The organism is Streptomyces sp. CB02261, from assembly GCF_001905665.1.
Lineage (GTDB): Bacteria > Actinomycetota > Actinomycetes > Streptomycetales > Streptomycetaceae > Streptomyces.
On the sequence record NZ_LIVX01000011.1, the window covers coordinates 1 to 115,343 of the forward strand.

General features: G+C 72.1%; 98 protein-coding genes and 2 pseudogenes (1 of these 100 running past the window's edge). 30 read left to right on the forward strand and 70 right to left on the reverse strand.

What is annotated here, in order from left to right; genetic code table 11:
• Window positions 1-172: 172 nt before the first annotated feature.
• Window positions 173-1,858: a ribonuclease J gene (locus AMK29_RS29720; protein WP_073818854.1), complete on the reverse strand. Its 1,686-nt coding sequence runs from the start codon at window positions 1,856-1,858 to the stop codon at window positions 173-175.
• Window positions 1,859-1,957: 99 nt separating this feature from the next.
• Entirely contained in the window at window positions 1,958-2,857 is a 900-nt protein-coding gene (gene dapA / locus AMK29_RS29725) for a 4-hydroxy-tetrahydrodipicolinate synthase (RefSeq protein ID WP_073818856.1), read from the reverse strand.
• Between the two features lie 348 nt (window positions 2,858-3,205).
• Here dapA and AMK29_RS29730 point away from each other — a divergent pair, with 348 nt between their 5' ends.
• Entirely contained in the window at window positions 3,206-3,445 is a 240-nt protein-coding gene (locus AMK29_RS29730) for a hypothetical protein (protein WP_073818858.1), read from the forward strand.
• A gap of 54 nt (window positions 3,446-3,499) precedes the next feature.
• Window positions 3,500-4,060, forward strand: a complete 561-nt coding sequence (locus tag AMK29_RS29735) for a hypothetical protein (protein WP_073818860.1) — start codon at window positions 3,500-3,502, stop codon at window positions 4,058-4,060.
• On the opposite strand, the gene AMK29_RS29740 is transcribed toward AMK29_RS29735, so the two are convergent.
• The 6 genes from AMK29_RS29740 to eccD form a co-directional block, all read right to left on the reverse strand.
• Entirely contained in the window at window positions 4,050-4,502 is a 453-nt protein-coding gene (locus tag AMK29_RS29740) for a tetratricopeptide repeat protein (RefSeq protein WP_073818862.1), read from the reverse strand. The genes AMK29_RS29735 and AMK29_RS29740 overlap by 11 nt on opposite strands.
• 5 nt (window positions 4,503-4,507) lie before the next feature.
• Window positions 4,508-5,260, reverse strand: coding sequence for a 4-hydroxy-tetrahydrodipicolinate reductase (gene dapB / locus AMK29_RS29745; protein WP_073818864.1), 753 nt, complete (start codon window positions 5,258-5,260; stop codon window positions 4,508-4,510).
• Window positions 5,261-5,288: 28 nt separating this feature from the next.
• The gene (locus AMK29_RS29750) at window positions 5,289-6,668 is read right to left on the reverse strand and encodes a M16 family metallopeptidase (RefSeq protein WP_073818866.1); all 1,380 of its coding nucleotides are present in this window, start codon (window positions 6,666-6,668) and stop codon (window positions 5,289-5,291) included.
• Window positions 6,665-8,884 (reverse strand): polyribonucleotide nucleotidyltransferase, encoded by a 2,220-nt coding sequence (locus AMK29_RS29755; protein WP_073818868.1) that lies wholly within the window; start codon window positions 8,882-8,884, stop codon window positions 6,665-6,667. Before AMK29_RS29755 ends, AMK29_RS29750 begins: the two co-directional genes overlap by 4 nt.
• Before the next feature lie 279 nt (window positions 8,885-9,163).
• The gene (gene rpsO, locus AMK29_RS29760) at window positions 9,164-9,454 is read right to left on the reverse strand and encodes a 30S ribosomal protein S15 (protein WP_030206644.1); all 291 of its coding nucleotides are present in this window, start codon (window positions 9,452-9,454) and stop codon (window positions 9,164-9,166) included.
• A gap of 201 nt (window positions 9,455-9,655) precedes the next feature.
• Entirely contained in the window at window positions 9,656-11,134 is a 1,479-nt protein-coding gene (eccD, locus tag AMK29_RS29765) for a type VII secretion integral membrane protein EccD (RefSeq protein ID WP_073818870.1), read from the reverse strand.
• Between the two features lie 182 nt (window positions 11,135-11,316).
• Between eccD and eccCa the strand changes: the two genes are divergently transcribed.
• Window positions 11,317-15,270: a type VII secretion protein EccCa gene (eccCa, locus tag AMK29_RS29770; protein WP_073818872.1), complete on the forward strand. Its 3,954-nt coding sequence runs from the start codon at window positions 11,317-11,319 to the stop codon at window positions 15,268-15,270.
• Window positions 15,271-15,385: 115 nt separating this feature from the next.
• A complete protein-coding gene (locus tag AMK29_RS29775) occupies window positions 15,386-15,679 on the forward strand; it encodes a DUF397 domain-containing protein (protein ID WP_198942360.1) in 294 nt (97 codons plus the stop codon).
• A 68-nt stretch (window positions 15,680-15,747) separates the two neighbouring features.
• Here AMK29_RS29775 and AMK29_RS29780 read toward each other — a convergent pair whose 3' ends face one another.
• From AMK29_RS29780 to eccB, 4 genes are all read right to left on the reverse strand, one after another.
• Window positions 15,748-16,035 (reverse strand): WXG100 family type VII secretion target, encoded by a 288-nt coding sequence (locus tag AMK29_RS29780; protein WP_073818874.1) that lies wholly within the window; start codon window positions 16,033-16,035, stop codon window positions 15,748-15,750.
• A 47-nt stretch (window positions 16,036-16,082) separates the two neighbouring features.
• Window positions 16,083-16,433, reverse strand: coding sequence for a WXG100 family type VII secretion target (locus tag AMK29_RS29785; RefSeq protein WP_073818876.1), 351 nt, complete (start codon window positions 16,431-16,433; stop codon window positions 16,083-16,085).
• Between the two features lie 190 nt (window positions 16,434-16,623).
• A complete protein-coding gene (gene mycP / locus AMK29_RS29790; RefSeq protein ID WP_073818878.1) occupies window positions 16,624-17,877 on the reverse strand; it encodes a type VII secretion-associated serine protease mycosin in 1,254 nt (417 codons plus the stop codon).
• Between the two features lie 12 nt (window positions 17,878-17,889).
• Window positions 17,890-19,437, reverse strand: a complete 1,548-nt coding sequence (gene eccB / locus AMK29_RS29795; protein WP_073818881.1) for a type VII secretion protein EccB — start codon at window positions 19,435-19,437, stop codon at window positions 17,890-17,892.
• A gap of 190 nt (window positions 19,438-19,627) precedes the next feature.
• On the opposite strand from eccB, the gene eccE reads away from it, so the two are divergent.
• The 8 genes from eccE to AMK29_RS29835 all read left to right on the forward strand — a co-directional run bounded on the left by eccE (window position 19,628) and on the right by AMK29_RS29835 (window position 31,213).
• Window positions 19,628-20,932, forward strand: a complete 1,305-nt coding sequence (eccE, locus tag AMK29_RS29800) for a type VII secretion protein EccE (protein ID WP_073818882.1) — start codon at window positions 19,628-19,630, stop codon at window positions 20,930-20,932.
• On the forward strand, window positions 20,932-21,741 hold the full coding sequence (locus AMK29_RS29805; RefSeq protein WP_073818884.1) for a hypothetical protein: 810 nt from the start codon (window positions 20,932-20,934) through the stop codon (window positions 21,739-21,741). Before eccE ends, AMK29_RS29805 begins: the two co-directional genes overlap by 1 nt.
• A 228-nt stretch (window positions 21,742-21,969) precedes the next feature.
• The gene (locus AMK29_RS29810) at window positions 21,970-25,251 is read left to right on the forward strand and encodes an SCO5717 family growth-regulating ATPase (protein ID WP_073818886.1); all 3,282 of its coding nucleotides are present in this window, start codon (window positions 21,970-21,972) and stop codon (window positions 25,249-25,251) included.
• 192 nt (window positions 25,252-25,443) lie between these two features.
• Complete coding sequence (locus AMK29_RS29815) at window positions 25,444-27,279, forward strand: ABC transporter substrate-binding protein (protein WP_073819232.1); 1,836 nt, start codon at window positions 25,444-25,446, stop codon at window positions 27,277-27,279.
• A 4-nt stretch (window positions 27,280-27,283) separates the two neighbouring features.
• Window positions 27,284-28,345 carry an ABC transporter permease gene (locus AMK29_RS29820; protein ID WP_073818887.1) on the forward strand — a complete coding sequence of 354 codons (1,062 nt, stop codon included), beginning with the start codon at window positions 27,284-27,286 and terminating at the stop codon, window positions 28,343-28,345.
• Window positions 28,342-29,253 (forward strand): ABC transporter permease, encoded by a 912-nt coding sequence (locus tag AMK29_RS29825; protein WP_073818889.1) that lies wholly within the window; start codon window positions 28,342-28,344, stop codon window positions 29,251-29,253. The genes AMK29_RS29820 and AMK29_RS29825 overlap by 4 nt, the downstream gene beginning before the upstream one ends.
• A complete protein-coding gene (locus tag AMK29_RS29830; RefSeq protein ID WP_073818890.1) occupies window positions 29,250-30,215 on the forward strand; it encodes an ABC transporter ATP-binding protein in 966 nt (321 codons plus the stop codon). Before AMK29_RS29825 ends, AMK29_RS29830 begins: the two co-directional genes overlap by 4 nt.
• On the forward strand, window positions 30,212-31,213 hold the full coding sequence (locus AMK29_RS29835; protein ID WP_073818892.1) for an ABC transporter ATP-binding protein: 1,002 nt from the start codon (window positions 30,212-30,214) through the stop codon (window positions 31,211-31,213). The genes AMK29_RS29830 and AMK29_RS29835 overlap by 4 nt, the downstream gene beginning before the upstream one ends.
• 61 nt (window positions 31,214-31,274) lie before the next feature.
• Here AMK29_RS29835 and AMK29_RS37705 read toward each other — a convergent pair whose 3' ends face one another.
• Both AMK29_RS37705 and AMK29_RS29845 read right to left on the reverse strand, forming a co-directional pair.
• Window positions 31,275-32,624 (reverse strand): calcium-binding protein, encoded by a 1,350-nt coding sequence (locus tag AMK29_RS37705; RefSeq protein ID WP_073818893.1) that lies wholly within the window; start codon window positions 32,622-32,624, stop codon window positions 31,275-31,277.
• 84 nt (window positions 32,625-32,708) lie between these two features.
• A complete protein-coding gene (locus AMK29_RS29845; protein WP_073818895.1) occupies window positions 32,709-33,839 on the reverse strand; it encodes a type III polyketide synthase in 1,131 nt (376 codons plus the stop codon).
• Window positions 33,840-34,027: 188 nt separating this feature from the next.
• On the opposite strand from AMK29_RS29845, the gene AMK29_RS29850 reads away from it, so the two are divergent.
• Window positions 34,028-35,296, forward strand: a complete 1,269-nt coding sequence (locus tag AMK29_RS29850; protein ID WP_073818897.1) for a cytochrome P450 — start codon at window positions 34,028-34,030, stop codon at window positions 35,294-35,296.
• Window positions 35,297-35,359: 63 nt separating this feature from the next.
• Here the strand turns inward: AMK29_RS29850 and AMK29_RS29855 are convergent, their stop codons facing one another.
• The 9 genes from AMK29_RS29855 to rimP form a co-directional block, all read right to left on the reverse strand.
• The gene (locus AMK29_RS29855) at window positions 35,360-36,328 is read right to left on the reverse strand and encodes a bifunctional riboflavin kinase/FAD synthetase (RefSeq protein WP_073818899.1); all 969 of its coding nucleotides are present in this window, start codon (window positions 36,326-36,328) and stop codon (window positions 35,360-35,362) included.
• Window positions 36,329-36,359: 31 nt separating this feature from the next.
• A complete protein-coding gene (locus AMK29_RS37460; protein ID WP_079197189.1) occupies window positions 36,360-40,436 on the reverse strand; it encodes a serine protease in 4,077 nt (1,358 codons plus the stop codon).
• 198 nt (window positions 40,437-40,634) lie between these two features.
• Window positions 40,635-41,534, reverse strand: a complete 900-nt coding sequence (truB, locus tag AMK29_RS29870; RefSeq protein ID WP_073818901.1) for a tRNA pseudouridine(55) synthase TruB — start codon at window positions 41,532-41,534, stop codon at window positions 40,635-40,637.
• The gene (gene rbfA / locus AMK29_RS29875) at window positions 41,531-41,971 is read right to left on the reverse strand and encodes a 30S ribosome-binding factor RbfA (RefSeq protein ID WP_073818903.1); all 441 of its coding nucleotides are present in this window, start codon (window positions 41,969-41,971) and stop codon (window positions 41,531-41,533) included. Before rbfA ends, truB begins: the two co-directional genes overlap by 4 nt.
• A gap of 30 nt (window positions 41,972-42,001) precedes the next feature.
• Window positions 42,002-42,295, reverse strand: coding sequence for a DUF503 domain-containing protein (locus AMK29_RS29880; protein ID WP_073818905.1), 294 nt, complete (start codon window positions 42,293-42,295; stop codon window positions 42,002-42,004).
• A gap of 148 nt (window positions 42,296-42,443) precedes the next feature.
• The gene (gene infB / locus AMK29_RS29885; RefSeq protein WP_073818907.1) at window positions 42,444-45,536 is read right to left on the reverse strand and encodes a translation initiation factor IF-2; all 3,093 of its coding nucleotides are present in this window, start codon (window positions 45,534-45,536) and stop codon (window positions 42,444-42,446) included.
• Between the two features lie 150 nt (window positions 45,537-45,686).
• Entirely contained in the window at window positions 45,687-45,968 is a 282-nt protein-coding gene (locus tag AMK29_RS29890) for a YlxR family protein (protein WP_073818909.1), read from the reverse strand.
• A 74-nt stretch (window positions 45,969-46,042) separates the two neighbouring features.
• Window positions 46,043-47,038 carry a transcription termination factor NusA gene (nusA, locus tag AMK29_RS29895; RefSeq protein ID WP_073818911.1) on the reverse strand — a complete coding sequence of 332 codons (996 nt, stop codon included), beginning with the start codon at window positions 47,036-47,038 and terminating at the stop codon, window positions 46,043-46,045.
• A gap of 2 nt (window positions 47,039-47,040) precedes the next feature.
• A complete protein-coding gene (gene rimP / locus AMK29_RS29900) occupies window positions 47,041-47,547 on the reverse strand; it encodes a ribosome maturation factor RimP (RefSeq protein ID WP_073818913.1) in 507 nt (168 codons plus the stop codon).
• Between the two features lie 167 nt (window positions 47,548-47,714).
• On the opposite strand from rimP, the gene AMK29_RS29905 reads away from it, so the two are divergent.
• The 4 genes from AMK29_RS29905 to AMK29_RS29920 are packed head-to-tail and all read left to right on the forward strand — an operon-like array spanning window position 47,715 to window position 50,577.
• Window positions 47,715-48,263 carry a hypothetical protein gene (locus AMK29_RS29905; protein ID WP_073818914.1) on the forward strand — a complete coding sequence of 183 codons (549 nt, stop codon included), beginning with the start codon at window positions 47,715-47,717 and terminating at the stop codon, window positions 48,261-48,263.
• The gene (locus AMK29_RS29910; RefSeq protein WP_073818916.1) at window positions 48,260-48,676 is read left to right on the forward strand and encodes a ferritin-like domain-containing protein; all 417 of its coding nucleotides are present in this window, start codon (window positions 48,260-48,262) and stop codon (window positions 48,674-48,676) included. Before AMK29_RS29905 ends, AMK29_RS29910 begins: the two co-directional genes overlap by 4 nt.
• A gap of 31 nt (window positions 48,677-48,707) precedes the next feature.
• Window positions 48,708-49,607 (forward strand): aminoglycoside phosphotransferase family protein, encoded by a 900-nt coding sequence (locus tag AMK29_RS29915; RefSeq protein WP_073818918.1) that lies wholly within the window; start codon window positions 48,708-48,710, stop codon window positions 49,605-49,607.
• A gap of 46 nt (window positions 49,608-49,653) precedes the next feature.
• The gene (locus AMK29_RS29920) at window positions 49,654-50,577 is read left to right on the forward strand and encodes a slipin family protein (RefSeq protein ID WP_073818920.1); all 924 of its coding nucleotides are present in this window, start codon (window positions 49,654-49,656) and stop codon (window positions 50,575-50,577) included.
• Window positions 50,578-50,774: 197 nt separating this feature from the next.
• On the opposite strand, the gene AMK29_RS29925 is transcribed toward AMK29_RS29920, so the two are convergent.
• The 10 genes from AMK29_RS29925 to AMK29_RS29970 all read right to left on the reverse strand — a co-directional run bounded on the left by AMK29_RS29925 (window position 50,775) and on the right by AMK29_RS29970 (window position 64,548).
• Window positions 50,775-52,475, reverse strand: a complete 1,701-nt coding sequence (locus AMK29_RS29925; RefSeq protein ID WP_073818921.1) for a proline--tRNA ligase — start codon at window positions 52,473-52,475, stop codon at window positions 50,775-50,777.
• Between the two features lie 73 nt (window positions 52,476-52,548).
• Entirely contained in the window at window positions 52,549-53,094 is a 546-nt protein-coding gene (locus AMK29_RS29930; protein WP_073818923.1) for a GNAT family N-acetyltransferase, read from the reverse strand.
• Between the two features lie 43 nt (window positions 53,095-53,137).
• On the reverse strand, window positions 53,138-53,983 hold the full coding sequence (locus AMK29_RS29935; RefSeq protein WP_073818925.1) for a GNAT family N-acetyltransferase: 846 nt from the start codon (window positions 53,981-53,983) through the stop codon (window positions 53,138-53,140).
• Window positions 53,984-54,162: 179 nt separating this feature from the next.
• Window positions 54,163-55,320 (reverse strand): flavodoxin-dependent (E)-4-hydroxy-3-methylbut-2-enyl-diphosphate synthase, encoded by a 1,158-nt coding sequence (gene ispG / locus AMK29_RS29940; protein WP_073818927.1) that lies wholly within the window; start codon window positions 55,318-55,320, stop codon window positions 54,163-54,165.
• Between the two features lie 103 nt (window positions 55,321-55,423).
• Entirely contained in the window at window positions 55,424-56,731 is a 1,308-nt protein-coding gene (locus AMK29_RS29945) for a M50 family metallopeptidase (protein WP_073818929.1), read from the reverse strand.
• Window positions 56,728-57,987, reverse strand: a complete 1,260-nt coding sequence (gene dxr, locus AMK29_RS29950; protein WP_073818931.1) for a 1-deoxy-D-xylulose-5-phosphate reductoisomerase — start codon at window positions 57,985-57,987, stop codon at window positions 56,728-56,730. Before dxr ends, AMK29_RS29945 begins: the two co-directional genes overlap by 4 nt.
• 34 nt (window positions 57,988-58,021) lie before the next feature.
• A complete protein-coding gene (aroA, locus tag AMK29_RS29955; RefSeq protein ID WP_073819234.1) occupies window positions 58,022-59,257 on the reverse strand; it encodes a 3-phosphoshikimate 1-carboxyvinyltransferase in 1,236 nt (411 codons plus the stop codon).
• 657 nt (window positions 59,258-59,914) lie between these two features.
• On the reverse strand, window positions 59,915-61,837 hold the full coding sequence (locus AMK29_RS29960) for an acyl-CoA dehydrogenase family protein (RefSeq protein ID WP_073818933.1): 1,923 nt from the start codon (window positions 61,835-61,837) through the stop codon (window positions 59,915-59,917).
• A 127-nt stretch (window positions 61,838-61,964) separates the two neighbouring features.
• Window positions 61,965-63,410: an aldehyde dehydrogenase family protein gene (locus AMK29_RS29965; protein WP_073818935.1), complete on the reverse strand. Its 1,446-nt coding sequence runs from the start codon at window positions 63,408-63,410 to the stop codon at window positions 61,965-61,967.
• Between the two features lie 163 nt (window positions 63,411-63,573).
• Window positions 63,574-64,548: an EamA family transporter gene (locus AMK29_RS29970; RefSeq protein ID WP_241845757.1), complete on the reverse strand. Its 975-nt coding sequence runs from the start codon at window positions 64,546-64,548 to the stop codon at window positions 63,574-63,576.
• 225 nt (window positions 64,549-64,773) lie between these two features.
• On the opposite strand from AMK29_RS29970, the gene AMK29_RS29975 reads away from it, so the two are divergent.
• Window positions 64,774-64,968, forward strand: a complete 195-nt coding sequence (locus tag AMK29_RS29975; RefSeq protein WP_073818937.1) for a hypothetical protein — start codon at window positions 64,774-64,776, stop codon at window positions 64,966-64,968.
• Between the two features lie 24 nt (window positions 64,969-64,992).
• Here the strand turns inward: AMK29_RS29975 and AMK29_RS29980 are convergent, their stop codons facing one another.
• Both AMK29_RS29980 and AMK29_RS29985 read right to left on the reverse strand, forming a co-directional pair.
• Complete coding sequence (locus AMK29_RS29980; RefSeq protein ID WP_073818939.1) at window positions 64,993-66,546, reverse strand: PucR family transcriptional regulator; 1,554 nt, start codon at window positions 66,544-66,546, stop codon at window positions 64,993-64,995.
• Window positions 66,547-66,703: 157 nt separating this feature from the next.
• The gene (locus tag AMK29_RS29985) at window positions 66,704-68,917 is read right to left on the reverse strand and encodes an ATP-binding protein (RefSeq protein ID WP_073818942.1); all 2,214 of its coding nucleotides are present in this window, start codon (window positions 68,915-68,917) and stop codon (window positions 66,704-66,706) included.
• 255 nt (window positions 68,918-69,172) lie between these two features.
• Here AMK29_RS29985 and gabT point away from each other — a divergent pair, with 255 nt between their 5' ends.
• Window positions 69,173-70,507 (forward strand): 4-aminobutyrate--2-oxoglutarate transaminase, encoded by a 1,335-nt coding sequence (gene gabT, locus AMK29_RS29990; protein ID WP_073818944.1) that lies wholly within the window; start codon window positions 69,173-69,175, stop codon window positions 70,505-70,507.
• A gap of 122 nt (window positions 70,508-70,629) precedes the next feature.
• On the forward strand, window positions 70,630-71,379 hold the full coding sequence (locus AMK29_RS29995) for a phosphatase PAP2 family protein (protein ID WP_073818946.1): 750 nt from the start codon (window positions 70,630-70,632) through the stop codon (window positions 71,377-71,379).
• Here the strand turns inward: AMK29_RS29995 and AMK29_RS30000 are convergent.
• From AMK29_RS30000 to AMK29_RS30035, 8 genes are all read right to left on the reverse strand, one after another.
• On the reverse strand, window positions 71,330-73,132 hold the full coding sequence (locus AMK29_RS30000; RefSeq protein WP_073818948.1) for a chitinase: 1,803 nt from the start codon (window positions 73,130-73,132) through the stop codon (window positions 71,330-71,332). The genes AMK29_RS29995 and AMK29_RS30000 overlap by 50 nt on opposite strands.
• A gap of 98 nt (window positions 73,133-73,230) precedes the next feature.
• Window positions 73,231-73,710, reverse strand: a complete 480-nt coding sequence (locus tag AMK29_RS30005; RefSeq protein WP_073818950.1) for a hypothetical protein — start codon at window positions 73,708-73,710, stop codon at window positions 73,231-73,233.
• Between the two features lie 127 nt (window positions 73,711-73,837).
• Window positions 73,838-75,256, reverse strand: coding sequence for an NAD(P)/FAD-dependent oxidoreductase (locus AMK29_RS30010; RefSeq protein ID WP_073818952.1), 1,419 nt, complete (start codon window positions 75,254-75,256; stop codon window positions 73,838-73,840).
• 37 nt (window positions 75,257-75,293) lie between these two features.
• On the reverse strand, window positions 75,294-76,088 hold the full coding sequence (locus tag AMK29_RS30015; RefSeq protein WP_073818954.1) for an ABC transporter permease: 795 nt from the start codon (window positions 76,086-76,088) through the stop codon (window positions 75,294-75,296).
• The gene (locus tag AMK29_RS30020) at window positions 76,088-77,020 is read right to left on the reverse strand and encodes an ABC transporter permease (protein ID WP_073818956.1); all 933 of its coding nucleotides are present in this window, start codon (window positions 77,018-77,020) and stop codon (window positions 76,088-76,090) included. The genes AMK29_RS30015 and AMK29_RS30020 overlap by 1 nt, the downstream gene beginning before the upstream one ends.
• Complete coding sequence (locus tag AMK29_RS30025; RefSeq protein ID WP_073818958.1) at window positions 77,017-78,186, reverse strand: ABC transporter ATP-binding protein; 1,170 nt, start codon at window positions 78,184-78,186, stop codon at window positions 77,017-77,019. Before AMK29_RS30025 ends, AMK29_RS30020 begins: the two co-directional genes overlap by 4 nt.
• Window positions 78,187-78,230: 44 nt before the next feature.
• Complete coding sequence (locus AMK29_RS30030) at window positions 78,231-79,478, reverse strand: ABC transporter substrate-binding protein (RefSeq protein ID WP_073818960.1); 1,248 nt, start codon at window positions 79,476-79,478, stop codon at window positions 78,231-78,233.
• Between the two features lie 76 nt (window positions 79,479-79,554).
• On the reverse strand, window positions 79,555-81,069 hold the full coding sequence (locus AMK29_RS30035; protein ID WP_073818962.1) for a gamma-aminobutyraldehyde dehydrogenase: 1,515 nt from the start codon (window positions 81,067-81,069) through the stop codon (window positions 79,555-79,557).
• A gap of 175 nt (window positions 81,070-81,244) precedes the next feature.
• Here AMK29_RS30035 and AMK29_RS30040 point away from each other — a divergent pair, with 175 nt between their 5' ends.
• Window positions 81,245-81,793: an NADAR family protein gene (locus AMK29_RS30040; protein WP_073818964.1), complete on the forward strand. Its 549-nt coding sequence runs from the start codon at window positions 81,245-81,247 to the stop codon at window positions 81,791-81,793.
• An 83-nt stretch (window positions 81,794-81,876) separates the two neighbouring features.
• Here AMK29_RS30040 and AMK29_RS30045 read toward each other — a convergent pair whose 3' ends face one another.
• The gene (locus tag AMK29_RS30045) at window positions 81,877-82,572 is read right to left on the reverse strand and encodes a DUF4190 domain-containing protein (RefSeq protein ID WP_073818966.1); all 696 of its coding nucleotides are present in this window, start codon (window positions 82,570-82,572) and stop codon (window positions 81,877-81,879) included.
• 75 nt (window positions 82,573-82,647) lie between these two features.
• On the opposite strand from AMK29_RS30045, the gene AMK29_RS30050 reads away from it, so the two are divergent.
• From AMK29_RS30050 to AMK29_RS30065, 4 genes and pseudogenes are all read left to right on the forward strand, one after another.
• A complete protein-coding gene (locus AMK29_RS30050; RefSeq protein WP_073818968.1) occupies window positions 82,648-83,679 on the forward strand; it encodes an adenosine deaminase in 1,032 nt (343 codons plus the stop codon).
• Window positions 83,680-83,698: 19 nt separating this feature from the next.
• On the forward strand, window positions 83,699-84,436 hold the full coding sequence (locus AMK29_RS30055; RefSeq protein WP_073818970.1) for a glycerophosphodiester phosphodiesterase: 738 nt from the start codon (window positions 83,699-83,701) through the stop codon (window positions 84,434-84,436).
• Entirely contained in the window at window positions 84,433-85,218 is a 786-nt protein-coding gene (locus AMK29_RS30060; RefSeq protein WP_073818972.1) for an SAM-dependent methyltransferase, read from the forward strand. Before AMK29_RS30055 ends, AMK29_RS30060 begins: the two co-directional genes overlap by 4 nt.
• 18 nt (window positions 85,219-85,236) lie before the next feature.
• Window positions 85,237-86,546, forward strand: a pseudogene (locus tag AMK29_RS30065) (sensor histidine kinase).
• On the opposite strand, the gene AMK29_RS30070 reads toward AMK29_RS30065, so the two are convergent.
• The 3 genes from AMK29_RS30070 to AMK29_RS30080 form a co-directional block, all read right to left on the reverse strand.
• A complete protein-coding gene (locus tag AMK29_RS30070) occupies window positions 86,543-87,073 on the reverse strand; it encodes a hypothetical protein (RefSeq protein ID WP_073818974.1) in 531 nt (176 codons plus the stop codon). The pseudogene AMK29_RS30065 and the gene AMK29_RS30070 sit on opposite strands and share 4 nt — an antisense overlap.
• A gap of 85 nt (window positions 87,074-87,158) precedes the next feature.
• Window positions 87,159-88,322 (reverse strand): polyamine ABC transporter substrate-binding protein, encoded by a 1,164-nt coding sequence (locus tag AMK29_RS30075; protein WP_073818976.1) that lies wholly within the window; start codon window positions 88,320-88,322, stop codon window positions 87,159-87,161.
• 143 nt (window positions 88,323-88,465) lie between these two features.
• Window positions 88,466-89,902, reverse strand: coding sequence for a gamma-aminobutyraldehyde dehydrogenase (locus AMK29_RS30080; protein WP_073818978.1), 1,437 nt, complete (start codon window positions 89,900-89,902; stop codon window positions 88,466-88,468).
• A 190-nt stretch (window positions 89,903-90,092) separates the two neighbouring features.
• Here AMK29_RS30080 and AMK29_RS30085 point away from each other — a divergent pair, with 190 nt between their 5' ends.
• The 4 genes from AMK29_RS30085 (at window position 90,093) to AMK29_RS30100 (ending at window position 94,052) form a co-directional block, all read left to right on the forward strand.
• On the forward strand, window positions 90,093-90,599 hold the full coding sequence (locus AMK29_RS30085) for an Lrp/AsnC family transcriptional regulator (RefSeq protein ID WP_073818980.1): 507 nt from the start codon (window positions 90,093-90,095) through the stop codon (window positions 90,597-90,599).
• Complete coding sequence (locus tag AMK29_RS30090) at window positions 90,584-91,963, forward strand: aspartate aminotransferase family protein (RefSeq protein ID WP_198942361.1); 1,380 nt, start codon at window positions 90,584-90,586, stop codon at window positions 91,961-91,963. Before AMK29_RS30085 ends, AMK29_RS30090 begins: the two co-directional genes overlap by 16 nt.
• 233 nt (window positions 91,964-92,196) lie before the next feature.
• A complete protein-coding gene (locus AMK29_RS30095) occupies window positions 92,197-92,925 on the forward strand; it encodes an ABC transporter ATP-binding protein (RefSeq protein WP_073818985.1) in 729 nt (242 codons plus the stop codon).
• The gene (locus tag AMK29_RS30100; RefSeq protein ID WP_073818988.1) at window positions 92,907-94,052 is read left to right on the forward strand and encodes a hypothetical protein; all 1,146 of its coding nucleotides are present in this window, start codon (window positions 92,907-92,909) and stop codon (window positions 94,050-94,052) included. Before AMK29_RS30095 ends, AMK29_RS30100 begins: the two co-directional genes overlap by 19 nt.
• A 58-nt stretch (window positions 94,053-94,110) precedes the next feature.
• Here AMK29_RS30100 and AMK29_RS30105 read toward each other — a convergent pair whose 3' ends face one another.
• The 10 genes from AMK29_RS30105 to rpsB all read right to left on the reverse strand — a co-directional run bounded on the left by AMK29_RS30105 (window position 94,111) and on the right by rpsB (window position 104,550).
• The gene (locus tag AMK29_RS30105; protein ID WP_073818990.1) at window positions 94,111-94,758 is read right to left on the reverse strand and encodes a dihydrofolate reductase family protein; all 648 of its coding nucleotides are present in this window, start codon (window positions 94,756-94,758) and stop codon (window positions 94,111-94,113) included.
• A gap of 69 nt (window positions 94,759-94,827) precedes the next feature.
• On the reverse strand, window positions 94,828-95,862 hold the full coding sequence (locus AMK29_RS30110; protein ID WP_073818992.1) for an ABC transporter ATP-binding protein: 1,035 nt from the start codon (window positions 95,860-95,862) through the stop codon (window positions 94,828-94,830).
• Complete coding sequence (locus AMK29_RS30115; protein ID WP_073818994.1) at window positions 95,862-97,475, reverse strand: ABC transporter permease; 1,614 nt, start codon at window positions 97,473-97,475, stop codon at window positions 95,862-95,864. Before AMK29_RS30115 ends, AMK29_RS30110 begins: the two co-directional genes overlap by 1 nt.
• 38 nt (window positions 97,476-97,513) lie before the next feature.
• On the reverse strand, window positions 97,514-98,608 hold the full coding sequence (locus AMK29_RS30120) for a thiamine ABC transporter substrate-binding protein (RefSeq protein ID WP_073818996.1): 1,095 nt from the start codon (window positions 98,606-98,608) through the stop codon (window positions 97,514-97,516).
• 221 nt (window positions 98,609-98,829) lie between these two features.
• Complete coding sequence (rlmN, locus tag AMK29_RS30125) at window positions 98,830-99,936, reverse strand: 23S rRNA (adenine(2503)-C(2))-methyltransferase RlmN (protein WP_073818998.1); 1,107 nt, start codon at window positions 99,934-99,936, stop codon at window positions 98,830-98,832.
• A gap of 81 nt (window positions 99,937-100,017) precedes the next feature.
• Window positions 100,018-101,121, reverse strand: a complete 1,104-nt coding sequence (locus AMK29_RS30130) for a phosphatidate cytidylyltransferase (RefSeq protein ID WP_073819001.1) — start codon at window positions 101,119-101,121, stop codon at window positions 100,018-100,020.
• On the reverse strand, window positions 101,121-101,678 hold the full coding sequence (frr, locus tag AMK29_RS30135) for a ribosome recycling factor (protein WP_073819003.1): 558 nt from the start codon (window positions 101,676-101,678) through the stop codon (window positions 101,121-101,123). Before frr ends, AMK29_RS30130 begins: the two co-directional genes overlap by 1 nt.
• Before the next feature lie 94 nt (window positions 101,679-101,772).
• Window positions 101,773-102,540 carry a UMP kinase gene (gene pyrH, locus AMK29_RS30140; RefSeq protein ID WP_073819239.1) on the reverse strand — a complete coding sequence of 256 codons (768 nt, stop codon included), beginning with the start codon at window positions 102,538-102,540 and terminating at the stop codon, window positions 101,773-101,775.
• Window positions 102,541-102,704: 164 nt separating this feature from the next.
• Complete coding sequence (tsf, locus tag AMK29_RS30145) at window positions 102,705-103,541, reverse strand: translation elongation factor Ts (RefSeq protein WP_030551002.1); 837 nt, start codon at window positions 103,539-103,541, stop codon at window positions 102,705-102,707.
• 103 nt (window positions 103,542-103,644) lie between these two features.
• Entirely contained in the window at window positions 103,645-104,550 is a 906-nt protein-coding gene (gene rpsB, locus AMK29_RS30150; RefSeq protein ID WP_073819005.1) for a 30S ribosomal protein S2, read from the reverse strand.
• 256 nt (window positions 104,551-104,806) lie between these two features.
• Between rpsB and AMK29_RS30155 the strand changes: the two genes are divergently transcribed.
• Window positions 104,807-105,256 (forward strand): M23 family metallopeptidase, encoded by a 450-nt coding sequence (locus AMK29_RS30155; protein WP_073819007.1) that lies wholly within the window; start codon window positions 104,807-104,809, stop codon window positions 105,254-105,256.
• Window positions 105,257-105,278: 22 nt separating this feature from the next.
• On the opposite strand, the gene AMK29_RS30160 is transcribed toward AMK29_RS30155, so the two are convergent.
• The 13 genes and pseudogenes from AMK29_RS30160 to trmD all read right to left on the reverse strand — a co-directional run.
• Complete coding sequence (locus tag AMK29_RS30160) at window positions 105,279-105,845, reverse strand: TetR/AcrR family transcriptional regulator (protein WP_073819010.1); 567 nt, start codon at window positions 105,843-105,845, stop codon at window positions 105,279-105,281.
• Window positions 105,846-105,899: 54 nt separating this feature from the next.
• Window positions 105,900-106,736, reverse strand: a complete 837-nt coding sequence (gene whiG / locus AMK29_RS30165; protein WP_073819012.1) for an RNA polymerase sigma factor WhiG — start codon at window positions 106,734-106,736, stop codon at window positions 105,900-105,902.
• Between the two features lie 239 nt (window positions 106,737-106,975).
• The gene (gene dprA / locus AMK29_RS30170) at window positions 106,976-108,166 is read right to left on the reverse strand and encodes a DNA-processing protein DprA (protein ID WP_073819014.1); all 1,191 of its coding nucleotides are present in this window, start codon (window positions 108,164-108,166) and stop codon (window positions 106,976-106,978) included.
• Entirely contained in the window at window positions 108,163-109,785 is a 1,623-nt protein-coding gene (locus tag AMK29_RS30175) for a YifB family Mg chelatase-like AAA ATPase (protein WP_073819015.1), read from the reverse strand. The genes dprA and AMK29_RS30175 overlap by 4 nt, the downstream gene beginning before the upstream one ends.
• Window position 109,786: 1 nt before the next feature.
• Window positions 109,787-110,188: a YraN family protein gene (locus AMK29_RS30180; RefSeq protein ID WP_073819017.1), complete on the reverse strand. Its 402-nt coding sequence runs from the start codon at window positions 110,186-110,188 to the stop codon at window positions 109,787-109,789.
• A 121-nt stretch (window positions 110,189-110,309) separates the two neighbouring features.
• Window positions 110,310-110,618: a DUF2469 domain-containing protein gene (locus tag AMK29_RS30185; protein ID WP_005311352.1), complete on the reverse strand. Its 309-nt coding sequence runs from the start codon at window positions 110,616-110,618 to the stop codon at window positions 110,310-110,312.
• 55 nt (window positions 110,619-110,673) lie between these two features.
• Window positions 110,674-111,213, reverse strand: a complete 540-nt coding sequence (locus AMK29_RS30190) for an NUDIX hydrolase (protein WP_073819019.1) — start codon at window positions 111,211-111,213, stop codon at window positions 110,674-110,676.
• Window positions 111,210-111,977, reverse strand: coding sequence for a signal peptidase I (gene lepB, locus AMK29_RS30195; protein WP_073819021.1), 768 nt, complete (start codon window positions 111,975-111,977; stop codon window positions 111,210-111,212). Before lepB (AMK29_RS30195) ends, AMK29_RS30190 begins: the two co-directional genes overlap by 4 nt.
• 71 nt (window positions 111,978-112,048) lie before the next feature.
• A complete protein-coding gene (gene lepB / locus AMK29_RS30200; protein ID WP_443334084.1) occupies window positions 112,049-112,900 on the reverse strand; it encodes a signal peptidase I in 852 nt (283 codons plus the stop codon).
• Window positions 112,897-113,948 (reverse strand): annotated as a pseudogene (gene lepB, locus AMK29_RS30205) (signal peptidase I). Before lepB (AMK29_RS30205) ends, lepB (AMK29_RS30200) begins: the two are co-directional and overlap by 4 nt.
• A complete protein-coding gene (lepB, locus tag AMK29_RS30210; RefSeq protein ID WP_073819026.1) occupies window positions 113,941-114,747 on the reverse strand; it encodes a signal peptidase I in 807 nt (268 codons plus the stop codon). The pseudogene lepB (AMK29_RS30205) and the gene lepB (AMK29_RS30210) overlap by 8 nt, the downstream one beginning before the upstream one ends.
• 69 nt (window positions 114,748-114,816) lie before the next feature.
• Window positions 114,817-115,167: a 50S ribosomal protein L19 gene (rplS, locus tag AMK29_RS30215; protein ID WP_015036473.1), complete on the reverse strand. Its 351-nt coding sequence runs from the start codon at window positions 115,165-115,167 to the stop codon at window positions 114,817-114,819.
• A gap of 129 nt (window positions 115,168-115,296) precedes the next feature.
• Window positions 115,297-115,343, reverse strand: the 3' portion of a protein-coding gene (gene trmD / locus AMK29_RS30220; RefSeq protein ID WP_073819027.1) for a tRNA (guanosine(37)-N1)-methyltransferase TrmD. It continues 775 nt past the right edge of the window; the window shows 47 of its 822 coding nt (coding positions 776-822); its start codon lies beyond the right edge, outside the window; it ends in the stop codon at window positions 115,297-115,299.

Below are 115,343 nucleotides of genomic sequence, written 5' to 3' on the forward strand. Positions count from 1 at the left end.
GGCGGTTCCGACTTTATCAGATGATCTGAGTCGGATTTCCCGCCTCCCGAAGAACCGTTAAGGCGCACGGCGGCGCCGGTGGTTCCCGATCTGGCGGAGCCGTAAACGTACTGGAGCGGGGCGCCCCGATGCAAATCGAGGCGCCCCGCTCCGGAGTTGTGCTGGTCAGACGTCAGACCTCGACGACGACCGGGAGGATCATCGGTCGCCGGCGGTAGGTGTCGGAGACCCACTTGCCGACGCTGCGGCGGATCAGCTGCTGGAGCTGGTGGGGCTCGACGACGCCGTCCTGGAACGACTTGTTGAGCGCCTGGTCGATCTTCGGGATCACCGCGTCGAACGCGGAGTCGTCGATGCCGGAACCCCGGGCGTGGACGTGCGGGCCGCCCACGATCTTGCCGGTCGAGGAGTCGACCACGACGAAGACCGAGATGATGCCCTCCTCGCCCAGGATGCGGCGGTCCTTGAGGGAGGTCTCGGTGACGTCGCCGACCGAGAGGCCGTCGACGTACACGTAACCCGCCTGGACCTTGCCGGTGATCCGGGCGCGGCCGTCGACCAGGTCGACGACGACGCCGTCCTCGGCGATGACGATGTGGTCCTTGGGAATGCCCGTCATCGCGCCGAGCTCGGCGTTGGCCCGGAGGTGGCGCCATTCGCCGTGGACCGGCATCAGGTTCTTCGGGCGGCAGATGTTGTAGAAGTACAGCAGCTCGCCGGCCGAGGCGTGACCCGAGACGTGGACCTTGGCGTTGCCCTTGTGGACGACGTGCGCGCCCCAGCGGGTCAGGCCGTTGATCACGCGGTAGACCGCGTTCTCGTTGCCCGGGATGAGGGACGAGGCCAGGATGACCGTGTCGCCGGGGACGATGCGGATCTGGTGGTCGCGGTTGGCCATGCGGGACAGGGCGGCCATCGGCTCGCCCTGGGAGCCCGTGCAGACCAGCACGACCTCGTCGTCCGGCAGGTCGTCGAGGGTCTTCACGTCCACGACGAGGCCGGCCGGGACCCGGAGGTAGCCCAGGTCACGGGCGATGCCCATGTTGCGGACCATCGAGCGGCCGACGAAGGCGACCCTGCGGCCGTACTCGTGGGCGGCGTCGAGGATCTGCTGGATGCGGTGCACGTGGCTGGCGAAGCTCGCCACGATGATCCGCTTCTGGGCGTTCGCGAAGACCGTGCGCAGGACGTTGGAGATGTCCTTCTCCGGCGGGACGAAGCCCGGGACCTCGGCGTTCGTCGAGTCGGACAGGAGGAGGTCGATGCCCTCCTCGCTGAGCCGCGCGAACGCGTGCAGGTCGGTGAGGCGGCCGTCCAGCGGGAGCTGGTCCATCTTGAAGTCGCCGGTGGCGACGGCCATGCCCGCGGGGGTGCGGATCGCGACCGCGAGCGCGTCCGGGATGGAGTGGTTGACCGCGATGAACTCGCAGTCGAACGATCCGAGGATCTCCCGGTCGCCCTCCTTCACCTCGAGGGTGTAGGGGCGGATGCGGTGCTCCTGGAGCTTGGCCTCGATCAGGGCGAGGGTCAGCTTGGAGCCGATGAGCGGGATGTCCGGCTTGAGCCGGAGCAGGTAGGGGACGGCACCGATGTGGTCCTCGTGGCCGTGCGTGAGCACGATGCCTTCGATGTCGTCGAGGCGGTCCCGGATGATGGTGAAGTCCGGCAGGATCAGGTCGACGCCGGGCTGCTCCTCCTCCGGGAAGAGGACGCCGCAGTCGACGATGAGCAGACGGCCGTCGAACTCGAAGACCGTCATGTTGCGGCCGATCTCACCGAGGCCGCCGAGCGGGATGACGCGCAGGGCGCCCTTCGGCAGCTTCGGCGGGGCGCCGAGTTCAGGATGCGGATGACTCAAAAGACTCTCCTCACCACGCACGCCACGTACCCCTCGGCACGTGGCGCGCATGACATTCGTGCACTTGCTGTTGTCAGTGTTCAGTTGTGAAGTCCGTTGTCAGAGCTCTACCCCGCCGGCGGCCAGGTCGACCTTGAGCTGCTCGGTCTCCTGGGGGGAGAGCTCCACGAGCGGCGGCCGCAGCGGGCCGGCCGGGAGGCCCTGGAGGGCGAGGGCGGCCTTGGTGGTCATGACGCCCTGGGTGCGGAACATGCCGGTGTAGACCGGCAGCAGCTTCTGGTGGATCTCGGTGGCCTTCTGGACCTCGCCGCCCAGGTGGGCGTCGAGGAGGGCGCGGAGCTCCGGGGTGACGACGTGGCCCACGACGGAGACGAAGCCGCAGGCTCCGACGGAGAGCAGGGGCAGGTTGAGCATGTCGTCGCCGGAGTACCAGGCGAGGCCGGAGCGGGCGATGGCCCAGCTGGCGCGGCCGAGGTCGCCCTTGGCATCCTTGTTGGCCACGATGCGCGGGTGCTCGGCGAGCCGGACGATCGTCTCGGTGTCGATCGGGACGCCGCTGCGGCCGGGGATGTCGTAGAGCATCACCGGGAGCTCGGTGGCGTCGGCGATGGCCGAGAAGTGCCGGTACAGGCCCTCCTGCGGGGGCTTGTTGTAGTACGGCGTCACGGCGAGCAGGCCGTGGGCGCCGTCGCGCTCGGCGGTGCGGGCGAGCTCGATCGAGTGGTGGGTGTCGTTGGTGCCGATGCCGGCCACGACGTGGGCGCGGTCGCCGACCGCCTCCAGGACCGCTCGTACCAGCTCCGATTTCTCCGCGTCGCTGGTGGTGGGGGACTCGCCGGTGGTGCCGTTGATGACGAGGCCGTCGTTGCCTGCGTCCACCAGGTGGGTGGCGAGTCGCTGGGCACCGTCGAGGTCGAGTGCGCCGTCCGCCGTGAAGGGCGTGACCATGGCGGTGAGGACCCGCCCGAAGGGGGTCTGCGGAGTGGAGATCGGAGCCATGGGTAACACGCTACTCGCTGCTCAGCGCCGGGTGGCCCTTAGGGGGACAGGAGAAAGGAGCCCGGCGCTGCCTGCTCGGGGGTTCAGGCAGCGCCGGGTCCGTTTGATCAGCCTAGATGAACTTCGTGAAACGTCGCAATACGGACACTTCGCATCGGGTGTTCGGACATCTGTGCCCCGACAGGCCGGATGGCCGTCCCTGCGGAGTAGCACGCAGGTCGGTGGCATCGGCCCCCGGCGTCCTACCGGAGAATGAGATTCGGCCGCTTTGATGAAAAAGGGCACCAAAACGTCGGATCCGTCGTCTCTACCTGTGACGCACCATGACGACCGAGGAGAGTGGCTCTGATGTTCCGCCGGGATGAGGCCGTACCGTTCGCGTTCGTCGCGGAGGCCGACCACTTCCGCAGTAACGTCACTCCTCCGCCACGTGAGCGCCTTGGCGCCTCGCAGATCGTCGGCCGTACGCTGCTCGGACTGACCGTCGTGGCAGGCCTCGTCGGGTCGCTGATCTTCGGGATGCCGTCCCTCGACTCCGGGGACTCCGCCACTCGTCAGCAGCAGTCCGAGGCGTCCGACAACCGCTGAGGTAGCCTCACCGGGCACTGCCCCTTCGAGCGTGCCTGTGAGTGAGGACCTGTCGTGCCCCTGCCCTTTCTGACGGCCGACCGTGCTTTTGACACGACCGACCACGTCGCCCTGCCGTTCGACGATCACGACCAGTGGCGGCGTCCTTACCGGCCGGGTTCCTGGCGGGTCGGGTCGGCCGCCCTGGCGCTGCTGCTCGCCTCGTTCGTCCTCCTCGCCGCGGTGATCATCGCCGCGGCGGGAGCCTTCGACGGCGGTGCCGCCACCCTGGCCGTCGCCGTGCTCGTCATCCTGGCCGCCCTGCGGATGCTCCGCATGGGGACCTGGGTGAGCCGCGCCGGCGTACGCCGCGTGGCCTTCTTCTCGACCGTCACCGTGCCGTGGGCGAAGGTGACCTCCGTGCGGACCGTGCAGCAGCCGGTGCGCTGGCTGGGGCTCCCCCGCACCGTCCAGGGGCAGGCCCTGGTGCTGGGTCGGCAGGGTGGTGAGCAGCTGATGCTGCTCACCGACCACAACGCCGACTTCCTCTCCCGGGTCGAGGCCTTCGACCGGGCGGCCGACACGGTCGAGGCCTGGCACGCCGAGTACGGCGTGGCCCCGGCCGTCACGCGCTGACCGGACGCCCCTCGTGGAGGGCGATGGCCCGCTGCATCGCCTTGCGGGCCCTGGGGGTGTCGCGGGCGTCGTGATAGGCGACCGCGAGCCGGAACCAGCAGCGCCAGTCGTCCGGTGAGTCCTCCGTCTCGGCCTTGCGCCGGGCGAAGACCTCGTCGGCGGAGTCGCGGTCGATCCGGCCGCCCTCCGTGCGCTTGAGTTCGTCGACGGGCAGGCCGCCCTCCGCCTCCAGTTCGGTGGCGAGGCGGCCCGCCTGGCGCGCGAACCGGGTGTTCTTCCAGAGGAACCAGCCGCCGACCCCGGGCAGCAGGAACGCCACGGCGCCCATGCCCATGGCGGCGGGCTCGCCGGTGAGGAGCAGCAGGACGCCCTCCAGGGCCACCACGCCGAAGACGAGGACGAGCACGGTGGCCAGGAAGACGTACGTGATCTTTCCGCCCATGGCCGTCAGCCCAGGTCCAGGAAGTGCTCCAGGCCGAAGGTGAGGCCCGGGGCGGTGGTCACGCGGCGGGCGCCCAGGAGGATGCCCGGCATGAAGCTGGAGTGGTGCAGGGAGTCGTGGCGGACGGTGAGGGTCTCGCCCTCGCCGCCGAGCAGGACTTCCTGATGGGCGAGCAGGCCCCGGAGCCGTACCGCGTGGACGGGGACGCCGTCGATGTCGGCGCCCCGGGCGCCGGCCAGAGCCGTGGCCGTGGCGTCCGGCTGGGCACCGAGACCGGCCTCGGCGCGGGCCGCGGCGATGAGCTGGGCCGTCCGGGTGGCGGTGCCCGAGGGGGCGTCCACCTTGTTCGGGTGGTGCAGCTCGACGACCTCGACCGACTCGAAGTACGGGGCCGCGATCTGGGCGAACTTCATGGTGAGGACCGCGCCGATGGAGAAGTTCGGCGCGATGAGGACGCCGGTCTCCGGGGAGGCGGCGAGCCAGGTCCGCAGCTGCGCGAGGCGGTCCTCGGTCCAGCCGGTGGTGCCGACGACGGCGTGGATGCCATGGCGCACGCAGAAGTCGAGGTTCTCCATCACCGACGCGGGGGTGGTCAGCTCGACGACGACCTGGGCGCCCGCCTCGGTGAGCGTCTCCAGCTTGTCGCCGCGGCCGAGGGCCGCGACCAGTTCCATGTCCTCGGCGGCCTCGACGGCCCTCACGGCCTCGGAGCCGATACGGCCCTGTGCTCCGAGGACCGCCACGCGCAGCTTGCTCATTGCTCTGATTTCCTTAGGGATCTCGGGGTCAGGAGACCGCTCGGTGGAGCCGGTCCGCCTGCTTGTCCTTCAGCGGGCCGATCACCGAGAGCGAGGGCCGCTGGGCCAGTACATCGCGGGCGACCTCCCGGACCTCGTCCGGGGTGACGGCCGCGATCCGGTCCAGCATGTCGTCGACCGACATCTGGGTGCCCCAGCACAGCTCGCTCTTGCCGATGCGGTTCATCAGCGCGCCGGTGTCCTCGAGGCCCAGCACGGTCGAACCGGAGAGCTGTCCGACGGCGCGGGCGATCTCGTCGTCCGTGAGGCCGTCGGAGGCGACCTTGTCGAGCTCGTCCCGGCAGATCTTCAGGACGTCGTGGACCTGGTTGGGCCGGCAGCCCGCGTACACGCCGAAGAGGCCGCAGTCGGCGAAGCCCGAGGTGTACGAGTACACGCTGTAGGCCAGGCCGCGCTTCTCGCGGACCTCCTGGAAGAGACGGGAGGACATGCCGCCGCCGAGGGCGGTGTTCAGCACCCCGAGGGCCCAGCGGCGCTCGTCGGTGCGGGCCAGGCCCGGCATGCCGAGGACCACGTGGGCCTGCTCGGTCCTGCGGTTGAGCAGCTCGACCCGGCCCGCCGCGCGCAGGGTGCGCGCGCCGTCGCGGGGGGCGACGGGGGTGGCGTCGGTACGGGTGAGGGCGCCGGCCTTCTCGAAGGCGCGGCGGACCTGGCGTACCACCGTGGCGTGGTCGATGTTGCCCGCGGCGGCGACGACCAGGTGGGTCGGGTCGTAGTGCTTCTTGTAGAAGCGGGCGATCTGGCCGCGGGTGAGGCCGTTGACGGTGTCGACGGTGCCGAGGACCGGGCGGCCCAGCGGGGTGTCGCCGAACATCGTCCGCGCGAACAGTTCGTGCACGACGTCACCGGGGTCGTCCTCGGTCATCGCGATCTCCTCGAGGATGACGCCGCGTTCGGCGTCCACGTCCTCTTCGAGGATCAGCGAGCCGGTGAGCATGTCGCAGACGACGTCGATCGCCAGCGGCAGGTCGGTGTCGAGGACGCGGGCGTAGTAGCAGGTGTACTCCTTCGCCGTGAAGGCGTTCATCTCGCCGCCGACCGCGTCGATCGCGGCGGAGATGTCGAGGGCGGACCGCTTGTGGGTGCCCTTGAAGAGGAGGTGCTCCAGGTAGTGGGTCGCGCCGTTCAGCGCCGGGGTCTCGTCGCGGGAGCCGACGTGCGCCCAGATGCCGAAGGTGGCCGAGCGCACGGAGGGGAGGGTCTCGGTGACGATGCGGAGGCCGCCGGGGAGGGTCGTGCGGCGGACCGTGCCGATGCCGTCCTTGCCCGGGAGAAGCGTTTGGGTACGGGCGACGGCCCGCCCCTCCGAAGAGGGGCGGGCCGTCGTCACGGAACTACGGGACGTCACTGGTCGGTGTCGCCCTTGTCGTCGGCGGCGCCGTCCTCGTCCGCGAGGACGGGGACGAGGGAGAGCTTGCCGCGCTGGTCGATCTCGGCGATCTCGACCTGGACCTTGGCGCCGATCGCGAGCACGTCCTCGACGTTCTCCACGCGCTTGCCACCGGCGAGCTTGCGGATCTGCGAGATGTGCAGCAGACCGTCCTTGCCGGGCATCAGGGAGACGAAGGCACCGAAGGTGGTGGTCTTGACGACCGTACCCAGGTAGCGCTCGCCGACCTCCGGCATGGTCGGGTTGGCGATGCCGTTGATCGTGGCGCGGGCGGCCTCGGCCTGCGAGCCCTGGGCGGCACCGATGTAGATGGTGCCGTCGTCCTCGATCGTGATGTCGGCGCCGGTGTCCTCCTGGATCTGGTTGATCATCTTGCCCTTGGGGCCGATGACCTCACCGATCTTGTCCACGGGGATCTTGACGGTGATGATCCGCGGGGCGTTCGGGGACATCTCGTCCGGCGTGTCGATCGCTTCCATCATCACGTCGAGGATGTGGAGGCGGGCGTCGCGGGCCTGCTTGAGGGCCGCGGCCAGGACGGAGGCCGGGATGCCGTCCAGCTTGGTGTCGAGCTGGAGGGCGGTGACGAACTCCTTGGTGCCGGCGACCTTGAAGTCCATGTCGCCGAAGGCGTCCTCCGCACCGAGGATGTCGGTGAGGGCGACGTAGTGGGTCTTGCCGTCGATCTCCTCGGAGATCAGACCCATGGCGATACCGGCGACGGGGGCCTTGAGCGGCACACCGGCGTTCAGCAGCGACATGGTGGAGGCGCAGACCGAGCCCATCGACGTCGAGCCGTTGGAGCCGAGGGCCTCGGACACCTGACGGATCGCGTAGGGGAACTCCTCGCGGGTCGGCAGGACCGGCACGAGGGCGCGCTCGGCGAGCGCGCCGTGGCCGATCTCGCGGCGCTTGGGCGAGCCCACGCGGCCGGTCTCACCGACGGAGTACGGCGGGAAGTTGTAGTTGTGCATGTAGCGCTTGCGGGTCACCGGGGAGAGGGTGTCCAGCTGCTGCTCCATGCGGAGCATGTTGAGGGTGGTGACGCCCAGGATCTGGGTCTCGCCACGCTCGAACAGCGCCGAGCCGTGCACGCGCGGGATGGCCTCGACCTCGGCGGCGAGCGTACGGATGTCCGTGATGCCGCGGCCGTCGATGCGGACCTTGTCCTTGATGATCCGCTCGCGGACCAGCTTCTTGGTCAGCGCGCGGTAGGCGCCCGAGATCTCCTTCTCGCGGCCTTCGAAGGCCGGGAGGAGCTTCTCGGCGGCGAGCTCCTTGATGCGGTCGAGCTCGGTCTCGCGCTCCTGCTTGCCGGCGATGGTGAGCGCCTTGGCGAGGTCGCCCTTGACGGCGGCGGAGAGCGCCTCCAGGACGTCGTCCTGGTAGTCGAGGAAGACCGGGAACTCGCCGGTGGGCTTGGCGGCCTTGGCGGCGAGGTCCGACTGGGCCTTGCAGAGGACCTTGATGAAGGGCTTCGCGGCCTCGAGACCGGCGGCGACGATCTCCTCGGTCGGCGCCTCGGCGCCGTCCTTGACGAGCTGGATGGTCTTCTCGGTGGCCTCGGCCTCGACCATCATGATCGCGACGTCGCCGTCCTCGAGAACGCGACCGGCGACGACCATGTCGAAGACGGCGTCCTCGAGCTCGGTGTGCGTCGGGAACGCGACCCACTGGCCCTTGATCAGGGCGACACGGGTGCCGCCGATCGGGCCGGAGAAGGGCAGGCCGGCCAGCTGCGTGGAGCAGGAGGCGGCGTTGATCGCGACCACGTCGTACAGGTGGTCGGGGTTGAGCGCCATGATCGTCTCGACGATCTGGATCTCGTTGCGCAGGCCCTTCTTGAAGGAGGGGCGCAGCGGCCGGTCGATCAGACGACAGGTGAGGACGGCGTCCTCGGAGGGGCGGCCCTCCCGGCGGAAGAAGGAGCCGGGGATCTTGCCGGCCGCGTACATCCGCTCCTCGACGTCCACCGTGAGGGGGAAGAAGTCGAGCTGGTCCTTGGGGCGCTTCGAGGCGGTGGTCGCCGAGAGGACCATCGTGTCGTCGTCCAGGTAGGCGACGGCGGAGCCGGCGGCCTGCTTGGCGAGACGGCCGGTCTCGAAGCGGATGGTGCGGGTACCGAAGGCGCCGTTGTCGATGACGGCCTCGGCGTAGTGGGTCTCGTTCTCCACTATGGGTTTCTCCTACGTGTTCGTCTTTGCGTCCGGGGCCCGTGTGGCCGGGGACGGTGTGCGACGGTGGCGAAGGAGCGCCTCGGGTGCTGGCCGGTCTTCGATCGAAGCACCCGGAACGTCGTGTCCGGGGGCCACTACCGAGGACCGGCGGCGAGCCGGCGGCTCCTCGCTCGTCCTATGGGGTTGTGCGACCAGCCTAAGTGCCGATGCGCACTTTGTGCACGTACAGCAAAGGGAGCGGCCCCCTGAAAGTGGGAACCGCTCCCTCCACGCGTCTTACTTGGCGCCGCCGGCCGCACCGCGGCGGATGCCGAGGCGGTCGACCAGCGTACGGAAGCGCTGGATGTCCTTCTTGGCCAGGTACTGCAGCAGGCGGCGGCGCTGGCCGACCAGGATCAGCAGACCACGGCGGGAGTGGTGGTCGTGCTTGTGCTGCTTGAGGTGTTCGGTCAGGTCCGAGATGCGACGGGACAGCATCGCGACCTGGACCTCGGGGGAGCCGGTGTCGCCCTCCTTGGTGCCGAACTCGGTCATGATCTGCTTCTTGACAGCGGCGTCGAGAGCCACGCGGTTCTCCTCTTGGTGTTCGTGCGCCCGTGAGTGCCCCTGGTCTAGGTCTCAGGGGAAGCTTCCGTGACTCGACGGGCGAAGGTCCGATGGGCGCAGCTTCCAGAGGCTTCCGACCGAGTCGGGGGCATTCCGGGAGCGCGTACACAAACGGCCGTCACACAGCGTACCAGCTCGCCGGAGCGCCGCCGGCTCCCGGTCCTACTTGCTGGTGAGGGAGCGGACCGCCGAGAAGACGTCGAGGACGGCGAGGCAGAGCGGGACGAGGGAGAGCAGCACGAACGCCTCGGCCAGGTCGAGGAGGCGGCCCCAGAAGGGGGAGAGACCCTTCTTCGGGATGATCAGGCCGATCGCGGTGATCAGCGCGGCGCCCGCCGCGACGGCCGCGGTGAGCCAGATCGTACGGATGTCCAGGCCGCCCCGGTCGCCGTACATCAGGAGGTCCTTGACCAGGTCCGCCGGCGGGTTGAGGGAGAGGCCGAGGACGAGCAGGGCGATGGCGGCGATGCCGGCGACGAGGACGCAGGCGACCTGCGAGGTGTAGCGGAAGAGGCGGGCGCGCAGCAGCATCGCCAGGCCGGAGGCGAGGGCGAGGAGCTGGCCCCAGACGTTTCCGGCGAAGCCGAGGACGGCGGCGGAGCCGACGACGACGGCAGCGCAGCCGCCGACCAGGCCGAGGAGCATCTCGTGGCCGCGGCGGGCCTGGAGCGCGATGCGCTCGCCGTCGACGGGCTGCGCGTCCTCGCCGGCCTGCTGCTGCGGGTCGCCGTGGAACTCGTCGTCGGCGGCGCTGCGCGGGGCGGCGTAGCCGATGGGGAGCCGGGCGAAGCGGGCGGAGAGGCCGGGCAGGAAGGCGACGAGGCCGATGGCGACGGGCGCGCAGACGGCGGCGGTCTCGGTGGCGGTGGTCTCGGTGAGGATCGCCAGGAAGGTGGCGAGGGTGCCGACGCCGGCCAGGAAGGTGGCGGCGACGAAGGGCGCGTCGCCGCTGGGGGTGAGCGCGACGAGGGCCACCGAGGCGACGAGGACGGTGACGCAGCCGAGCAGGAACTGCAGGCGGCCGGGGCCCTGGCCGGCGTCGGGGCCGACGATGCCGGAGCCGGCGATGAGCAGCAGCGGCAGCGCGCCGAGGCCGAGGGCGACGGCGGTCGCCCGGTCGCCGTACACGCGGGCGCGTACTCCGGCGAAGGCGGTGAGGAGGAGGCCGGCGGCGCCCGCGATGATCCCGGGCAGGCTGTGCATGTCGTGGCGGACCGGGTCGGCGAACCAGAGGACGAAGCCCATGAGGACGAGGAGCAGCACGCCGCCGAGGAGTCCGGCGCCGCGGAGCAGCTCGTCGCTCCACAGGTGCCGGTCGCGGGTGACGGCGGAGGCGACGGCGTCGGACACGTCGTCGTAGACGGCCGGCGGCAGGGACTGGGCGAACGGGCGTAGGGAGAGCACCTCGCCGTCGAGGACCTGCTGGGCGGCGAGGGTGCGGGCGCCGTCGAGGACCGATCCGTCCCGGCGGACCAGGTGGTAGCCGGTGGGGGTGCCGGCGGCCTGGGTCTGTCCGGTGAGCCGCAGGATCTCCGGGTAGACGTCGGCGACGGCGATGTCCTCGGGGAGCGCGACGTCGATGCGGCTGTCCGGCGCCACGACGGTGACGCGGCAGAAGCCGGTCGCTGCGGTCGTACTCACTGTGTGGACCCCCTGATTCGCGGTTGCGCACGATGCGCGCGCCACCCTACCGGGGACGGCCGGTGGGGGCTGCAAGTAGGATCGCCGTCCCATGGGGGAAGTCCGTGCGCCCGGCTGCCGACAGGGGTGCCGAGTGGATGCTCCCGCCACGAGCCCGCCTCCAACGAGGGATTGATGCGCCGGTGAGCCAGATCGTCGTCAAACGCCCGCCGAGGTCTCTTCCGCCGGAAGTGCCCGGTGAGGAACTGGTCCTGGAGTCTCCGCCGGAACTTCCGCGGGGGCAGCAGGAGTCGGCGTTGATGCAGCTCCTGCCGATGCTCGGCATGGGCTCGTCGGTGGTGTTCTTCTTCATGACGCCGTCTCCGATCATGCGGATCATGGGCACTCTGATGCTGGCGTCGACGGTCGCGATGGCGGTCGCCCAGTTCGTCAGATTCCGTCGCGGTACGCAGGGGCAAATGGCCGATGTCCGCCGCGACTACCTCAAATACCTCGCGCAGACCCGGCGTACGGTCCGGCGTACGGCCCGCAAGCAGCGGGACGCGCAGCTGTATCTGCACCCCGCCCCCGAGCAGTTGTGGTCGGTGGTGGCCGAGGGTTCGCGGGTGTGGGAGCGCCGGGTCGGCGACCATGACTTCGGGCAGGCGCGGATCGGGCTCGGGGCGCAGCAGTTGGCGACGCCGCTGGTGGCGCCGGACACCGCTCCGGTGGACGAGCTGGAGCCGCTGTGCGCGGGCGCGATGCAGCAGTTCCTCGCGGTGCACGGCACGTTGGACGGGCTGCCGATGGCGGTCTCGATGCGGGCCTTCTACCACGTGACGGTGTCGGGTGAGCCGGAGTCGGCGCAGGCGGCCGCGCGTGCGCTGGTGGCGCAGCTGGTGACCCTGCACTCCCCCGAGGACCTGGTGGTCGCGGTGGTCGCGGCCCGGGCCTCGCAGGAGCGGTGGGACTGGGCGAAGTGGCTGCCGCACACGCAGGTGCCGGGTCAGGTCGACGGTGCCGGTACGAAGCGGCTGTTCGGCGACGACCTGGGCGAGCTGGAGGGCCTGATCCGGTCGAAGCTGGACGGGCGGCCCCGGTTCTCCCGGGACAACCAGCCGGTGCTCGACCAGCCGCACGTGGTGGTGGTCCTGGACGGCGGCATGGTGCCGCCGGACTCGCTGCTCGCGGCGCCCGAGGGCCTTCAGGGCGTGACGATCGTGGAGGTGGTCTCGGGCGAGCTGGACGAGCCGCGCGGTGGCCTGTCGGTGGTGGTACGGCCGAACCGGCTGTCGCTGGAGTTCGGCGGCGGCTTCGCGTACGAGGGGCTGCCGGACGGCATCTCGCTTCCGGCGGCGGAGGCCCTGGCGCGGCAGCTGGCGCCGTTGCGGATGGGCGGCGGGGACGACGACGAGCCGCTGCTGGCCAACCTGGACTTCACGGATCTGCTGAACCTGGGCGACGCGGCCTCGGTGGACGTGGCGCGGACCTGGCGGCCGCGGTCGGTGGCCGAGCGGCTCCGGGTGCCGATCGGTGTCGGCGAGGACGGCCAGCCGGTCATGCTGGACCTGAAGGAGGCCGCGCAGGAGGGCATGGGCCCGCACGGTCTGTGCGTCGGTGCGACGGGTTCCGGCAAGTCGGAGCTGCTGCGGACGCTGGTGCTCGGGCTCGCGGTGACGCACTCCTCGGAGACGCTGAACTTCGTCCTCGCGGACTTCAAGGGCGGCGCGACCTTCGCGGGCATGTCGCAGATGCCGCACGTGGCGGCGGTCATCACCAACCTCTCCGACGACCTGACGCTGGTCGACCGCATGGGCGACGCGATCCGCGGTGAGCTCCAGCGTCGCCAGGAGCTGCTGCGGTCGGCGGGCAACTACGCCAACATCCACGACTACGAGAAGGCGCGGGCGGCCGGTGCCCCGCTGGAGCCGCTGGCCTCGCTGGTCCTCGTGATCGACGAGTTCTCCGAACTCCTCACCGCCAAGCCGGACTTCATCGACATGTTCATCCAGATCGGCCGCATCGGCCGGTCCCTGGGCGTACACCTGCTGCTGGCCTCGCAGCGCCTTGAGGAGGGCAAGCTGCGCGGTCTCGACACGTATCTGTCGTACCGGATCGGTCTGCGGACCTTCTCGGCGGCGGAGTCACGGACGGCGATCGGCGTGCCGGACGCCTATCACCTGCCGTCGGTGCCGGGTTCGGGCTATCTGAAGTTCGGTACGGACGAGATGACCCGCTTCAAGGCGGCGTACGTCTCGGGGACGTACCGGACGGGCGGGCCGCGTCTGGAGATCGGTCAGCTGCCGGTGGAGCGGCGTCCCGCGCTGTTCACGGCGGCGCCGGTGCCGGTGGTGTACGCGGCGCCGGACCCGGCGTACCTGACGGCCCAGCGCGCGGAGGAGGACGACGCGCTCGCGGACACGGTCCTCGACGTGATCGTGCGGCGGCTCGAGGGCCAGGGGGTGCCGGCGCACCAGGTGTGGCTGCCGCCGCTCGACCAGGCGCCGTCGCTCGACCAGCTCCTTCCGGGGCTCGCGCAGACGGCGGACCGGGGGCTCACGGCGACGGAGTACACGCGTCAGGGCGGGCTCACGGTGCCGCTCGGCCTCATCGACAAGCCGTTCGAGCAGCGGCGTGAGGTGCTGTACCGGGACTTCTCGGGTGCGGCCGGTCACATGATGGTGGTCGGCGGTCCGCAGTCCGGGAAGTCGACGATCATGCGGACGCTGATCTCGTCGTTCGCGCTCACCCACACCCCGGCCGAGGTGCAGTTCTACTGTCTGGACTTCGGTGGCGGCGGCATGGTGGCGCTCGCCGACCTGCCGCACGTCGGCGGGGTGGCGTCACGGCTCGACCCGGAGCGGGTGCGCCGGACGGTCGCCGAGGTGATGGGCGTCCTCAACCGCCGGGAGGAGTTCTTCCGTACGCACTCCATCGACTCGATGACGACGTTCCGGCGCAAGCGGGCCGCGGGCGAGCTGCCCGGCGAGGCCTGGGGTGACGTCTTCCTGGTCGTGGACGGCTGGGGCAGCTTCCGCAACGACTACGACATGCTGGAGCCGATCGTCGCCGACATCGCGGCACGCGGTCTGGGCTACGGCATCCACGTGGTGATCACCGCCTCCCGGTACATGGAGGTGCGGGCGGCGCTCAAGGACCAGATGCTGGGCCGCCTCGAACTGCGGCTCGGTGACGTCATGGACTCCGAGTTCGACCGGAAGGTCGCGGCGAACGTGCCGCCGGGGGTGCCGGGGCGCGGTCAGGTGCAGGAGAAGCTGCACTTCATGGGCGCGCTGCCGCGGATCGACGGATCGAGTTCGGCCGCCGACCTGTCGGAGGGAACGGCCGCGTTCGTCCGGTCGGTGGGGGCGAGCTGGAACGGGGCCCCGGCTCCGGCGGTGCGGCTGCTGCCGCGCAAGCTGCCGGCGGAGCGGCTGCCGAAGGGCTTCGAGTACCCGCAGCACGGCATCGCGATCGGTATCGACGAGACGAACCTGGAGCCGGTGTTCGTCGACTTCGAGTCGGATCCGTTCTTCCTGATCTTCGGTGAGAGCGAGTCCGGCAAGACGGGGCTGCTGCGGCTCATCGCGAAGCAGCTGTGCGAGCGGTACACGCCGGAGCAGGCGCGGATCGTGGTCGGCGACTACCGGCGGACGATGCTGGAGGCGGTGGCGCCCTCGCACCTCCTGGAATACGCGCCGATGGCCTCGGCCATGCAGATGCACATGGACGCGATCAACACGGTGATGACGAAGCGGGCGCCGAAGCCCGACATCACACCGCAGCAGCTGCGGGACCGCAGCTGGTGGACGGGTCCACAGCTGTTCGTCCTCATCGACGACTTCGAGCTGGTGGCGACCAACTCGGGTAACCCGCTGGCGGTCCTGGTGGAGAACCTGCCGTTCGCGCGGGACGTCGGCATCCGGTTCATCGTGGCGCGCAACCAGGCGGGTGCCTCGCGGGCGATGTACGAGCCGTTCATGCAGCGGATGCGGGAGCTGGGCGCGCAGGGCGTGATCCTCTCCGGCGACCCGCAGGAGGGCGACATCCTGGGCAACGTCCGGGCCAGGCCGATGCCGCAGGGCCGGGGCACGTTCGTGTCGCGGAAGCGGGGCACGCCGCTGGTGCAGCTGGGCTGGCTGCCGGAGCAGCACTGACGGGACGGCGCGGACGGGGAACAGGGCCCGCGGGCCGCGGATTTCCCGCTGATCGGGTACGGCGGTCCCACTACTGTGGGAGGGACCGCCGTACGACCGCGAAGGGAACGCGCCGATGACCGACGCAGCACACGACAGCACCGAGCTCGCCGGGAGCCCGGCCGACGCCCTGGCCGCCGAGAAGCAGCGCCAGAAGGACGAGCTGTACGCGCTGGACATCTCCGGCGTCGAGTGGCAGGGCGCGCCGGGGACGAGCCCGGACGAGGAGCGGGTGGAGATCGCGCGGCTCCCGGAGGGCGCGGTGGCGATGCGTTCGTCCCTCGACAAGGAGACGGTGCTGCGGTACACGAAGGCCGAGTGGGACGCGTTCGTCCTCGGCGCCCGGGACGGCGAGTTCGACCTGCGGTAGGCGCCGGACACGCGTGAGGGGGTGGCCCGTCGGGAACGGGCCACCCCCTCACGTACGTCCGCGGGATGTCACATGCGGAACCGGGCGGCGTTGCCCCGGTCGGTGTCCTGGTAGCCGATGACCGACTCGTCGAGGAGCTGGGCGATGCGCGCCAGGTCCTGGTTCATGCCGGCCATGTCGCGGGTCAGGCGGTCCTGGGTCTCGCGGTACGCGATCTTGGCCTCACCCTCCCAGTTGCTGGCGACGCGGTTGACCTCGGCCATGAGGTCGTCGAGCTTCTGGGTGAGGGTGGTGGAGGTCAGGCGGGTGTCGGCCGCCGCCTGCGTCACGGTGTCGTAATTGACCGCAGTGGTCATGGTGTTGACTCCTGGAGTGAGAGTGGCGCGGAGGGCTGTCGGGTGGCTCAGACGCCGAGGATGGCGCTCTGGTTGCCGCCGCCGCCGGCGCCACCGCTGGTGTCCATCGTGCGGAAAGACCGCAGACGGTCCTCCTCCTCGCGCGAGAACCCGTCGGCGCTCATGCGCATCATCTCTTCGAGCTTGGACAGCTCCTGGCGCATGCTGCGCAGACGCTGGTTCAGGTCGTTCTGGACCCGGTCGTACTCCTTGCTCGCAGCGCCCTGCCAGCCCGCCTGGACGCGGTCGACCACGCCGTTGAGGTTGGTGATGCGGGACTGGAGCTCGTCGGAGAAGTCCTGGATCCGGCCGGCGAGCTTGACTTGTTCGGCACTGGTTACGTTCAGGTCTTTCGACATCTTGCCCCTTCTTCCTTCGGTGGCGTCGACGGCTCGGCCGTCGGGCCCTCCGTTCGTGATGCGGACGGGAATCTTCTGATGCCGCCCCCGTGCTGGGCTCGCACTGCCGTGCGCCCCGCGGTCACTTTAGCCATTGACGGCGGCAGTTCCAACTGCAAAGGAAGGTCCGGATACTTGACCGTTACGCGGGTCAACGGACCCCTCTTCGACGGCGGCTGTCGCGGATCACGATGGCGGTTCCGGCGACCACGGCCACCAGGACGACACCGATCCCCAACGCGTAGGTGGCGAGCCGTTCGGAGCGCTCCTGAGGCGTCTCCGACAGCGCCAGACGGGCCGGCTCGGGGGCCGGCGGCTTCGGCGGCGCCGGGTCGGCCGTGGGCGAGGACGCCGGCGTCCCCGGGACGTCGGCGAGCGCCCGTACCGGGTCGATCACCCCCCACCCGACGTGGTTGTCGCGGCCGTTGATCGAGCGGACGGCGGTCTGCTCGATCCGGGCGACGATCTGGGCCGCCGTCCACTTCGGGTGCTCGGCCCGGAGCAGGGCGGCGACACCGGCGACGTACGGGGCGGAGAAGCTCGTGCCGTTGTCGACGCACTGGCCGCCGCCGGGGACGGTGGAGACGATGTCGACGCCGGGGGCGGCGACGCCCACGAAGGTGCCGGACTGGGAGAAGGCGGCGCGCTCGTTGTTGCGGTCGGACGAGGCGACGGCGAGGACTCCGGGGAAGGCGGCCGGGTACGTGGTCTTCAGCTTGCCGTCCATGCCGTCGTTCCCGGCGGAGGCGACCACGACGATGTTCTTCTTGATCGCCGCGGCCACGGATCTGGCCATGTCCGAGTCGGCGTCGAGGGCCTGGGTGGTGTCCTGCGAGATGTTGATCACGTGGGCGCCCTTGGCGACGGCGTGGTCGATCGCGAGCGCCATCGTGTCGGACTTGCCGCTGTTCTTCTCGTCGTTCTGCCGGATCGGGATGATCGTCGCCTCGGGGGCGAGACCGACGAAGCCGGTACCGGCACGGGGGCGGGCGGCGATGATGCCGGCCACCTTGGTGCCGTGGCCGACGTCGTCGACGGTGCCGTCGGTCTTGCCGCGCAGCTCGTCGCCGAGACCGGGGTTCTTCTTGTCGGGCTTGAGGAAGTCCTTGCCCGCCTTGGCGTCGACGGCGGTCCTCAGCTGCGGGTTGACGTCGTCGACGCCCGTGTCGATGACGGCGACCCGGATGCCCTTGCCCTTGGTGTCCTGCCACAGCTCGTCGAGGAGCACCCGCTGGAGCGGCCAGGGGATGCCCTCGATCTGCTTCTTCATCGGGAAGGTGCACTCGCCGCTGCCGTCGAGGACAGGCCCGTCGTGGCGCGGCGCGGCCGCCGCCGGGGGCGCCACGAGGAGGGCGGTGAGGGTGCCCGCGGCGAGCAGGGCGGCCGTGCGGTACGTGGTCGTCACCGGTGCCACCCCCTAGGAACCCTGCGGCTGGCGCGCGCTGTTGGTGTCGAGTCGTGGACCCTTCGACAGGAACTCCGACCACTCGATCGGGACGAGGGCCGGCATGACCTTCTCGTAGCCGAGACGCTTCTGGGCGTCGCTGGGTTCCGGACGTCCGTCGGTCTGCTGCTCCTTGTCCCCGGCGCCGATCTCGGAGCGGGCGGAGTCGCTGTCGCCGTTGGCCTGGACGGCGTAGCGGAGACCGGTGTCGGTGACGAGGAACAGCGAGCCGTCGGGCGTCTTCTGCTTGCCCTGGATCTGGGTGTAGAGCAGGCCGGTGCCCGGGGTGACGTACGTGCTGGTGCCGCCCGCCGTGATGTCGGCGGGGTACTTGGTGCCGGCCCAGGTGGCGAGGGTCGTCCCGCCCTTCTCGTCGACGCCGGTGAGGACGCTGCACACGGTGTCGCGGGCGGACGCGCCGGTGGAGTCGTTGACCTGGGTGGACTTCAGCTGCGGCCAGCGCGCCTCGCCGTGGAAGACGGTGGGGTCGGGGACGAACGAGGAGGCGTCGACGGTGGTCGGCTCACCGTCCATGTCGAGGACGCCGGTCTGCCGGGAGTTGATGAGGAGCCAGGCGGTGAACGAGGTGACCGGCTGGACCTTCCCGGCGAGCACGACGTAGTGCTGGGGTCCGGAGCCGGTCTGGGCGAGCAGGACCATGCCGATCCGGCTCTCGGTCTCGTTCAGGGTGCTGTCCGGGATGTCGGCGGGGGCGCCGATGGTTCCTTCGAGGTGCGGGAAGTCCACCGGGTCGCCGGTGTTCAGGGTGGCGAGCCAGTCGTCGGTGACGGGCTGCGGCTCCTTGCCGAGGCCGAAGAGGGCGGTGAGCAGTCCGGGACTGTCGGCCTTGACCGGGTACTTGGTGCCGGTGTGGTCGACGAGGAACTGCGCGGAGCCCTTCTGTCCCTTGACGTAGAGGATCTGCCCGTTCTTCAGCCGGCCGGCGCCCTCGGTGCGGGGGATGTCCCGCTCGGCGAAGAGGAAGGTCGCCTTCTGGACGCTGGCGCCCTTGCCTCCGCCGGGCTGGACGCAGACGGCCCAGCGCTTGGCCTTGCCCGCGTCGTCCGCGGTGGGAAGCCGGTCGGGGGCGTACGGGATGCCGAGGATCGGGCCGCGCGGCGGCTTGCCCTCGTCGAGCTTCTTGTCGGCGACCTGGACGACCTGGAACTGGTCGGGGTTGAGGAGGAGCCGCGCGGAGGCGAGGTTGAGGACGGGGTGGAGCAGGGTCTTCTTGTCCTTGCCCTTGCCGGTCTCCAGGACCACGTACCGGGTCGTCGACTGCTTGCCGACGATCACCCGGGTACCGGGGGTGTCCCAGCCCTTGGGGGCCTGGGGGCTGAACATGCCCCAGGCGCCGAAGCCGGCGACGACGAGCGCGGCGACGATCAGACCGGGGACGATCGCGCGCAGCGGCCTCGGCGCCCCCTCCTCCGTGCCGGAGGGCGAGGGTTGGAGGAATGCCGCCACCGTGCGCTTCTTCGCAAAGGTGTACGCGTTGAGCTCGTCCCGCCGCGATGCCATGAGTCCCCATTCTCGTCAGGCGCGATCTTCGCGCGGGAGCCGGGGGAGCTGGCACCCGGGCCCCGGCCGTCGGACCGGCCACCTACTATGCCTGCTGTCCCGAGGGGTTCGTGGGGCGGGTAGGGTGATCCGGCCGCCAAAGCCCTGGCGGGCCAGGGTGATCGGGACGAATTGAGGGGGATTCTCCATCATGGCTTCCGCGACGCGGACGCGGCCCGCCGCGGCCACCACCTCCGAACCCCCGTCCACGGGACCCGTCTCCTCGGTCTCGCCGAGGCTCCAGGCGCGCCCGGGACACTTCGGTTCGTTCCAATTGCAACAGCTCGTACTGATCGAGGTGGCGGCGGCTCTGCTCGTCGTGGCCTGGGTCGTGGAGCCGATGCTCCTCGTGCCGGCGGGCGTGGTCGCCGTCGTACTCCTGCTCCTCGCCGTCGTGCGCCGCCACCGGCGCTCCCTGCCCGAGTGGCTCGGCACCTTCCTCGCGCTGCGGGCCCGCACGCGCCGGGCGGCCTCGTTCACGGTGCCGGAGGGCACCGAGCCGGGGTTCGCGCCGGTCGTGGAGTGCGACCCGGCGCTGCGGACGTACGCGTACAGCGACCGTGACCGGCGCCCGGTCGGCATGGTCGGGGACGGCACCTTCCTGACGGCGGTCCTGCGGGTGGAGTCGGACGGCACCGCCCTGCGTCCGGACCGTGCGGCCCGACCGCTGCCCGTCGGGCTCGTCCGGGACGTGCTGAGCGTGGACGGCATCCGGCTGGAGTCGGCTCAGATCGTGCAGCACACCCAGCCGGCGCCCGCGCCGCACCTGCCCGCGCAGTCCATGGCCGCGCGCAACTACGGCCCGCTGCAGGCGCAGACGGGTTCGCCCGCGGTGCGGATCACCTGGATCGCGCTGAAGCTCGACCCCGAACTGTGCCCGGAGGCGGTCGCCGCGCGCGGCGGCGGCGTGCGGGGCGCGCAGAAGTGCGTGGTGCGGGCGGCGGACCAGCTGGCGAGCCGGCTCGCGGGCGCCGGGTTCTCGGCGAGCGTGCTGACGGAGCAGGAGCTCACGTCGGCGCTCGCCACCTCCACCTGCGCGAGCCCGATGGCGATCGCGCAGGCGGGCCGGGGGCAGACGCAGGGGCGGCGGACCCAGGAGACCGCGCGGACCTGGCGGGTGGACGACCGGCGGCACACGACGTACTGGGTCGGGCGCTGGCCCCAGTTGGGCGGCCAGGGCGGCCGCGCGGGGGCCTCGATGCCGCAGCTGGTGGCCCTGCTGACCTCGCTGCCCGCGCTCGCGACGACGTTCAGCCTGACGCTGAGCGGCGGGGACCGGCAGGAGGTGACGGTGGCCGGACACGTACGGATCACCGGGCGCAGCGACGAGGAACTGGTGGCCGCGCGGCACGAACTGGAGCGCGCGGCACGCGGGGTGAGGACGGGTCTGGTGCGGCTGGACCGGGAACAGGTGCCGGGCATCCTCGCGACGCTGCCGCTGGGGGGTGCGCGCTGATGTCCTCCTCCGTCTCCTCCTTCGGTACGCCGGCCCGCTCCGGGCGGCCCGACGCACGCGGTACGGAGTCCCGGGGTACGGGCTCTCGCGGTACGGTCCGGGGCACGCGGCCCCGGTTCGGTTTCGGGCTCGTCGGACCGCGCCGGGACAAGCACTCCGTCGCCCTCGACCAACTCGACGCGCTGGCCCTGCCGGTCGGCGACGACGGCATGGTGATCGGCGTCGACGCCGAGAACCGCCCCGCCGTGCTCGGCATCAACCGGCCCGTCCCGTACGACGTCACCCTCATCGGCGGGCTGTGGACCGCGCAGGTACTGGCCCTCCGGGCCGCCGCGACGGGCGCCCGGGTGGCGGTCGAGACCGGCCGCGCCCAGGCGTGGACGGCGCTCGCGCAGGCCGCGGGCGGCGGCCAGCCGTGCATCGCCCTGCACGACGTGGGGCGGGTGCCGCCGCAGGGCGCGTCCGCCGGCAGTCCGGTGGTCGTGGTGCGTGACTGCGGCATGCGCCCGCCGCGCGGCCGGGTCGTGTCGGCGCCCTGGCAGTCGGTGGTGACGCTGCTGCCGTATCTGAGCCCGGTCGCGCCCCGGCTCCTGGAGAAGTCCTCGCTGGTCGGCGTGCAGCGGGTCTCCCCCGACGAGGCCGCGCAGATCGGCCGCATCATGAGTCTGCCGCGCCATGAGTACGAGGCGCTGTCCACGCTCGCGGACGGGGTGACCCTCTGGTGCACGCAGAGCGACCGCCAGTTCGTCATGACCCAGGCGACCGATGCCGAGACCGGATTGTTGGGCGGCGCGCGCCGGATGGACTGAACGGCGACCTAGCGCCATGGAGTTGTTCAAGTACGTCCATTTTTGCATCGTTTTGAACGGTCGGGGTTTTCCCTCTGCGGCGCACTCAGTTCACTTGGGGGCCGGACCGGGTCACGGGGAGGGGCGCGGAGGGGCCGTCGGCCCTGCCCGGCGGTCGCCCGCGCCGATTAGGCTGGACGGGCCCCGCCCACAACGGCACAAGGGTGCTCGACCACACCAGGAGGCAAAGTGAACGGCGATCGCGACGAGATCCACGGGGGTTGGAATCCGCCCGCCGACGATCAGTCCGACGCGGATCCCGCCGAGATGACGGGTGAGTTCACCATCGACTACACCCCGCCCGCCTGGTACACGCAGAACGCGTCGGGCGGTGCGGGGTCGGGCGGTGTCACTCCCCCGCCGCCGAGCGGCACTCCGCTCCCCGTGCCGGGGCTCCCGGCGGGCAGCGGCTTCGAGCCCGGCTGGAGCGCGGGGGCTCCGCCGGTGGGGACGGGCGAGGTCGCCGTTCCTCCGGTCACGCCTGCCGCTCCGGTCCTGCCCGCCGCTCCGATGACTCCGGTCGCACCGGTGGGCGTGGCTCCGGTGGGTACGGCGCCCGTCGCCGGCGCCTCGGCGTCCGGCGCCTCCGCGTCCGGGGGCTCGTGGCCTGGTGCCGCTTCGGCCGACGCCTCCCTGCCGGGATCTCCGGCGTCCGGCGGGTCGGTGCCGGACGGCTCCCTGCCGAGTGCTGCGGCGGCGGCGCCACTGCCGGGTGCCTCCGCACCGGAGGCGTCCTCCGGTGACCTCCAGAGCGGCGCGACCGTGCGCTTCTCCCCCGCCGCGCTCCAGCACGAGATGGCGGAGCGTGCGGCGGAGGCCTCCGCGACGCCGGACGCCACGGAGGGCGCGCCCGACCCGGGCCGGACGCCGGGCGAGGCCCAGGACTCCGGATCGGCTCCCGCCGCAACCGTCGACGGCACCACCGCCAGGGGCACGACCGACGGCACCTCCGCCGAGTCCGAACCCGCCGCCCCGAGCACCGACCCCGCCGAGACCACCGGCCCTGCCGCGGCGGCCGCGTCGTCGGACGGGACCGGGCCGGGAGCGGACGGCACGGTCCCTGCCGCCCCCTCGGACACCCACGACGACACCGACGACGAGTCCGCCGTCGAGACGCCCGCCGATGCCGTGGCGACCCCGGAGGCCGGGGACACCGTCGGCGCCGACGCGGACCCGGCGCCGGTCACCGACGCGCTGCCCGCCGAGGCCACCGGCGGCCCCGCGGCCCCGGACGCCCAGCCAGCCGCGCCCGAAACCGCCGGCGTCCCGCCCGTGGCCCCCGCCCCCTACCCGCCCGCCGACGCGCCGCAGGGCTTCGGCCCCGGTGCCGCTCCAGGGCCCCTGCCCGCCGCGGGGCCGGGCGCCGGTGCCGCGCTGCCGCCGCTGCCGCCGTCCTTCCAGCCGGCCGCGCCCGGGCCCGCCCAGCAGTGGCCCGCGCAGCCGGCCCCGGGCGCCCAGCCGGTGCCGCAGGCCGCGCCGCTGCCGCCCGCCGCCGCCTGGCCCGCGCCCCCGGCGCCGGCCGCCCCCGGCGCCGTACCGCCGCAGGCCCAGCACCAGCCGCAGCCACAGCCGCCGGCCCAGCCGCAGTCCCAGCACCAGTCCCAGCCCCAGCACCCGCAGCCCGGTTCCTACGGCTACCCGCAGGCGCCCCAGCAGCCCACGCCCCCGGGCGGCTACGGCTTCCCGCACCCCGGGACGCCTCCGCAGCAGGGCGGTTACGGCTACCCGCCGGGGGCACCTCCCGGGCCGCAGGGCCCAGGGGGACAGCCGGCGCCCCCCGGTGGTGTGCCGCCGCAGGCCCAGGTGCCGGGCGGCGGATACGGCTACCCGCACCCCGCCGCCGTACCCCCGCAGGCCCCCGCACCCCAGCCGCCGCACGACGCGCAGCCGCCCGTCGATCCGCGGACCGGGGCCGCCTGGCCCTCGCCCGTGACGCACGACCAGCGCGAGCGGTCCGTGCCGGGCGCGCCCCTCGGCTACAACGCGGCCGTGGAGCTCTCCTCCGACCGCCTGCTGCGCAACAACAAGCAGAAGCCCAAGTCCAGCCGGAACCCCGGCGGTGCCGCCTCCCGGTTCAAGCTCGGCGGGAAGAAGGAGGAGGCGGAGCGGCAGCGCAAGCTGGAGCTGATCCGCACGCCGGTCCTCTCCTGCTACCGGATCGCGGTCATCTCGCTCAAGGGCGGTGTCGGCAAGACCACGACGACGACCGCGCTCGGCGCGACCCTGGCGACCGAGCGGCAGGACAAGATCCTGGCGATCGACGCCAACCCGGACGCGGGCACCCTGGGCCGCCGGGTGCGGCGCGAGACCGGGGCGACCATCCGGGACCTGGTGCAGGCGATCCCGTACCTCCACTCGTACATGGACATCCGCCGCTTCACCTCGCAGGCGCCGTCCGGTCTGGAGATCCTCGCCAACGACGTCGACCCGGCCGTCTCGACGACCTTCAACGACGAGGACTACCGGCGGGCGATCGACGTCCTGGGCAAGCAGTACCCGATCATCCTCACGGACTCGGGCACGGGTCTGCTGTACAGCGCCATGCGTGGGGTGCTCGACCTCGCCGATCAGCTGATCATCATCTCCACGCCCTCCGTGGACGGCGCCTCCAGCGCGTCGACGACGCTGGACTGGCTCTCCGCGCACGGCTACGCGGACCTGGTGCAGCGCTCCATCACGGTCATCTCCGGGGTCCGCGAGACCGGCAAGATGATCAAGGTCGAGGACATCGTGCAGCACTTCCAGACCCGCTGCCGCGGCGTCGTGGTGGTGCCCTTCGACGAGCACCTGTCGGCCGGCGCCGAGGTGGACCTCGACATGATGCGGCCGAAGACCCGGGAGGCGTACTTCCACCTCTCGGCGATGGTCGCCGAGGACTTCGTGCGGGCCCAGCAGGCGCAGGGGCTCTGGACCGGCGACGGCCAGGGCGCGATGCCTCCGCACATGGCCCCGCCGATGCCCGGACACCAGATGCCGGGACAGCCGATGCCCGGGCAGCAGGTGCCGGGGCAGTTCGCGCCCGGCCAGCCCGTGCCGGGTCAGCCGTACGGAGGCCCGCCCGCGCCCGGTCAGCCGTACCCGCCGCAGCAGCCCTACGGCCAGCCGCAGCCGGGCCAGCCCTACGGCGCGCAGCCCGCGCCAGGACAGCCGTACGCGGCGCAGCCCATGCCCGGTCAGCCGATGCCGGGGCAGCCCGCGCCCGGACAGCCGTACGGAGCACAGCCCGCCCCGGGTCAGCCGTACGGAGCACAGCCCGCGCCCGGACAGCCGTTCGGCGCGCCTCCCGGGCAGCCCGGGATGCCCCAGGGCTGGCAGCAGCCGGCGCCCGGTCAGCCGCTGCCCCCGCAGGCCGATCCGCAGGATCACGGCACCGGTTCCGCGCCCGGGCAGGATCAGGGACAGCCCCAGGTCCCGCCCCCGCACTGGCACCGGCAGCAGCCTCCGCAGGCACCGCCAGCCCCTCAGCAGTAAGGCGTCACAGGAGTAGACCAATGAGGCCCCGTACCGGTTCACCGGTACGGGGCCTCTCGGCATTCCCGCAGCCCACACGGGGTTTGACGGATCGTTGACGACGGCAGACCACCGCTGATACACCTTCGCTTCACCCACCCTCAGCCCAAGATCCACGACAGATCCCCCGACGCGAGGTCACGTCCCATGGTCATGGTCACGAAGGCTCCACCCCGCCGCACCCCCGCCCCCCGAGCACTCCGTCTGCTGCTCGCCTCCGGTGTCACCGCCGTCTCGCTCGTGGCCGTCCCCGGTACCGCCGCCGCCGAGGACGACAAGGCGGCCACCGGGAACACGCTCACCGTCGCCGTCTCGCAGAGCATCGACTCGCTGAGCCCGTTCCTCGCCCAGAAGCTCACCTCGACGAGCATCCACCGGCTGGCCTATGAGTACCTGACCAACTACGACGCGAAGGACGCCCGACCCGTCCCGGGCCTGGCGACCGCGTGGAACTCCTCGCCGGACAAGCTGACGTGGACGTACACGATCCGCGAGGACTCGACCTGGTCCGACGGGAAGCCGGCCACCGCCGAGGACGCGGCCTGGACCTTCAACAAGATGATGACCGACCCGAACGCGGCCACCGCCAACGGCAGCTTCACGGCCAACTTCGCGCAGGTCACCGCGCCCGACCCGCGGACGCTCGTCATCCGGCTCAAGAAGCCCCAGGCGACGATGACGGCGCTCGACGTGCCGATCGTGCCGAAGCACGTCTGGGAGAAGGTGGGCGACTTCTCGAAGTTCAACAACGACAAGCAGTTCCCCATCGTCGGGAACGGCCCCTTCGTCATCACCGACTTCAAGGTCGACCAGTACATCAAGCTCAAGCCGAACAAGACGTTCTGGCGGGGCGCGCCGAAGTTCGACGAGCTGGTCTTCAAGTACTACAAGGACGGGGACGCGGCCGTCGCCGCCCTCCAGAAGGGCGAGGTGTCCTTCGTCCCGAACCTGACGCCCGCCCAGGCCGACGCGCTCAAGACGCAGAAGAACATCAAGGTCAACGACGCCCCCGGCCGCCGCTTCTTCGCCATCGCCACCAACCCGGGCGCGCGGGCCAAGGACGGGAAGACCTTCGGCAACGGTCACAAGGCGCTGCTCGACCCGGCGGTCCGCAAGGCGCTCTTCCTCGCCGTCGACCGGACGACCATCGTCGACAAGGTCTTCCAGGGGCACGCCGTCGAGGGCGAGGGCTACATCCCGCCGCGCTTCGGCTCGTACTTCTGGAAGCCGGAGGCCACCCAGAAGCGGGCCTACGACCCGGCCGGGGCCGCGAAGGTCCTCGACGCGGCCGGCTACCGCAAGAACGCCGACGGCAGGCGCGTCGGCAAGGACGGCAAGCCGCTGGACTTCCGCATCCTGTGCCACGCCACCGACCCGAACGACAAGGCGATCGGCAAGTACCTCCAGGAGTGGTGGGGCAAGCTCGGCATCGGCCTGAAGGTCGAGTGCCTGGACAGCGTCTCCGACCCGTGGGTCAAGGGCGACTACGACCTGGCCTTCGACGGCTGGTCGGTCAACCCCGACCCGGACTACGTCCTGTCGATCCACACCTGCGGCACGCTCCCGGCGACGCCGAAGGACTCCGGGGCCACGGACAACTTCATCTGCGACAAGGAGTTCGACACGCTCTACGCGCAGCAGGCGGTGGAGTACGACGCCGCCAAGCGGGCGGATCTGGTGAAGCGGATGCAGTCCCGGCTGTACGACACGGGGTACATGAACATCATGGCCTACCCGAACGCCCTGGAGGCGTACCGCACGGACCAGATCGCGTCCATCACGACCATGCCCGAGGCCGCAGGAAACCTGTGGGGCCAGGACGGCTACTGGAGCTGGTGGTCGGCCGTGCCCGCGACCGGGTCCACCGACTCCGACGGCGGCTCGTCCACCGGGGTGATCGTCGGCGTCGGCGCCGCCGTGGTGCTCCTGGTCGGCGCCGGCGTCGTCCTCGGTCTGCGCCGCCGCTCCACCGCTGACGACCGCGAGTAGGACCGTGACGACGGCAAGCACCGCCGCCGACGTGCCGCGGGCCGAGAAGGCCCGCGTCACGGACGGCGCACCCCGCACCGGTTCCTCCCTCGGCTATCTCCGTCACGCGGCGGGGAAGCTGGGCGGCGCGTTCGTCTCGCTCTTCGCCGTGCTGGTCACCAGCTTCTTCCTCTTCCGGATCATCCCCGGTGACCCGGTGAAGGCCATGACGCACGGCGTGCCCACCTCGGCCGAGCAACTCGCGACTCTCCGACGGCAGTTCGGGCTCGATCTGCCGCTGTGGCAGCAGTTCACCGACTACTGCGCCAAGGCGCTGAGCGGCGACCTCGGCACCTCGTTCCAGTTCCGCACCCCCGTCGGGGAGCTGATCGCGGAGAAGCTGCCCGCGACGCTGCTGCTCACCGGGGTCGCCGTGGTGATCTACTCGGCGCTCGGGCTCTGGCTCGGCACCCGCTCGGCCTGGCGCCACGGCGGCCTCGGCGACAAGCTGAACACCGGGATCGCGCTGACCCTGTGGTCGGTGCCCTCCTTCTGGCTCGGGCTGCTGCTCATCATCGTGTTCTCCGTCGGCATGGGCCCGGTCCCGGGGCTCTTCCCGACCGGCGGCATGGAGTCGGGCACCGGCGAGACCGGGCTCGCGTACGTCCTCGACGTCGCCCACCATCTGGTGCTGCCGGTCGTCACGCTCGTGGCGGTCGGCTACGCGCAGACCCTGCTGGTGATGCGCTCCTCGCTGCTCGACGAGATGGGCGGCGACTATCTGACCACCGCGCGGGCGAAGGGGCTGCGCGACGACGCCGTCCGGCGCCGCCACGCCGTGCCGAACGCGCTCCTGCCGACCGTCACGATGATCTTCATCAATCTGGGCCATGTGGCCGCCGGATCGATCCTGGTGGAGACGGTGTTCTCCTGGCCGGGGCTCGGCGGGCTGTTCTACCAGGCGCTCAGCGTGCCCGACCTGCCGCTCGTGCAGGGCCTGTTCGTGGTCTTCGCCGGAGCGATGATCCTGATGAACCTGATCGCCGACCTGCTCTATCCGCTGCTCGACCCCCGGGTGGGCCGATGACCTCTCCGACTCCCGCCGCCTCCGCCTCCTCGCTCGCGTGGCAGCGCCGACGGCACACGGCGTCCCGCTTCTGGCGCGGCTACCGCTCCCACCGCGCCGGCCTGTACGGCCTCGCCGGTCTCGCGCTGATCGCCCTGCTCGCCCTCACCGCCCCGCTGCTCGTCGGCGCCGACGTGCAGTCGGTGACGAAGGCCACCGGGACGGCCCTGGAGGCTCCGAGCGCGGAGTTCCCCCTGGGCACCGACCAGTTCGGGCGTTCACTGCTCGGCCTGCTGATCTGGGGGGCGCGGATCTCGCTGCTCGTCGGCCTCCTGGCGGCGACCCTCTCGGTCGCCATCGGCACCCTGGTGGGGATCGTCGCCGGGCACTACGGCGGCTGGTTCTCGACCGTCGTCATGCGGATCACCGACTGGTTCCTCGTCATGCCGGCCCTGGTCCTCGCGATCGTGCTCGCCACCGTCATGTCACGGTCGATGTGGACGGTGATCCTGGCCATCGGCGTGACCTCCTGGCCGACCACCGCCCGCCTGGTGCGGGCCCAGACGATCGCGGTCGAGTCCCGTCCGTACATCGAGCGGGCCACCGCGCTCGGCGGCGGCCACGGGCACGTCATGACCCGACACGTGCTGCCGAACGTGATGCCGCTGGTGCTCGCGCAGACCACGCTCGGCATCTCCACCGCCATCCTCACCGAGGCGACCCTCGCCTTCCTCGGGCTCGGCGACCCGACGGTGGTGTCCTGGGGCGGGATGCTCCAGGACGCGCGCGAGGCGGGCGCGGTCTCCTCCGGGCACTGGTGGTACCTGGCCCCGCCCGGCATCGCCATCGCCCTGGTCGCGCTCGCGTTCACCCTGTGCGGCCGCGCGGTCGAGTCCGTGCTCAACCCGAAGCTGGGGGTGGGGCGATGAGCCTCCTCGACGTCCGGGACCTGCGGGTGACGTACGGCTCGGGCGTGAACGCCGTGCCCGCCGTACGCGGGGTCGACCTCACCCTGGAGGCGGGCAGCAAGCTGGGCGTGGCGGGCGAGTCCGGCTGCGGCAAATCCACGCTCGCCCTCGCGCTGCTGCGGCTCCTTCCGGCCTCGGCGCGGATCGAGGGCCGGATCCTCCTCGACGGCGACGACGTCCTCACCATGACGTGGGGACGGCTGCGGGCCGTGCGCTGGGCGGGCACCTCGATCGTCTTCCAGGGCGCGATGCACTCGCTCAACGCGGTGCACCGGATCGGGGACCAGGTCGCGGAGCCGTTGCTCGTCCACGGCCACGCGACCCCCGCGGCCGCCCGCAGGCGGGCCGGGGAACTCCTCGAACACGTCGGGCTGCCCGCCGCCCGGGCGGCCGCCTATCCGCACGAGCTGTCCGGCGGGCAGCGGCAACGGGTGATGATCGCGATGGCCCTGGCCTGCGACCCGCGGCTGATCGTCGCGGACGAGCCGACGACCGCGCTCGACGTGATGATCCAGGCGCAGATCCTGCGGCTGATCGAGCGGCTCGTCGCCGAGCAGTCCATCAGCCTCCTGATGATCAGTCACGACCTGGCGGTCCTCGCCGACACCTGCGACCGGCTCGCCGTGATGTACGCGGGCCGGATCGTCGAGGAGGGGCCGGCGCGCGCGGTGTACGAGGCCGCGGAGCACCCCTACGGGCGGGCACTGTCCTCGGCGTTCCCGCGCGTCGGCGACCTCGCGTCCCGGCGGGCGCCGCGCGGACTGCCGGGCGACCCGCCGGACCCGGCGGACCTGCCCGGCGGCTGCACCTTCCATCCGCGCTGCCCGGTGGCGGTCGCCGCCTGCGGGGAGCACGACCAGGAACTGCGGGAGGCGGGCACCGGGCACCGGGCCGCCTGCGTCCATGTGGGGAGTGCGTCATGAGTACGGGGACATCCGCGCGGCCGCTGCTGTCGGCCCGCGGCCTTCACGTCACCTTCCCCGGGCGGCGGGGCGCGCCGGTCGCGCGCGCGGTCGACGGGGTGGACCTCGACATCGGCGCGGGCGAGATCGTGGCCCTCGTCGGGGAGTCGGGCTGCGGCAAGACGACCCTCGCGCGCTCACTGCTCGGCCTGGTCCGGCCCACGTCGGGGACGGTCGCCTTCGACGGGCAGCCGCTCGGGTACTCCTCCGCGGCCCTCAAGGCCTACCGGAAGCGGGCGCAGCTGGTCCTCCAGGACCCGAGCGGTTCGCTGAACCCCCGGCACACCGTGTACGACGCGGTGGCGGAGGGGCTGCGGATCCACGGGGTCCACCGGTCGGCGGGCGACGAGCGGGACGCGGTCGCCGGGGCCCTCGCACGGGCCGGGCTGCGCCCGCCGGAGCGCTTCTTCCTGCGCTATCCGCACGAGCTGTCCGGCGGCCAGCGGCAGCGGGTCGTCATCGCGGGGGCGCTGGTCCTGGAGCCCGAACTCATCGTCGCCGACGAGCCGGTGGCCTCCCTCGACGCGTCCGTACGGGGCGAGATCCTGGCGCTGTTGCTGCGCCTGCGGGACGAACTAGGGCTCTCCGCGCTGGTGGTGACGCACGACCTCGGGCTCGCGTGGAACATCGCGGACCGGGTGGCGGTGATGTACCTGGGCCGGGTCGTGGAGACGGGCTCGGTCGAGTCCGTACTGACCCGGCCGCAGCACCCGTACACGCGGGCGCTGCTCTCGGTGCTCCCGGAGTCCGGGGGCGCTCCGGTGGTGCTGACCGGTGAGCCTCCGGACCCGTCCCGCATCCCCGCCGGCTGTCGTTTCCACGTCCGCTGTCAGGTCCTCGCGTCGGGCGAGGCGACGGCGGTCGCGGACCGCTGCCGGGGCGAGGGGCTGCCGGTCCTCGGTGGTGGCGGGGCGCAGGAGGCGGCCTGCCACTGGGTACGGCGGGAAGCCGTGGTCTGAGCCGCCGGACTCCGCGGCGGGCAGGACCGGCGACCGGGCCAGGCCACGTGACCGGGTGGGCTCAGCGAGCCGCGGGCGCGGCGACCTTCCCGGCCGCCGTGTCCGCCGGCTTCGCGGGGTGCTGGACCGCCGTGTCCGCGGGCTTCAGGTGCGTCGCGGGCCGGGTGGGGCGGGCGGCCGAGGGGGTCTCGGGCTTCGTGAGACGGCCGGCCGAGGGGCTCTCAGGCTTCGTGGGGCGGCCGGCCGAGGGGTTGGAGGGCTCGGGCCTGGTGGGGCGGGCGGCCGAGGGGTTCTCGGGCTTCGTAAGGCGGCCGGCCGACGGGTCCGCGGGCTTCACGGGGTTCACGGCCTGCTCCGGCGACGGGTCCGCGGGCTTCACGGCGTTCCCGGCCACCGTGTCCGGCTTCGCGGCCTGCCCTGCCACCGTGTCCGCGGGGTGCGGCGGGCGCCCCGCCGACGGGTCCGTCGGCTTCGCGGCCTGCCCCGCCGCCGTGTCCGCCGGGTGCGGCGGCTTCGTGGGGTGCCCGGCCGACGGGTCCGTCGGCTTCGTGGGCTTCCCCGTGCCGTCCGTGGGTGGCGTCTTCGGGAGCTCCTCGCAGGAGCTGATGGACGTGCGGGTGGAGACCGACTTCACCACGCAGGTGTCCTTGCCGACGCCGGCGTCGACGGAACCCCAGTGGGGGCCGACGGTCAGGACCGCTCCGTCGGGGCCGCTGATCCGGTCGTCGCCGGGCCCGGCCTGGATGAGGCCGCCGGACTCGGGGCCGAGGCCCGCCGCCTCGATGACGTCGGCCTCGCTGCCACCGAGGACCCGGCCGGAGAAGTCGATCGTGCCGACCTTGATCGTGTCGATGCCGTCGTTGCCGGTGACGATGCCACCGCCCCGGTTGAACCTGCCGGGCGGGCCGGTGACCGAACCGGTGGTGATCTTGTCGTCGCCGTCGTCGCCGTGGACGACCGCGCCGCGCGTCGCGCCGTCGCCGGCGACGGTGGCGACCTTGATGATGTCGTTGCCCCGGTTGCCGCGGACCATGCTGGAGGCGTTCTGCGGGACGAGGTGCTTGGCGCGGATGACGTCGTCGCCCTCGCCTCCCATCACGGCCGAGTCGATGACCAGGCCGCGCACCTCGATCATGTCGTTGCCGTAGCCGCCCCAGACGGTGACGTTCTCCAGGTCGCTGTCGCAGAAGATGTGGTCGTCGCCGTTGGTGCCGCTCACGATCTCGCCGGGCGGGGCGGACACCCCGTTCACCCAGCACTGGTGCATCGGCACGCGCCCGGCGCGCGCGGCGGCCTCGGCGGGCGCGCCGGCGAGCGTGGCGGCGGCCGCTCCGGCGAGCAGCGCGGTGAGCGCGGCGGGGCCTCGCAGGGCCTGGTGGCGCCTGCGGCGGGGCGGTGGCGTGGCGGACATGCGGCTCTCCTCTGCTCGGGCGGTTCTGGGGACGCGACGTCCATGGCAAGCGCGGTGCGCGACGGGATCGGCGGTGGTCGGCGTTCAGGCGGCCGTGCGGACCGGCCGGAACGGCGGCGCATAGCCCACGATGCGGCGGGCGCCGAGGCTCGGCTCGGGTGTGAGGGGCGCCCCGGCCCACCGTCCGACGCACATCTCGGCGGTGATCCCGGGGCCGAAACCGGCGAGGATGCCGCGCGCGCCCTCGGGCTGCCCGCCTTCCTCGAAGAGCCGGCGGACGGCGTCGAGGACGACGGCGCTGGCGATGTTGCCGTACTCCGTGAGCGTGGCGCGGCTGAACCGGAAGACCTCCGGCGGCACGTCGAGGAAGCGGCTCAGGTCGTCGAGGATGCGCGGACCGCCGGCGTGGACGATGTAGAAGTCCAGCGCCCCGACGTCCCAGCCGTGCGCGCCCGCGATCTCTCGGAGCGCCGGGGCCAGGGGTTCCATCGTGGCGGGCACCCGCTTGTCGAGCAGGAAGTGGAAGCCGGTGGCGCGGACGCTGTAGGCGATCCAGTCCTCGGTGTCGGGCACGAGGTGGGAGCTGTTGCGCTCCAGGGCGATCCCGGTGCCGCCCCGGCCGCGCACCACGGCGGCGGCGACGGCGTCGCCGAACAGGCCGTTGGAGAGCAGCGAGCCGACGCCGATGTCGGTGGGCTGGTAGCAGAGCGAGCAGAACTCGCAGGCCACGATCAGGACGTTGGCGTCGGGGTACGCCATGCAGAAGTCGTGCGCCCGGTTGATCGCCGCTCCGCCTGCGGCGCAGCCGAGCTGCGCGATGGGGACCTGGCGGGTGTGGCTGGGGAAGCCCATCGTGTTGATCATCCAGGCGGTCATGGAGGGCATCATGAAGCCCGTGCACGACACGTAGACGATCATGTCGATGTCCGCCGGGCGCAGCGCCGCGTTCTCCAGGGCCTCACGGACGACCGCCGGGACCCGCGCCTTGGCCTCCGCCTCGTAGCGGAGATTGCGTTCCTCGAAGCCGGGATGCCTCAGGGTCTCCTCGACGGGCTGGACGAGGTGACGGCGGGCCACCCCGGTGTTGCTGATCAGGCGGAGCGCCAGGGCCAGTTGGGGATGCCCCTCATGGCGTGAGCGGGCGAGGTCGAGGGTCTCCTCCATCGTGATCACGTGCTCGGGCACGGACACCGCGGGCTTGCACAAGGTCACCACGACACTCGCTCCTTCGTCTCGTTCGTGAGCTGCCGCCCACACTCACCCGATGATCGCGACCCCGCAACCGCGTACGCGTCCGTATGGCTACCCTGAGTGAGGGTCCGAATGGCGGGGGCGTGCTCCGTCCGGGGGGCTGTCGACGGTCGGCGCATCGACGCCGTCCGCCGCCGGGAACAAGGCACGTCATGACCTCCGAGACGATCGCCGGACCGACCTCAGCCGCGTCACCCTCCGAGGGGGCGACCGCCGCACCGGCACCACCGCCGCCCGCCCACACCTGGGCCGTCGACGACCTCCCCGCCCTCGCCTTCGACCCGCTGCTCGCCGAGCTCCTGGTCAAGGAGCCCGTCGCCCGCATCCGGCTGCCGTTCACCGCGGAGAACGAGGCCTGGCTCGTGACGCGGTACGAGGACGTGCGCACGGTGACCTCCGACCCCCGGTTCAGCCGGACGGCTCTCCTCGACCGTCAGGTCACCGGGATGACCGGGCACATGGTGGCCTCGAAGGCCGCGCTCAACTACGCCGATCCGCCGTACCACACCCAGCTCCGCAAGGCGGTGACCAAGACCTTCACCGGACGGAGCACCGGGCGGCTCCGTCCGCTGACCCAGGCGAGCACCGACCGCTTCCTCGACGCGATGGAGGCGGCCGGCCGCCCCGCCGACCTGATGAAGCACCTGCACGGCCCGCTGCCGATGGCGGTGGTGTGCGACCTGCTCGGCGTCCCCGAGGAGGACCGGGCGGAACTGGCCTCCTGGCCCGACCTCATCCTGTCGTCGGGCCCCGGCCCGGAGAGCAGCAGGGCCGCCAAGGCCCAGATCCGCGGCTACGTCACCCGGCTGCTCGACCGGCGTCGCGCCGAGCCCCGGGACGATCTGGCGGGAGAGCTCGCGGAGGCCCTCGCGGAGGGCCGGATCACCGGCGACGAGGCCGTCTCGCTGGCCATGGCGATCCTGATCAGCGGCGCCCACGCGGTACGGAACAACAGCGCCAACATGGTGTACGTGCTGCTCACCCGGCCGGAGCTGGCGGACCGGCTGCGCGCCGAGCCGGAGCTGCTGCCCCGGGCCGTGGACGAACTGCTGCGCTGGATCCCGCACCGCAACGGAGTCGGGCTGCCGCGGATCGCGACGGAGGACGTCGAGGTCGGCGGGGTGACCATCCGGGCGGGCGAGGCGGTGTACGCCTCCTACCTCGCGGCCAACCGGGACCCGGAGGTCTTCGAGGACCCGCACACCCTCGACTTCGACCGGGAGGGCGTCGGGCACGTCTCCTTCGGGCACGGTCCGCACCACTGCATGGGCGCGATGCTCACCCGCATGGAGTCCGAGGTGATGCTGTCGACGCTGCTGCGGCGCTATCCGGAGCTGCGGCTCGCGGGGCGGCCCGAGGACGTGGTGTGGCAGTCGAAGGGGCTGATCCGAGGCCCGCGGGAACTCCTCGTCACCTGGTGAGGCGGTGACGGACGAGCGGGCGCCCTCCGGTGGGAGGACGCCCGCTCTTCGCTCAGGTCGGTCTCAGACCGTGGGGTGGTGCTCCCGGTCGTACGCCTCCGTCAGCTCCCGGCAGCGCTTCACGTCGCCCGCCATCGCCTGGAGCAGGTCGTCCAGGGTGTCGAACTTCAGCATCCCGCGCACGTACTCCAGGAAGTCCACGGCCACGTGCAGCCCGTACAGGTCGAGCCCCTCGCGGTCGATCGCGTACGCCTCGACCGTCCGCTCCGTGCCGTCGAACTGCGGGTTCGTGCCGACCGAGATGGCGGCCGGCATCCGCTCGCCCGCGGCCGTCAGCCAGCCCGCGTAGACGCCGTCCGCCGGGATCGCGGTGTGCGGGAGGGTCTCGACGTTCGCCGTCGGGAAGCCGAGCTCGCGGCCGCGCTGCGCGCCGCGGACCACGACGCCCTCGACCCGGTGCGGGCGGCCCAGGATCTCGCCCGCCCCGGCCATGTCGCCCTCGGCGACGAGCCGGCGGGTGAGGGTGGAGGAGAAGGGCTGGCCGCCGCCCGCCGAGCCGCTGACGAACAGGTCGATGACCTCGACCTCGTAGTCGTAGGTGGCGCCGAGCTCGGACAGGAAGGCGACGTTCCCGGCGGCCCGGTGTCCGAAGCGGAAGTTGGGGCCCTCGATGACGGCCTTCGCGTGCAGCTTGTCGACGAGCACCTTGACGATGAAGTCGGCCGGGGACAGCTGGGAGAACTCTGCGGTGAACGGCAGCACGAGCACCGCGTCCACCCCGAGGCCGGCCATCAGCTCGGCGCGCCGGTGGTGCGGGGCGAGCAGCGGCGGGTGGCTGCCCGGCCGTACGACCTCGGAGGGGTGCGGGTCGAAGGTGACCACGACGGACGGCACACCGAGCTCCCGGGCCCGCTCGACGGCCCGCCCGATGATCAGCTGGTGACCGCGGTGCACACCGTCGTAGGAGCCGATGGTGACGACGCTGCGTCCCCAGTCCTGGGGAATGTCCTCCAAGCCACGCCAGCGCTGCACTGTGACCGCTCCTCGTCCGCCTGTTCGCCGATTACGCAGGTCTAAGACTGCCATGCCCACGGCCGTCGGTTCGCATCGGCATGGAAGTGCCGTGGTGCCGCAGGGCCTGGAGGCTCTCGGGGCCGAGCAGCGGCACCCACTCGGCGGGGGCGGCGACCGTCCACCGGGCGATCAGAGCGGCGAACGGGGGCCGGGCGCGGGCGAGTCCCGCGAGGGCCGCGTCCAGCCGCCCCGCGGCTTCGGGGGTACGGGTCCACAGGGTGCCGACCCGGTGGGTGAGTTCCCTCGTACGCGGCTCGCTGCGGCGCTCCGCGCCCTCGGCGGCGGCCGTCAGGAGGGCCTCCAGGACGGTGAGGTCCCCCGTCTCGGCCTCGTACCGCTCGTGTTCGAGGAGTACGTCGAGCAGCTCGGCCCGCAGATGGCGGGAGGCGCCGGTGCCGGGGGCGGCGAGGACGGGCGCGAGGGCGCGGCGAACCGGGGCGGGGCGGCCCCGGATGAGCCCGGCGACCAGCGGGAAGAGCACGGACCGCGCCGCCGGGCCGTCCTCGAACCGCCGGTCGACGAAGGCGGCCACGTGCCCTGCGCCCTCGGGGTGCCGGGCGACGTAGTCGCGGACGAGCGCGGCGATCCGTCGGGCGAGCGCGGGCGCGTCGACCTCGGCGAGGGCGCGCAGGGTGGCTGCCGGGGCCTCGCCCGTGCCGTGCAGCCGGGCCCCGAGGGCGGCGAGCACCGGTCCCGGGTCGGCCGCCAGGGCCTCGACGAGGGCCTCGGCGGGCACCCGGGGCTCGGCGAGGGCGCGCGGCAGATGACGGGCGCGGGTGTGCGGGTCGCGGATCAGGAGGCCGAGGGCGGCGCCGTGGAGGGCCTGGTCCCCGGGGCGGGCGAGCAGGGCGAGGGCGGCGAAGCGGAGGAGTTCGCGGTCGGCGGAGGTGGCGGCGTGACCGGCGACCAGATGGCCGTACGTGGCGGCGGCGACACGCCGCTCCGGGCGCCCGTCGTCGTGCGCCCACCGGTCGACGGCGCGGCAGACGGCCGCGGGCTCGTCCTCGGCGAGGGCGGCGAGGAGACCGTCGGCGAGCGGATGCGCGGTGGCGACGAGGGCCTCGCACAGGTCGTCGACGGCGAGCGCCCGATGGGTGTGCAGCAGGGCCTGGGCTGCGGTGGCGACGGTCGCGTGCGGGGCGGCGGGGACGGGACGGTCGTCGGAGAACCAGCGGCAGAGGAGCGGCTGGACGCCCCGGGGGTCGGCGGCGAGCATCCCGGCGACGGCGTCGAGACTCCGGTCGCCGGCGGTCTCCGGGCCGGACGGGGGGTCGGCGGGCACGAGCCGCCGCAGCAGATCGATCCGCTCGTCCTCACCGAGCGCGAGCCCCTGCCAGAACTCCGGCCCGAACGCGGCGAACACGGTGTGCCGCTCGGCCCGGCCGCCGATCCGGTCGGCGAGGAGCCGCAGCGCGGGCAGGTACGGCCGGGGGTCCGGCAGCCGCCGCACGCTCTCCCGGAGCAGCCGTGAGGCCCACCAAGGCCCGTCACCGGAGGCCTCACGGCCCTCGTCCGCGAAGCGGCCGAGGGCGTCGGCGAGCACGGCGAGCCTCGGGACGAGGGCGGCGGGGCCCCGGTCGTGGTGGAGCAGCAGCAGCGCCTGGAGGACGGGCCCGATGCGGTGCCGCGGGACGGGCGCGGCCGAGCCGCCCCCACCGGCCGCGCCCCGGGCCGCCGCCTCCTCGACGACGACCCTCTGCCGGGGCACCACGGGCGCCGCGCCGGGGGCGGGGGGAAGGGGGGATTCGGCGGGGGCGGTGAGCCCGCCCACCGACGCCGCGGGCCCCGCTCCGGCCGGCACCGCTGCCCCCGCGGGCCGCGCGGCGACGAACCCGCGGGTCGCGGGAACAGCGTCGAGCGCGCGGAGGCCCGTGCCGAGCGACCGCCTGCCCCGGCCGGCCGGCCCCGACGCCGCCGCCGACGGCCCCCCGGACACACCCGACAGGCCGGGTTCCCCCGACGTCGGGCCGGCCGACCCGACAGGCACGCTCATCCCGTACCGGTCCCCCGGACCCGACGCCGCAGCCCCGACCGACCCACCGGAGACACCCGACAGGCCCGGCCCACCCGACCCCGGGCCAGCCGGCCCGTACCGGTCCCCCGGACCCGACGACGCGGCCCCGACCGACCCACCGGAGACACCCGACAGGCCCGGCCCACCCGACCCCGGGCCAGCCGGCCCGGCAGAGTCGGGCACGGCCGGCCCGTCCCCGTCTCCCGGACCCGAGGCCGCCGCCCCGGGGCCCCTCCCGTCCAGGTCCTCCGCCCCCGCCACCGTCCCGGCCAGGTCCCCCGGGTCCGGGTCCGCCGTTCCCTCGAAGAGGAGGGCGTGCAGGGCCGTGTCGAGGTCCAGGTGGGCCGCCTGGACCCAGTCCGCGAGTTCCTCGTGGGCGAAGCGGTAGCCCGAGCCCGCGGGGACGAGGAGGCCCTCGGTGAGGACGGCGGAGGCCCAGCCGTCCCGCCAGGGGAAGAGCTCCTCGAACGAGGCCCGGTCGAGGACGCCGTGTCCGGGGCCGAGGCACCGGCGGGCCGCCTCGTGGACCTGTCCTGTCACGCGCGCGGCGAGCCGGCGTACGGCGGTGCCCCGGACGAGCGGCCGGGAGCCGGCGGCGATCCGGACGGCGATCCGCAGGCACAGCAGGTCCAGGTAGGCGGTGAAGATCTCCTCGCGTCCGGGCCGCCCCGGCACGTCCGCCGGCAGCGCGGCCCGCACCTCCGCGAGCAGCCGCAGCGCGAGGGGGTGGCGGGCGTCGGCCTCGGCGAGGTCCGTCTCGGCGAGCCCGTACCCCTCGCGTACGGCCCGTGCCTCCCCCTCGGAGTACGGCCCGAGGGCGAGCGCGGGCGGCCCGTCCCCGGCTCCGGTCGCCGGCCGGTGGAGGGTGCCCGGGGTGTAGAGGGCGCCGGCCAGTTCCCAGTGCTCGGGCCGGCAGGCGGTGACGAGCCGGACGTGGTGGGCGCGGAGCCAGTCCTCGGTGGCCGCCGTCCAGTCGCCGAGCCGGTGGGCGAGGAGCGGTGGCATCTCCTCGGGGCCGTCGAGGACGACGAGGAGCGGGCGGCCCGCGTCGCGGGCGAGGGCGGCGGCCCGTTCCGGAGTGGCGACCGTGGTGTCGCCGGGCGCCCCGGAGGCGGCGACGATACGGCCCGCCTGGTGCAGGGCGCGGCCGACGGCGTCGGCGAGGGAGCGGTCCTCGGCGCGCAGGTCGGCACCGCGCAGCCGGACCGTGGGGGCGGGCTCGACGCCCCGGGCGCGGCGGGCGCAGAGGGCGGCGAGAGCCGTGGTACGGCCGGTGCCGGGGGCGCCGACGAGCGCGAGGACGGGTGCGTCGCCCGCGGTGAGGCGGGCGAACTCGCGGACGCATTCGGGGCGTTCGACGGGCTCGGGCCAGGGGTCGGGGTCCCGTACGGGTCCGGTGGAGGTGGCGGTGAGTTCGAGGATCCCGGCGAGGTTCAGGTCGGGTCCGTAGGCGGGGACGGTCGCCGCGTTGCGCCGCAGCAGGTCGGCGAGGGCGCCTTCGGGCCGGAGCGGGACCGCGTATCCGGCGGCTTTGCGGTCGCCGTGCAGGGCGCTGCCGAGGACGGCGAGGACGGTGCCGGTGGTGGTGTCGAGGACGGGTCCGCCGGCGGCCTCTCCGCCGAACCGGAGGGCTTCGGCGCCCTCGGTGCCGATGGCGAGTTCGAGGGCGTCGGCGACGGCGTGGAAGCGGTCGGTGGCGGCGTACGTGACGGCGGCGGGGCCGAGCACGCGCGCCTCGCGCCAGCCGTGGGCGGCGATCCGCACGTACGTACCGGGTTCCACCTCGGGGCGGGTCGCGACGGGCAGCGGGCGGAGGCCGAGGCCCTCGGTCCGTACGAGGGCGAGGCCGCTCTCCGGCAGAGGGGTGACGGCCTCGCCCTCGGCGAGCCAGGTCCGGTCGCCTGGGGCGTGCAGGAGGACACGGCTGAGCCCGTCGACGGCTTCGTGACTGGTGACGACCGTTCCGTGGTGGTCGGCGAGGAATCCGGTGCCGCGCGGCCGGCCCGCCTGATCGCAGATCCGTACCAGCGTCGCCAGGTCCCCGCGTCCCATGGTGACGACGGTAGGTCGCCGGTGATCACTCCGAGGCGCCCGCGGGCGAACGCGCCCCCTGGCACTCCCCCGTTCACTCCGAGCGCCTCCCCGATGGGGTGATTCTTCGGCGTTCCGCCGGACAGTCTCTCCCGGGGGAACGACGTGGGGCGGGCACGCGCGCGTGCCCGCCCCACCGGAGCGTCGGAGCCGGTCGGCTCAGCCGAAGACGGCGAGACTCTTGGCCTTGCCGCGCTGGTCCTCGACCAGCGCGAGCAGCTTCCCGTCCGGTCCGAAGACCGCCACGGGGCCCGCCGGGTACGCCGGCATCTCCAGGCGGACGCCGTTGAGCAGCAGCTGGGCCCGCTTCTCGTCGACCTCCCACCGGGGGAACGCCGCCGTGGCGGCGTCGGCGACCGGCATGACCGTCAGCTCCTGCTGGAGCTGGTCGAGCGTCTTCGCCGAGTCCAGCTTGTACGGGCCGACCCGGGTGCGGCGCAGCGCGGTCAGGTGCCCGCCCACGCCGAGCCCGGCGCCGAGGTCGCGGGCGAGCGCCCGGATGTACGTACCGGAGGAGCAGACGACGGAGACGACCAGGTCGACGACGGGGGTCCCGTCCTCGGCGGTCGCCTCGCGGACGTCGTACACCTGGAAGGAGGAGACGGTGACCGGGCGGGCCGGGATCTCGAACTCCTCGCCGCCGCGCACGCGCGCGTAGGACCGCTTGCCGTCGATCTTGATCGCGGAGACCTTCGACGGCACCTGCATGATGGCGCCGGTCAGCTCGGCGACGCCCGCGTCGATGCCTTCGCGGGTGACCTTCGAAGCGTCGACCGACGCCGTGATCTCGCCCTCGGCGTCGTCGGTGATCGTCGTCTGGCCCAGGCGGATGGTGCCCAGGTACTCCTTCTCGGTCAGCGCGAGGTGACCGAGGAGCTTGGTGGCCCGCTCCACGCCGAGGACGAGGACGCCGGTGGCCATGGGGTCGAGCGTGCCCGCGTGGCCGACCCTGCGGGTCTTCGCGATCCCGCGCATCTTGGCCACGACGTCGTGCGAGGTGAATCCCGACGGCTTGTCGACGATGACAAGGCCGTCGGGAGTCTTTGCTGCGTTGCTCATTCGGCGGCTTCGTCCTCGCCCGGCTTCTTGTAGGGGTCGGCGTCACCGGCGAAGGTGGCGCCCGAGGACGCCTCCCGCACCTGCTCGTCCGAGGCCCGCGCCTTGTCGAGGAGGTCCTCGATGGTCTTGGCGTTCTCCGGGAGGGCGTCGGCCACGAAGGTCAGCGTCGGGGTGAACTTGGTCCCGGCCGCCCGGCCGACGGCCGAACGGAGGATGCCCTTGGCGCTCTCCAGGCCGGCCGCGGCGCTCGCCCGGTCCTCGTCGTCGCCGTAGACCGTGTAGAAGACCGTGGCCTCCCGCAGGTCGCCGGTGACGCGGGTGTCCGTGATGGTCACGTGCGTACCCAGGCGGGGGTCCTTGATGCCGCGCTGCAGCTTCTCGGCGACCACCTCCCGGATGAGGTCTGCCAGCTTCTTCGCCCGCGCGTTGTCGGCCACTGGTCCTTCTCCTTCTTCGCCTTGCTCAAATCAGTCTTCATCAGTGTGGAGCCTGCGGCGCACCGACAGCAGCTCCACCTCGGGGCGGGCGGCGACGAGCCGCTCGCACCGGTCCAGTACGTCGTTGAGGTGTCCCGTGTCCCCCGACACCATCGCGACGCCGATCTCGGCCCGTCGGTGGAGGTTCTGGCCGCCGACCTCCGCCACGCTCACCGCGAACTTCCGCTGGAGCTCGGCGACGATCGGCTTGACGACGGAGCGTTTCTCCTTCAACGAACGAACGTCGCCGAGGAGCAGATCGAAGGACAGTGTCCCCACATACATGTGTGTCCGGATGTCCCGCCGGTTCGGGTTCGATGTGCCCGCCGACCGCTCGGCGGGGACACCGGAAACCGTACACGCAACGGCCGGGGCCGATCGACGGAATACTTTCCGCCGACCGGCCCCGGCTCACGCGTGCGATCGGACGCGATCAGGCGCGCGGCTTCTCGCGCATCTCGTACGTCGCGATGACGTCGTCGATCTTGATGTCGTTGAAGTTTCCGAGGTTGATACCGCCCTCGAAGCCTTCGCGGATCTCGGTGACGTCGTCCTTGAAGCGGCGCAGACCGTGGATCGTGAGGTCCTCGGCGATGACCTTGCCGTCGCGGACGAGGCGCGCCTTGGTGTTGCGCTTGACCTCGCCGGAGCGGATGAGGACACCGGCGATGTTGCCCAGCTTGGACGAGCGGAAGACCTCGCGGATCTCCGCCGTACCGAGCTCGACCTCTTCGTACTCCGGCTTGAGGAGGCCCTTGAGCGCCGCCTCGATCTCCTCGATCGCCTGGTAGATGACCGAGTAGTACCGGACGTCGACGCCCTCGCGCTCCGCCATCTGCGCGGCACGGCCGGCCGCACGGACGTTGTAGCCGATGACGATGGCGTCGGAGCCCATGGCCAGGTCGATGTCCGACTCGGTGACCGCACCCACACCGCGGTGCAGGACACGGATGTCGACCTCTTCGCCGACGTCGAGCTGGAGCAGCGAGGCCTCGAGGGCTTCGACCGCACCGGACGCGTCGCCCTTGATGATGAGGTTGAGTTCCTGGACGAGACCGGCCTTGAGCACCTTGTCGAGGTCCTCGAGGGACACCCGGCGGACGCGCTTGGCGAAGGCGGCGTTGCGCTCACGCGCAGCGCGCTTCTCGGCGATCTGACGCGCCGTACGGTCCTCGTCGACCACCAGGAGGTTGTCGCCGGCACCCGGCACGTTGGTGAGACCGAGCACCAGGACGGGAGTCGACGGGGTCGCCTCCTCGACGTTGTTGCCCTTGTCGTCGAGCATCGCCCGGACGCGGCCGTACGCGTCGCCGACCACCACGGTGTCGCCGATGCGCAGCGTTCCGCGCTGGACCAGGACGGTCGAGACCGCACCGCGACCACGGTCGAGGTGGGACTCGATCGCGATGCCCTGCGCGTCCTGGTTCGGGTTGGCCCGCAGGTCGAGCGAGGCGTCGGCGGTGAGGACGACGGCCTCGAGCAGGGAGTCGATGTGCAGACCCTGCTTGGCGGAGATGTCGACGAACATGGTGTCGCCGCCGTACTCCTCGGCCACCAGACCGAACTCGGTCAGCTGACCGCGGACCTTGGTCGGGTCGGCACCCTCGACGTCGATCTTGTTGACCGCGACGACGATCGGGACGCCGGCGGCCTTGGCGTGGTTGAGCGCCTCGATCGTCTGCGGCATGACGCCGTCGTTGGCCGCGACCACGAGGATCGCGATGTCGGTCGACTTCGCACCACGGGCACGCATGGCGGTGAACGCCTCGTGACCCGGGGTGTCGATGAAGGTGATGCGACGCTCTTCGCCGTTGACCTCGGTACCCACCTGGTAGGCACCGATGTGCTGGGTGATGCCACCGGCCTCGCCCGCGACGACGTTCGTCTTGCGGATCGCGTCGAGAAGTCGGGTCTTACCGTGGTCGACGTGACCCATGACGGTGACGACCGGCGGACGGGAGACCAGAGCCTCTTCGCCGCCCTCGTCCTCGCCGAACTCGATGTCGAAGGACTCGAGGAGCTCGCGGTCCTCTTCCTCCGGCGAGACGATCTGAACGGTGTAGTTCATCTCCTCGCCGAGCATCGTCAGCGTGTCGTCGGAGACGGACTGCGTCGCCGTGACCATCTCACCGAGGTTCATCATCACCGCGACGAGCGACGCCGGGTTGGCGCCGATCTTCTCGGCGAAGTCGGTGAGGGAGGCACCACGCGACAGTCGGATGACCTCGCCGCCACCGCGGGGAAGCATCACGCCGCCCACGGACGGGGCCTGCATGGCCTCGTACTCCTGACGCCTCTGCCGCTTCGACTTGCGACCGCGACGCGCGGGGCCGCCGGGGCGACCGAAGGCGCCCTGCGTGCCACCACGTCCACCCGGACCACCGGGACGGCCACCGAAGCCACCGGGACGACCGCCGAAGCCGCCGCCACCGCCGGGACCACCCGGACGACCGCCGCCGCCACCGGGGCCACCGGGACGACCGGCGAAGCCGCCGCCGCCACCGCCGGGACCGGCCGGACGACCGGCGAAGCCGGGACGACCGCCGCCGCCACCGCCGGGACCACCCGGACGGCCGCCGGGGCCACCGGGACCACGGCCACCGCCGCCGGGACCGGGACGCGGGCCGGCAGCGGGACGCTGCGGCATCATGCCCGGGTTGGGACGGTTACCGCCGGGCGCGCCGCCCGGACGGGGAGCCTGCGGACGAGGCATGCCACCGGGGGTGGGACGGGCGCCGCCCTGACCCTGCGGGCGCGGAGCGCCGCCGGGGCCGCCCTGCGGACGCGGGGCGCCCGGAACGGCACCGGGGCCGCCGGGACGGGGAGCGCCGCCACCCGGACGGGGCGTCTGCGGACGCGCCATGCCGGTGGAGCCACCCGAGGTGAAGGGGTTGTTGCCCGGACGGGGACCGGCCGGACGGGCACCGCCCGGACGGGGGGCCTGCTGGCCGCCGGGGCGCTGCGCACCCTGGCCCTGCGGGCGGGGCGCCTGCTGGCCCGGACGGGCGGCCGGGCGGGGGCCCGGGGTCGCGCCGGCGGGACGCTGCTGACCGGCGGCAGGAGCCGACGGAGGCGCGGTGAACTCCGGGGTCGTCGGAGCCGGGGAGGCCGGCGCCGGCTTCGGCGCGGCCGGGGGCTTCGGACCCGGGGTGGGACGCGACGAGCCGGCGGGAGCCGGAGTCGCGGGCTTCTCCGCGGCCGCGGGCTTGGGCGCCGGGGTGGGCGCTCCAGGCTTCGGGGCGGCGGGACGGGACGCCTGCGCCGGGGACGGCGCGGGGGAGGCCGGCGCCGGCTTCGGCGCGGCGGGGGAAGGCGCTGCCTTGCGGGGCGCGCCGGGCTTGGCAGGGGACTTGCCGGCGTTGCCACCGGGGCCCTGCAAAGCGTCAGTCAACTTGCGCACGACCGGCGCCTCGATCGTCGAGGACGCCGAACGGACGAATTCACCGAGTTCTTGGAGCTTGGCCATGACGACCTTGCTCTCCACACCGAACTCCTTGGCGAGTTCGTATACCCGGACCTTAGCCACTTTGCTCCTTTGTGAGGTCCGGTTACCGCCGGACCGTCGCTACTTCATGGGCGTACTCATCGCGTACTCATCGAGTGCTCATCGCAATCTCGACCTACTTCCAACTCGCGAGGTACCTGACCGCACGGTGTTCCGTGCCGTACTTCTTGTTCACTGCGGTGCCGACCGCTCGACGTGGTGACGGAGTTCCGTGGTGTCGAGCGGGCCCTGGACCTTGAAGGCCCTCGGCAACGCCCGGCGACGGACCGCCAGGTCGAGACAGACCACGGCGGGGTGCAGGTACGCACCCCGGCCGGGCAGCGTACCGCGATGATCAGGAACGCACTCGTCCTTGCTCACCACGATCCGCAGCAGATCGCTCTTGGCCGCTCGCTCCCGGCATCCCACACAGGTTCGCTCAGGGCACGCGCGGGCCTGCGTCCGGCCAGACACGATTAAGTCTACCTCCCCGTACCGACCTCACCTGTTTGGGGCAAGAATCGAACAGTTGTTGGCCAAAAACGATCTCAGTCCTCCGGACCGCTCGGCTCCGTGTCCGGACGGATGTCGATCCGCCAGCCGGTCAGGCGGGCGGCCAGGCGGGCGTTCTGCCCCTCCTTGCCGATCGCGAGCGACAGCTGGTAGTCCGGCACCGTCACCCGGGCGGACCGGGCGGCCATGTCGACGATCTCGACCCTGGAGACCCGCGCCGGGGAGAGCGCGTTCGCCACCATCTCGGCCGGGTCGTCCGACCAGTCGACGATGTCGATCTTCTCGCCGAGCAGCTCCGCCATCACGTTGCGGACCCGGCTGCCCATCGGGCCGATGCAGGCGCCCTTCGGGTTCAGGCCCGAACGGGTGGAGCGGACCGCGATCTTGGTGCGGTGACCGGCCTCACGGGCGATGGCCGAGATCTCGACCGAGCCGTCGGCGATCTCCGGCACCTCGAGGGCGAAGAGCTTCTTCACCAGATTGGGGTGGGTGCGCGAAAGGGTGACCGACGGACCGCGGACGCCCTTCGCCACCCGGACGACGTACGTCCGCAGGCGCAGGCCGTGCGTGTAGTCCTCGCCCGGCACCTGCTCCTGCACCGGGAGGATGGCCTCCAGCTTGTCGTCCAGACGGACCAGGACGTTCTTCGGGTCCTTGCCCTGCTGCACCACACCGGCGACGACATCGCCCTCGCGGCGCGCGTACTCACCGAACGTCACGTCGTTCTCGGCGTCGCGCAGCCGCTGCTGGATCACCTGGCGGGCGGTGCTCGCCGCGATCCGGCCGAAGTCGGACGGGGTGTCGTCGAAGTCCTTGGGCTCCTGGCCCTCCTCCAGGTCGGAGGGGTCTTCCTTCGCCCACACCGTCACGTGGCCGGAGGCCCGGTCCAGCTCCACGCGCGCGTGGCGGCGGGCGTCGGGGGTGCGGTGGTAGGCGATGAGGAGGGCCGACTCGATCGCCTCGACCAGCAGGTCGAAGGAGATCTCCTTCTCATGCGCCAAGCCCTTGAGCAGCTTCACGTCGATGTCCACGGCTACGCCTCCTCTTCCTTCTTGTCCTTGCGGTTGAACTCGATCTCGACACGCGCCTTGACGACGTCGGTGAACTCGACCCGGCGGGCGGTGGGCTTGCGCCCCTTCACGCCCGGCACCTCGAGGTCGAGGCCCTCCTCGTCCACGGCCAGGATCCGCGCGACCAGCTCCTCGGCGGCGCCGTCGGCGTTCAGCTGGAGCTTGACCAGCCGGCCGGCGGCGCGCTCGTAGTGGCGCTGCTGGGTCAGGGGGCGGTCGGCGCCGGGGGAGCTGACTTCGAGGACGTACTCGCCCTCGCCCATCGCGTCGGTCTCGTCGAGCTTCTCGGAGATCGCGCGGCTCAGCTCGGCACAGGCGTCCAGCTCCACGCCCTCGTCCGAATCCACGACGATCCGCAGCAGTCCACGGCGGCCGGCCCGGGAAACCTCGATCTCTTCCAGATCCAGGCCCTTCGCGTGGACCAGCGGCTCCACGAGTCCGCGCAGCCTGTCGCTCTGGGTGGTGCTCATCCGGGTGACTCCTCGGCCGCGTGTGCTGTTGTGTGTTCGTCGCGTGTCAGACCAAAGGGTATCCGGTCCCGGAGGGTGTTGCCGTCCACCGCCCCGGGGCCCGCGGGTACGCTCGCCTGCGGCGATCCGACGATCTTCGACGACATACCACGGCTGAGGGAGAGAGCGTGACGACGACGGGCAGGCGCGCCCTCCTGACGGCGGGGGTCTCGGCCGCCGCCGCGACGGCCCTCGCGGGCTGCACCTCCGAGGCTCCCGGCCCCCGGAAGCCCAGCGCCGCCGAGCGGGAGGCCGAACGGGTGGCGCGGGCCGAGGCGAACCTGCGGCTCCGTTCCGTGACCGCCTCCCGGACCCTGCTGGAACGTTACGACGCGGCGCTCGCCGCCCACCCCGCCCTGGCCCCCCGGCTGGCCCCGCTGCGCCGCTCGGTTGCGGCGCACACGAAGGCGCTCGGCGAGGGCGGCACGACGGTACGGCCCGCGACGGCCTCGCCGACCGCCTCCCCCACCGCTGTCGCGTCCGCTCCCGCCCCCGTACCCGTGGCCGCCGACCCCGGGACGGCGCTGAGGGACCTGGCGGCGGCCGAGCGCACGGCCTCCGACGCCCACACCGCCGCCCTGCTCACCGCCCCGCCCGAGTACGCCCGGCTGCTCGCCTCCGTGGCCGCCGCCGGCGCCGCGCACGCCTATCTGCTGACCGAAGGAGCACGGGCATGAGCGCCCTCGACGCGACCCAGGCCGCGCTGGCCGCCGAGCACGCGGCGGTGTACGGGTACGGGGTCGTCGGCGGCCGGATCGGAACCGAGCGCAGGGCCGAGGCCACGGCGGCGTACGAGGCCCACCGGGCGCGCCGGGACGCGCTGCGCAGGACCGTGCGCGACCTCGGCGGGACGCCGGTGGTGGCGGAGGCCGCGTACGCGCTGCCGTTCCGGGTCGCGGACCCGGCCGGCGCCGTGCGTCTCGCGGCCGTCCTCGAGGACCGGGTGGCCGGGGTGTACTCCGACCTGGTGCGGGCCGTCGAGGGCCCGCAGCGGCGCGAGGCGGCCGCCGCGCTCAGGGAGGCGGCGGTACGGGCCGTCCGCTGGCGCGGCAGCGACGTAACCTTTCCTGGGCTCGCCGAGCGGGCGTGAGTCCGGCCCCGACCGAAGGAACAACGCACGCATGGGTTTCGAACCGCCGCAGCGACTGACGAGGACGCTCGGTGAGACGTACGGGGACGCCGCCGCGGCCGCGTGGCTTGAGACGCTGCCCGCCCTCGCCGGCCAGGTGCTCGACCGCGCGTCCCTGGACGCCGAACGGGTGATGGCGCCCGGCGGGCGGAGCAGCCTCGTCGTCCTCGTCCGGCGGTCCGACGGCTCCCCCGCGGCGCTCAAGATCGCGCCCCCGTTCGCCCGGCCCGACCGGGAGCGGGACGCGCTGGCGCACTGGAACGGCTGGGGCGCGGTCCAGCTCCTCGACGAGGCCGGGGAGGGCGGGCTCGTCCTCGAACGACTGCATCCCGAGGTCTCGCTGCGCTCCCTGCCGGAGGCGAAGGCGCTCCTGGAGGCGGCGGGGACCGTACGCAAGCTGTGGGTGGAGCCCCCGGCGGGGCACGGGTTCGAGACGGTGACCGAGCGGACCGCCCGGCAGGCCGAGGCGATGGGCTCCCACCTGGACGACGCGGCGACCGGTGAGCTGACGGCGGCGGCGCTCGCGGCGCGCCAGGAGCTGGTGAGCGGAGCCTCCGAGTCCCTGCTGCTGCACGGGAACTTCCGGCAGGGCAAGGTCCTGGCCGGGGACCGGGCGCCCTGGCTCGCGGTCGGGCCCGAGCCGCTGGTCGGCGACCGGGCGTACGACCTGGCCCGGCTCGTACGGGACCGGGTCGAGGACCTGGTGGCCGCGTCCTCGGGCGCTTCGGCGGCCCGGCGGCGGGTCAACAAGCTGGCCGACTCCCTGGACCTGGACCGGGAGCGGCTGCGCGGCTGGACCCTGTTCCGCGCGGTCGAATCGGGGACGCGGGCGGTGGCGGCGGGGCGGCGGCAGGACGCGGAACTGCTTCTCGAGTTCGCGAGCTGGCTGTAGGGGAATACCCTTTTTGTACTGTTCGGCTCGATGCCAGGGGGCCGTGATGATCGAAGAGCTGCTGATGGCGGCGGCAGGCCTGGGCGCCGCGTTCGCCGTGTACGCGGGTGTCGCGGCGCGGGTCGTGAAGCAGTACGAGCGCGGCGTCGTCTTCCGCTTCGGGCGACTGCGGGACGACGTGCGGGCGCCGGGGTTCACGATGATCGTTCCCGTCGTGGACCGGCTGCACAAGGTGAACATGCAGATCGTGACGATGCCCGTGCCCGCGCAGGAGGGCATCACCCGGGACAACGTGACGGTGCGGGTCGACGCGGTGGTCTACTTCAAGGTCGTCGACGCGGCGGAGGCGCTCGTCCGGGTCGAGGACTACAAGTTCGCGGTCTCCCAGATGGCGCAGACCTCGCTGCGGTCGATCATCGGCAAGAGCGACCTCGACGACCTGCTGTCGAACCGGGAGAAGCTCAACCAGGGGCTCGAACTGATGCTGGACTCCCCCGCGATCGGCTGGGGCGTGCAGATCGACCGGGTCGAGATCAAGGACGTGTCCCTGCCGGAGACGATGAAGCGGTCGATGGCCCGGCAGGCCGAGGCGGACCGGGAGCGGCGGGCGCGGGTCATCAACGCGGACGCGGAGCTCCAGGCGTCGAAGAAGCTGGCGGAGGCGGCGGAGGTCATGTCGGACCAGCCGGCCGCGCTGCAGCTTCGGCTGCTGCAGACGGTGGTGGCGGTGGCGGCGGAGAAGAACTCGACGCTGGTGCTGCCGTTCCCGGTGGAGCTGCTGAGGTTCCTGGAGCGGGCGACGCCGTCCGGTGGTACGGGGCACGCGGAGACGATGACGCATGTGATGCCGCCGCCTGTGCCACCGCGGTCGGACGCGTATCTGGCGGGGCGGGCGGATGCGGCGGACGCGATCGAGGACCTGACGGGCACGTCGGTGGAACCCGCCACCCACCACGACGAGGAACCCTGACGGGGTGGCGGGATCTCCGGGCCGCGCGGGCCCGGATCCGCTGCGAGGTGCTGCGGCCTGTCAGGCCCGTTGTGCCCACCCGTTCCGCAGGGCGGAACGGGTGGGCACAACGGGGGGTGCGAGCCCAGCGGGGTCCGGGCCCGGCCCGGCTCGGCGAAGCCCGGGACCGGCCCAGCAGAGGCCCGGGGGCGGTGGGGTCAGTGCGTCAGGCGGGTGATGGCCTCGGCCGTCGGGAGTTCTTCGCGCTCGCCCGTGCGGCGGTCCTTCAGCTCCAGGACGCCCTCGCCCGAGCGGCGCCCCGCCACCAGGATCTTCGGGACGCCCATCAGCTCCGCGTCGGTGAACTTGACGCCCGGGGAGACGCCCGCGCGGTCGTCGACCAGGACGCGGAGACCGGCGGCGGCCAGCTTCTCGGAGACCTCCAGGGCCAGCTCGATCTGGAGCGCCTTGCCGGCGGCGACGACGTGGACGTCCGCCGGGGCGACCTCGGCCGGCCAGCACAGGCCCTTCTCGTCGGCGGTCTGCTCGGCGAGCGCCGCGACCGCGCGGGAGACGCCGATGCCGTACGAACCCATGGTCACGCGGACCGGCTTGCCGTTCTGGCCGAGGACGTCGAGCTTGAGCGCGTCGGCGTACTTGCGGCCCAGCTGGAAGATGTGGCCGATCTCGATGGCGCGGTCCAGCTTCAGGCCGGTGCCGCACTTCGGGCACGGGTCGCCCTCCTGGACGACGACGACGTCGACGTACTCGGCGACCTCGAAGTCACGGCCCGCGACCACGTTCTTCGCGTGCATCCCGTCCTTGTTGGCACCCGTGATCCACGCCGTGCCCGGCGCGACGCGCGGGTCGGCGATGTAGGTGACCTTCTCCAGGCCCTGCGGGCCGACGTAGCCCCGGACGAGGTCCGCGCGCGCGGCGAAGTCCGTCTCGGTGACCATCTCGACGGTGGCGGGAGCGAAGTGCGCCTCGACCTTGCCCAGGTCGACCTCGCGGTCGCCGGGGACGCCGACGGCGACGATCTCGCCGTCGACCTTCACCAGGAGGTTCTTCAGGGTGGCGGAGGCCGGGACGCCGAGGGAGGCGGCGAGGGTCTCGATGGTGGGGGTGTCCGGGGTGGGGATCTCCTCGGCCGCCGCGACGCCGGAGCCGTCGACCGTCTTCAGCTCGTACGCGATCGCCTCGGTGTTCGCGGCGAAGTCGCAGTTCGGGCAGTCGGCGAAGGTGTCCTCGCCGGCCTCGGCCGGGGCGAGGAACTCCTCGGACTTCGAGCCGCCCATCGCGCCCGCCGTGGCGGCGCAGATGCGGTAGTCGAGGCCGAGGCGCTCGAAGACGCGCTGGTAGGCCTGGCGGTGCAGGGCGTAGGACCGGGCGAGGCCCTCGTCCTCCGTGTCGAAGGAGTAGGAGTCCTTCATCAGGAACTCGCGGCCGCGCAGGATGCCGGCCCGCGGGCGGGCCTCGTCGCGGAACTTCGTCTGGATCTGGTACAGGATGACCGGCAGGTCCTTGTAGGACGAGCACTGGTCCTTCACCAGGAGGGTGAAGATCTCCTCGTGCGTGGGGCCGAGGAGGTAGTCGCCGCCCTTGCGGTCGTGGAGCCGGAAGAGCTCGGCCCCGTACTCGTCCCAGCGGCCGGTCGCCTCGTACGGCTCGCGCGGCAGCAGCGCGGGCAGGGAGACCTCCTGCGCGCCGATGGCGTCCATCTCCTCGCGGACGATGCGCTCGACGTTGGCGAGGACCTTCTTGCCGAGGGGCAGCCAGCTCCAGATGCCGGCTGCGGTGCGGCGCACGTACCCCGCGCGGACGAGGAGCTTGTGGCTGAGGACCTCGGCGTCGGCCGGGTCGTCGCGCAGCGTCTTCGCCATCAACTGGGACATGCGCTGGACCGGTGCGTTGGCCATGGTTCTCGTACTCCTGCCGGGACAAAGAAGGTGATGGCCCCGAGGTTAGCCGGGCCGCCCCGGGTCGGAGAAATCAGTTCCGGCGCGGCAGCGGCAGCGGTGCGCCCATCACGGCGTACGGGCGGGGGGCGCTCGGGAAGTGCACCTGGCGGGCGAGGTCGGTGTAGCCGAGGGACCGGTAGAGGCCGCGGGCCGGGCTCTCGGTGTCGATCGCGGAGAGGATGGAGCGCGGCTCGGCGGCCTCGTCGGTGATGGTGGTGATCAGCTCGCGGCCCACGCCGCGCCCCTGGTGGGCCGGGTGGACGTGGAGTTCGGTGATGACGAAGGAGTCGTCGAGCCAGTCGGCGGTGCCGGTGGCGCGGAGGTAGGTCTCGACGACGGTGGACCACCAGTGGGTGCGGTCGTTGGGCATCCCGTACACGAATCCGACGAGCGCCCCGTCGGGGGTGGTGGCGCCGTAGGCGCGTGCGCCGGGGCTGAGCAGGTGGCGCAGCACGATGTGGCGGCGTACGGCGATCTCGTCGTCGTCCAGGCCGAAGGCGAGTGCCTGCACGGCGAGGGCCTCGTCCACCCGGGCGGCGAGATTGACCGGCCCGATCACGACCTCTGCGTCATCCATGCGGCGCACCCTACAAGCGGCCGGCCGTCCCGGGACAGCGCGTTCAGAACAGCACGCTCATGAAGGCGCCGGTCTCCTGGAAGCCGACGCGGCGGTACGCGGCCCTGGCGGGGGTGTTGTAGTCGTTCACGTACAGGCTGACCACGGGGGCGACGTCGGCGAGGGCCTGCTGGAGGACGGCGGCCATGCCGGTCTCCGAGAGGCCCTTGCCGCGGTGCTCGGGGGCGACCCAGACGCCCTGGATCTGGCAGGCCTGGCGGGTGGCGGCGCCGATCTCGGCCTTGAAGACGACCTTGCCGTCCTCGATGCGGGCGAAGGAGCGGCCGCTGCCGACGAGTTCGGCGACGCGGGCCTGGTAGAGCAGGCCGCCGTCGTTGGCGAGCGGGGAGACGCCGACCTCCTCGGTGAACATGGCCACGCAGGCGGGCATGATCACGTCCATCTCGTCCTTGCGGACGCGGCGCACCAGCGGGTCGGGCGTGACGGTGGTGGAGGGCGCTTCGGCGACCATCAGGGGCTGGCGGGCGCGGACGTCCCGCGCGGGGCCCCAGCTGGGCTCCAGGAGCCGCCACAGTTCGGAGGTGGGCTCGGCGGGGCCGACGATCGAGGAGCAGCGGCGGCCGACCTTGCGGGCACGGTCGGCGAAGGCGCGGACGGCCTCGGGGGTGGCGCACAGGGGCACGAGATTGGCGCCGGAGTAGCAGAGGGAGCGCAGCCGGCCCTCGCTGTACCAGCCCCACATCTCGCCGCCGAGGCGCCAGGGGTCGAGCCCGGCGACCTGGACGCGGGCGGCGACGAAGGCGTTCTCGACGGGGGCGCTCTCCAGGACGGCGAGTGCGGCGCCGAGGTCGGCGGGTTCGAGGACCCGGGTGGCGGGTTGTGTCAACACGAGGGGGCCTCACCGTGCGGTTCTGCTGATTCCCGCACTGTACCCGGAGGCTTCCGGACCACGCCTCCGGCAGCACGACGCCCTGCCACCCGGGGGTGGGTGGCAGGGCGTTCGGGCGGGCGCAGCTGTGAGTCCGGTTCGAGCGTCCCGGAGGCGAACCGGTCCCGTGAGGAGAGGGCTCAGCCGGCGACGGCGACCGACGGTTCGCCGCTCGCGACGCCGTCCTTCTCCATCTGCTCGGCGATCTTCAGCGCCTCTTCGATCAGGGTCTCGACGATCTTCGACTCGGGAACGGTCTTGATGACCTCGCCCTTCACGAAGATCTGGCCCTTGCCGTTGCCGGAGGCGACGCCGAGGTCGGCCTCGCGGGCCTCGCCGGGGCCGTTGACGACACAGCCCATGACGGCCACGCGCAGCGGGACGGTCATGCCGTCGAGGCCGGCGGTGACCTCCTCCGCGAGCTTGTAGACGTCGACCTGGGCCCGGCCGCAGGACGGGCAGGAGACGATCTCCAGGCGCCGCTGGCGCAGGTTCAGCGACTCCAGGATCTGCATGCCGACCTTGATCTCCTCGGCCGGCGGCGCGGAGAGCGAGACGCGGATGGTGTCACCGATGCCCTGGGACAGCAGGGCGCCGAAGGCGACGGCCGACTTGATGGTGCCCTGGAAGGCCGGGCCCGCCTCGGTGACGCCGAGGTGCAGCGGGTAGTCGCACTGGGCGGCGAGCTGGCGGTAGGCCTCGACCATGACGACCGGGTCGTTGTGCTTGACCGAGATCTTGATGTCGCGGAAGCCGTGCTCCTCGAAGAGGGAGGCCTCCCAGAGGGCGGACTCGACGAGCGCCTCGGGGGTGGCCTTGCCGTACTTCTTGAGGAGCCGCGCGTCGAGCGAGCCGGCGTTGACGCCGATCCGGATCGGGGTCCCGGCGTCGGAGGCCGCCTTGGCGATCTCCTTGACCTTGTCGTCGAACTGCTTGATGTTGCCCGGGTTGACGCGGACGGCCGCGCAGCCGGCGTCGATCGCGGCGAAGACGTACTTCGGCTGGAAGTGGATGTCGGCGATCACGGGGATCGAGGACTTCCGGGCGATCGTCGCGAGGGCGTCGGCGTCGTCCTGCGTGGGGCAGGCCACGCGCACGATCTGGCAGCCGGAGGCGGTCAGCTCGGCGATCTGCTGGAGCGTCGCGCCGATGTCGGAGGTGCGGGTCGTGGTCATCGACTGCACGGAGACGGGTGCGTCACCGCCGACGGCGACGCTGCCGACCTGGATCTGGCGGCTCTTGCGCCGCTCGGCGAGCCGGGTCGGAACGGTCGGGATACCGAGAGCAATCGCGGTCATCTTCTGTGCAACCTCAAGGTTGTGCGTCGGCGGGCTCAGGTCTCCGAGGTTACCGCCCTGGGAGTGGGAGGCCGGACACCACCGGGTCCGGCCTCCCCTGGAGCTACGTCAGTTTCACCGGGTTGACGATGTCGGCGGCGAGGACGAGCAGTGTGAAGCAGACGAAGACGCCGGCCACCACGTAGGCGGCGGGCATCAGCTTGGCCACGTCGAACGGGCCGGGGTCGGGGCGCCGGAAGATCCGGGCCGTGTGGCGGCGTACGGACTCCCAGAGGGCGCCCGCGATGTGACCGCCGTCGAGGGGCAGCAGCGGCAGCATGTTGAACAGGAACAGCGAGACGTTGAACATCACCAGGATGTTCATGAACCACACGAGGATCCGCTCGGGCGGGGCCTCGACGTTCATCAGTTCGCCGGTGAGGCGGGCGGCGCCGAGGACGCCGACCGGGGAGTCGTCGGCGCGCTCGCCGTCGCCGAAGGTGGCGTCCCAGAGGCCGGGGATCTTGCCAGGGAGGGCGATGACCGAGTGGACGCCGTTCTCCAGCAGGTCGGACATCCGGTCGGTGGTCTCGACGAAGGTGAGGGGCGCGACCTCGGTCTTGGAGGCGAAGCCGAGGTAGCCGGCGTCGATGTAGGTCAGCGGCTGGACGACGTTGCCGTCCTCGTCCTTCTTCGGCACCTTGTTGGAGACGAGGGTGGGGTGCAGGTCGACGCGCTGCCCGGCCCGCTCGACGGTCACCGTGGCGGGGCCGATGGTGTCGCGGATGCGGTCGGAGAGGGTGTCCCAGTCGGCCACCGGGGTGCCGTTGAAGGCGACGATCCGGTCGCCGTCCCTCAGGCCGGCCTTGAAGGCCGGGGAGACGGGGTCGCCCTTCGCGCACTTCTCGCGCTTCTCGCTCTGCTCGATGACGCACTTCTGGACGCCGGCGACCTGGGTCGTCTGACCCTCGATGCCCAGGGTCATCATCGAGCCGAAGAAGAGCGCCGCCGCCAGGACCAGGTTCATGAAGGGTCCGGCGAACATCACGATCACGCGCTTCCACGGCCTGCGCGTGTAGAAGAGGCGGGTCTCGTCGCCGGGCTTGAGCTCCTCGTACGAGGCCTCGCGGGCGTCCTCGATCATCGAGCGCCACGGCGAGGTGGAGCGGGCCTCGATGCGGCCGTCGTCGCCGGGCGGGAACATGCCGATCATGCGGATGTAGCCGCCGGCCGGGATGGCCTTGATGCCGTACTCGGTCTCGCCGCGCTTCCTCGACCAGATCGTGGGGCCGAAGCCGACCATGTACTGCGGGACGCGGATGCCGAAGAGCTTGGCCGTGGAGAGGTGGCCGAGCTCGTGCCAGGCGATGGAGACGAGCAGCCCGAGCGCGAACAGCACGATGCCCAGGGCGTAGAGAAGCATTTCGGTCATGCGCGGGCCTCCGCTGTTGCCTTCGCTGCGAGCTCTCGGGCCCGGGCGCGCGCCCAGGTCTCCGCTTCGAGGACGTCCGGCACGGTCAGGGAGGTTCCCGTGACGGGAACGCCGTGCTCCGCGACGACCGCCGTGACCGTGTCCATGATGCCGTTGAACGGCAGCCTGCCGGCGAGGAACGCCTCGACGCACTCCTCGTTCGCCGCGTTGAAGACGGCGGGGGCGGTGCCGCCGAGGCCGCCGACGTGCCGGGCGAGCCCGACGGACGGGAAGGCCTCGGTGTCCAGCGGGAAGAACTCCCAGGTGGACGCCTTGGTCCAGTCGAAGGCGGGGGCCGCGTCGGGGACCCGCTCGGGCCAGCCGATGCCGATGGCGATGGGGCCGCGCATGTCGGGCGGGGTCGCCTGGGCGAGCGTGGAGCCGTCCGTGAACTCAACCATCGAGTGGACGTACGACTGGGGGTGGACGACGACCTCGATGCGGTCGAAGGGGATGTCGTAGAGCAGATGGGCCTCGATGACCTCCAGGCCCTTGTTCACCAGGGTCGCGCTGTTCACCGTGATCACCGGGCCCATGGCCCAGGTGGGGTGGGCGAGCGCGTCCTCGCGGGTCACGTCGGCCAGCTGCTCGCGCGTACGGCCGCGGAAGGGGCCGCCGGAGGCGGTGACGACCAGCTTGCGGACGTCGGCGCGGGTGCCGGCGGCGAGCGCCTGGAAGAGGGCCGCGTGCTCGGAGTCGACCGGGATGATCTGGCCGGGCTTGGCGAGCGCCTTCACCAGGGGGCCGCCGACGATCAGCGACTCCTTGTTGGCGAGGGCGAGGGTGCGGCCGGCTTCGAGGGCGGCGAGGGTCGGCGCGAGACCGATGGAGCCGGTGATGCCGTTGAGGACGGTGTGGCACGGCGAGGCGGCGAGCTGGGTGGCGGCGTCCGGGCCCGCCAGGAGCTCGGGCAGCGGCTCGGAGCCGTACAGCGCCTTCAGCGCGTCGCGCAGCTCCGGCAGCGCCTCCTCGCGGGCCACGGCGACCGCGGCGACCTTCAGCCGGTGCGCCTGCTCGGCGAGCAGCGAGATCCGGCCGCCCGAGGCGGCCAGGCCGGTGACCCGGAAGCGGTCGGGGTTGCGCAGCACCAGGTCGATGGCCTGGGTGCCGATGGACCCGGTCGAGCCGAGGACGACGATGTCCCGGCGTCCTGCATCCACATCCACGGGGGAGAAGACGCTACGGGGATCGGCCAGAGGAGAGGGGCGGTCGCTCATGCCCCCCATTCTTGCCGCAAACACCGGGCGCTCTTCACGGGGTGTGGACGAACGTGTCGAACACGCGGTGGAAGTCGGGGAACGTCTTCTTCACGCAGCCGGGGTCGTCGAAGGTGATCCCGGGGGTCCGCAGGGCGGTGACCGCGAAGGACATCACGATCCGGTGGTCGCCGTGAGTGGCGATCTCGACGGGTCCGGTGGGGGTGCCGGGCTGGATCTCGATCCAGTCGGGGCCGGTGGTGACGGTGACGCCGAGGCGGCGCAGGTTCTCGGCGCAGGCGTCGAGCCGGTCGCACTCCTTGACGCGGGTGTTGGCGACGTCCTCGATGCGGACGGGTCCGTCGGCGAAGGGCGCGAGCGCGGCGAGGGTCGGCATGGTGTCGGAGATGTCCCGCATGTTGACGGTGAGGCCGTGGAGCCGGCCGGTGGAGCGGACGGTGGTCCCGGCTCCGGTGATCTCGACGTCCGCGCCCATGCGGCGCAGGACGTCCACGAAGGCCAGGTCGCCCTGGAGGGCGCCGGTGCCGAGGCCGGGGACGGTGACGGAACGGCCCGGTTCGAGGGCGGCCGCGGCGAAGAAGTAGCTGGCGGTGGAGGCGTCGGGCTCGATGCCGTACGTCCTCGCCCGGTAGCCGGTGGGGGCGACCCGGTACGTCCGGCCGTCCTGGCGTACGTCGGCGCCGAAGGCCCGCATCATCGCGAGGGTGATCTCGACGTACGGCTCCGACACGAGGTCGGTGACGGTGATGTCGAGGCCCTCGGCGGTGAGCGGGCCCAGCATGAGCAGGGCCGTCAGGTACTGGGAGGACTGCCCGGCGTCCAGCGTGAGCGCGCCGCCCTTCACGCCGCGGGCGTGGACGTCGAGCGGGTGGTGGCCCTCCCGCTCACCGTGGCGGAGGTCGACGCCGAGGTCGCGCAGGGCAGTGCTGAGCGGGCCGAGGGGCCGCCGCCGCATCTGCGCGGAGGCGTCGAAGCGGTACGTGCCGTGGCCCGCGGCGGCGAGGGTGGGCAGGAAGCGGGCGGTGGTGGCGCCGTCGCGGCAGTAGACCTCGGCCGTGTCCGCGCCGGGGCCTGCCGGGCGGCCCTCGATGTGCCAGGCGCCGGGCTCGCGGCGGACGGTGTAGCCGAGGGCGGTGAGGCCCTCGGCGAAGCCCTCGGTGTCGTCGGAGACGAGCGGCCGGAGAAGGGTGGTGGTGCCCTCCGCGGCGGCGGCGAGGAAGAGCGCGCGGGCGGTGACGGACTTGGAGCCGGGGATGTCGATGACGGTCACGGTGCTCATGGTGCCGTGACCTGCGGTGCGGGGGTGTGGCGGTCCGGAACGTGGACGACGCGCTGCGCGACGCCCTACCGGGTGGCCACCCTGGCGGCGCCCTGCCGGCCCGGGGCCCTGACGACCCCCGCGGCGCCGGGCCCCTTGCGGCGCCCTACCGGTTCGGGGCCCTGACCAACCCCGCCACGGCCCCTGCGGCGCCCTACGACCCGGCCCCCCGTGCGGGCACCCCTCGGTGCCCCGCCGTGTGGGCAATCGTCCCGCAGGGCGGGACGATTGCCCACACGGGACGGCGCCCTTGGCGGCGCCTCCGCCCCCTGCGCCTTGACCCGCACCACATGTGCGGCGCGCGCCGGGTGCGGGTTCAGGCGGGAACCAAGGCCGGCGCCTGGACCCGCGGCCAGCAGCGCGCCGCTCACGGGGTGCGGGTTCAGGCGCGGAAGCCTAGGCCCGGCATGGGGCGCCGTTCCGTTGTGCCCACCCGTTCCGCCCTGGGGGTCCCCCCGGACGGAGTCTGGGGGAGGAACGAATGCCCACAACGGGGGGTGGCGGGCGGGAGGCTCCGGCCGGCGCCGTGCCACGGGGCGGGTGGGTCGCCCCGGGGCCGGCGCCGTTCGATGGCTCGGGCACGCCCGTGTCCGTGGCGGGTGGCCGCCGTCAGGGGAGTTTTCTGTGGACGTTCTCGGAGGTCGCGGGGCCAGGGGTCGCGTCCGCGATCCAGGGGCCGTCCCCGCTCGGGTCGACGATCCCCGCCTCCAGCCAGGTGTAGCGGCCGGCGAGGACGCCGTCCACGACCCGTCGGTCGAGGTCGTCCGTGTTGGACCACAGGCGCCCGAACAGCTCCTCGATCCGCAGCCTCGCCTGGTGGCAGAACACGTCCGCGAGCTGCTGCGCCTCGCGGCCGTGGTCGCCGGTGGTGCGCAGGAGCTCGGCCCGTACACAGGCGGCGCTCATCGCGAAGAGTTCGGCGCCGATGTCGACGATCCGGCCGAGGAAGGCCTGCTTGAGCTCCATCCGGCCCTGCCAGCGGGACATCGCGTAGAAGGTGGAGCGGGCGAGCTTGCGGGAGGTCCGCTCCACGTACCGGAGGTGGCCCGCGAGCCGGCCGAACTCCGCGTACGACCCCGGCCGCTGGCCAGGTCCGGTGACGAGCCCGGGCAGCCAGCGGGCGTAGAAGCCGCCGGCCCGCGCCCCGGCCTTCGCCTTGTCGGCGAGCGACTTCCCGGGGTCGATGAGGTCCCCGGCGACGGACAGATGGGCGTCGACGGCCTCGCGGGCGATCAGCAGGTGCATGATCTCGGTCGAGCCTTCGAAGATCCGGTTGATCCGCAGGTCGCGCAGGAGTTGCTCGGCGGGGACGGCGCGTTCCCCCCGGGCGGCGAGCGAGTCGGCGGTCTCGTAGCCGCGGCCGCCTCGGATCTGGACGAGTTCGTCGGCGATGAGCCAGGCCATCTCGGAGCCGTACAGCTTGGCGAGGGCGGCCTCGATGCGGATGTCGTTGCGGTCCTCGTCGGCCATCTGCGAGGCGAGGTCGACGACCGCCTCCAGGGCGAAGGTGGTGGCCGCGATGAAGGAGATCTTGGTGCCGACGGCCTCGTGCCGGGCGACCGGCCCGCCCCACTGCTCCCGGACGCCCGCCCATTCGCGGGCGATCCGCAGGCACCACTTGCCGGCGCCCGCGCAGGCGGCGGGGAGCGAGAGACGGCCGGTGTTGAGGGTGGTGAGGGCGATCTTGAGGCCGGCGCCCTCGGGGCCGATGCGGTTCTCGGCGGGCACGCGCACGCGGTGGAAGCGGGTGACGCCGTTCTCCAGGCCGCGCAGGCCCATGAAGGCGTTGCGGTGCTCGACGGTGATGCCGGGCGAGTCGGCCTCGACGACGAAGGCGGTGATGCCGCCGGGGTGGCCATCGGACCTGGGCACCCGGGCCATGACGACGAGCAGGTCGGCGACGACGCCGTTGGTGGTCCAGAGCTTGACCCCGTCGAGGACGTAGGCGTCCCCGTCGGGCACGGCGGTGGTGGCGAGCCGTGCCGGGTCGGAGCCGACGTCGGGCTCGGTGAGCAGGAAGGCGGAGAGGTCGGTACGGGCCAGCCGGGGCAGGAAGGCGTCCTTCTGCTCCTGCGTGCCGAAAAGCTTCAGCGGCTGCGGTACGCCGATCGACTGATGCGCGGAGAGCAGGGCGCCGACGGCGGGGCTGGCGGAGCCGACGAGGGCGAGGGCGCGGTTGTAGTACAGCTGGGTGAGGCCGAGGCCGCCGTACTTCCGGTCGATCTTCATCCCGAGCGCGCCCAGCTCCTTGAGCCCGGTGATCGTCTCGTCGGGGATGCGGGCCTCGCGTTCGATGCGGGCGCCGTCGATCCGGGTCTCGCAGAAGGCGCGGAGGTTCGCGAGGAAGGCCTCGCCGCGCCTGGCGTCCTCGTGGTCGGGAAGCGGGTGCGGATGGATGAGATCCAGCCGGAACCGGCCGAGGAAGAGCTCCTTGGCGAAGCTGGGTTTGTGCCAGTCACGCTCACGTGCGGCTTCGGCGGTCTGCCGGGCCTCGTGGGCGGTGACCTTGGGCCGCTGCGTGGGCGCGGACATGGACACCTCCTGGGTCTCTTTGTCCGTCGTACCCGATTTCCGCCGGTCCGGAAAGACGAGAAGGCGGCCTGAGCCCCCGCACAGTGGGCTCAGGCCGCCTGGTCTCGTGGACCCGTGGGCGTACGGGTTACAGCGCGAGGCCCGTCAGGACGAGGACGCGCTCGTAGGTGTAGTCGTCCATCGCGTACCGGACGCCCTCGCGGCCCACGCCGGAACGCTTGGCGCCGCCGTAGGGCATCTGGTCGGCGCGGTACGAGGGGACGTCGCCGATGATCACGCCGCCGACCTCCAGGGCGCGGTGCGCGCGGAAGGCGGCCTGCAGGTCGTGGGTGAAGACGCCGGCCTGGAGGCCGAAGTCCGAGTCGTTGACCGCGGCGAAGGCCTCGGCCTCGCCGTCGACCACGGCGATGGTGAGCACCGGGCCGAAGACCTCGGCGCGGGCCAGGGTGACGTCCGCGGGGAGGTCGGTGAGCACGGTCGGGGCGTAGGTCGCGCCCTCGCGCTTGCCGCCGGCGAGCAGCTTCGCGCCGGCCGCGACGGCCTCGTCGACCCAGGCCTCGACGCGCTGGGCGGCGGCCTCGTCGACGAGCGGGCCGACGTCGGTGGCGGCGTCGGACGGGTCACCGGTGACCTGGGCCTCGACCGCGGCGACGATCTTCGGCAGCAGACGGTCGTGGACGGAGGAGTCCACGATCACGCGCTGGACGGAGATGCAGGACTGGCCGCCCTGGTAGTTGGAGAAGGTGGCGATGCGGGACGCCGCCCAGTCCAGGTCCTCCTCGGAGGACCAGTCGGGCAGGACGACGGCCGCGGCGTTGCCGCCGAGCTCCAGGGTGCAGTGCTTGTGCGGCACCGACTGCTGGATGGCGTAGCCGACCTTGTCGGAGCCGGTGAACGAGATGACCGGGAGGCGCTCGTCCTGGACGAGGGCGGGCATCCGGTCGTTCGGCACGGTGAGGATCGACCAGGAGCCGGCCGGCAGGTCGGTCTCGGCCAGGATCTCGCCCAGGATCAGGGAGGAGATCGGGGTCGACGGGGCCGGCTTGAGGATGATCGGGGCGCCGACGGCGAGGGCCGGGGCGACCTTGTGGGCGCTGAGGTTCAGCGGGAAGTTGAACGGCGCGATGCCGAGGACGACGCCCTTGGGGATGCGGCGGGTCAGGGCGAGGCGGCCCGCGCCGCCGGCCTCGGTGTCCAGGCGCTGGGCCTCGCCGGCGTTCCAGCGGCGGGCCTCCTCGGCGGCGAAACGGAAGACGGAGACGGCACGGCCGACCTCACCGCGGGCCCACTTGACGGGCTTGCCGTTCTCGGCGGAGATCAGCAGGGCGATCTCCTCGGTGCGCTCGGCGAGCCGCTTCGACACGTGGTCGAGGGCGGCGGCGCGGACGTGCGCCGGGGTCGCGGCGAACTCGTCGACGACGGCGTGCGCGGCGGCGACGGCCTGCTCGACCTGGGCCTCGGTGGGCACGCTGACCTTGCCGACCAGACGTCCGTCGTACGAGTTCGTGACGTCGAAGGTGGCCTCGCCGGTGGCCTCGCGGCCGGCGAGCCAGAAGGCGTGGGTGGTCGTCATCGCGTACCGGCCCTTTCCGTTTTCGGGGGTGATGCGAGGGGGTGCTCTCGCGCTCTCGTGACACGTTAGGGCGAAGCGGGCCGGCGGGGGCTTGTCCGGTGTGGAGTGGTGGCCGCCGACTCCTGTCCGCTTTGGCCGAAGCAGACAGGAAGGGGGTACGGGCTCAGCCGCGCCGCTCCGTGCTGACGATCAGACAGACGCCGCCGACGACGATCGCGCCGCCGAGGACGATGGGCCACGACAGGGCCTCGTTCAGGACCAGGGCGCCGAGGGCGACCGCGACGACGGGGTTGACGTACGCGTACGTGGCGACGAGCGAGAGCGGCGCGGCCTGCAGGAGCCACGCGTACGCGGTGAAGGCGATCAGGGAGCCGAAGACGATCAGATAGGCGAGGGCGGCCCAGGAGCGGGTGGAGACGTCTCCGAGGTCCAGGCCGTGCTGCTCGCCCCGGACGAGGCCGACGGTGAGGCCGCCGAGACCGCCCGCGATCATCTCGTACGCGCTGGCGGTGAAGGGGTTGGCGGGCATCGGGAGGCGGGCCGAGGAGAACGAGCCGAGGGACCACAGGAACGTGGCCACGACGACGAGGACCACTCCTGTGGCCTTCACGTCGCCGCTGAGGCCCGGCAGGGTGAGCACGGCGAGCCCCGCGAGGCCCAGGAGCACCCCGGCGAGCCCGCCGGCGTTCGGCCGCAGGCCCGTGGTGGCCTTGAGGATCACGACCCAGGCCGGGACGACGGAGATGAGCAGCGCGGCGAGACCGGACGGGACGGAGGTCTCGGCGAGGACGACGAGGCCGTTGCCGCCGAGGATCAGGAGCAGGCCGACGAGCACCGCCGAGCCGAGCTGCCGGCGGGTGACCTTGAGGGCGGCGGGGCCCTGGCGCCAGGCGATGATCCCCACGAGGAGCAGGCCGGCGGTGACGAAACGGGTGCCGGCGGAGAGGAAGGGCGGCATCGTCTCGACGACGATCCGGATGCCGAGGTAGGTGGAGCCCCACACGACGTACACGATGCCGAGCGCGGCCCATACGGCGCCGGTGATCCGCCGCCGGGCGGGGGCGGCGGGGACGGCGGTACGGGGCGTGGACACGGCCTGGTGTGCTGCGGGGGCCGGGTCGACGGCGGGGCTTGTCATGAGCAGGAGCGTAAGGAGTGTCCGGCCCTTTGACCAAGAGAATTGCCCGCGATCGGGCAGGCCAGGGCGGGAACGCGGGGGCGTCGGAGGACGTCTAGGGCACTGACAGGATGGTCCGACCGACAGACCGCCCGTCCGGCTGACCGACCGGCCGACCGTCCGACCGACTGACCGACCGACCCGTCCGCAGACGAGACGGCTTCGGTGCTCCGCTAGGGGAAACACATGATCCTGCTCGCCTTGACCGGCGTCCTGGTCCTCACCGTCGGAGGGTGCGTCTGCGTGGTGTGGGCCGCGCGGGGCGGCCCCCGCTGGGTCCGCGCCGTCGCCGCCGTGACCCTTACGGCCGGGCAGGTGGTGCGGAGCAACCGGCGTCGGAGCATGCGCTCCGGCGACGGCGGCGGGGACGCCGACGGCTGACGGGCCCGCCGACGGGCGGGGTCCCTACTCCGTGTCCTCCCCCGTCGCCTTCAGGGCCAGCCACAGCTCCATCCGTACGTCCGGGTCGTCCAGGGAGCGGCCGAGGATCTCCTCCACCCGCCGCATGCGGTAGCGCAGGGTGTGCCGGTGGACGCCCAGGTCCGCCGCCGCGGCGTCCCACTGGCCGTGCCGGGACAGCCAGGCCCTGAGGGAGGCGACCAGGTCGCCCCGGCCCTTCGCGTCGTGGTCCCGGAGCGCGCGGAGCATCCCGTCGGCGAAGGCGCGGACGGCGTCGTCGGCGAGGAGCGGCAGGACCGAGCCCGCCGCGAGGTCCTCGTGTTCGACGAGCGCCTTCCCCCGGCGTCGGGCGACCGAGAGCGCCTGCTCGGCCTGCTTGTACGCCGAGGCGGCCACGATCGGTCCCGCGGGGGCCGACAGCCCGATGGCCACACCGGCCTCGTCGGCGTCCCGCTCCGCGTACGTCTCGCAGGCGGCCACGACCGCGCCTCCGTCACCGGCGAGGACGACGAGTCGCTGTTCGCTCTCGGGGACGGCGAGCACCGCCTCGCCGGCGCGGGCCGCGGCAGCCTCCAGGGCCTCGGCGAGCAGCGGCAGCGGGGGCTCGCCCGCCGGTTCCGCCCCGGCGGGTTCCGCGACGACGATCCGGAAGGGTGCGTCGAGCAGCCCGCCGTACACGTCCCCGGCCACCGCGCGCGCGTGGTCCGGCTGGCCCGCGAGCATCATCCGCAGGACGGCGGCGCCGAGCCGCTGTTCGGCGGCCTGCAGCGAGCGGGAACGTTCCGTCGTGAGGGTGAGCAGGGCGATCGCGGAGTGCACCGCGTACCGCTCGGCCGTCCCCAGCGGCGCGCCCGTGCCCACCGCGAGGGCGCCGCGCACCCGGCGTCCGGTGCCGAGGGACTGGAGCTCGACGCGGTCGTCCGTGCCGCCGACCACGGCGCTGGCGGGCGCCGGCCGGTCGCGCAGCCGTTCCACGTCGGGGGTGAGCCGGGCGGCCCGGCGCGCCGCCCAGTCGGGCGAGGCGGCGACGACCGTGCCGGAGGTGTCGTAGAGCGCGGCCCAGCCGTCGACATGGGCGGCGAGCCGGGCGACGACGGCCTCGGGGCCCTCGGCGAGCGCGGCTCTCGTCAGCTCGCGCTGGGCCTCGAAACCGGCCGTGACGGCGCGGTACTGGTCGGCGGAGATGGCGGCCGAGACCGCCTTGCTGATGGCGAGGAACGGCGTCCGGCGGGGAACCTCCAGGAGGGGCAGGTGCTCCTCGCGGGCCGCGTCGAGCAGCGCCGGCGGGATCTGTTCGTAGTTGACGCCGACGGCGAAGCCGAGCCCGACGACCCCCGCGCCGAGCAGCCGCCGCACGTAGCGGCGCATGGCCTCCAGGTCCTCCGCGTCGAGCGTGAGCGCGGTGGTGAGGAGGAGTTCACCGCCCTCCATGTACGGGACCGGGTCGGTGAGCTCGCTGACGTGCGCCCAGCGGACGGGGGTGTCGAGGCGGTCCTCACCGGCACGGACGACGAGCTTCAGGGAGGAGTGCTGGACGAGCGAGGCGAGGGTGGGCGGCATGGGGAGACCGTCGGACCTTTGAGCGAGGGGGCGCCGCTCAGCCGAGCGGCGCCCCCGATTGTGCCAGGGCCCCGGGACGCCCGCTCCGGCTCGACCGCCACCCGGCCGCGCGGAGCGGCCCGTTCCGGGCGGGGCCCCGCCCGGCCCCGGCGCTCCCTCAGTTCCTCAGGTCCACGAGGAGCGGCGGCGCGTACTCGCCCCGCACATGGGTGACGGACAGCACGGCGTGCCCGGCGGGGACGGCGTGCGCGAGGTCGGAGGCCGACCAGCGCTGGCGCTCCACCTCCCGTACGGTCACGGCCTCGGCGGTCGCGGCCTTGCCGGTCACCAGGCGTCGCATGAAGTGCAGGGCCTTGGTGAGGGGCTCGTCGGAGATGATCTGCCGGTTGGTGACGTCCCGGGTCTGCACCCATTCGGTGCCCCAGGTCTCGGCGAACCGTCCGCCGTCCCAGGGCGCGATCCCGGCGAACGCCATCCGGCAGCCGACGGCCCCGAGCAGCGGACCGCGCAGCGGCTCGGGCACGTCCTCCAGGCTGCGCAGGGTCAGGACGACGCCGGCGTTGACGGAGCGCAGCCGCTGGACGGCCCGCACCGAGTCGCCGGTCACGGTGTAGGTGGCGTCGTCGAGGACCAGGCAGGCGAAGAGGGAGCGGTCGCGGCGGCCGAGGGCGGCCTCGGTGAACTGGGCGAGGAGCAGTCGGGAGACGATCCGGGAGGCTTCGGCGTGGCCGCGTTCGGGGAGGTCGACGCGGACGCGGAGCGGGTGCTCGACGGCGCGGAGGGAGAACTGCGGCCGCTCCCGGTCGGGGGAGTCGCCACGACGGCCGGCGCCGGCGTGCTTGTCCGCGCCGGCTCGCCGGTCCGTCCCGCCGGTCGCGCCCTCGTCCGTGCCGCCCGCCGTGCGGAAGTCCGTGCCGCCCGCCGTGCGGAAGAACGGGGCGAAGGCGGGGCGGTCGAGGAAGGCGATGCGTTCGGCCAGGAGGTCGCCGACGTCGTCACCGCGCTCGGCCTGGCGCTGCCGGGCGGTCAGCTCACGCAGCTGGGCGGGGTCGTCCGCGACGGCGGCGCGCAGCGCGGCGAGCGCCTCGGGTGTCCCGCCGAGCAGCTCACGCAGCTCGGGCACTCCGGGGAAGCACCCGTGGGCCGCGCGGAACGGTCCGATCAGCTGGGCGAGCGCGGTGGCCGCCCTCCTGCTGTCGGTCACCAGGTCACCGACGAGCGCCTCGGCGAGGATCCGGGCGGCTTCGTCGGGGTCGTCGGCTCCGCCGTACAGGTCGAGGTCGTGGGTGGATTCGGGCCGTCCGACGGAGACGACCACGTCGAAGGCCTCGTCGGGGCCGACGGCGGTGCCGTGGGAGGTGACGGCCACGACGGCGGCGCGGTTGGCGAGGGCCTGGAGGCAGAGCGACTCGACGACGGGCCGCACGAGCCGCACGGTCTTCCCCGATCCGGCGGGTCCGACGGCGAGCAGGGAGGTCCCGAGGAGACCCGGCTCCAGGGCGACGCCGGTGGTGCGGCGGGCGTAGGGGTTGCGGGGGTGGTCGGCGGCGGTGCCGATGAGGACCTGGTCGGTGGCGAGGTCGTGGGTGGCGGTGCGGACGGGCAGGTCGCGCAGGCCCGAGGGGTGGCCGCAGGCGGCGGCGCCCCGGGTCCGTACGGCCTCGGTGAAGGCGTGGAGCCGCTCCGGCCGGCTCCGTACCCCTTGCCAGGCGCGGCGGATCCGGGCGTAGTCCACGTCGCCGAGGACCCCACCCCTGGTGGCCTCGGCGAGCCGGGCGGCCGCCTCGGTCAGCCCGGCGTCGCGAAGCTCGGGCCACTCGGCGGGGTCGGCGGCCGGGGGCGGCGGCGGGGGCGGGGTGTCCTTCTTCCGGGTGTAGCGGCGCCAGATGTCCGGGACGTGCCCGACGCGGGCGAAGAAGACGAGGAAGCCGCCTCCGACGAGGGCGTAGTAGGTGTAGCTGGCGGCGGCCCAGGCGTCGGCGTCGGTGCGCCAGCTGTCCGGGGTGAGGACGAGCAGGGGCCAGAGCCAGTAGCGGCCGAGGTAGCCGTTCCAGAGGAGGGACCAGAGGAGCCAGCCGCTGAGCAGCGAGATGAGGGCTCCGGCGAACAGCCGGCGGGCGGGCACGTCGTCCGGCTCCTCCTGGGGGCGGGGCCGGTGCCCGAGCCGCCAGATGCCCGGATCGGCGGCGGGCCGGGGGATGCGGAGCCATTCGGCGACCCCGACGCGCGTCGGCGCGTGTGCGGGCGGCGGGGGGACGAGGGGCCCCTCCGGGCGGGGGCGGGGCGGTGTGGGCGGCACGGGTGGACCCGCCGGGCGCGGGACCGCGCTCCCCCGCGTGTCGCGTGACTCGTACGTGCCGTCGGTCTCCATGAACCCCTGCCCCCTGACCAGCCAGGTCGCCGTCTCTGTGCCACCGTCAATCTAGTGGCCCCCGGACGCCCCGGAGGGGTTTCGACCACCCGTGTGGTCCGACGCCCCCGGGGAGCGGAAGCGGGGCCGCCCTGTCCATCACGGACAACGACACGACCCCATCACTCCCGATCGGCGCATGCCTCCGCCCCTCCCCCGCGCCTAGCCTGCGGAGGAAACCCGCAAGTGCGTCCAGAACACCCCCAGGAGCCCCGCATGAACGCTGTCCCGCAGGAGCGGCGCGTCGTCACCGCCATCCCCGGTCCGAAGTCGCAGGAGCTTCAGGCCCGCCGTCTCGACACGGTCGCCGGTGGCGTCGGCTCCACGCTCCCCGTCTTCACCAAGCGGGCCGGTGGCGGCATCATCGAGGACGTCGACGGCAACCGTCTGATCGACTTCGGTTCCGGCATCGCCGTGACCTCGGTCGGCGCCTCCGCCGAGGCCGTGGTGCGCCGCGCCTCCGCGCAGCTCCAGGACTTCACCCACACCTGTTTCATGGTGACGCCGTACGAGGGTTACGTGGAGGTCTGCGAGGCGCTCGCCGAGCTGACCCCGGGCGACCACGCCAAGAAGTCCGCGCTGTTCAACTCGGGCGCCGAGGCCGTCGAGAACGCGGTCAAGATCGCCCGCTCGTACACCAAGCGCCAGGCCGTCGTCGTCTTCGACCACGGCTACCACGGCCGTACGAACCTCACGATGGCGCTGACCTCGAAGAACATGCCCTACAAGCAGGGCTTCGGTCCGTTCGCGCCCGAGGTCTACCGCGTGCCGGTGGCCTACGGCTACCGCTGGCCCACCGGCCCGGAGAACTGCGGCCCCGAGGCCGCCGCCCAGGCGATCGACAACATCACGAAGCAGATCGGCGCCGAGAACGTCGCCGCGATCATCATCGAGCCGGTCCTCGGCGAGGGCGGCTTCATCGAGCCGGCCAAGGGCTTCCTGCCGGCGCTCGTGAAGTTCGCCAACGACAACGGCATCGTCTTCGTGGCCGACGAGATCCAGTCCGGCTTCTGCCGTACCGGTCAGTGGTTCGCGTGCGAGGACGAGGGCATCGTCCCGGACCTCATCACCACCGCCAAGGGCATCGCGGGCGGTCTGCCGCTCGCCGCCGTGACCGGCCGCGCCGAGATCATGGACTCCGTCCACGGCGGCGGCCTCGGCGGCACCTACGGCGGCAACCCGGTGGCCTGCGCCGGTGCGCTCGGCTCCATCGAGACGATGAAGGAGCTCGACCTCAACGGCAAGGCGAAGCGCATCGAGGAGGTCATGAAGGCGCGTCTGTCGGCGATGGCCGAGAAGTTCGACGCCATCGGTGAGATCCGCGGCCGTGGCGCCATGATCGCCATCGAGCTCGTCAAGGACCGCGCCACCAAGGAGCCGAACCCGGAGGCCGCGGGCGCCCTCGCGAAGGCCTGCCACGCCGAGGGCGTGCTGGTCCTGACCTGTGGCACCTACGGCAACGTGCTGCGCTTCCTGCCGCCGCTGGTCATCGGCGAGGACCTGCTGAACGAGGGCCTCGACGTCATCGAGAACGCGTTCGCCCAGATCTGAGTCCGGTTCCGAGTCTGGTCCGGACCGGATCTGACGCTCCGTGTGAAGACTCTGTGGGGGGCCGATGGCGGGATGGGTTTCCCGCTGTCGGTCCCTTCTTCTCTGACGTACGGTTTCTGCAGATGAGAGAAACACCCCGGGCGGAGCCTCCCCAGCCCCGCCCACACCGTGCCGTCGCGCACACCCCTGGGGCCTCGTGCTCCGGAACTCCTCACCGATCGGATGGCCGCCCGCCCCATACCCCCCGGGGCGTGCGGCAGCCCGATCTCCTCGGCCGCTCTGGAACCACCCCCCCTGTTCCAGGGCGGCCGGCTCTCTTCTGGGCGCTCGTCACCCTCGCCGTCGTGACCTGGCAGGTGCTCGTCCACGGCCCCTTGGCCAGGCTCGACGAGCGGGTGTCCCGGGCCCTGGTGGACACGGTCCCCCGGCCCCTCTCCGAACTCGGCGCCGATCTCGGCAACATGACCGTGGCCCTGCCCGTCCTCGTCTGCGCGACGGGGTACGCGCTGTGGCGCGGCCGCCGGGCCGCCGCCCTCGCCGCGGGCCTCGCGATGGCGGCGGTCCCGCTCCTGGTGATCCCGCTGAAGGAGTGGACGGCCCGGCCCGGTCCCCTGGAGCCCTGGGCGCAGGGCTACTACCCCTCGGGTCACACGGCCACGGCCGCGGTCGCCTACTTCGGCGCGGCCTTCCTCGTCTCGAACCGGCTGATCCCCGTCGCCGCCGTGCTGACGGCGGTGACGGGGACCGGGCTCGTTCTGCGGGGCTACCACTGGCCGCTGGACGTGCTGGCCAGCCTGTGTCTCTCGCTGCTGATCCTGGCGGTCAGCTCCAGTTGTACGCGTCGAAGTTCTTCGAGAACTCCCACTGGTTGAAGCGGTCCCAGTTGATCGACCAGGTCATCAGGCCGCGCAGGGCGGGCCAGGTGCCGTGGGTCTGGTAGGTGCCGCAGTCGGTCTTCCTGGTGAGGCAGTTCAGGGCCTTGTTCACCTCGGCCGGCGTCGTGTGGCCGTTGCCCGCCTGGGTGGAGGCGGGGAGGCCGATGGCGACCTGGTCGGCGCGGAGGGCCGGGAAGAAGCGGTCCGTGTTGCCGGCGACGGGGAAGCCGGTGAGGAGCATGTCGGTCATGGCGATGTGGAAGTCGGCGCCGCCCATGGAGTGGTACTGGTTGTCGAGGCCCATGATGGAGCCCGAGTTGTAGTCCTGGACGTGCAGCAGGGTCAGGTCGTCGCGCAGGGCGTGGATGACCGGGAGGTAGGCGCCGGCGCGGGGGTCCTGGCCGCCCCAGGGGCCCGAGCCGTAGTACTGGTATCCGAGCTGGACGAAGAAGGTCTCCGGGGCCATCGTCAGGACGAAGCCGGAGCCGTACCTGGCCTTGAGGGTCCTGACGGCCTGGATCAGGTTGACGATGACCGGGCTCGTCGGGTTCCGGAAGTCGGTGTCGCCGGTCTGGAGCGACAGCGAGTGGCCCTCGAAGTCGATGTCGAGGCCGTCGAGGCCGTACTCGTCGATGATCTTCGAGACGGAGGAGACGAAGGTGTCGCGGGCGGCGGTGGTGGAGAGCTGCACCTGGCCGTTCTGGCCGCCGATGGAGATGAGGACCTTCTTGCCGGCTGCCTGCTTGGCCTTGATGGCCGCCTTGAAGTCGGCGACCGACTCGACGTTCGGGCACTCCGTGGCCGGGCACAGGCTGAAGCGGATGTCGCCCGAGGTCACCGAGGTCGGTTCGCCGAAGGCGAGGTTGATGACGTCCCAGGAGGCGGGGACGTCGGCCATCCGGGTGTAGCCGGAGCCGTTGGCGAAGCTGGCGTGGAGGTAGCCGACGAGGGCGTGCGCGGGCAGGCCGGGGTTGCCCGGGTTGCCGCCGCTGGTCGTCGTCGCGGTCACGGCGGCCGACTTCGGTGATTCCCCGGCGCTGTTCGCGGCGCTGACCTGGAAGGTGTACGCGGTGGAGGCGGTGAGTCCGGTGACGGTGGCCGAGGTGCCGCTGACCGTCTGGACCCGGGTGGTGCCCCGGTAGACGTGGTACGAGGTGGCGCCGGACACCGGGGACCAGGTCAGCGGCACGGTGGTGGACGTCGGGGAGCCCGCCGCGAGGCCGGTGGGGGCGGCCGGGAGCTGCACCGGGTCGCCGCCGGGGCCGTACAGGGAGAGGTCGTCGGCCTGGTAGGCGGGCGTGCCGTACCAGCCGTGGGTGTAGATCGTGACCGAGGTGGTCGAGGCGCCCGTGGTGAAGGTGGTCGCGAGCCGCTGCCAGTCGGGGGCGGAGCCCGTCCAGGTGGAGACGTCGGTGGTACCGGTACCGGAGGCGCCGAGGTAGACGTAGCTGCCGCGCACCCAGCCGCTGAGCGTGTACGTGGAGCCGGGCTTGACGGTGACGGTCTGGGAGCAGCGGGCGTTGTCGCTGCCCGCGGGGGTCGCCCGGAGCGCCTTCGTGCCGCTGCGGACGGGCGAGGAGACGGCCGCGCCGCTGCCCGCCGTGCAGGTCCAGCCGTCGAGGCCGGCCTCGAAGCCGCCGTTGCGGGCGAGTTCGGTGTCGGCGGCCTGGGCCGCGGGGGTGAGCGCGGCGAGTCCGCCGACGGCGAGGGCCCCCGCGAGGAGCAGGGTGAGAGGTCTGGCGCGGTCCACAACTGCCTCCGGGTGTGGGGGAATCGAGGTGCGAGCGCGCCACAGCATGGTCCAGACCAATCAAGTGGTCAAGACCTCTGCCCCGAGATCACCTCCGCTCATTCCGGCCCGGGGCCCCTCTCCTCCCGGGCCAACTGCCCCGCCGCCTCGTGCATCGCCAGTTCGAGGAGGGCCGCGTCGGTGAGGGTGCCCGCGCCGTCCGGTGTCACCAGCCAGCGCACCGCGCCCGTCGCCCGCCCCGGATACGGGACGACGATCCAGGTTCCGGCGCCCGCGCCCCGCACGCCGCTGCCGAGCCAGCGGGTGGCGGTGCCCGGCGGGACGAAGAAGCCCATCCGGGCGTCACCGAAGTCGGCGAGGACCGGGCCCGGCCGGTCCACCAGGCGCGTCAGCACGTCCAGCGTGGGATAGCCGAGCTCCGCCGGCAGGATCAGGACGTCCCAGCGCCTGCCGGCGGGCAGCAGCGCGACCCCGTGCGGGTTGCGCTCCCACTCCCACCGGCAGGCGTCGGGATCGGGGGCGACCGAGACCAGCCACTCCACCGCACTCCTGGCGCCCGAGGCCCCCGTACCAGTCATCTCGACGATCTCCCTCCGTCAGGACACGATGTCCGTACGGAGAGAGCGGTTCGAGGGGCTTCTCTTACGCGGATTCAGCTACTCATCAGTTGTGATGTGGATCACGCCGGCGTGGATCGACCAGCGCTCAGCTGTCGAAGCCGAGGCCCACCCGGTCCATGGCCTTGAGCCACAGGTTGCGCCGGCCGCCGTGCTCGTCGGCCCGGGCGAGCGACCACTTGGTGATGCCGATGCCGGCCCACGCGATCGGCTCCGGCGGGAACGGCAGCGGCTTGGAGCGGACCATCCGCAGCTCCGTGCGCTCGGTGCGCTCCCCCGCGAGCAGGTCGAGCATCACGTCCCCGCCGAAGCGGGTGGCGCCGACGCCCAGACCGGTGAACCCGGCCGCGTACGCCACCTTGCCCTGGTACGCCGTACCGAAGAAGGCGGAGAAGCGGGAGCAGGTGTCGATGGCGCCGCCCCAGGCGTGGCTGAAGCGCAGCCCCTCCAGCTGCGGGAAGCAGCGGAAGAAGTGCTCGGCGAGCTTGAGGTACGTCTCCGGGCGGTGGTCCATCTCGGCGTTGAGCCTGCCGCCGAAGGGGTAGATCGCGTCGTAGCCGCCCCAGAGGATCCGGTGGTCGGCGGTGATCCGGAAGTAGTGGAACTGGTTGGCGGAGTCGCCGAGTCCCTGCCGGTTCTTCCAGCCGACGGAGGCGAGCTGCTCGGCGCTGAGCGGCTCGGTCATCAGGGCGTAGTCGTAGACCGGCACGGTGTACGCGCGGACGCGCTTGACCAGCGACGGGAAGACGTTGGTGCCGAGCGCGACCCGACGGGCGAGGATCCTGCCGTACGGGGTGCGGACACCCATGCCGGCGCCGACGGAGACCAGGTCGAGGCCCGGGGTGTTCTCGAAGATCCGTACGCCCAGGTCGAGACAGGCCCGCTTGAGGCCCCAGGCCAGCTTGGCCGGGTTCAGCATCGCCACACCCCGGCGGTCCCAGATCCCGCCGAGGAAGGTCGGCGAGTCCACCTCGGCGCGGACGGCGTCCGCGTCGAGGAGCTCGATGCCGTCGGCGAGACCGAGCCGGTCGATCTCCGCGTACACCTCGGCCAGTTCCTCGACCTGGTACGGCTCGGTGGCGACGTCGATCTCGCCGGTGCGCTCGAAGTCGCAGTCCAGGGAGTAGCGGGCGACCGCCTCCTCGATGGCGTCGAGGTTGCGCTCGCCGAGCTCCTCCAGTTTCGGCAGCTCGGCCGGCCAGCGGGCGAGCCCGTTGCCGAAGCCGTGCGTGAGGGAGGCGGCGCAGAAGCCTCCGTTGCGGCCCGAGGCGGCCCAGCCCACCTCGCGGCCTTCGATCAGGACGACGTCCCGGGCGGGGTCGCGCTCCTTGGCGAGGAGCGCGGTCCACAGTCCGCTGTAGCCGCCGCCGACGACGAGGAGATCGCACTTCTCGGTGCCGGTGAGGGCGGGCAGGGCGCCGGGCTTGCCGGGATCTTCCAGCCAGAAGGGGACGGGCTGGGCGTCGGAGAGAGATCGTGCAGCGAGACGCATGGCGACTGGGGCCATGGTTTCCAACTCCTTCGGTGCCTGGGCTGCCTATTGCTCAGGCTGTTGCTGTTTTCTTGCGCCGGTTCGTAATGATTTGCCCGGCCACGACCACCAGTACCGCGAGGACGAACATCGCGGTACCGATGACGTTGATCTGCACGGGGGTGCCACGCTGCGCCGAGCCCCAGACGAACATGGGGAAGGTGACGGTGGAGCCCGCGTTGAAGTTGGTGATGATGAAGTCGTCGAACGAGAGCGCGAAGGCCAACAGGGCGCCGGCGGCGATGCCGGGAGCGGCGATCGGCAGGGTGACGCGCAGGAAGGTCTGCACGGGTCCCGCGTAGAGGTCGCGCGCGGCCTCCTCCAGGCGCGGGTCCATGGACATGACCCGGGCCTTGACCGCCGTCACGACGAACGACAGGCAGAACATGATGTGGGCGATCAGGACCGTCCAGAAGCCCAGCTCGATCCCCATGTTGAGGAAGAGGGTGAGCAGCGAGGCGGCCATGACGACCTCGGGCATCGCCATCGGCAGGAAGATCAGCGAGTTGATCGCGCCGCGCGCCCGGAAGCGGTAGCGGACCAGCGCGAAGGCGATCATCGTGCCGAGGACGACGGCGCCGACGGTGGCCCAGGCGGCGAGCTGCAGCGAGAGCGAGAGCGACTCGCACATGTCGGCGACGCCGCAGGGGTCCTTCCAGGCGTCGAGGGAGAACTCCTGCCAGGAGTAGTTGAAGCGTCCCTTCGGCCTGTTGAAGGAGAACGCCATCACGACGAGGTTGGGCAGGATCATGTACGCGAGCGTCAGGAGGCCCGCGATGACGACGAGGTTGCGTCGTATCCAGCGCATCAGACCAGGTCCTCCGTTCCCGCTCGGCGGATGTAGACGGTGACCATGACCAGCACGATCGCCATGAGGATGAAGGACAGCGCCGCGGCCGTCGGATAGTCGAGGACCCGCAGGAACTGCGACTGGATGACGTTGCCGACCATCTTGGTGTCGGTGGAGCCGAGCAGCTCGGCGTTGACGTAGTCGCCGCTCGCCGGGATGAAGGTGAGCAGGGTGCCGGAGACGACGCCGGGCATCGACAGCGGGAAGGTCACCTTGCGGAAGGTGGTCGCCGGGGAGGCGTACAGGTCCTGCGCGGCCTCGTGCAGCCGCCCGTCGATCCGCTCCAGCGAGGTGTAGAGGGGCAGGATCATGAAGGGCAGGAAGTTGTACGTGAGACCGCAGACGACCGCCATCGGGGTGGCGAGCACGCGGTCGCCCTCGGTCCAGCCGATCCAGCTGGTCACGTCCAGGACGTGGAGCGCGTTCAGCACGTCCACGACGACGCTGTCGTCGGCGAGGATCGTCTTCCAGGCCAGCGTGCGGATCAGGAAGCTGGTGAAGAAGGGCGCGATGACGAGGACGAGGAGCAGATTGCGCCAGCGGCCGGCCTTGAAGGCGATCAGATACGCCAGCGGGTAGCCGAGCAGCAGGCAGAGCAGGGTCGCGGTCCCGGCGTACAGCAGGGAGCGGACGAACTGCGGCCAGTACTCCTGGAAGGCGTTCCAGTAGGTCTGGAAGTGCCAGGTGACCTCGAAGCCCTTCTCCAGGGAGCCGGTCTGCACCGAGGTCGAGGCCTGGTAGATCATCGGCAGCGCGAAGAAGACGAGCAGCCAGATGATGCCGGGCAGCAGCAGCCAGTAGGGGACGAGCCGCTTGCGGGTGGGAGGCTTGCGCAGAACCGGTTCCTCGACCGGCGCCGCCTCCTCCTTCGTGAGAGTGGAGGTGCTCATCCGGCGTCCTCCACCGTCTCCACGCCCGCGTCGATGTCCTGCGTCGCGTCGAGGCCGAAGGTGTGGGCCGGGTTCCAGTGCAGGACGACCTGGGCGCCGGGGCGGAGGCGCGCGTCCCGCTCGATGTTCTGCTCGTACACCTGGAGCTCGGCGCCCGCCGGGCTGTTGACCACGTACTGGGTGGAGACGCCGATGAACGAGGAGTCGACGATCCGGCCGGTGACCCGGTTGCGGCCGTCGGCTATCGTCCCCGCGTCGTCGGCGTGCGCGAGCGAGATCTTCTCGGGGCGGACGCCCACGAGCACCGAGCCGCCCGGGCGGACGGCGGAGGTACAGCGGTCGCCGGGGACCCGGAGCTTGCCGCCGCCGGCGGTGACGACGACCTCGGAGCCGGTCTCGACGACCTCGGCCTCGATGAGGTTGGAGGTGCCGAGGAAGTTGGCGACGAAGGTCGTGCTCGGGTTCTCGTACAGGTCGGCGGGGGCGCCGAGCTGCTCGACCCGGCCGCCGTTCATCACCGCGACCTGGTCGGCCATCGTCATGGCCTCCTCCTGGTCGTGGGTGACGTGCACGAAGGTGATGCCGACCTCGGTCTGGATCCGCTTGAGCTCCAGCTGCATCTGCCGGCGCAGCTTGAGGTCGAGGGCGCCGAGCGGCTCGTCGAGGAGGAGCACCTGCGGGTGGTTGATGAGCGCGCGGGCCACCGCGACGCGCTGCTGCTGGCCGCCGGAGAGCTGGTGCGGCTTGTGCCGGGCCTTGTCGCCGAGCTGGACGAGCTCCAGCATGTCGTCGACCTGCTTCTTCACCGACTTGATGCCGCGGCGGCGCAGGCCGAAGGCGATGTTCTCGCTGATGTCCATGTGCGGGAAGAGCGCGTAGGACTGGAAGACGGTGTTGACCGGCCGCTTGTACGGCGGGAGGTCGGTGACGTCCGTGTCGCCGAGGAAGACGGTGCCGGTGCTGGGGTCCTCCAGGCCGGCGATCATGCGGAGCGTGGTGGTCTTGCCGCAGCCGGAGGCGCCGAGGAGGGCGAAAAAGGAGCCCTGCGGGACGGTCAGGTCGAGCGGGTGGACGGCGGTGAAGGAGCCGTACGTCTTGCTGATCCCGGTGAGACGGACGTCGCCGCCGCCAGTGTTCTTTCCGGTGTGAACAGTCTTGTCAGTCATGGGTCGTGGTCCCAGGGGAGTGAGAGAGGTGGACGACGTGGGCCTCAGGCGCCGATGAGCTTGGCGAACTTCTCCTCGTACGCCGTCTCCTCCGCGCTGGTGAGCGAGCGGAAGGCGCGCGACTTCTTGGCCATGGCCTTGTCCGGGAGGATCAGCGTGTTGTTCGCGAGCTCGGGGTCGATCTTGGCGAGCTCGTCCTTCACCCCGTCCACGGGGCACACGTAGTTGATGTACGCGGCGAGCTGGGCGGCGACGGGGAGCTCGTAGTAGTAGTCGATGAGCTTCTCGGCGTTCGTCTTGTGCCGGGCCTGGGCGGGGACGAGCAGGTTGTCGCTGGAGGTGATGTAACCGGCGGACGGGATGGAGAACCTGATGTCCGGGTTGTCCGCCTGGAGCTGGATGATGTCGCCGGCCCAGGCGAGACAGGCGGCGATGTCGCCCTTGTCCAGGTCGGAGGTGTAGTCGTTGCCGGTGAAGCGGCGTATCTGCTTCTTGTCGACGGCCTTCTGGAGGCGACCTATCGCCGCGTCGTAGTCGGCGTCCGTGAACGCCCCGGGGTCCTTGCCCATGTCGAGCAGGGTCATGCCGACGGTGTCGCGCATCTCGGTGAGGAAGCCGACGCGGCCCTTCAGGGCGGGGTCGTCGAGGAGCTGGGTGACCGAGTCGACCTTCTTGCCGCCGGTCGCCTTCGCGTTGTAGGCGATGACGGTGGAGATACCGGTCCACGGGTACGAGTAGGACCGGCCCGGGTCCCAGTCGGGGCGGCGGAACTGGCCGGAGAGGTTGGCGTACGCGTTGGGCAGGTTCGCCGGGTCGAGCTTCTGCGCCCAGCCGAGGCGGATCATGCGGGCGGCGAGCCAGTCGGTGACGCAGATCAGGTCGCGGCCGGTGTCCTGGCCGGCCGCGAGCTGCGGTTTGATCTTTCCGAAGAACTCGACGTTGTCGTTGATGTCCTCGGTGTACTTGACCTTGATCCCGGTGCGCTTCGTGAACGCCTCCAGGCTGGGGCGGCCCTTCTCGTCCTCACTGACGTCCATGTACTCGGTCCAGTTGGAGAAGGCGAGGGTCTTCTCCTTGGCCGAGTCGTCCGTGGAGGCGGTGCCCTGGCCCTCCCGCTTGGCCGGCGGGATGCCGCAGGCGCTCAGGGAGGCGAGGCCGCCGATCGTGAGGGCGCCGACTCCGCCCGCGCGCAGCATCGAACGGCGGCTGAGGGCTCCCCGGCCGCTGGTCAGGCTGCGTCGTATCGCCGCCGTCTGCGCGGCGGACAGGCTGTCGGGCTCGTACTGCTCCATGCGCTGTGCCCTTTCGGGATGGTGTGGGCCGCTGGTCGGGCGGCGGACCACGCGGCGGTAGCCGCAGGTCGAGTGCTTATCGGTCCCCGAAGATCGTGCGGTGCCAGTCCTTCGCGGCGACCGCGGTGTTGTCGAACATCACGTGCTTGACCTGGGTGTACTCCTCGAAGGAGTACGCCGACATGTCCTTCCCGTAGCCCGATGCCTTGGTGCCGCCGTGGGGCATCTCGCTGATGATCGGAATGTGGTCGTTGACCCAGACGCACCCGGCCTTGATCTCCCGGGTGGCGCGGCCCGCCCGGTAGACGTCGCGGCTCCAGGCCGAGGCGGCCAGGCCGTACGGGGTGTCGTTGGCGAGCCGGATGCCCTCGTCGTCGCTGTCGAAGGGCAGGGCCACCAGGACCGGGCCGAAGATCTCCGACTGCACGACCTCGCTGTCCTGCGCGGCGCCGGTGATCAGGGTCGGACGATAGTAGGCGCCGTCCTTGAGGTCGCCGCCGGGGGCTTCGCCGCCGGTGACGACGGTGGCGTAGCCGCGGGCACGCTCGACGAAGGCGGCGACGCCGTCGCGGTGGCGGTGGCTGACGAGCGGGCCGAGGTCGGTCGCCGGGTCGAAGGGGTCGCCGACGCGGACGGTCTCCATGAGCTCGGCCACGCGCGCGACGAAGGCGTCGAAGAGCGGGCGCTGGACGTACGCGCGCGTGGCGGCGGTGCAGTCCTGGCCGCTGTTGATGAGGGAGGCGGCGACGGCGCCGTGGGCGGCGGCCTCCAGGTCGGCGTCGTCGAAGACGACGAAGGGGGCCTTGCCGCCGAGTTCGAGGTGGAGGCGCTTGACGGTCGCGGTGGCGATCTCCGCGACCCGCTTGCCGACCGGCGTGGAGCCGGTGAAGGAGGTCATGACGACGTCGGGGTGGCCGACGAGGTGTTCGCCGACGGTCCGCCCGGGGCCGTTGACGATGTTGACGACGCCGTCGGGGATACCGGCGTCCGTGGCGGCCTGCGCGAACATCAGGGAGGTCAGCGGGGTGAGTTCGGCGGGCTTCAGGACGATCGTGTTGCCGGCGGCGATGGCCGGCAGGATCTTCCAGGCGGCCATCTGGAGCGGATAGTTCCAGGGGGCGATGGAGCCGACGACACCGATCGGTTCACGCCGGATGTACGAGGTGTGGTCGCCGCTGTACTCGCCGGCCGACTGGCCCTGGAGGTGGCGCGCGGCGCCGGCGAAGAAGGCCGTGTTGTCGATGGTGCCGGGTACGTCGAACTCGGTGCTGAGCTTGAGGGGCTTGCCGCACTGGAGGGACTCCACGCGGGCGATGTCCTCGGCCCGCTCGGCGAGGATGCCGGCGAAGCGGTGCAGCGCGTCGGAGCGCTCGCCGGGGGTGGCGCCCGCCCAGCCGGGGAAGGCGGCCTTGGCGGCCGCGACGGCCTCGTCGACGTCGGCGGTGGAGGCGAGCGCGTAGGTGTAGACGCTCTCCCCGGTCGCCGGGTCGATCACGCTGTGGTTCTGACCGGACGTTCCGGCACGGAGCCGCCCGCCGATGTACTGTGCGCCGGCCGCGAAGCGGTCCGTCACCTGGAAGCGGTTGCCCATGACGCTCTCCGTTGTTCCAGCTCGAATTGAGTGCCGATCCTGACAGAGGGATGGCCCTCCAACAAGTGATTCCGTTGTTGCCTTTTGGTTACGCGACGGAATCGGTCGACCATGTGTCGAGGCGCCCCGAATATCTCCGTACGGAGTGTCCGTGGCGGCTGTCAGACTCGCATGCATGAGCAAGATCGAGGAGCTGACACAGCAGGTCAACCGGGGTGACAAGGTGAAGTGGCTGCACTTCTGGGGTCACCGCCCGCACCCGGACGGACGGCTCTCCGCGAGCTGTCTGAGCCAGTGGTGGCCGGCACCCTTCGTGATCGAGGGCGTCCGCTACGCGACGGCCGAGCACTGGATGATGGCGGCCAAGGCCCGCCTCTTCGGGGACGCCGACGCCGAGCGGGCGGCGCTCCACGCTCCCACCCCCGCCGAGGCCAAGAAGGCCGGGCGGCTGGTGCGGGACTTCGACGGGGCGGTGTGGGAGCGGGAGCGCTTCGGGATCGTGGTCGAGGGCAGCGTCCACAAGTTCTCCTCGGACGCGGCCCTGCGCGCGTACCTCCTGGGCACGGGCACCCGCGTCCTGGTAGAGGCCAGCCCCGTCGACCCGATCTGGGGCATCGGCCTCGCGGCCGACGACCCCGGCGCCCACGACCCGGCCCGCTGGCGCGGCCTGAACCTCCTGGGCTTCGCCCTCATGGAGGCGCGGGAGCGGCTGCGGGGAGCGTGAGACACGGGAGGGCCCCGCACCGGAGACCGGTGCGGGGCCCTCTCAGCCGTACGAAGGCGTACGCCCGCGTACGACCGCGTACGTCAGCGGCCGCTCTCGACGACCAGGCTCGACGCGAACGGGTCGTCGTCGTACCCGGAGTCGTCGAAGGTCGAGGAGTCCTGGGTGACCGCCCAGATGACGAAGCCCAGGAAGACGGCGCTGACCACGGTGCCGATCGCGCCGAGGATGACACCCGCGAGCGCCATGCCCCGGTTGGTCGCCTCGCCCCGGCCCGCCTTCTTCAGGCCGATGACGCCGAAGATCAGCGCCAGGACGCCGAGGATCACCCCCAGGCCGTACAGGCAGAAGCCCGCGACCGCGACGATGCCGAGCACCATCGAGGCGGTGCCCATGCCGTTGGACGGCGACTGCGGGTAGCCCGGCTGGCCGGGGTAGCCGCTGCCGTACGACGACGGGTAGCCGGGGTAGCCGTACCCGGAGGACGCCGCGGTGACCGGCGGCGTCGGGGCCGACGGGTAGCCGTACCCGCCGGAGGTGTCCGCCGCGGGATAGCCGTACGCGCCGGGCGTGGCCGCGGGGCCGCCGGGAGCGACCGGCGGCGGCGGCACCGCGCCCGGATCGGGCGTCAGCGGCATGGACGTGACGGTCTGCTGGTCGTGCACAGGCGACGGCGACGGCGTCGCCGGCTTGCTCAGTTCCACCCCGTCACGGTTCGGCGGAGCCCACGGGTCCGCCGGGTCGTACCCGTCCCGCGACTGGTCTCGGTTGTCAGACATGGGCCTCCCCCATCATGGTCCCGCCATGCTACGACCTCACCCCGTGGAGTGAACCGCCCGGCCTACGATGACCCGATGACCGACCTCCATGCCTTCATCGCGGGCCTGCCCAAGGCCGAGCTGCACGTCCACCACGTGGGCTCCGCCTCGCCCCGCATCGTCGCCGAGCTGGCGGCGCGGCACCCCGACTCCAAGGTCCCCACGGACCCGGAGGCGCTGGCCGACTACTTCACCTTCACCGACTTCGCGCACTTCATCGACGTCTACCTCTCGGTGGTCGACCTGGTCCGCACCCCGGAGGACGTCCGGCTGCTGACCTTCGAGATCGCCCGTGACATGGCCCGGCAGAACATCCGGTACGCCGAGCTGACCATCACCCCGTACTCCTCCACCCGGCGGGGCATCGACGAGCGCGCCTTCATGGCGGCGATCGAGGACGCCCGCAAGTCCGCGGAGGCCGAGTTCGGCACCGTCCTGCGCTGGTGCTTCGACATCCCCGGCGAGGCCGGCCTGGTCTCCGCCGAGGAGACCGTGCGCCTCGCCACGACCGACGGGCTGCGCCCCGAGGGCCTGGTCTCCTTCGGCCTCGGCGGCCCGGAGATCGGCGTACCGCGCCCGCAGTTCAAGCCGTACTTCGACCGGGCGCGCGCGGCCGGTCTGCACTCCGTCCCGCACGCGGGCGAGACGACCGGCCCGCAGACGGTCTGGGACGCCATCGTCGACCTGGGCGCCGAGCGCATCGGCCACGGCACCAGCTCGGTCCAGGACCCGGCGCTCCTCGCGTACCTGGCGGAGCACCGCATCGCCCTGGAGGTCTGCCCGACCTCGAACATCGCCACGCGTGCCGTCGCCACGCTGGACGAGCACCCGATCCGGCAGATGGTGGAGGCCGGGGTGCTGGTCACCGTCAACAGCGACGACCCGCCGATGTTCGGCACCGACCTCGAGAACGAGTACGTGGTCGCCGCCCGTCTCCTCGGTCTCGACGAGCGCGGGGTCGCCGCCCTCGCGAAGAACGCGGTGGAGGCCTCGTTCCTCGACGCGGCCGGCAAGGCCCGGATCACCGCCGAGATCGACACGTACACCGACGACTGGCTCGCGCGCTGACGACGGCGAGAATGGGTCCATGGACTCCGACACCGCCAGGGACCTGTCCGCCTTCCGGGAAGCCGCCGGGAGGCGCGTCACCGTCGTGGGCCATCGCGGCGACCCGTACCGCGTCCGCGAGAACACGCTCCGCTCGATCGGCTCGGCCATCGAGCGGGGCGCGGGCGCGGTCGAGGTCGACGTGCGGCTGACGAAGGACCGGGTGCCCGTCCTCCTCCACGACGACACGCTGAAGCGCCTGTGGCGCCACGACCGGCCGCTCGCCTCGCTCTCGTACGAGCAGGTCCGCGAGCTGACGTACGGCGGGGTGCCGACGCTGCGCGAGGCGCTGCTGACCGCCGGGGACCGCCGGCTGATGCTGGACCTGCCGGGCGGCGACGCGTCCTCGGTCCGCACGATCGTGGGGACGGTCCGCGAGTGCGGGGCCGGGGAGCGGGTGTACTACTGCGCCGGGGCCGTCGCCATGCTCCAGGTGCGGGCCGCCGACCCGGCCGCCGAGATCGCCCTGACCTGGACCTCGCTCGCGCCGCCTCGCCCGGTCCTGCTCGACGCGGTGCGGCCGCGGTGGCTCAACTACCGCTTCGGCCTGGTGAGTCGGGAGCTCAGCGAGCGGGTGCACCGGGACGGGTTGCTCGTCTCCGCCTGGACCGCGGACACCGCCCGCACCATGCGTAAGCTGATCAGGAACGGGGTCGACTCCGTCACCACGAACCGGGTCGACACCCTCACCGACGTCCTGCGAAAGGCCCGCGCGTGAACGACCGGATCCGCACCGACATCGCCCACAACGCCCGCGTGTGGAACTACTGGCTGGGCGGCAAGGACAACTACCCGGTGGACCGCGCGGTCGGCGACCAGGTCACCGGTTTCTACCCGAGCATCGGCGAAGTGGCCCGCGCGGACCGGGCGTTCCTCGGGCGCGCGGTGACCCATCTGGCCGCCGACGCGGGCGTGCGCCAGTTCCTCGACATCGGTACGGGCCTGCCGACCGCCGACAACACCCACGAGGTCGCCCAGCGGGTCGCGCCCGACGCCCGGATCGTCTACGTCGACAACGACCCGATCGTCCTGACCCACGCCCGCGCGCTCCTGACGAGCGCGCCGGAGGGGGTCACCGAGTACGTGGACGCCGACGCACACGACCCGGAGAAGATCCTGGCGGCGGCCGGGGCGACGCTCGACCTCTCCCGCCCGGTCGCGGTGATGATGCTCGGCATCCTCAACTTCGTCCTGGACACCGACGAGGCCCGGTCGATCGTGCGGACCCTGATGGACGCCGTCCCCTCCGGCAGCCACCTGGTGCTGACCCATCCCACCCTGGAGCCCGAGCTCGGCGGCGAGGGCAACAAGGCCGCGATGGCCTTCTGGAACGAGAACGCGACCCCGCCGATCACCGCCCGCAGCCGCGCCGAGTTCGCCTCCTTCCTGGAGGGTCTCGACGTCCTGGAGCCCGGCATCGTCTCCTGCGCCCGCTGGCGCCCGGTCTCCGCCGAGGCCTGCACGGTCGCACAGTTCGGCGCGGTGGGCCGCAAGCCGTAATGGGCATACGGGGGGGGCGTGCGCGGCCGGTGGGAGCGGGCGCGGACCTGGGGCGCGGCGAACCCGTGGGCGGTGGACGCCGGGATCGCGCTGCTCGTCCAGGCGGCGATGACGATGCCGTTCGTCGTGCCGCGCCCGCCCGAGTTCGAACCGGCGACCTGGTCCGCGTACGGGCTCACGACGCTGACCGTGCTGCCCCTGGTCCGGCGGCGGCGCGCGCCCGTCGCCGTGCTGCTCGCGATCATGGCGACGAGCGCGCTCTACAAGGTGGCCCTGGAGGGGCCGGGGCAGCCGCTGCCGTACACCGGCCTCGTCAGCGTCTACACGGTCGCGCTCCTCTCACCCCCGTGGAAGCGGCTCGTGACGGCGGGGCTCCTGCTGGTCGCGGTGCCCGTGTCGGTGTGGCTCAACACGCGGTCGGCGCGCGAACTGACCTTCTCGCTCTTCGTGTTCGGCGCCGCCCATGTCTTCGGACGGCTCCAGGACGCCCGGCAGCGCGCCCACCGGATCGAGGCCGAGCGGGCCGCCGCCCATGAACGGGCCAGGATCGCACGGGAGATGCACGACATCCTGTCGCACGCGGTGAGCCTGACGATCGTGCAGGCGGAGGCCGGGCCGGTGGCGGTACGGGCTGCGCCCGAGCGTGCCGAGGCCGCGTTCGAGGCCGTCTCGGAGACGGGCCGCGAGGCGATGAGCCAGGCAGATGCTGGGGCTGCTGCGGGAGAGCCCCGAGAGCGCCGCGCCCCGGGAGCCGCAGCCGGACCTGGCCGCGCTCCCCGGTCTGGTGGAGCGGTTCAGGGACAAGCGGTCTGGCCGTCACGTACACGACGGAGGGCGGCGTGCGGGCCGCCCTGCCCGCGGCGACCGGGGCGAGCGTCTACCGGATCGTGCGGGAGGCGCTGACGAACGTGGTCCGGCACGCGGACGCCCGCACGGCCGAGGTCCGGCTCTCCCGCGCGGACGGCGTCCTGAGCGTCACGGTGACCGACGACGGCCGCGGTCCCCGCGGCGGCTCAGGCGGCCACGGTCTCCTCGGCATCAGGGAGCGGGCCGCCGCCCACGGCGGGACGGCGACCCCCGGCCCGGGACCCGGCGGCCGCGGGTTCGAGGTGCGGGTGCTGTCGCCCTCACCGAGGATGAAGCGGCTCGGCGGGCGCGAGGTGTGGGGCAAGACGGGCGGCCGCTGGGGCTACAACGCGGCCGTCGCCTCGACCCGCGACGGCGCGCGCACCCTCGTCTACAGCGTGAACTCGACCGACGCCAAGGGCCAGGACATGAACCGGACCGCGCTGGACGTCATGGTCGCGGCGTACGGTCTGCCCGACTAGGCGGGCGCGGGCTCGGCGGCCGTCGCCGCTTCGAGCCGCTTGATCATCCGGCGGACGTGGAGCAGCGGCAGGATGCCGATGACGCCGAAGGACATGTCGATGACCGACCACCAGAAGGGGATGCCCCGGACGGGTCCGCTGATCAGGGCGAGCGGGATGATGCCGACGCAGGCGATCATGCCGAACTCGACGACCCAGATGTTGCGGACGGGGTCGCGGTAGGCGCCGTAGAAGGCGACGGCGATGACGAGATGGGCGAAGGCCAGCCAGTCGGTGCCGTAGAGCAGGTACGGGGCCTGCTCGTCGGCGGTCTCGACCCCGCCGCGGACGCGGTCGATCCACTCGGCGAGCCCCGGCAGGATTTCGGCCAGCGGCGCCGCCCAGCCGTCCAAGGAGGCGTCGAGGAAGCGGAGTTCGGTGACGAGCGGGAAGGCGGTGACACCGCTCAGGACCAGACAGACGACGAAGACGACCAGCCAGACGCGGATACGCTCGATCAGGGCTCTCGGCCCGTTCGTGTCGCTCATGACCGCAGCGTACGCCTCTTATGAACGTGTTCAAAAACGGGGGTCCGTCAGCCCGCCGCGCCTGCGGCCGGCCCTCTCTCCGCCCTCACAGTCCGACGATCGCGTTCCACTTCTTCGCGAAGACCTGCCGCTCCTCGGAGGTGATGTCCCGGGCGATCGCCAGCCTGCTCCGCATGGCGGTGTCGGGGAAGATCAGCGGGTCCGCGGCGAGGGCGGCCAGCTCCTCGTCGCCCGAGTCCGCGAGGACGTCCCGCGCGGCCGGCACCGGGCACACGTAGTTGACCCAGGCGGCGAGTTCGGCGGCGACCTCGGGCTCGTAGTAGTAGTCGACGAGCTTCTCGGCGTTGGTCTTGTGCCGGGCGCGGTTGGGGATCATCAGGGACTCCGCCCACAGCTCGCCGCCCTCCTCGGGGACGACGAACTCGATGTCCGGGTTGTCGGCCTGGAGCTGGATGATGTCGCCGGAGTACGCCTGGCAGGCGAGCACGTCACCGGTGGACAGGTCCTTGATGTAGTCGTTGCCGGTGAAGCGGCGGATGTGCTTCGTACGGACGAGCCCCTCGACCTGCTCGCAGAGGGCGTGGAAGTCGTCGCCGGTCCACCGGGTGACGTCGACGCCGTTGCCCAGCATCAGCAGCGCGAAGGACTCGTCGAGCCCGGAGAGCAGCGTCACCTTGCCCCGCAGGTCGTCGGCCCACAGGTCCCCGGTCGAGCGGATCTCCCGGCCGAGCCTCCGGCGGTCGTACGCGATGCCGGTGATCCCGGACTGCCAGGGGACGCTGTGCAGCCGCCCCCAGTCGAAGGCGGGGAGGCGCAGTTGCGGGTCGAGGTGGGCGGCGACGTTCGGCTGCGCGGCGCGGTCCATCTCCTGCACCCAGCCGAGGCGGACGAAGCGGGCGGCCATCCAGTCGCTGACGACGATCAGGTCCCGTCCGGTCTCCTGGTGGTTCATCAGGGCCGGGCCGATCTTGCCGAAGAACTCGTCGTTGTCGTTGATCTCCTCCGTGTAGCGGACGGAGATCCCGGTGCGCTCGCGGAAGCCGTTGAGGGTGGGCCGCTTCGACGTGTCGTCCTCGTCGGTGTCGATGTAGAGCGGCCAGTTGGCGAAGTCGAGCGTCCGGTCGCGCGCGGAGACGTCGCGGCCGACCCGCTCCCCCTCGTCGACGTACGCGGCGGGGACCCCGCAGCCGGCGAGCAGGCCCGCGGCCCCGGCACCGCCGATGCCGCGCAGCAGGGACCGGCGGGACATGTTCTTCCTGGCTGTCGCTCTCACCCGAGCAGCATCCCGGCCCGCCGCCGGCCGCTTCAATGGACGGTCCGTCGAGCGAAGGACCGCGGCCCCGACACCCTGTCGATCAAGGGTGCCGGGGCCGCGGGGCGGAGCCGGAAGGGTCAGCCGAGGGAGGTCATGACGTGCTTGATGCGCGTGTAGTCCTCGAAGCCGTAGGCGGAGAGGTCCTTGCCGTAGCCGGACTTCTTGTAGCCGCCGTGGGGCATCTCGGCGACCAGCGGGATGTGGGTGTTGATCCACACACAGCCGAAGTCGAGCGCCTTGGACATGCGCATCGCGCGCGCGTGGTCCTTGGTCCAGACGGAGGAGGCGAGGGCGTACTCGACGCCGTTCGCGAACTCCAGGGCCTGGGCCTCGTCCGTGAAGGACTGGACGGTGATGACCGGGCCGAAGACCTCGTTCTGCACGATCTCGTCGTCCTGGGTGAGGCCGGAGACGACGGTCGGGGCGTAGAAGTAGCCCTTGTCGCCGACGCGGTGGCCGCCGGCCTGGACCTTGGCGTGGGCCGGGAGGCGGTCGATGAAGCCGGCGACCTGCTTCAGCTGGTTCGCGTTGTTGAGCGGGCCGTACAGCACGTCCTCGTCGTCCGGCTGGCCGGTCTTCGTCTCGGCGGCGGCCTTGGCGAGGGCGGTGACGAACTCGTCGTGGATGGACTCGTGCACGAGGACGCGGGTGGCGGCCGTGCAGTCCTGGCCGGCGTTGAAGAAGCCCGCGACGGAGATGTCCTCGACGGCCTTGTCGATGTCGGTGTCCTCGAACACGACCACCGGGGCCTTGCCGCCCAGCTCCAGGTGGACGCGCTTGACGTCCTTGGCCGCCGACTCGGCGACCTGCATGCCCGCGCGGACGGAGCCGGTGATGGAGGCCATCGCCGGGGTCGGGTGCTCGACCATGGTCTTGCCCGTCTCCCGGTCGCCGCAGACGACGTTGAAGACGCCCTTGGGAACGATCTGGCCGATGATCTCGGCCATCAGGACGGTCGACGCGGGGGTCGTGTCCGAGGGCTTGAGGACGACCGTGTTGCCCGCTGCGAGCGCCGGGGCGAACTTCCACACGGCCATCATCATCGGGTAGTTCCACGGCGCGACCTGGGCGCAGACGCCGACGGGCTCGCGGCGCACGATCGAGGTCATGCCCTCCATGTACTCGCCGGCCGAGCGGCCCTCGAGCAGGCGGGCGGCACCGGCGAAGAAGCGGATCTGGTCCACCATCGGCGGGATCTCCTCACTCGCGGTGAGGGCGATCGGCTTGCCCGTGTTCTGGACCTCGGCGGCGATCAGGTCCTCGGCGCGCTCCTCGAAGGCGTCCGCGATCTTGAGCAGTACCTTCTGGCGCTCGGCCGGGGTGCTGTCACGCCAGGCGGGGAAGGCGGCCGCGGCGGCCTCCATGGCGGCGTCGACGTCGGCCTGGCCGGAGAGCGGGGAGGTGGCGTACACCTCGCCGGTCGCCGGGTTGACCACGTCGATGGTGCGGCCGTCGGCCGCGTCGCGGAACTCCCCGTTGATGTAGTTACGCAGCCGGCGCAGCTCGGTGGTCACTTGCCACCCCTCCTGTCACGTTCTGTCGTCGCACGTCCTTGTGCGGTGTCCCGATGGGCGAGACACCTCAGCCTAGTCGCTCGACTGACGCTTTCAACAGCCCCGGCCTCCCGCAACTTCGGATTCGGTGAGATCGGAGGCCTCTCGCAACGAATTACATCGCTCTGGGGTTGCACGACTGACAATCTCGGTGCACAGTGAACCCGTGGCCAGTCGAAGCACAGACTCCAGAACCGGAACCGGTTCGTCCCCGACGATCGACGCCGTCTCCCTGGCGATCATCGAACAGCTCCAGGAGGACGGTCGCCGTCCCTACGCGGCGATAGGCAAGGCCGTCGGCCTCTCCGAAGCCGCCGTGCGGCAACGCGTCCAGAAGCTGCTCGACCAGGGCGTCATGCAGATCGTCGCCGTCACCGACCCCCTCACCGTGGGTTTCCGACGGCAGGCGATGGTGGGCATCAACGTCGAGGGTGACCTTGATCCGGTCGCGGAGGCACTGACGGCCATGGCCGAGTGCGAGTACGTGGTGATGACCGCGGGCTCCTTCGACCTCATGGTGGAGGTCGTCTGCGAGGACGACGACCACCTGCTGGATGTGATCAACAAGCGCATCCGCACCCTCCCCGGCGTGCGCTCCACCGAGAGCTTCGTCTACCTCAAGCTCAAGAAGCAGACCTATATGTGGGGAACTCGATAACCGTGACCCAGGACCTCTCCAAGACCGCGTACGACCACCTGTGGATGCACTTCACCCGCATGTCCTCGTACGAGAACTCGCCCGTTCCCACCATCGTGCGTGGTGAGGGCACCTACATCTTCGACGACAAGGGCAAGCGCTACCTCGACGGTCTCGCGGGTCTCTTCGTGGTCAACGCCGGACACGGCCGCCAGGAGCTGGCCGAGGTCGCGTACAAGCAGGCCCAGGAGCTCGCGTTCTTCCCCGTGTGGTCGTACGCGCACCCCAAGGCCGTCGAGCTCGCCGAGCGCCTCGCCCACTACGCCCCGGGCGACCTGAACAAGGTCTTCTTCACCACCGGCGGCGGAGAGGCCGTCGAGACCGCCTGGAAGCTCGCCAAGCAGTACTTCAAGCTGCAGGGCAAGCACACCAAGTACAAGGTCATCTCGCGTGCGGTCGCCTACCACGGCACCCCGCAGGGCGCCCTGTCGATCACCGGCCTGCCGGCTCTGAAGGCCCCCTTCGAGCCGCTGGTCCCCGGCGCGCACAAGGTGCCGAACACCAACATCTACCGCGCCCCGATCCACGGCGACGACCCCGAGGCCTTCGGCCGCTGGGCCGCCGACCAGATCGAGCAGCAGATCCTCTTCGAGGGCGCCGACACCGTCGCGGCCGTCTTCCTGGAGCCGGTGCAGAACGCCGGCGGCTGTTTCCCGCCGCCGCCCGGGTACTTCCAGCGGGTCCGCGAGATCTGCGACCAGTACGACGTGCTCCTCGTCTCCGACGAGACGATCTGCGCCTTCGGCCGCCTCGGCACGATGTTCGCCTGTGACAAGTTCGGCTACGTGCCCGACATGATCACCTGCGCCAAGGGCATGACCTCGGGCTACTCCCCGATCGGTGCCTGCATCATCTCCGACCGCCTCGCGGAGCCGTTCTACAAGGGCGACAACACCTTCCTCCACGGCTACACCTTCGGTGGCCACCCGGTGTCGTCGGCGGTCGCCATCGCCAACCTCGACATCTTCGACAAGGAAGGGCTGAACCAGCACGTCCTCGACCAGGAGGGCAACTTCTTCGACACCCTGAAGAAGCTGCACGACCTCCCGATCGTCGGCGACGTCCGCGGCAACGGCTTCTTCTACGGCATCGAGCTCGTCAAGGACAAGGCCACCAAGGAGTCCTTCACGGACGAGGAGACCGAGCGCGTCCTGTACGGCTTCCTCTCCAAGGCGCTGTTCGAGAACGGCCTGTACTGCCGTGCCGACGACCGTGGCGACCCGGTCATCCAGCTGGCCCCGCCGCTGATCGCCGACCAGGGCACCTTCGACGAGATCGAGGGCATCCTGCGCTCGGTGCTCACCGAGGCGTGGACCAAGCTCTGACGGCCCCGCAGCATCACGCCGCCCTCACGGCGTGACCCCCGGCCCGGGCATGCCGCCATCCGAGTGGATGGCGGCGGACCGGGCCGTGTGCTGTCCGTACAAGCGGATCTGAATCCTTACGGTGCATCCCTGGCCGTGCCCTGGATCCTCACGGAGCCAGTGACCGACAGGCCCGTCTCTTCGTTCCCCCGGACGAGGGAACACAGATCGGATCCGACATCGAGGTGTACGCGATGGCCCCACCGGACAACGACGTGCTCTGGGCGCGTTCCCTGCACTGCGCCCTGGGCGGTACGGACGCGCTCAGCGGCGTCTCCCTGGGCGTCCGCGAAGGCGAGATCCTCGCCCTCGTCGGCCCGCGCGGCAGCGGCAAGACCACACTCATGCGCTGCCTGTCCGGCCAGCTCCTGGCCCAGCAGGGCGAGGTCTGGTTCAACAGCAGTCCCGTGCACACCCTGGGCCCCGCCGCGCGCGAAAGGCTCCGGCGCGACCGCTTCGGCTGGATCGACCCGGAACCCGGACTCGTCCCCGAGCTCACCGGCTGGGAGAACACCGCCCTGCCGCTGCTGCTCCGCGGCGTCTCCCACCGGGCCGCGAAGACCGCCGCCATGGAATGGCTGGAGCGCCTCGACATCGGCGCCTGCGCCCGGAAGCGCCCGCACGCCCTCACCCGACCCGAGCGCCAGCGGATCGCCACCGCCCGTGCCCTGGTCACCACCCCCTCGGTGCTGTTCGCAGACGAACCCACCGCCACCCTGCACCGGGCGGAGGGCGCCCAGCTCCTGCGCACCCTGACGGCCGCCGCCCGCTCGCACGACATCACCGTGCTCCTCGCCACCCACGACGGCGAGGTCGCCGCCCTCGCCGACCGCACGGTCGCGCTCCTCGACGGACGCAGGGTCGGCGCCGTACCCCCGGCGTCAGGGGCGGAGGGCGTCGCGGCGTGCTCGCTCTCCGTCTAGCCCGCGGGGCACACCCCCTCGTCCTGACCCGCCGACTCCTCGTCGCCGCCGCGGCGGCGGGGGTGGGCTTCCTCCTCCTCTGCACCCTGGGGTACGCCGTCGGGCACCCCGAGCGTTCCTCGGCGTCGGTCCTGCGCCTGCTCTGGTGCGCCCTGCCGCTGGCCGCCACCGTCCAGTTCGCCGTCGCCGTGGCCCGCACCGACCCCAGCACCCGCCCCCGGCCCGGGCTCTCAGCGATCGGCCTCGGCCCCGCCCGGCTCACGGCCATCGCCGCCGCCTCGACCGCCGTCGCCTGCACGCTCGGCTCCATGGTCGCGCTGCTGTTCTACCTGCACCTGCGCGGCGACATCACGGGGCTGCCCTTCGACGGGGCCGCCGCGGAACTCCTCGCCGCCGACCAGCCGATCCCGCTGGCCGCCGCCCTCACCCTGCTCGCCGTGCTGCCCGTCACCGCCGCCACGGCCGCGGGCCTGGCGCTGCGCCCACGGCCGGCACCCGCCGAACCGGAGGGCGCGGAGAAGCCGATGCCGTCCGGGCTGCCCTGGGGCGTCGCCCTGATCGCGGTCGGCCTGGCGGTCGAGACGTACGCGGGCCAGGGCGGAGGCGGCGACGGCCTCCCGCTGCCGGGCCGCTTCGACGGCAACCCTGTGGGCGTCCTGGCCGGCTGGGTCCTCACCGCCTGCGGCCTCGCGATGGCGGGCCCCGGCATCACCCATGGCTGCGGCCGTCTCCTCCAGGCCGTCCGGCCGGGCGCCACCCGGCTGCTCGCGGGTCGGGTCCTGACGGACGAGGCCCGCCGTATCGGCCGGCCCCTCGGCGTGGTGAGCGCGGTGTTCTCCTGCGGCCTCGCGGCGGCGAGCCTGCACGGGGCCGGCTCCGGCGCCTTCGGTCCCCTCACGGGCCTGGGCGCGGTCCTGATCCTGGCCTGCACCACCGCCACCCTGATGACCGCGGCCCTGGAGTCCCGGCAGAGCCGCGCCCACATCACCGAGGCCCTGCTCCGAATCGGGGCCCCGCCGACGGTGCTCCGCTCGGCCGCTTGGATGCGCGCGGGCGTCCTGCTGGCCGTCTTCCTGCCCCTGACCTGGATCGTGGCGGAACTCGCGGCGCTCCCGCTCAGGGGCTGAAGCCGGCGAGAGGGCCCGGAGCGACCCCGGCCGGGCCGGGGTCGCTCCGGGCCCCGGCTCACCTGCGCCAGAACAGGTGGTGCGTCACCTTGCCGCTCGGGCTCGGCACGACATCACGGTGGAACCGGTCGAGCAGTTCGTCGGGCGACTCCCAGAGCCGTGCCCCGGACCCGAGCTTCATGGGTGAGACCGCCACGTGCAGGGTGTCGACGAGATCGGCGTCGAGGAACTCCCGGATGGTGGTGGCCCCGCCGCCGAGGCGGACGTCCTTGTCCCCCGCCGCCTCCCGTGCCATGGCGAGGACCTCGACCGGGTCCGCGTCGACGAAGTGGAACGTGGTGTCCCCGAGCGTGAACGAGGGACGGGGGTGGTGGGTCAGGACGAACACCGGCGTGTGGAAGGGCGGCTCCTCACCCCACCAGCCGCGCCACTCGTGGTCCTGCCAGGGCCCGCGCTGGGGCCCGAACTTGTTGCGGCCCATGATCTCGGCGCCGATGTTCCGGGGGTAGTCCCGCGTCAGGTAGTCGTCGAGACCGCGGCTGCCTCCGGGTTCGCTCCGCATGGGCCAGCTCGCCGTGGCACCGGCCCAGGAGAACATCTCGCCCGGGTCCGCGTGCCCGAAGGGCCGCTCCAGGCTCTGGCCCTCACCGGCACCGAAGCCGTCGGACGAGACGTTGAAGTTCTGGACTCTGAGCAGCTGACCCACGGTGGTTCCTCCGGAGCGGTCGACGAGGAGACGACGGAACAACCAGAAGACCCCTCCCGCGGGCGGAACTCATCGCACGCGCCACGGCGTGTCGTCGCCGAGCACCACGACGTCCTCCGCCCGGAAGGCCACCCCCACCTCGGCCCCCTCCGCCGGGACCTCCCGCAGCGGGAGCTCGGCCTCCAGCGTCGGGCCCTCCGCCGGGCGGAGGCGTACCGCCACATGGCTGCCGCGGAACGTCCGGGACTCGACCCGGCAGCTCAGGCCCCCGGCCTCGATCCGTACCCCGCCCGGCCTGACCAGGAGCCGCCGCTCGCCCTGCGGCGCGTCCGCCGGCACCGGGACCTTCCCCCACACCGTGTCCGCGACCGTCCCGCTCACCCGCGCCGCGACCACGTTGTCGAAGCCGAGGAAGCGGGCCACGAACTCCGAGGCCGGCCGCGACCACACCTCGACGGGCGCACCCGACTGGGCGATCCGCCCGTCCCGCATGACCACGACCCGGTCCGCGAGCGCGAAGGCCTCGCCCTGGTCGTGGGTCACCGCGAGGACCGTCGTCCCCAGGCGCCCGAACAGCTGCCGCAGCTCCACCACGAGCCGCTCCCGCAGTCCCCGGTCCAGCTGGCCGAGGGGTTCGTCCAGCATGAGCAGCCGGGGCCGGGGCGCCAGGGCGCGGGCCAGTGCCACCCGCTGCTGCTCGCCGCCGGACAGCGCGGCGACGGACCGCCGCTCGGCGCCCGGCAGACCGACGAGGTCGAGCAGCTCCGCCACCCGTCCGGTCTGTTCGGCGCGGCCCGCCCCCCGCATCCGCAGCCCGAAGGCCACGTTGCCGCCCACGTCCCGCTGCGGGAACAGCTGGTGGTCCTGGAACATCAGGCCGACCCCGCGCCGGTGCACGGGCACCCCGTCCTGGTCGGCGCCGCCGAGCAGGACCCGGCCGCGGTCGAGCGCCTGGAGCCCGGCGACGGCCCGCAGCAGCGTGGACTTGCCGCTGCCGCTCGGCCCGAGGACGCACACGATCTCGTGGTCGGCGACCTCCAGGTCCACGGCGTCGAGCGCGGCCCGCTCCCCGAACCGTACGGTCGCCCCGTCGAGTCTCAGCATCAGAACTCCCCGGAGGTGCGGTCGGTCCGGACCCGTTCGATCAGCAGCAGGGACACCGCGCACACCACCATGAGGATCGTCGAGAGGGCCATCGCCTGGCCGTAGTTGAGTTCGCCGGGCCGCCCCAGGAGCCGGGCCACCGCCACCGGGAGCGTCGGGCTGTCGGGCCGGGCGATGAACACCGTCGCGCCGAACTCGCCGAGCGAGACCGCGAAGGCGAACCCGGCGGCGATCAGCAGCGCCCGCCGCACCAGCGGCAGGTCCACCTCACGCCATGCCCGCCACGGCGAGGCGCCGAGCACGGCCGCCGCCTCCCGCAGCCGCTCGTCGACCGCCCGCAGCACCGGCAGCATCGTCCGCACGACGAACGGGACCCCGACCAGGGCCTGCGCCAGGGGCACCAGGATCCAGCTGGCCCGCAGGTCGAACGGCGGTTCGTCGAGGGTGATGAGGAAGCCGAAGCCGACGGTCACCGCGGACACCCCGAGCGGCAGCATGAGCAGCGCGTCGAAGCCGCGCACGAGCCGCCCCGCGCGCCGGGTGAGCGCCGCCGCCGCGAGCCCGCCGATCAGCACCGCGATGCCGGTGGCGGCCACCGCGTACCGCAGCGAGTTCCCGATCGCCTCCAGGGGCGGTACGAGGAAGGTGCCGGACTCGTCGAGCGAGCCGAGCGCCCGGTAGTAGCCGAGCCCGTAGCCGCCGGGCCCGGCGAAGGAGCGTTCCACCAGCACGCCCAGCGGCAGCAGGATCAGCAGCGCCACCGAGACGAGGACGCCTCCGAGCAGCGCCCACTGTCCGACCCCGCGCGGCCGCCGCGCGGTCCGCTCCGGTGGTACGAGCCGCAGGGCCGTCTCCCGCCTCCGTACCGTCCGGGCGTGGACGGCCAGGATCGCGCCGACCGCCACGAACTGGACGAGGGTCAGGACGGCGGCCGTCGGCAGGTCGAGCAGCCGCGCGGTCTGCCGGTAGATCTCCGCCTCCAGGGTGGAGTACCGGTTCCCGCCGAGGATCTGCACGACGCCGAAGGAGGTGAAGGTGAAGAGGAAGACCATCAGGGCGGCCGCCGACACCGCAGGGACGAGGGCGGGCAGCGTCACCGTCCGCCAGGCCGTCCAGCGCGAGGCGCCGAGCACCCGGGCGGCCTCCTCCTGGCGCGGGTCCAGCTGGGACCAGAGCCCGCCGACGGTCCGTACGACCACGGCGTAGTTGAAGAAGACGTGCGCGAGGAGGATCGCCCACACGCTCGTGTCGAGCCGCAGCCCCCACAGCTCGTCCGTCAGCCCGCCCCGGCCCACGAGCGCCAGGAACGCCGTGCCGACCAGGACCGTCGGCAGTACGAACGGCACCGTCACCACGGCCCGCAGCACGCCCTTGCCGGGGAAGTCGAAGCGGGCGAAGACGTACGCCCCGGGCAGCGCGACGAGCAGCGTCAGCGCCGTGGAGGCGAGCGCCTGCCAGGCCGTGAAGCCGAGCACGTCGAGGATGTCCGGCCGGCTCAGCGTGTCGCCGATCCGCCCGAACCGCCAGGTCCCGTCGGGCCTCAGCCCGCGCTCGACGATCGAGGCCACGGGCCAGGCGAAGAAGACCCCGAAGAACGCGACGGGCAGGGCCATGAGCCCCAGCCGCGCCGCGCTCCCCCGGCGGTCGCGCCCTACTTCAGGACGAGCGACGACCACTGCTGGATCCACGCGTCACGCTTCTCGGCGATCTTCTCCGGCGCCATGGTCTCCGGCTTGGCGACGACCACGCCGTGCTTCGTGAACAGCTCCGGCAGGGCCGCGTCCTTCGCGACCGGGTTCACGAACATCTGCAGCGGCATGTCCTCCTGGAACGTCTTCGAGATCAGGAAGTCGATCAGCGCCTTGCCGCCGTCCGGGTTCTTCGCCCCGTCCAGCAGGCCGGCGAACTCGGTCTGCCGGAAGCAGGTGCCGGTGGAGACGCCGGTGGGCGCCACCTTGGGCTGCGGCTCTCCGTACAGCACCTCGACCGGAGGGCTGGAGGCGTAGGACACCACGAGCGGCCGGTCGCCCTTGGCCTGCTTGCCGCCGGCCGAGCCGGAGAACTCCTGGTTGTAGGCGAGCTCCCAGCTGTCGACGGTCTTCACCCCGTTGGCCTTGAGCTTCGACCAGTAGTCCTGCCAGCCGTCGTCTCCGTACTTCGCGGCCGTACCGAGGAGGAAGCCGAGGCCCGGGGAGGAGCGCTCGGGGTTCTCGACGACGAGCAGGTCCTTGTACGCCGGCTTCGCCAGGTCGTCGAAGGTCTGCGGCGGCGCGAGCTTCTTGTCGGCGAAGTACTTCTTGTCGTAGTTGACGCAGATGTCGCCGGAGTCGATCGGCGTGACCCGGTTCTCCTTGTCGAGCCGGTACTCGGCCGGGACGCGGTCCAGGCCCTTCGCCTCGTACGGGACGAAGATGCCGTTGTCGAGGGCGCGGGAGAGCAGGGTGTTGTCGACGCCGAAGAAGACGTCACCCTGAGGGGAGCCCTTGGTCAGGATCTCCTTGTTGACGGCCTCGCCCGCGTCCCCGCTCTTGAGGACCTTGACGGTGAGACCGGTCTTCTTCGTGAACTCCGCCAGCACCTCCTTGGAGGCGTTGAAGGAGTCGTGGCTGACGAGCGTCACGGTCTTGGGGGCGGGCGCGCCCGACGTGCCCGCGCCGTCGCGGACGTCCTCCGTGCCGCAGGCGGCGAGGGTGCTGACGCCCAGCGCGGCGACGAGCGCGGCGGCAGCCGTCTTCTTGGTGCTCACTGAGATTCCTCCTGGGTATGACCAGGAAGAGACGCGGCCCCGCCCGCGACCGGCGGACCGGACGCGGGCAGGGCGCAACAGCTTGAGTTACGACCGAACTTCCTACCCAGAATGACCTGGGCGAGGTTCAGAGGGTCTGCGGTCTGACGGACACCGCACTCTCAGCGCTGTGGCGCTCCCCTGTCGGAATATGGAGATGTGTTCGAGCTCAGAGTACAAGCTCAGCGTTCGGCGGCGGCCAGCTGTCCACAGGCACCGTCGATCTCCTGACCTCGGGTGTCCCGCACGGTCACCGGGACGCCGTGGCGCGCGATGGCCTCGACGAAGGCCTTCTCGTCCTCGGGACGGGAGGCGGTCCACTTCGAACCGGGCGTCGGGTTCAGCGGGATGAGGTTGACGTGCACCCGTCGGCCCTTGAGGAGCCGGCCGAGGAGGTCGCCGCGCCAGGCCTGGTCGTTGATGTCCCGGATGAGCGCGTACTCGATGGAGATCCGGCGCCCGGACTTCTCCGCGTACTCCCAGGCCGCGTCGAGGACCTCTCGCACCTTCCAGCGCGTGTTCACCGGCACCAGGGTGTCCCGCAGCTCGTCGTCCGGGGCGTGCAGCGAGACGGCGAGACGGCACTTGAAGCCCTCGTCGGCGAAGCGCAGCATGGCCGGCACCAGGCCGACCGTCGAGACGGTGATCCCGCGCTGGGAGAGGCCCAGACCGTCCGGCTCGGGGTCGGTGAGCCGCCGGATGGCGCCGACGACCCGCTTGTAGTTGGCGAGCGGCTCGCCCATGCCCATGAACACGATGTTGGAGAGCCGCGCCGGTCCCCCGGGCACCTCCCCGTCGCGCAGGGACCGCATGCCGTCCACGATCTGGTGCACGATCTCGGCGGTCGACAGGTTCCGGTCGAGGCCGGCCTGCCCGGTCGCGCAGAACGGGCAGTTCATCCCGCAGCCGGCCTGCGAGGAGATGCACATGGTCACCCGGTCCGGGTAGCGCATGAGCACCGACTCGACGAGCGTGCCGTCGTGCAGCCGCCACAGGGTCTTGCGGGTGGTGTCGTCGTCGCACGAGATGTGCCGCACCACGGACATCAGATCGGGCAGCAGCTCCCCGGCGAGCTTCTCCCGCGCGGAGGCCGGGATGTCGGTCCACTCGGCGGGGTCGTGCGCGTACCGCGCGAAGTAGTGGGTGGACAGCTGCTTGGCGCGGAAGGGCTTCTCGCCGATCGCGGCGACGGCCTCCTTCCGCTCGGCGGGCGTGAGGTCGGCCAGGTGCCGCGGCGGCTTCTTGGCTCCGCGGGGGGCGACGAAAGTGAGTTCTCCGGGCTTGGGCATGGTGATACCAGTGTCGCAGAGATACGAAGGAGGGCCCGCCGCCCCGGGGGACGACGAGCCCTACTCGTGAGGAACCGCAGGTCAGGCGGTTCCGACGAACAACGCGAGCAGCAGCCAGACCACCGGTGCCGTCGGCAGCAGCGAGTCGAGGCGGTCCATGATGCCGCCGTGGCCCGGCAGCAGCGTGCCCATGTCCTTGATGCCCAGGTCACGCTTGATCATCGACTCGCCGAGGTCACCGAGCGTCGCGCTCGCCGCCACCGCGAAACCGATGATCAGGCCCTGCCACCAGGCCCCGTCCTCGATCAGGAACTCCATGCACAGCGCGCCCGCCGCCATCGCGAACGTCACCGCGCCCAGCAGACCCTCGCGGGTCTTGCCGGGGCTGATCCTCGGAGCCAGCTTGTGCTTGCCGAAGCGCCAGCCGATCGCGTACGCCCCGGTGTCGCTGACCACAGTCAGGAGCAGGAAGGTCAGCACCCGCTGCGGGCCGTCGCCGGCGGTCAGCAGCAGCGCCACGAAGGTCGCAAGGAACGGCACGTAGAACGCGGCGAACACACCCGCCGTGACGTCCTTCAGATAGCCCTCGGGAGGCTCCGTCATCCGCCACACGAGCACCGCGAGCGCCGTCAGCGCCATCGCCACCCAGGCGCCCTCGGCACCCCGGACGTAGCCGGCGACGACCATCGCCGCGCCGCCGACCGCGAGCGGGACCAGTGGAGCCTTGATCCCCTTGCGCTCCTGGAGGCGGGAGGTGAGCTCCCAGAGACCGACCACCACGGCGACCGCTATGACCCCGATGAACGCGGCCTTCCAGACGAACAGCGACGCGATGATGACGGCGCCGAGACCGACCCCCACCCCTATGGCGGCGCCCAGGTCACGCCCCGCGCTCTTCTTCGGCCGTGGCGCCTGCGGCGCGGGCGGCGGAGGCGGGGTGGGGCGGTGCATGGGCTCCTGCGGGTGCTCGTGCGGCGTCTCGTCACGGAACAGGGGACCGCTCGGGTGAGCGGCCCCCCGTCCATGACCGTCCTGGAATCCGCCGGCGGGAACGTCGGGCACGATGGGCATGGGCCGAGTCTGCGCCGCCTGATGCCGATCGTATGCGGGACCCGCCGGGGCGGGCCCCTGGTCGGGTCCCCTACGGCCGGAACCGGCCGGGGCCCCCCAGGAAGAGTCGTTCATCAGACCTCGAGCAGCTCGGCTTCCTTGTGCTTGAGCAGCTCGTCCACCTGCGAGACGTACTTCGCGGTGGTGTCGTCGAGCTCCTTCTCGCCGCGGCGGCCCTCGTCCTCGCCGACCTCGCCGTCCTTGACGAGCTTGTCGATGGTCTCCTTGGCCTTGCGGCGCACCGAGCGGATCGAGATCTTCGAGTCCTCGGCCTTGCCCTTGGCGACCTTGATGTACTCCCGGCGGCGCTCCTCGGTCAGCTCGGGGAAGACCACCCGGATGATGTTGCCGTCGTTGCTCGGGTTGACGCCGAGGTCCGAGTCCCGGATCGCCTGCTCGATGTTGCGCAGCGCGCTCTTGTCGAACGGGGTCACCACGGCCATCCGAGGCTCCGGGACGGAGAAGGACGCCAGCTGGTTGATGGGGGTGATGGCACCGTAGTAGTCCGCCACGATCTTGTTGAACATCGCCGGGTGCGCACGGCCGGTGCGGATCGCGGCGAAGTCCTCCTTGGCGACCACGACGGCCTTCTCCATCTTCTCCTCGGCCTCGAGGAGGGTCTCTTCGATCACCACATGCTCCTGCGTGTCGTCGCGTTGTGTCCTGCACGGTGTACGACCGGCAGGGCTCTGTCCATCCCCTTGCGGGGCGGTTCCCCGGTTCGGGTCAGGCCCGGGTGCCCTGGTCGCTCACGAGCGTGCCGATCTTCTCACCCTTCACCGCGCGAGCGATATTGCCCTCGGTGAGCAGTTCGAAGACGAGGATCGGGAGGTTGTTGTCCCGGCACAGGGTGATGGCGGTGGCGTCGGCGACCTTGAGGTCACGGGCGAGCACCTCGCCGTACTCCAGTGCGTCGAACTTGACCGCGTCGGGGTTGGCCTTCGGGTCGGAGTCGTAGACACCGTCCACGCCGTTCTTGCCCATGAGCAGGGCCTCGGCGTCGATCTCCAGGGCACGCTGGGCGGCGGTGGTGTCCGTGGAGAAGTACGGCATGCCCATGCCCGCACCGAAGATGACCACGCGGCCCTTCTCCAGGTGGCGCACGGCGCGCAGCGGGATGTAGGGCTCGGCGACCTGGCCCATGGTGATGGCGGTCTGGACGCGTGAGTCGATGCCCTCCTTCTCCAGGAAGTCCTGGAGGGCGAGGCAGTTCATCACGGTGCCGAGCATGCCCATGTAGTCGGAGCGGGCCCGGTCCATGCCGCGCTGCTGGAGTTCGGCGCCGCGGAAGAAGTTGCCGCCGCCGATCACCACCGCGATCTCCGCGCCGTCGCGGACGACCGCCGCGATCTCACGCGCGATGGCGTGCACGACGTTGGGGTCGACACCCAGACCGGTACCGCCGGAGAAGGCCTCTCCGGACAGCTTCAGCATGTAGCGCCCGGCCGTCCTGCCGTTGTTGTCGTCGCCCTGATGTACGGCGCCCTGGTTCATGGAGATCTCCTCGTGCACATACGAAGGAGGCCATTGCCTTGGGTCCTCGCGGTTTCCCGTACGGCAATGGCCTCCTGTCAGATCTGCGGTCGTCCTGCGCGTGCGCGGACGACTGCCTCAGACCCTACCGGGGGGTCCGGCGTCCGTCGCGTTCGCGTACGGACTCAGATGCCGACCTTGATGCGGGTGAAGCGCTTCAGGGTGACACCGGCCTCGTCCAGGATCTGCTGGACGGACTTCTTGTTGTCAAGGGCGTACGGCTGACCGAGCAGCGTCGCGTCCTTGAAGAAGCCGTTCACGCGACCCTCGACGATCTTCGGGAGCGCGGCCTCGGGCTTGCCCTCGGCGCGGGTGGTCTCCTCGGCGACGCGACGCTCGGTCTCGACGACCTCGGCCGGGACGTCCTCACGGGTGAGGTACTTCGGCGCGAAGGCGGCGATGTGCTGGGCGATGCCCTTGGCGACGGCGGCGTCGGCCTTGTCGAACTCGACGAGGACACCGATCTGCGGCGGGAGGTCCGGCATGGTGCGGTGCATGTACGAGAAGACGAAGCCGTCGGCGTACTGCGCGAAGCGGTCCAGGACGATCTTCTCGCCAAGGTTGGCGTTGGCCTCGTCGACGAACGCCTGCACGGTCTTGCCGGCCTCGATCTCGGAGGCGAGCAGCGCGTCCAGGTCGGCCGGGGAGGTGGCGGCGACGTGGGCGGCGAGCTTGTCGGCGACGGCCTGGAACTTGTCACCCTTGGCGACGAAGTCCGTCTCGCACTTCAGCTCGACGAGGACGCCGGAGGTGTTGTCGTCGGCGATGAGGGAGACCACGGCGCCGTTCTCGGCGGAGCGGCCCTCACGCTTGGCGACACCCTTCTGGCCCTTGATGCGCAGGGCCTCGACGGCCTTGTCGACGTTGCCGTCGGCCTCGTCGAGGGCCTTCTTGCAGTCCATCATGCCGGCGCCGGTGAGCTCGCGGAGCTTCTTGACGTCAGCGGCGGTGTAGTTCGCCATGAGTCTGTTTCTCTCTCGAAGTCTGAAAGATCGGGCGGGTCTACGGGTGGACGGCGGGGGCTTCGTGGGCCCCCGCCGTCATCACCCGAAGGGTCCTGAAGGGTCAGGCCTGCTCGGCGTCCGCGGCCGGGGCCTCGGTGGCCTCGGCGGCGGCCTCGGCCGGAGCCTCGGTGGCCTCGGCGGCGGGCGCCTCGGCGGCGGCGGGGGCCTCGGCAGCCTCGTCGGCCTTCTTCTCACCCTCGAGCAGGTCGCGCTCCCACTCGGCGAGCGGCTCGCCCTGGGCCTTCTCGCCCGGCTTCGAGTCGCCGGTCGCGGCGCCGGAGCGGGCGATGAGGCCCTCGGCGACGGCGTCGGCGATCACGCGGGTGAGCAGGGTGACGGAGCGGATCGCGTCGTCGTTGCCCGGGATCTTGTAGTCGACCTCGTCGGGGTCGCAGTTGGTGTCGAGGATCGCGACGACCGGGATGTGGAGCTTGCGCGCCTCACCGACGGCGATGTGCTCCTTCTTGGTGTCGACGATCCAGACGGCGCTGGGCACCTTCTGCATCTCGCGGATGCCACCGAGGGTCTTCTCCAGCTTGGCCTTCTCGCGCGAGAGGACCAGGAGCTCCTTCTTGGTGAGGCCGGAGGCGGCCACGTCCTCGAAGTCGATCTGCTCGAGCTCCTTGAGGCGCTGCAGACGCTTGTAGACGGTGGAGAAGTTGGTGAGCATGCCACCGAGCCAACGCTGGTTGACGTACGGCATGCCGACACGCGTCGCCTGCTCGGCGATGGCCTCCTGGGCCTGCTTCTTCGTACCGACGAACATGATGGAGCCGCCGTGCGCGACGGTCTCCTTGACGAACTCGTAGGCGCGGTCGATGTACGACAGCGACTGGAGCAGGTCGATGATGTAGATGCCGTTGCGCTCGGTGAAGATGAAGCGCTTCATCTTCGGGTTCCAGCGACGGGTCTGGTGACCGAAGTGGACGCCGCTCTCCAGCAGCTCCCGCATCGTGACGACGGCCATGGCCGTATCTCCTTGGGTTTCTCGGTTATGTCCTGACGCCCCGACGCGCCGTGCCACGAGGGACCGAAAGGCGCTGCCACCGACCGGTGAGGGCTGGGTGGCGGGGCGTGCGAAGTCGACCCGGTGACCCGGGTCGCCATAGGAAGTGTACGGGACCCCGGGAGCGGCGGGTGACGGCGCTGTCCACAAGCTGCGGGTGGTCCACAGAAACCGTGTGCGAACGGTCAGGCCCGGTCACTCCGGGGAGCCTGCTGCCATGCATCTCATGGCACTGATCCTCACCCTCGGGCTGCTGTGGCCCGTGGGTCCGCCGCCGCCCGTGATCGTCCGCGGCTGGCAGCCCCCGGCCGGGCCGTACGCCGCCGGGCACCGCGGCGTCGACCTGGCCGCGCCCCCGGGCACCACGGTGCTGGCGCCGGCGGCCGGGACGGTCACCTTCGCGGGCCCGGTCGGCGGCCGGGGCGTCCTCACCCTCACCCTGCCGGGTACGGGCACTCCCCCGCTCAGGACGACCTTCTCCCCGGTGACCCCGTCGGTGCGGGCGGGCACCACGGTCCGTGCGGGCACCCCGATCGCCCGGGTGTCACCGGGCGCGCACTGCCCGGAGAGCTGTCTCCACTGGGGCCTGCTCCGTGGCGACGTCTATCTGAACCCCCTGGTCCTGACCAGGAGAGCCCCTTCGCGCCTGCTGCCGACGGGCGGATGACCGGGGACGGGCGCGGGGGTGGTCAGGCCGGCGGGCCGTCGACCCCGTGGAGGGCCATCGTGACCGCCGCCTCGGCGATCTCCGTCGGGTTCTCCGCGGCGCCGAGTTCGATACGGCGGACCGCGGCGTCCACGACGCCCTGGAGAAGCATGGCGCCGAGGCGGGGCTGGGGCTGACCCAGCGCGGCGAGGGCTTCGACGATCATGGCGACGAGGCCTCCGTGCGCCGCCCTGATCTTCTCGCGGGCGCCGTCGTCGAGCTCGCTCGCCGAGATCGCGACGACCGCGCGGTGACGTCGGTCCCCGACGAGCTGCAGCTGCGTGCGGACGTACGCCTCGACCTTGCCCTGCGGGGTGTCGGCCGCGTCCATCGCGGCCTCGACCTCGGCGGCCCAGACGGGGAAGTCGACGGCGCACAGCTCCTCGACGACGGCCGCGCGCGATCGGAAGTACTCGTACACCGAGGAGCGGGCCAGGCCCGTGCGCTCGGCGAGTGCGGGGAAGGTCAGCGCCTCCGTACCGCCCTCGGACAGCAGGGAACGCGCGGCGTCCAGGAGGGCGCCGCGCTGCATCGTCCGGTGCTCGGCCACCGAGGCCGCTCGAATCCTGGGCACGGCTCCACTGTACGACCGGACCGCGCCGGGTCAGCGTCCGACGTCGGCCAGCTTGGCGCGGAGCTGGAGGACGGACTTGGTGTGGATCTGGCTGACGCGGCTCTCGGTGACGCCGAGGACGTGGCCGATCTCGGCGAGGGTCAGGCCCTCGTAGTAGTAGAGCGTGACGACGGTCTTCTCCCGCTCGGGGAGCGTGTTGATGGCACGGGCGAGCAGTCGGCGCAGCTCGCGGTCCTCGGCGACCTCGACGGGGTCGTCGGCGGCGGTGTCCTCGAGGGTGTCCATCAGGGAGAGCCGGTCACCGCCTTCGCCGCCGACGTGGAGCAGCTCTTCCAGGGCGACCACGTTCGCCAGCGACAACTGGCTGAAAACAGCGTGCAGTTCCTCCAGCGTGACGTCCATCTCCGCGGCCACCTCGCTCTCGGAGGGGGTGCGCCTGAGCTGGGCTTCGAGGGTCGCGTAGGCGCGCTCGACGTTGCGGGCCTTCTGGCGGACGGAGCGGGGGATCCAGTCGAGGGCGCGGAGCTCGTCGATCATGGCGCCGCGGATGCGGGTGATCGCGTACGTCTCGAACTTGATGGCCCGCTCGACGTCGAACTTCTCGATGGCGTCGATGAGGCCGAAGACCCCGGAGGAGACGAAGTCGGCCTGCTCCACGTTGGACGGCAGGCCGACGCTGACACGGCCGGCGACGTACTTGACGAGGGGCGAGTAGTGCAGGATCAGCTGCTCCCGCAGGCGCTCGTCGCCCGTGTCCTTGTACGACCGCCACAGTTCGTCGAGGGAGGTCGGTGCGGGTGGTCGCACGGTGCCCCGGGCTGCTGGGGGCACCGCAGCGCGGTCAGACCCGGAGGTGTGCTGGGGCATGCGTTGCCTTGAGCCGTTCTGCTGTCGGGTACGTCGGTGGAAGCGTCCTGGACGGAATCCTGGTGAGCGTAGCGTGAGTGCGCGGTCGCGGTGCGCGAACATCGGCGGATCGCGCCGGTCCGGGTGGACGCCGTCGGCCACATCTTCGAACCCGGGCCGTGGCGCGTGTCGGCCCCTCGGGCGCGGCCGAGAGAACTCGGTTGGTCATCGCCATCACCTTTTCACCCGAATGCGCCAGGTCAAGCACCGCCTCGCCGCGCGTTCGACGCCGACGTGCCGGGCCGCGTCAACTCCCAGCCGTCACCGTGCCGTTCGACGAAGCCGAGCGAGTGGAGTTCGTACAGCCTGGCGAGGGTCTCGTCTGGGGTGGTCCCGGCGCGGCGGGCGATGACGGTCGTGGGGGTGGGGCCGCGGGCGGGGACGGCCTCCAGGACGTGCGCCGCCGCGGGCGCGAGGAGGTCGCGGGGAAGGACGGGTCCCCGGCGCGTCGGGGCGAGCTGGCCCATGTCGCCGACGAGTTCGACGATCTCGTCGGCGTCGGTGACGAGGGTGGCGTCGCCGCGCAGGAGTTCGTGGACGCCCGCGGAGAGTGCGCTGGTGACGGGGCCGGGGACGCCCATGGTGTGGCGTCCGAGCCGGGCGGCGGCGCGGGCGGTGACGAGCGAGCCGCTGCGGTGCTGGGCCTCGACGACGACGGTGCCCCGGGTGAGGGCGGCGATGACGCGGTTGCGGGTGATGAAGCGACTGGGGGTGGGGTGGCTGTCGGGCGGCAACTCACCGATGACCAGGCCCTGTTCGGTGATGCGGCGGATGAGCTGGTCGTGGCCGCGGGGGTAGGGGGAGTCGACGCCGCAGGCGAGGACGGCGACGGTGGCCCCGGCGGCGGCGAGGGCGCCGCGGTGGGCGGCGCCGTCGATGCCGTAGGCGGCTCCGGAGACGACGACCCAGCCCTTGCGTGCCAGGCCGGTGGCGAGGTCGGCGGCGGTGTGGGCGCCGTACGGGGTGCAGGCTCGGGCGCCGACGAGGGCGACGGAGCGCAGGGCCCAGGTCCGCAGGTCGGCGGGGCCCCTGACCCAGAGGCCGACGGGGCGGGCGTCTTCGAGGTCGTCGAGTTGACGGGGCCACTCGGTGTCGCCGGGGACGAGGAAGCGGCCGCCGAGGTCCTGGATGGTGGCGAGGTCGCGGTCCGGGTCGGCGGCGGTGGCGCGCAGTCGCCAGGAGGCGACGCGTTTCTGTCCGGTGCCGGGAAAGAGGTCGTCGTCGGCCGGGCCCCCGGAAGGGGAGGCGTCGGCGGTGTGGAGGAGCCGGTCGAGGAAGCCGGTGGCTCCGTAGCGCCGGAGCCAGCGTCCGGCGTGCTCGTCGCCGGGCTCGACGGCTCGGCTGAGGGTGGCGCGGGCCTGTCGTTCGTCCGGGGCGGCGGGGAGGTTCATGCCCGCTCCCCCGCTCCGACGGGCACGCCGCGGGTGATGCCGGTGCGCAGTTCGAGGGCGAGGGCGATGTCCTGGCTGTCGGGCCGGTCGTGTCCGGCGAGGTCGGCGACGGTCCAGGCGACGCGGAGCACGCGGTCGAGGCCGCGGGCGGTGAGGAGGCCGCGCTCGATGTCGCGCTCGGCCGCGGCGAGGGCTCCGGGCGCGGCGAGGTAGCGGGTGCGCAGCTCGTGCCCGGGGATCTCGCTGTTGACGGTCCAGGGGGTGTCGGAGAGGCGGGCGGCGGCGCGGGCGCGGGCTTCGCGGACGCGGGCCGCGACGGTGGCGCTGCTCTCGCCCCGGTCGCCCTGGCCGAGGAGGTCGGCGCGGGTGACGGGTTCGACCTCGACGCGCAGGTCGACGCGGTCGAGGAGGGGCCCGGAGAGGCGCGCCTGGTAGCGCCGGACGAGCGAGGCCGGGCATTCGCAGCCGGCGCCCTGCAGGCTGTGCCGTCCGCAGGGGCAGGGGTTGGCGGCGAGGGCGAGGAGGAAGCGGGCGGGGAGCCGTACGACGCCGGCGGCGCGGGCGATGACGACGTGCCCGGATTCGAGGGGTTGGCGGAGGGCGTCGAGGGCCTTTCCGGAGAACTCGGGGGCTTCGTCGAGGAACAGGATGCCGCGGTGGGCCAGCGAGACGGCGCCCGGCCTGGGGAGTCCGTTTCCGCCGCCGACGAGGGACTGCATCGTCGCGGAGTGGTGGGGCGCGCAGTAGGGGGCGCGGTGGACCAGGGGCTCTCCGGGCGGGAGGATCCCGGCGACGGAGTGGACGGCGGTGACCTCCAGGGACTCCTGCCGGGTGAGGGGCGGGAGGATGCCGGGGAGGCGCTCGGCCAGCATGGTCTTCCCGGCGCCGGGTGGGCCGGAGAGCAGCAGGTGATGGCTGCCGGCGGCGGCGACCTCCAGGGCGCGGCGGGCGCGGTGCTGTCCGGCGACGTCGGCGAGGTCGGGGCCTCCGGCGGGGTCGGTGGGGTCGGAGGCGAGGCCGGTGCCGATGCCCGCGCCGGGGACGAGGAGTCCCGCGAGCATGGCGTCGGGGCGGCCTTCCTCCACGGGTTCCTCCGCGGGGACGGGTTCGTCGGTGAGGACGGCGATGAGTTGGCGGAGGCTGCGGACGCCGAGGACGGACACCCCGGGGACGAGCGCGGCCTCGCCCGCGGTCTGTTCGGGGACGACGACCTGGCGGTATCCGGCGTCCGCCGCGGCGAGCACGGCGGGCAGGATGCCGCGGACGGGCCGGACGCGTCCGTCGAGGCCGAGCTCGCCGATGAGGACGAGGTCGGCGATGGCGCGCGGGTCGATCCGCTCGGCGGCGCCGAGCACCGCGGCGGCGACGGCGAGGTCGAATCCCGAGCCGCCCTTGGGGACGGACGCCGGGCTGAGTCCGACGGTGAGCTTCTTCTGCGGCCAGTCGGCGCCGGAGTTCACGACGGCGGCGCGGACCCGGTCGCGGCTCTCGCTGAGGCTCTTGTCGGGGAGGCCGACGAGGGTGAAGGCGGCGACGCCCGGTTCGAGGTCGGCCTGGACCTCGACGACGACGCCTTCGACGCCGACGAGGGCGACGGAGCAGGTGCGGGCGAATCCCATCTCAGGCCACCCCCTGGGCGTGGGTGAGGACGGGGGCGCCGCGGCGGGGCAGGACGATGCCGACGAGGTCGATGCGGATGCCGCCGAGGGGCGCCGTGGTGCCGTTGCGGTCGAGCCAGCAGGAGGCGAGGCGGCGGAGCCGGTCGGCCTTCCGGGGCGTGACGGCGGCCATGGGGTGTTCGAAGGAGCCCAGGCGCCGGGTCTTGACCTCGCAGATGACGAGGGTGTCGCCGTCGCGGGCGACGATGTCGATCTCGCCGGTCCGGCCGCAGCGCCAGTTGCGGGCGAGGATGTGCATGCCGGCCGCGGTGAGCCGGCGCGTGGCCAGCTCCTCCCCGTACCGTCCGAGTGCCCGGGTCGTCCGGACCGTGCTGCCGCTGTTCCTGTCGGTCGTGTGCGTCATGCGGTACCACCTCCGTCACCGACTGTGACGGGTGGCGGGGGTCCGCGTGCGGGGCTGTGGACGGGCCGGGGTCCTGTGGACAACGGCCTCACCCGTGGGGGTGAGGAGCCGTTCGACGGTCTCAGCTGCCGGGGAGTTCGAGGTCGCTCTTGTTGAGCTCCTCGATGTTCACGTCCTTGAAGGTGAGGACGCGGACCTGCTTGACGAACCTGGCGGGCCGGTACATGTCCCAGACCCAGGCGTCGGCCATGCTGACCTCGAAGAAGACCTCGCCCTGGACCGAGTGCACCTGCATCTCGTAGTCGTTGGTGAGGTAGAAGCGGCGCTCGGTCTCGATGACGTATTTGAACAGCCCGACGACGTCGCGGTACTCCCGGTAGAGCTTCAGCTCCATCTCGGTCTCGTACTTCTCGAGGTCCTCGGCGCTCATGGCATGTTCCCCTTCAGCCGTGCGTCCCCCTATTGTGCGCCAGTCGAACGCGCCCCTAAACGATTTCCGGGGCGAGAACCACCGGTGCACTCGGAGGTCCCTCGTCGAGCAGCGTGCGCAGCAGCTCGGCGAGTTTGGTCGGGTACACCGTCTCACGCGCCGCCGACAGTTCGGCGTAGGTCCACCATCTGAGGCCCGCGAGGCTGCGGTTCTCCAGCTCGGTGAGGGCCCGTGGCCTGGGCGCGGCCTCGGTTCCGCGGGTGCGGGCCAGGTAGTACCACTCGTCCTGGTCCCAGCGGCGCCCGGCGAAGGGGAACGAGCAGTGCCGCTTCCAGAGCACGGGCCCGAGGTCGACGTCGGTGATGCCGGTCTCCTCGGCGAGCTCGCGCAGCGCCGCCTCAGCGCGGGTCTCGGCGCCCTCCAGACCGCCGCCGGGAGTGAACCACCAGGAGTCGGCCGGGTCGTCCGGCTCGAACCCGTGCAGGAGCAGCACACGGTCGTCGGGGTCGAGGAGCACGACCCGCGCGACCCGTCGCCGGACGGTCGCCGGGTCCGGCTCCGGGCCTTGCGCAGGCGGCGCGTCGGCATCCGTCATGAGCCCACCTTCTCCCGTTCCCCGGCCCGCCGTCCCGCCGGGCGCCGCTTCGCGAGGAAGCGGGCCACCGGGCCGTACGCCCCGCCGGCGAGGACCAGGAGGCCGCCGGCCGCGATCGCGGTGAGGAGGGGCCGTACGGGTCCGGGTTCGGAGATCCCGCCCGGGAGCCCCGCGAAGCCCGTCGGACGGTCCAGGAGGCCCTTGGCGGGCCAGACGACGGCGTCGACCCTTGCGACGACCGTGGAACGGGGCACGGAGCCCCGGCCGGCCTCGTCGAGGTGCGTACGGGAGTCGAGCGACGTGTACCGGTCGTCACCGAGGAGGAAGAGGTTGCCCTCGGGGACGGTGACGGAGAAGTCCTGGCCGGAGGCGACGGTGCGGCCGCCCGGTCCCGGCCTCAGATAGGGCTCGTGGACGGGCGTGCCGTTCACGGTGAGCCGGCCGTCCCGGTCGCAGCAGGCGATGGTGTCGCCGCCGACGGCGGCGACCCGCTTGACCATGGGCGCGCCGCCCCAGAGCGGATCGGTGAAGACGACGACGTCTCCGCGCCGCACCTCGTCGCCGTCGACGCGCTGGGCGAGGATCTTCGATCCGACGTCGAGGGTGGGGGTCATGGAGTCGGTGGGGACGGAGTAGGGCTGGTAGAGCACGGCCCCCCAGACGAAGCCGCCGAGGAAGAGCACACAGCCGACGGCCACGGCCAGCCCCGACAGCACGCTGCCGAGGCGGCCGTGGCCGCCCTGGGTCCGTATGTTTCCGCTCATCTGCGCACCCCGTAGGTCTGTCGGCGGACCGTGGGTCTCTCCACGGTCCGGGACGGCACCCTACCCGTGGGTCACCGCGCTGCGGTATGCCGTACGGCGAGCTTCTTGCGGCGCCACAGCACCAGCGGGAGCGCTCCGGCGAGGCCGGCCGCGCCGACGGGCGCGGCGGTCATCGCCTGGTCGAGACCGGGCTGGTCGAAGACCTCGGGGATCGGGAGCGTGGCCCAGCGGGTGACGGGCCAGGCGATCACGACGGCACGGCCCACGACCTCGTCGTTCGAGACGGTGCCACCGCCCGGGAGCTGCTGGTGGAAGCGCGAGTCCAGCGAGTTCTGGCGGTTGTCGCCCATGACCCAGATCCGGCCCTCGGGGACCTTGATGGGACCGAAGGAGTCCTGGCAGGGGACGGAGCCGGGGTACAGGTAGGCGGACTCGTCCAGCGGCTTGCCGTTGAGGACGACCTTGCCGCCCTCCTTGCAGGACACGGTGTCCCCGCCGACGGCGATGACGCGCTTGATGAGGTCCTTCTCCTCGGCGGACGGCATGAGGCCGATGAAGCTGAGGAACTTCTGCACCACGTTCGGCGTGGGCGTCCTCTGGCCTTCGAGCCAGCCGCCCGGGTCGTGGAAGACGACGACCTCGCCGCGCTCGGGCTCGGAGCCGAACCAGGGCGTCAGTTTGTCGACGAGGACGCGGTCACCCTTCTGGAGGGTGTTCATCATCGATTCCGAGGGGATCGAGAACGCCTGCACCAGGAAGGTCTTGATCAGCAGGGCGAGCACCAGCGCGATGCCGACGAGGAGGGGCAGTTCCTTCCAGAAGGAACGCTGCTTCTTGGGGCCGCTGCCGGGACCGTCCGCCGCGTCGTCGCCACCACCCGGCTCGCTGCCGCTCGGCGGCCGCGCCTGCTCGTCATCCGTCACGTCGTCACCCGTCGTGTCATCGCCGAAGGCCCCGCCGGCCCTCTTGTCGGGCTCATCGTGTCCGGATCGTGCGCCGACGGCCAAATCCCCCACATCCACTCCTCAGTCCGTGCGATCGCCCGCCCCGGGTCAGGGACAGGCCCACCACTCCCATAACGAGCAGAAGTTCCGCAGGGGTCGGGAGCCCGGGGAATCCGTTCAGATTCCGCTGGGACACACTATGCGAAGGACCGGGCGCCGCCCCGGTCCCCGTGGGGGCGTCCGGTACGGCGGCGAAGGCCTCCCGCTCCTCCAGGCGCCGCCAGTGCCCGACGGGCCAGGCGATCACCACGGCACGTCCCACGACCTGCTCCTCGGAGACGGTGCCGTGGTCCTTCTCGTCGAGGTGGAAACGGGAGTCGGCCGAGTCGGAGCGGTGGTCGCCCAGGACGAAGATCCGCCCCTGCGGCACCTTCACCTCGAAGGGGATGGTGGACGGCTGGTTCCCCGGGTGCAGGTACGGCTCGTCGAGCGGAACGCCGTTGACGGTGATCCGCCCGTCCTCGCCGCAGCAGCGGACGGTGTCCCCGCCGACGGCGACGACCCGCTTGATCAGGTCCCGGTCGTCGGCGGACGGCAGCAGCCCGATGAAGGTGAGGGCCTGCTTGGCCTGCTTGACGCCGACCGGGTCGTCGGCGGGCGGCGTGGCCTCCTGCTGGAGCCAGTTGCCGGGGTCCTTGAAGACGACCACGTCACCGCGCTGCGGGCGGGAGCCGAACCAGGGGGTGAGCTTGTCGACGAGGACCCGGTCGGAGATGCGGATCGTCTGCTCCATGGAGCCGGACGGGATGACGAACGCCTGGACCAGGAAGGTCTTCAGGACGAGCGCGATGAGGACGGCCACCGTGATCAGGATGGGGATCTCGCGGATCGCGGAGCGCTGTCGGCGCCGCTTGACCTTGCGCGCGAGCCTGCGCCGCTCGGCCCGTCCCGGCAGGGCCGGGCCCTGTCCCGCGGTCTGCTCGGCTGCGTGGTCCGGTCCGCCGGGCGGCCGTCCCCGGCTACCCATGGGCTCCCGCCCCGTGTCCGCCGGCCGGCGCGGCCGGTACGGCGCCGAAGGCGTCCGTCGCGGGAACGGTGGACCAGCGGCCGAAGGGCCAGGCGATCCAGTCGGCGCGTCCGACGACCCTGTCGACGGGCACCATCCCGCCGCCCGGACTGCCGAGGTGGTCCCGGGAGTCGCTGGACTGGCTGCGGTGATCGCCCATGACCCAGAGCCTGTCCTGCGGGACGACGATGTCGAAGGGCACGCTGGAGGGCCGGTCGCCGGCCATGACGTACCACTCCTCGACGGGGACGCCGTTGACGGTGAGCCGGCCGTCCTTGTCGCAGCAGATCACCCGGTCGCCGCCGATGCCGACGACCCGCTTCACGAAGTCCGTCTCGTCGGGTTCCGCGAGGCCGAGGGCGGCCGCCCCGTCGTGCAGGAGTCCGGTCACCGGATTGCCCCGCGGCTGCTCCCGTACGAAGGAGCCCGTGCCGTCGAAGACGACGACGTCGCCCCGGGCCGGCTCCCCGCCGAAGCGGTACGCCAGCTTGTTGACGATGATCCGGTCGCCGACCTGCAGCGTGGGCTCCATGGAGCCGCTCGGGATCAGGAAGGGCTGCACCACGAAGTGGCTCAGGAGCATCACGAAGGCAACGCACGCGGCGCCCACGAAGGCCGTGCGCCGCCAGGAGGGCGCGGTCCCGGCGGCCGACGCCTCGTCCGGCGCGGGCCCGTCGTCCCCGGAAACGCGCGCGGAGCGCGACCCTCCCTCCGGATCGGAAGAGGGGTCGCGCTCCGTGTGCTGTGCTTCGGTGTCCATCGGGGGCAGAGCCTATCCGGCCTGCCTGTGCGAGGACTCGCAAGCGTCGAGCGTGCCGGGAGCCGAAGCTCAGCGGTCGCGCTTCTCCTTGATCTTGGCAGCCTTGCCGCGCAGCTCGCGCAGGTAGTAGAGCTTGGCGCGACGGACGTCACCGCGGGTCACGAGCTCGATCTTCTCGAAGATCGGGCTGTTCACCGGGAAGGTGCGCTCGACGCCGACGGAGAACGAGACCTTGCGGACCGTGAAGGTCTCGCTGACGCCCGAACCCTGGCGGCGGATGACGACACCCTTGAACTGCTGGATACGGGAGCGGTTGCCCTCGATGACGCGCACGTGGACGTTCACGGTGTCGCCGGGACGGAAGGCGGGGAGGTCGGAGCGGAGCGAACCCGCGTTGACCTGGTCGAGCAGGGAGGCCATGGAGGTCTCTTTCCTCGCTGATGCCACAGGTCATCAGCGGTACGTTCGTAGATGATTCGGAGCGTCGTCCGCTCCTGGCGGCGTCGTTCCCCCTGTGGCAGGGGCGCGCGCCGGACGGACGACAGCGGCCTATTGTTCCACGTCGTCGAGCTTGCGCCAAAATCGGCCGCCGGGCT

Bases quoted from the DNA above. Each gene is read 5' to 3' on its own strand.
- dapA (WP_073818856.1), bottom strand. From the start codon at position 2,857: ATGGCTCCGATCTCCACTCCGCAGACCCCCTTCGGGCGGGTCCTCACC.
- AMK29_RS29730 (WP_073818858.1), top strand. From the start codon at position 3,206: ATGTTCCGCCGGGATGAGGCCGTACCGTTCGCGTTCGTCGCGGAGGCC.
- AMK29_RS29740 (WP_073818862.1), bottom strand. From the start codon at position 4,502: ATGGGCGGAAAGATCACGTACGTCTTCCTGGCCACCGTGCTCGTCCTC.
- dapB (WP_073818864.1), bottom strand. From the start codon at position 5,260: ATGAGCAAGCTGCGCGTGGCGGTCCTCGGAGCACAGGGCCGTATCGGC.
- AMK29_RS29775 (WP_198942360.1), top strand. From the start codon at position 15,386: ATGACCGACGCAGCACACGACAGCACCGAGCTCGCCGGGAGCCCGGCC.
- AMK29_RS29780 (WP_073818874.1), bottom strand. From the start codon at position 16,035: ATGACCACTGCGGTCAATTACGACACCGTGACGCAGGCGGCGGCCGAC.
- AMK29_RS29785 (WP_073818876.1), bottom strand. From the start codon at position 16,433: ATGTCGAAAGACCTGAACGTAACCAGTGCCGAACAAGTCAAGCTCGCC.
- eccB (WP_073818881.1), bottom strand. From the start codon at position 19,437: ATGGCATCGCGGCGGGACGAGCTCAACGCGTACACCTTTGCGAAGAAG.
- eccE (WP_073818882.1), top strand. From the start codon at position 19,628: ATGGCTTCCGCGACGCGGACGCGGCCCGCCGCGGCCACCACCTCCGAA.
- AMK29_RS29805 (WP_073818884.1), top strand. From the start codon at position 20,932: ATGTCCTCCTCCGTCTCCTCCTTCGGTACGCCGGCCCGCTCCGGGCGG.
- AMK29_RS29815 (WP_073819232.1), top strand. From the start codon at position 25,444: ATGGTCACGAAGGCTCCACCCCGCCGCACCCCCGCCCCCCGAGCACTC.
- AMK29_RS29825 (WP_073818889.1), top strand. From the start codon at position 28,342: ATGACCTCTCCGACTCCCGCCGCCTCCGCCTCCTCGCTCGCGTGGCAG.
- AMK29_RS29830 (WP_073818890.1), top strand. From the start codon at position 29,250: ATGAGCCTCCTCGACGTCCGGGACCTGCGGGTGACGTACGGCTCGGGC.
- AMK29_RS29835 (WP_073818892.1), top strand. From the start codon at position 30,212: ATGAGTACGGGGACATCCGCGCGGCCGCTGCTGTCGGCCCGCGGCCTT.
- AMK29_RS37705 (WP_073818893.1), bottom strand. From the start codon at position 32,624: ATGTCCGCCACGCCACCGCCCCGCCGCAGGCGCCACCAGGCCCTGCGA.
- AMK29_RS29850 (WP_073818897.1), top strand. From the start codon at position 34,028: ATGACCTCCGAGACGATCGCCGGACCGACCTCAGCCGCGTCACCCTCC.
- AMK29_RS37460 (WP_079197189.1), bottom strand. From the start codon at position 40,436: ATGGGACGCGGGGACCTGGCGACGCTGGTACGGATCTGCGATCAGGCG.
- truB (WP_073818901.1), bottom strand. From the start codon at position 41,534: ATGAGCAACGCAGCAAAGACTCCCGACGGCCTTGTCATCGTCGACAAG.
- AMK29_RS29880 (WP_073818905.1), bottom strand. From the start codon at position 42,295: ATGTATGTGGGGACACTGTCCTTCGATCTGCTCCTCGGCGACGTTCGT.
- rimP (WP_073818913.1), bottom strand. From the start codon at position 47,547: ATGAGCACCACCCAGAGCGACAGGCTGCGCGGACTCGTGGAGCCGCTG.
- AMK29_RS29910 (WP_073818916.1), top strand. From the start codon at position 48,260: ATGAGCGCCCTCGACGCGACCCAGGCCGCGCTGGCCGCCGAGCACGCG.
- AMK29_RS29915 (WP_073818918.1), top strand. From the start codon at position 48,708: ATGGGTTTCGAACCGCCGCAGCGACTGACGAGGACGCTCGGTGAGACG.
- AMK29_RS29920 (WP_073818920.1), top strand. From the start codon at position 49,654: ATGATCGAAGAGCTGCTGATGGCGGCGGCAGGCCTGGGCGCCGCGTTC.
- AMK29_RS29925 (WP_073818921.1), bottom strand. From the start codon at position 52,475: ATGGCCAACGCACCGGTCCAGCGCATGTCCCAGTTGATGGCGAAGACG.
- AMK29_RS29930 (WP_073818923.1), bottom strand. From the start codon at position 53,094: ATGGATGACGCAGAGGTCGTGATCGGGCCGGTCAATCTCGCCGCCCGG.
- ispG (WP_073818927.1), bottom strand. From the start codon at position 55,320: ATGACCGCGATTGCTCTCGGTATCCCGACCGTTCCGACCCGGCTCGCC.
- AMK29_RS29945 (WP_073818929.1), bottom strand. From the start codon at position 56,731: ATGACCGAAATGCTTCTCTACGCCCTGGGCATCGTGCTGTTCGCGCTC.
- dxr (WP_073818931.1), bottom strand. From the start codon at position 57,987: ATGAGCGACCGCCCCTCTCCTCTGGCCGATCCCCGTAGCGTCTTCTCC.
- AMK29_RS29960 (WP_073818933.1), bottom strand. From the start codon at position 61,837: ATGTCCGCGCCCACGCAGCGGCCCAAGGTCACCGCCCACGAGGCCCGG.
- AMK29_RS29965 (WP_073818935.1), bottom strand. From the start codon at position 63,410: ATGACGACCACCCACGCCTTCTGGCTCGCCGGCCGCGAGGCCACCGGC.
- AMK29_RS29970 (WP_241845757.1), bottom strand. From the start codon at position 64,548: ATGACAAGCCCCGCCGTCGACCCGGCCCCCGCAGCACACCAGGCCGTG.
- AMK29_RS29975 (WP_073818937.1), top strand. From the start codon at position 64,774: ATGATCCTGCTCGCCTTGACCGGCGTCCTGGTCCTCACCGTCGGAGGG.
- AMK29_RS29980 (WP_073818939.1), bottom strand. From the start codon at position 66,546: ATGCCGCCCACCCTCGCCTCGCTCGTCCAGCACTCCTCCCTGAAGCTC.
- AMK29_RS29985 (WP_073818942.1), bottom strand. From the start codon at position 68,917: ATGGAGACCGACGGCACGTACGAGTCACGCGACACGCGGGGGAGCGCG.
- gabT (WP_073818944.1), top strand. From the start codon at position 69,173: ATGAACGCTGTCCCGCAGGAGCGGCGCGTCGTCACCGCCATCCCCGGT.
- AMK29_RS29995 (WP_073818946.1), top strand. From the start codon at position 70,630: ATGAGAGAAACACCCCGGGCGGAGCCTCCCCAGCCCCGCCCACACCGT.
- AMK29_RS30005 (WP_073818950.1), bottom strand. From the start codon at position 73,710: ATGACTGGTACGGGGGCCTCGGGCGCCAGGAGTGCGGTGGAGTGGCTG.
- AMK29_RS30010 (WP_073818952.1), bottom strand. From the start codon at position 75,256: ATGGCCCCAGTCGCCATGCGTCTCGCTGCACGATCTCTCTCCGACGCC.
- AMK29_RS30015 (WP_073818954.1), bottom strand. From the start codon at position 76,088: ATGCGCTGGATACGACGCAACCTCGTCGTCATCGCGGGCCTCCTGACG.
- AMK29_RS30020 (WP_073818956.1), bottom strand. From the start codon at position 77,020: ATGAGCACCTCCACTCTCACGAAGGAGGAGGCGGCGCCGGTCGAGGAA.
- AMK29_RS30025 (WP_073818958.1), bottom strand. From the start codon at position 78,186: ATGACTGACAAGACTGTTCACACCGGAAAGAACACTGGCGGCGGCGAC.
- AMK29_RS30030 (WP_073818960.1), bottom strand. From the start codon at position 79,478: ATGGAGCAGTACGAGCCCGACAGCCTGTCCGCCGCGCAGACGGCGGCG.
- AMK29_RS30035 (WP_073818962.1), bottom strand. From the start codon at position 81,069: ATGGGCAACCGCTTCCAGGTGACGGACCGCTTCGCGGCCGGCGCACAG.
- AMK29_RS30040 (WP_073818964.1), top strand. From the start codon at position 81,245: ATGAGCAAGATCGAGGAGCTGACACAGCAGGTCAACCGGGGTGACAAG.
- AMK29_RS30045 (WP_073818966.1), bottom strand. From the start codon at position 82,572: ATGTCTGACAACCGAGACCAGTCGCGGGACGGGTACGACCCGGCGGAC.
- AMK29_RS30050 (WP_073818968.1), top strand. From the start codon at position 82,648: ATGACCGACCTCCATGCCTTCATCGCGGGCCTGCCCAAGGCCGAGCTG.
- AMK29_RS30055 (WP_073818970.1), top strand. From the start codon at position 83,699: ATGGACTCCGACACCGCCAGGGACCTGTCCGCCTTCCGGGAAGCCGCC.
- AMK29_RS30070 (WP_073818974.1), bottom strand. From the start codon at position 87,073: ATGAGCGACACGAACGGGCCGAGAGCCCTGATCGAGCGTATCCGCGTC.
- AMK29_RS30075 (WP_073818976.1), bottom strand. From the start codon at position 88,322: ATGTCCCGCCGGTCCCTGCTGCGCGGCATCGGCGGTGCCGGGGCCGCG.
- AMK29_RS30095 (WP_073818985.1), top strand. From the start codon at position 92,197: ATGGCCCCACCGGACAACGACGTGCTCTGGGCGCGTTCCCTGCACTGC.
- AMK29_RS30110 (WP_073818992.1), bottom strand. From the start codon at position 95,862: ATGCTGAGACTCGACGGGGCGACCGTACGGTTCGGGGAGCGGGCCGCG.
- AMK29_RS30115 (WP_073818994.1), bottom strand. From the start codon at position 97,475: ATGGCCCTGCCCGTCGCGTTCTTCGGGGTCTTCTTCGCCTGGCCCGTG.
- rlmN (WP_073818998.1), bottom strand. From the start codon at position 99,936: ATGCCCAAGCCCGGAGAACTCACTTTCGTCGCCCCCCGCGGAGCCAAG.
- AMK29_RS30130 (WP_073819001.1), bottom strand. From the start codon at position 101,121: ATGAACGACTCTTCCTGGGGGGCCCCGGCCGGTTCCGGCCGTAGGGGA.
- pyrH (WP_073819239.1), bottom strand. From the start codon at position 102,540: ATGAACCAGGGCGCCGTACATCAGGGCGACGACAACAACGGCAGGACG.
- tsf (WP_030551002.1), bottom strand. From the start codon at position 103,541: ATGGCGAACTACACCGCCGCTGACGTCAAGAAGCTCCGCGAGCTCACC.
- rpsB (WP_073819005.1), bottom strand. From the start codon at position 104,550: ATGGCCGTCGTCACGATGCGGGAGCTGCTGGAGAGCGGCGTCCACTTC.
- AMK29_RS30155 (WP_073819007.1), top strand. From the start codon at position 104,807: ATGCATCTCATGGCACTGATCCTCACCCTCGGGCTGCTGTGGCCCGTG.
- whiG (WP_073819012.1), bottom strand. From the start codon at position 106,736: ATGCCCCAGCACACCTCCGGGTCTGACCGCGCTGCGGTGCCCCCAGCA.
- dprA (WP_073819014.1), bottom strand. From the start codon at position 108,166: ATGAACCTCCCCGCCGCCCCGGACGAACGACAGGCCCGCGCCACCCTC.
- AMK29_RS30175 (WP_073819015.1), bottom strand. From the start codon at position 109,785: ATGGGATTCGCCCGCACCTGCTCCGTCGCCCTCGTCGGCGTCGAAGGC.
- AMK29_RS30180 (WP_073819017.1), bottom strand. From the start codon at position 110,188: ATGACGCACACGACCGACAGGAACAGCGGCAGCACGGTCCGGACGACC.
- AMK29_RS30185 (WP_005311352.1), bottom strand. From the start codon at position 110,618: ATGAGCGCCGAGGACCTCGAGAAGTACGAGACCGAGATGGAGCTGAAG.
- AMK29_RS30190 (WP_073819019.1), bottom strand. From the start codon at position 111,213: ATGACGGATGCCGACGCGCCGCCTGCGCAAGGCCCGGAGCCGGACCCG.
- lepB (WP_073819021.1), bottom strand. From the start codon at position 111,977: ATGAGCGGAAACATACGGACCCAGGGCGGCCACGGCCGCCTCGGCAGC.
- lepB (WP_073819026.1), bottom strand. From the start codon at position 114,747: ATGGACACCGAAGCACAGCACACGGAGCGCGACCCCTCTTCCGATCCG.
- rplS (WP_015036473.1), bottom strand. From the start codon at position 115,167: ATGGCCTCCCTGCTCGACCAGGTCAACGCGGGTTCGCTCCGCTCCGAC.